Annotated in this window: 110 protein-coding genes, 1 pseudogene and 1 riboswitch (1 of these 112 cut by a window edge); of the genes and pseudogenes, 64 read left to right on the top strand and 47 right to left on the bottom strand. The window is 71.8% G+C overall.

Translation table 11 applies throughout. From position 1 onward, the window contains the following. From AB0H82_RS16875 to AB0H82_RS16830, 10 genes are all read left to right on the top strand, one after another. A protein-coding gene (locus tag AB0H82_RS16875) for a hypothetical protein (protein WP_362993319.1) crosses the window boundary here: on the top strand, positions 1–734 show its 3' end. The gene continues 961 nt to the left of window position 1, outside the view; 734 of the gene's 1,695 nt are visible here — the last part of the coding sequence; its start codon lies beyond the left edge, outside the window; its stop codon occupies positions 732–734. Then, positions 721–1,104, top strand: coding sequence for a hypothetical protein (locus tag AB0H82_RS16870; protein ID WP_362993317.1), 384 nt, complete (start codon positions 721–723; stop codon positions 1,102–1,104). Before AB0H82_RS16875 ends, AB0H82_RS16870 begins: the two co-directional genes overlap by 14 nt. A 2-nt stretch (positions 1,105–1,106) precedes the next feature. After that, complete coding sequence (locus tag AB0H82_RS16865) at positions 1,107–1,934, top strand: hypothetical protein (RefSeq protein ID WP_362993315.1); 828 nt, start codon at positions 1,107–1,109, stop codon at positions 1,932–1,934. Between the two features lie 39 nt (positions 1,935–1,973). After that, on the top strand, positions 1,974–2,219 hold the full coding sequence (locus AB0H82_RS16860; RefSeq protein WP_362993313.1) for a helix-turn-helix transcriptional regulator: 246 nt from the start codon (positions 1,974–1,976) through the stop codon (positions 2,217–2,219). 10 nt (positions 2,220–2,229) lie between these two features. Beyond that, positions 2,230–2,787, top strand: a complete 558-nt coding sequence (locus AB0H82_RS16855; protein WP_362993311.1) for a hypothetical protein — start codon at positions 2,230–2,232, stop codon at positions 2,785–2,787. Positions 2,788–2,854: 67 nt separating this feature from the next. Beyond that, positions 2,855–4,384, top strand: a complete 1,530-nt coding sequence (locus tag AB0H82_RS16850; RefSeq protein WP_362993309.1) for an aldehyde dehydrogenase family protein — start codon at positions 2,855–2,857, stop codon at positions 4,382–4,384. A 124-nt stretch (positions 4,385–4,508) separates the two neighbouring features. Beyond that, entirely contained in the window at positions 4,509–6,044 is a 1,536-nt protein-coding gene (locus AB0H82_RS16845) for a GMC oxidoreductase (RefSeq protein ID WP_362993307.1), read from the top strand. Next, positions 6,041–7,150 (top strand): glycine betaine/L-proline ABC transporter ATP-binding protein, encoded by a 1,110-nt coding sequence (locus AB0H82_RS16840; RefSeq protein ID WP_362993305.1) that lies wholly within the window; start codon positions 6,041–6,043, stop codon positions 7,148–7,150. Before AB0H82_RS16845 ends, AB0H82_RS16840 begins: the two co-directional genes overlap by 4 nt. After that, a complete protein-coding gene (locus tag AB0H82_RS16835; protein WP_362993303.1) occupies positions 7,150–9,126 on the top strand; it encodes an ABC transporter permease subunit in 1,977 nt (658 codons plus the stop codon). Before AB0H82_RS16840 ends, AB0H82_RS16835 begins: the two co-directional genes overlap by 1 nt. A 1-nt stretch (position 9,127) precedes the next feature. After that, positions 9,128–10,093 carry a glycine betaine ABC transporter substrate-binding protein gene (locus tag AB0H82_RS16830; RefSeq protein ID WP_362993301.1) on the top strand — a complete coding sequence of 322 codons (966 nt, stop codon included), beginning with the start codon at positions 9,128–9,130 and terminating at the stop codon, positions 10,091–10,093. A gap of 75 nt (positions 10,094–10,168) precedes the next feature. On the opposite strand, the gene AB0H82_RS16825 is transcribed toward AB0H82_RS16830, so the two are convergent. Genes AB0H82_RS16825 through AB0H82_RS16815 form a run of 3 tightly spaced genes read right to left on the bottom strand, consistent with a single transcriptional unit; the run spans position 10,169 to position 11,837 of the window. Continuing rightward, complete coding sequence (locus tag AB0H82_RS16825; protein ID WP_362993299.1) at positions 10,169–10,906, bottom strand: isocitrate lyase/phosphoenolpyruvate mutase family protein; 738 nt, start codon at positions 10,904–10,906, stop codon at positions 10,169–10,171. After that, positions 10,900–11,346: a carboxymuconolactone decarboxylase family protein gene (locus AB0H82_RS16820; protein ID WP_362993297.1), complete on the bottom strand. Its 447-nt coding sequence runs from the start codon at positions 11,344–11,346 to the stop codon at positions 10,900–10,902. Before AB0H82_RS16820 ends, AB0H82_RS16825 begins: the two co-directional genes overlap by 7 nt. Beyond that, complete coding sequence (locus AB0H82_RS16815) at positions 11,343–11,837, bottom strand: carboxymuconolactone decarboxylase family protein (protein WP_362993295.1); 495 nt, start codon at positions 11,835–11,837, stop codon at positions 11,343–11,345. The genes AB0H82_RS16820 and AB0H82_RS16815 overlap by 4 nt, the downstream gene beginning before the upstream one ends. 47 nt (positions 11,838–11,884) lie before the next feature. Here AB0H82_RS16815 and AB0H82_RS16810 point away from each other — a divergent pair, with 47 nt between their 5' ends. After that, a complete protein-coding gene (locus AB0H82_RS16810) occupies positions 11,885–13,291 on the top strand; it encodes a PLP-dependent aminotransferase family protein (protein WP_362993293.1) in 1,407 nt (468 codons plus the stop codon). A 62-nt stretch (positions 13,292–13,353) separates the two neighbouring features. On the opposite strand, the gene AB0H82_RS16805 is transcribed toward AB0H82_RS16810, so the two are convergent. Then, positions 13,354–14,220 carry a hypothetical protein gene (locus AB0H82_RS16805; RefSeq protein ID WP_362993444.1) on the bottom strand — a complete coding sequence of 289 codons (867 nt, stop codon included), beginning with the start codon at positions 14,218–14,220 and terminating at the stop codon, positions 13,354–13,356. A 158-nt stretch (positions 14,221–14,378) separates the two neighbouring features. On the opposite strand from AB0H82_RS16805, the gene AB0H82_RS16800 reads away from it, so the two are divergent. After that, complete coding sequence (locus tag AB0H82_RS16800; RefSeq protein WP_362993291.1) at positions 14,379–14,798, top strand: hypothetical protein; 420 nt, start codon at positions 14,379–14,381, stop codon at positions 14,796–14,798. An 18-nt stretch (positions 14,799–14,816) separates the two neighbouring features. Then, positions 14,817–16,010 carry a glutathionylspermidine synthase family protein gene (locus AB0H82_RS16795; RefSeq protein ID WP_362993289.1) on the top strand — a complete coding sequence of 398 codons (1,194 nt, stop codon included), beginning with the start codon at positions 14,817–14,819 and terminating at the stop codon, positions 16,008–16,010. Positions 16,011–16,068: 58 nt separating this feature from the next. Here AB0H82_RS16795 and AB0H82_RS16790 read toward each other — a convergent pair whose 3' ends face one another. The 3 genes from AB0H82_RS16790 to AB0H82_RS16780 form a co-directional block, all read right to left on the bottom strand. After that, positions 16,069–17,283, bottom strand: a complete 1,215-nt coding sequence (locus AB0H82_RS16790) for a serine hydrolase domain-containing protein (protein ID WP_362993287.1) — start codon at positions 17,281–17,283, stop codon at positions 16,069–16,071. A 131-nt stretch (positions 17,284–17,414) separates the two neighbouring features. After that, a complete protein-coding gene (gene rocD / locus AB0H82_RS16785; protein ID WP_362993442.1) occupies positions 17,415–18,596 on the bottom strand; it encodes an ornithine--oxo-acid transaminase in 1,182 nt (393 codons plus the stop codon). Positions 18,597–18,603: 7 nt separating this feature from the next. Further along, complete coding sequence (locus tag AB0H82_RS16780) at positions 18,604–18,756, bottom strand: hypothetical protein (protein ID WP_362993285.1); 153 nt, start codon at positions 18,754–18,756, stop codon at positions 18,604–18,606. A 47-nt stretch (positions 18,757–18,803) separates the two neighbouring features. Continuing rightward, positions 18,804–18,894: riboswitch (ZMP/ZTP riboswitch) on the top strand. Positions 18,895–18,934: 40 nt separating this feature from the next. On the opposite strand from AB0H82_RS16780, the gene glyA reads away from it, so the two are divergent. The 5 genes from glyA (at position 18,935) to AB0H82_RS16755 (ending at position 24,584) form a co-directional block, all read left to right on the top strand. Then, positions 18,935–20,293, top strand: a complete 1,359-nt coding sequence (gene glyA / locus AB0H82_RS16775; RefSeq protein WP_362993283.1) for a serine hydroxymethyltransferase — start codon at positions 18,935–18,937, stop codon at positions 20,291–20,293. 184 nt (positions 20,294–20,477) lie between these two features. Beyond that, positions 20,478–21,491, top strand: coding sequence for a tryptophan--tRNA ligase (gene trpS / locus AB0H82_RS16770; RefSeq protein WP_362993281.1), 1,014 nt, complete (start codon positions 20,478–20,480; stop codon positions 21,489–21,491). 88 nt (positions 21,492–21,579) lie between these two features. After that, positions 21,580–22,161: a 2'-5' RNA ligase family protein gene (locus AB0H82_RS16765; RefSeq protein ID WP_362993279.1), complete on the top strand. Its 582-nt coding sequence runs from the start codon at positions 21,580–21,582 to the stop codon at positions 22,159–22,161. Positions 22,162–22,194: 33 nt separating this feature from the next. After that, the gene (locus tag AB0H82_RS16760) at positions 22,195–23,400 is read left to right on the top strand and encodes a hypothetical protein (protein ID WP_362993277.1); all 1,206 of its coding nucleotides are present in this window, start codon (positions 22,195–22,197) and stop codon (positions 23,398–23,400) included. Continuing rightward, positions 23,397–24,584, top strand: coding sequence for a hypothetical protein (locus AB0H82_RS16755; protein WP_362993275.1), 1,188 nt, complete (start codon positions 23,397–23,399; stop codon positions 24,582–24,584). The genes AB0H82_RS16760 and AB0H82_RS16755 overlap by 4 nt, the downstream gene beginning before the upstream one ends. Here the strand turns inward: AB0H82_RS16755 and AB0H82_RS16750 are convergent. Together AB0H82_RS16750 and AB0H82_RS16745 are read right to left on the bottom strand one after the other, a co-directional pair. Then, positions 24,581–25,336 carry a decaprenylphospho-beta-D-erythro-pentofuranosid-2-ulose 2-reductase gene (locus AB0H82_RS16750; RefSeq protein WP_362993273.1) on the bottom strand — a complete coding sequence of 252 codons (756 nt, stop codon included), beginning with the start codon at positions 25,334–25,336 and terminating at the stop codon, positions 24,581–24,583. The genes AB0H82_RS16755 and AB0H82_RS16750 overlap by 4 nt on opposite strands. 13 nt (positions 25,337–25,349) lie before the next feature. Beyond that, positions 25,350–26,774 carry an FAD-binding oxidoreductase gene (locus AB0H82_RS16745; protein ID WP_362993271.1) on the bottom strand — a complete coding sequence of 475 codons (1,425 nt, stop codon included), beginning with the start codon at positions 26,772–26,774 and terminating at the stop codon, positions 25,350–25,352. 165 nt (positions 26,775–26,939) lie between these two features. Between AB0H82_RS16745 and AB0H82_RS16740 the strand changes: the two genes are divergently transcribed. From AB0H82_RS16740 to AB0H82_RS16725, 4 genes are read left to right on the top strand one after another with little or no spacing between them, the layout of a single operon-like run. Then, on the top strand, positions 26,940–27,458 hold the full coding sequence (locus tag AB0H82_RS16740) for a phosphatase PAP2 family protein (protein ID WP_362993269.1): 519 nt from the start codon (positions 26,940–26,942) through the stop codon (positions 27,456–27,458). Continuing rightward, complete coding sequence (locus AB0H82_RS16735; protein ID WP_362993267.1) at positions 27,451–28,401, top strand: decaprenyl-phosphate phosphoribosyltransferase; 951 nt, start codon at positions 27,451–27,453, stop codon at positions 28,399–28,401. The genes AB0H82_RS16740 and AB0H82_RS16735 overlap by 8 nt, the downstream gene beginning before the upstream one ends. Before the next feature lie 32 nt (positions 28,402–28,433). Next, on the top strand, positions 28,434–28,901 hold the full coding sequence (locus tag AB0H82_RS16730) for a GtrA family protein (protein ID WP_362993440.1): 468 nt from the start codon (positions 28,434–28,436) through the stop codon (positions 28,899–28,901). Beyond that, positions 28,889–29,815, top strand: a complete 927-nt coding sequence (locus AB0H82_RS16725) for a YihY/virulence factor BrkB family protein (protein WP_362993265.1) — start codon at positions 28,889–28,891, stop codon at positions 29,813–29,815. Before AB0H82_RS16730 ends, AB0H82_RS16725 begins: the two co-directional genes overlap by 13 nt. Here the strand turns inward: AB0H82_RS16725 and AB0H82_RS16720 are convergent. Then, entirely contained in the window at positions 29,806–31,068 is a 1,263-nt protein-coding gene (locus AB0H82_RS16720; RefSeq protein WP_362993263.1) for a D-alanyl-D-alanine carboxypeptidase, read from the bottom strand. The two genes, AB0H82_RS16725 and AB0H82_RS16720, sit on opposite strands and share 10 nt — an antisense overlap. Positions 31,069–31,177: 109 nt before the next feature. Between AB0H82_RS16720 and AB0H82_RS16715 the strand changes: the two genes are divergently transcribed. The 4 genes from AB0H82_RS16715 to AB0H82_RS16700 all read left to right on the top strand — a co-directional run bounded on the left by AB0H82_RS16715 (position 31,178) and on the right by AB0H82_RS16700 (position 33,393). Then, on the top strand, positions 31,178–31,420 hold the full coding sequence (locus AB0H82_RS16715) for a hypothetical protein (RefSeq protein WP_355803629.1): 243 nt from the start codon (positions 31,178–31,180) through the stop codon (positions 31,418–31,420). A gap of 2 nt (positions 31,421–31,422) precedes the next feature. Beyond that, positions 31,423–32,709 (top strand): metallophosphoesterase, encoded by a 1,287-nt coding sequence (locus AB0H82_RS16710; RefSeq protein ID WP_362993261.1) that lies wholly within the window; start codon positions 31,423–31,425, stop codon positions 32,707–32,709. A 142-nt stretch (positions 32,710–32,851) separates the two neighbouring features. Further along, the gene (locus tag AB0H82_RS16705) at positions 32,852–33,250 is read left to right on the top strand and encodes an ATP-binding protein (RefSeq protein ID WP_362993259.1); all 399 of its coding nucleotides are present in this window, start codon (positions 32,852–32,854) and stop codon (positions 33,248–33,250) included. Then, positions 33,229–33,393, top strand: a complete 165-nt coding sequence (locus tag AB0H82_RS16700) for a hypothetical protein (RefSeq protein WP_362993257.1) — start codon at positions 33,229–33,231, stop codon at positions 33,391–33,393. Before AB0H82_RS16705 ends, AB0H82_RS16700 begins: the two co-directional genes overlap by 22 nt. On the opposite strand, the gene AB0H82_RS16695 is transcribed toward AB0H82_RS16700, so the two are convergent. Beyond that, a complete protein-coding gene (locus AB0H82_RS16695) occupies positions 33,380–34,702 on the bottom strand; it encodes an MFS transporter (RefSeq protein WP_362993255.1) in 1,323 nt (440 codons plus the stop codon). The genes AB0H82_RS16700 and AB0H82_RS16695 overlap by 14 nt on opposite strands. Before the next feature lie 162 nt (positions 34,703–34,864). Between AB0H82_RS16695 and AB0H82_RS16690 the strand changes: the two genes are divergently transcribed. Next, complete coding sequence (locus tag AB0H82_RS16690) at positions 34,865–35,374, top strand: MarR family transcriptional regulator (RefSeq protein WP_362993438.1); 510 nt, start codon at positions 34,865–34,867, stop codon at positions 35,372–35,374. A gap of 75 nt (positions 35,375–35,449) precedes the next feature. Here AB0H82_RS16690 and AB0H82_RS16685 read toward each other — a convergent pair whose 3' ends face one another. From AB0H82_RS16685 to AB0H82_RS16655, 7 genes are all read right to left on the bottom strand, one after another. Further along, positions 35,450–35,908 (bottom strand): VOC family protein, encoded by a 459-nt coding sequence (locus AB0H82_RS16685; RefSeq protein ID WP_362993253.1) that lies wholly within the window; start codon positions 35,906–35,908, stop codon positions 35,450–35,452. A 158-nt stretch (positions 35,909–36,066) separates the two neighbouring features. Continuing rightward, positions 36,067–36,300, bottom strand: coding sequence for a hypothetical protein (locus AB0H82_RS16680; RefSeq protein ID WP_362993251.1), 234 nt, complete (start codon positions 36,298–36,300; stop codon positions 36,067–36,069). A gap of 133 nt (positions 36,301–36,433) precedes the next feature. Next, the gene (locus AB0H82_RS16675) at positions 36,434–37,204 is read right to left on the bottom strand and encodes a succinate dehydrogenase iron-sulfur subunit (RefSeq protein WP_362993249.1); all 771 of its coding nucleotides are present in this window, start codon (positions 37,202–37,204) and stop codon (positions 36,434–36,436) included. Then, a complete protein-coding gene (gene sdhA / locus AB0H82_RS16670; protein WP_362993247.1) occupies positions 37,204–38,958 on the bottom strand; it encodes a succinate dehydrogenase flavoprotein subunit in 1,755 nt (584 codons plus the stop codon). Before sdhA ends, AB0H82_RS16675 begins: the two co-directional genes overlap by 1 nt. Positions 38,959–38,974: 16 nt before the next feature. Then, positions 38,975–39,469 carry a succinate dehydrogenase hydrophobic membrane anchor subunit gene (locus AB0H82_RS16665; RefSeq protein WP_361177834.1) on the bottom strand — a complete coding sequence of 165 codons (495 nt, stop codon included), beginning with the start codon at positions 39,467–39,469 and terminating at the stop codon, positions 38,975–38,977. 8 nt (positions 39,470–39,477) lie between these two features. Next, a complete protein-coding gene (gene sdhC / locus AB0H82_RS16660; RefSeq protein WP_150185849.1) occupies positions 39,478–39,858 on the bottom strand; it encodes a succinate dehydrogenase, cytochrome b556 subunit in 381 nt (126 codons plus the stop codon). A gap of 147 nt (positions 39,859–40,005) precedes the next feature. Next, the gene (locus tag AB0H82_RS16655; protein ID WP_362993436.1) at positions 40,006–40,626 is read right to left on the bottom strand and encodes a 2-oxo-4-hydroxy-4-carboxy-5-ureidoimidazoline decarboxylase; all 621 of its coding nucleotides are present in this window, start codon (positions 40,624–40,626) and stop codon (positions 40,006–40,008) included. A gap of 248 nt (positions 40,627–40,874) precedes the next feature. Here AB0H82_RS16655 and AB0H82_RS16650 point away from each other — a divergent pair, with 248 nt between their 5' ends. From AB0H82_RS16650 to AB0H82_RS16640, 3 genes are all read left to right on the top strand, one after another. Then, on the top strand, positions 40,875–42,512 hold the full coding sequence (locus AB0H82_RS16650; protein WP_362993244.1) for a glycoside hydrolase family 20 protein: 1,638 nt from the start codon (positions 40,875–40,877) through the stop codon (positions 42,510–42,512). Positions 42,513–42,630: 118 nt separating this feature from the next. Beyond that, complete coding sequence (locus AB0H82_RS16645) at positions 42,631–43,146, top strand: hypothetical protein (protein WP_362993242.1); 516 nt, start codon at positions 42,631–42,633, stop codon at positions 43,144–43,146. A gap of 75 nt (positions 43,147–43,221) precedes the next feature. Beyond that, positions 43,222–43,809 (top strand): hypothetical protein, encoded by a 588-nt coding sequence (locus AB0H82_RS16640; RefSeq protein ID WP_362993240.1) that lies wholly within the window; start codon positions 43,222–43,224, stop codon positions 43,807–43,809. Between the two features lie 45 nt (positions 43,810–43,854). On the opposite strand, the gene AB0H82_RS16635 is transcribed toward AB0H82_RS16640, so the two are convergent. Next, on the bottom strand, positions 43,855–44,127 hold the full coding sequence (locus tag AB0H82_RS16635; protein ID WP_362993238.1) for a hypothetical protein: 273 nt from the start codon (positions 44,125–44,127) through the stop codon (positions 43,855–43,857). 117 nt (positions 44,128–44,244) lie between these two features. Then, positions 44,245–44,634 (bottom strand): hypothetical protein, encoded by a 390-nt coding sequence (locus AB0H82_RS16630; protein WP_362993236.1) that lies wholly within the window; start codon positions 44,632–44,634, stop codon positions 44,245–44,247. Between the two features lie 290 nt (positions 44,635–44,924). On the opposite strand from AB0H82_RS16630, the gene AB0H82_RS16625 reads away from it, so the two are divergent. Next, a complete protein-coding gene (locus AB0H82_RS16625) occupies positions 44,925–47,144 on the top strand; it encodes a hypothetical protein (RefSeq protein WP_362993234.1) in 2,220 nt (739 codons plus the stop codon). 57 nt (positions 47,145–47,201) lie between these two features. After that, positions 47,202–48,794 carry an amino acid ABC transporter substrate-binding protein gene (locus tag AB0H82_RS16620; protein ID WP_362993232.1) on the top strand — a complete coding sequence of 531 codons (1,593 nt, stop codon included), beginning with the start codon at positions 47,202–47,204 and terminating at the stop codon, positions 48,792–48,794. 69 nt (positions 48,795–48,863) lie between these two features. On the opposite strand, the gene AB0H82_RS16615 is transcribed toward AB0H82_RS16620, so the two are convergent. Further along, complete coding sequence (locus AB0H82_RS16615; RefSeq protein WP_362993230.1) at positions 48,864–51,491, bottom strand: FG-GAP-like repeat-containing protein; 2,628 nt, start codon at positions 51,489–51,491, stop codon at positions 48,864–48,866. Positions 51,492–51,690: 199 nt separating this feature from the next. Between AB0H82_RS16615 and AB0H82_RS16610 the strand changes: the two genes are divergently transcribed. The 5 genes from AB0H82_RS16610 (at position 51,691) to AB0H82_RS16590 (ending at position 56,313) form a co-directional block, all read left to right on the top strand. Continuing rightward, positions 51,691–52,539, top strand: a complete 849-nt coding sequence (locus AB0H82_RS16610; protein WP_362993228.1) for a hypothetical protein — start codon at positions 51,691–51,693, stop codon at positions 52,537–52,539. 117 nt (positions 52,540–52,656) lie between these two features. Next, on the top strand, positions 52,657–53,283 hold the full coding sequence (locus AB0H82_RS16605) for an RNA polymerase sigma factor (RefSeq protein ID WP_362993226.1): 627 nt from the start codon (positions 52,657–52,659) through the stop codon (positions 53,281–53,283). After that, positions 53,280–54,008, top strand: a complete 729-nt coding sequence (locus AB0H82_RS16600) for a hypothetical protein (RefSeq protein WP_362993224.1) — start codon at positions 53,280–53,282, stop codon at positions 54,006–54,008. The genes AB0H82_RS16605 and AB0H82_RS16600 overlap by 4 nt, the downstream gene beginning before the upstream one ends. A gap of 416 nt (positions 54,009–54,424) precedes the next feature. Then, positions 54,425–55,090, top strand: a complete 666-nt coding sequence (locus tag AB0H82_RS16595) for an RNA polymerase sigma factor (protein WP_362993222.1) — start codon at positions 54,425–54,427, stop codon at positions 55,088–55,090. Beyond that, positions 55,090–56,313 carry a hypothetical protein gene (locus AB0H82_RS16590; RefSeq protein ID WP_362993220.1) on the top strand — a complete coding sequence of 408 codons (1,224 nt, stop codon included), beginning with the start codon at positions 55,090–55,092 and terminating at the stop codon, positions 56,311–56,313. The genes AB0H82_RS16595 and AB0H82_RS16590 overlap by 1 nt, the downstream gene beginning before the upstream one ends. 273 nt (positions 56,314–56,586) lie before the next feature. On the opposite strand, the gene AB0H82_RS16585 is transcribed toward AB0H82_RS16590, so the two are convergent. Continuing rightward, on the bottom strand, positions 56,587–57,447 hold the full coding sequence (locus AB0H82_RS16585) for a L,D-transpeptidase family protein (RefSeq protein ID WP_362993434.1): 861 nt from the start codon (positions 57,445–57,447) through the stop codon (positions 56,587–56,589). Between the two features lie 100 nt (positions 57,448–57,547). On the opposite strand from AB0H82_RS16585, the gene AB0H82_RS16580 reads away from it, so the two are divergent. Continuing rightward, on the top strand, positions 57,548–59,131 hold the full coding sequence (locus tag AB0H82_RS16580) for a methylmalonyl-CoA mutase family protein (RefSeq protein WP_362993218.1): 1,584 nt from the start codon (positions 57,548–57,550) through the stop codon (positions 59,129–59,131). A gap of 106 nt (positions 59,132–59,237) precedes the next feature. After that, positions 59,238–59,900 (top strand): leucine efflux protein LeuE, encoded by a 663-nt coding sequence (gene leuE, locus AB0H82_RS16575; RefSeq protein ID WP_362993216.1) that lies wholly within the window; start codon positions 59,238–59,240, stop codon positions 59,898–59,900. Here leuE and AB0H82_RS16570 read toward each other — a convergent pair. Continuing rightward, positions 59,887–60,288 carry a MerR family transcriptional regulator gene (locus tag AB0H82_RS16570; RefSeq protein WP_362993432.1) on the bottom strand — a complete coding sequence of 134 codons (402 nt, stop codon included), beginning with the start codon at positions 60,286–60,288 and terminating at the stop codon, positions 59,887–59,889. The genes leuE and AB0H82_RS16570 overlap by 14 nt on opposite strands. Positions 60,289–60,336: 48 nt before the next feature. On the opposite strand from AB0H82_RS16570, the gene AB0H82_RS16565 reads away from it, so the two are divergent. Next, complete coding sequence (locus tag AB0H82_RS16565) at positions 60,337–61,266, top strand: NAD(P)-binding domain-containing protein (protein ID WP_362993214.1); 930 nt, start codon at positions 60,337–60,339, stop codon at positions 61,264–61,266. A gap of 3 nt (positions 61,267–61,269) precedes the next feature. Here the strand turns inward: AB0H82_RS16565 and AB0H82_RS16560 are convergent, their stop codons facing one another. The 6 genes from AB0H82_RS16560 to AB0H82_RS16535 all read right to left on the bottom strand — a co-directional run bounded on the left by AB0H82_RS16560 (position 61,270) and on the right by AB0H82_RS16535 (position 67,032). Then, on the bottom strand, positions 61,270–61,737 hold the full coding sequence (locus AB0H82_RS16560) for a MarR family winged helix-turn-helix transcriptional regulator (RefSeq protein WP_362993212.1): 468 nt from the start codon (positions 61,735–61,737) through the stop codon (positions 61,270–61,272). Between the two features lie 143 nt (positions 61,738–61,880). Beyond that, the gene (locus AB0H82_RS16555) at positions 61,881–62,849 is read right to left on the bottom strand and encodes a hypothetical protein (RefSeq protein WP_362993210.1); all 969 of its coding nucleotides are present in this window, start codon (positions 62,847–62,849) and stop codon (positions 61,881–61,883) included. Next, positions 62,846–63,358 (bottom strand): sigma-70 family RNA polymerase sigma factor, encoded by a 513-nt coding sequence (locus AB0H82_RS16550; protein WP_362993208.1) that lies wholly within the window; start codon positions 63,356–63,358, stop codon positions 62,846–62,848. Before AB0H82_RS16550 ends, AB0H82_RS16555 begins: the two co-directional genes overlap by 4 nt. A gap of 193 nt (positions 63,359–63,551) precedes the next feature. Beyond that, positions 63,552–64,709 (bottom strand): acyltransferase, encoded by a 1,158-nt coding sequence (locus AB0H82_RS16545; RefSeq protein WP_362993206.1) that lies wholly within the window; start codon positions 64,707–64,709, stop codon positions 63,552–63,554. Further along, complete coding sequence (locus AB0H82_RS16540) at positions 64,706–66,055, bottom strand: polysialyltransferase family glycosyltransferase (protein WP_362993204.1); 1,350 nt, start codon at positions 66,053–66,055, stop codon at positions 64,706–64,708. The genes AB0H82_RS16545 and AB0H82_RS16540 overlap by 4 nt, the downstream gene beginning before the upstream one ends. Next, a complete protein-coding gene (locus AB0H82_RS16535; protein WP_362993202.1) occupies positions 66,055–67,032 on the bottom strand; it encodes a glycosyltransferase family 2 protein in 978 nt (325 codons plus the stop codon). Before AB0H82_RS16535 ends, AB0H82_RS16540 begins: the two co-directional genes overlap by 1 nt. A gap of 198 nt (positions 67,033–67,230) precedes the next feature. Between AB0H82_RS16535 and AB0H82_RS16530 the strand changes: the two genes are divergently transcribed. From AB0H82_RS16530 to AB0H82_RS16515, 4 genes are all read left to right on the top strand, one after another. Beyond that, on the top strand, positions 67,231–68,616 hold the full coding sequence (locus AB0H82_RS16530) for a DUF6716 putative glycosyltransferase (RefSeq protein ID WP_362993200.1): 1,386 nt from the start codon (positions 67,231–67,233) through the stop codon (positions 68,614–68,616). Between the two features lie 80 nt (positions 68,617–68,696). Then, positions 68,697–70,028 carry an N-acylneuraminate cytidylyltransferase gene (locus AB0H82_RS16525; protein WP_362993198.1) on the top strand — a complete coding sequence of 444 codons (1,332 nt, stop codon included), beginning with the start codon at positions 68,697–68,699 and terminating at the stop codon, positions 70,026–70,028. 13 nt (positions 70,029–70,041) lie between these two features. Further along, positions 70,042–70,995 (top strand): N-acetylneuraminate synthase family protein, encoded by a 954-nt coding sequence (locus AB0H82_RS16520; RefSeq protein WP_362993196.1) that lies wholly within the window; start codon positions 70,042–70,044, stop codon positions 70,993–70,995. A 29-nt stretch (positions 70,996–71,024) separates the two neighbouring features. Further along, positions 71,025–72,140: a hypothetical protein gene (locus AB0H82_RS16515; protein WP_362993194.1), complete on the top strand. Its 1,116-nt coding sequence runs from the start codon at positions 71,025–71,027 to the stop codon at positions 72,138–72,140. Positions 72,141–72,143: 3 nt separating this feature from the next. On the opposite strand, the gene AB0H82_RS16510 is transcribed toward AB0H82_RS16515, so the two are convergent. Then, positions 72,144–72,605, bottom strand: a complete 462-nt coding sequence (locus AB0H82_RS16510; protein ID WP_362993192.1) for a protein-tyrosine phosphatase family protein — start codon at positions 72,603–72,605, stop codon at positions 72,144–72,146. Between the two features lie 85 nt (positions 72,606–72,690). On the opposite strand from AB0H82_RS16510, the gene AB0H82_RS16505 reads away from it, so the two are divergent. After that, positions 72,691–73,086 (top strand): GNAT family N-acetyltransferase, encoded by a 396-nt coding sequence (locus AB0H82_RS16505; protein WP_362993190.1) that lies wholly within the window; start codon positions 72,691–72,693, stop codon positions 73,084–73,086. 379 nt (positions 73,087–73,465) lie between these two features. Here AB0H82_RS16505 and AB0H82_RS16500 read toward each other — a convergent pair whose 3' ends face one another. Further along, positions 73,466–74,944 carry an MFS transporter gene (locus tag AB0H82_RS16500; RefSeq protein WP_362993188.1) on the bottom strand — a complete coding sequence of 493 codons (1,479 nt, stop codon included), beginning with the start codon at positions 74,942–74,944 and terminating at the stop codon, positions 73,466–73,468. 99 nt (positions 74,945–75,043) lie between these two features. Between AB0H82_RS16500 and AB0H82_RS16495 the strand changes: the two genes are divergently transcribed. The 12 genes and pseudogenes from AB0H82_RS16495 to AB0H82_RS16440 all read left to right on the top strand — a co-directional run bounded on the left by AB0H82_RS16495 (position 75,044) and on the right by AB0H82_RS16440 (position 87,550). Next, positions 75,044–75,943: a LysR family transcriptional regulator gene (locus tag AB0H82_RS16495; RefSeq protein ID WP_362993186.1), complete on the top strand. Its 900-nt coding sequence runs from the start codon at positions 75,044–75,046 to the stop codon at positions 75,941–75,943. 75 nt (positions 75,944–76,018) lie between these two features. Next, positions 76,019–76,525 carry a carboxymuconolactone decarboxylase family protein gene (locus tag AB0H82_RS16490; RefSeq protein WP_362993184.1) on the top strand — a complete coding sequence of 169 codons (507 nt, stop codon included), beginning with the start codon at positions 76,019–76,021 and terminating at the stop codon, positions 76,523–76,525. 358 nt (positions 76,526–76,883) lie between these two features. After that, entirely contained in the window at positions 76,884–78,161 is a 1,278-nt protein-coding gene (locus AB0H82_RS16485) for an amidohydrolase (RefSeq protein ID WP_362993430.1), read from the top strand. Positions 78,162–78,416: 255 nt separating this feature from the next. After that, the gene (locus AB0H82_RS16480) at positions 78,417–79,466 is read left to right on the top strand and encodes a BMP family ABC transporter substrate-binding protein (protein ID WP_362993428.1); all 1,050 of its coding nucleotides are present in this window, start codon (positions 78,417–78,419) and stop codon (positions 79,464–79,466) included. Between the two features lie 231 nt (positions 79,467–79,697). Continuing rightward, positions 79,698–80,750 carry a BMP family ABC transporter substrate-binding protein gene (locus AB0H82_RS16475; RefSeq protein ID WP_362993182.1) on the top strand — a complete coding sequence of 351 codons (1,053 nt, stop codon included), beginning with the start codon at positions 79,698–79,700 and terminating at the stop codon, positions 80,748–80,750. 202 nt (positions 80,751–80,952) lie between these two features. Further along, entirely contained in the window at positions 80,953–82,527 is a 1,575-nt protein-coding gene (locus tag AB0H82_RS16470) for an ABC transporter ATP-binding protein (RefSeq protein ID WP_362993426.1), read from the top strand. Beyond that, entirely contained in the window at positions 82,524–83,654 is a 1,131-nt protein-coding gene (locus AB0H82_RS16465) for an ABC transporter permease (protein ID WP_362993180.1), read from the top strand. Before AB0H82_RS16470 ends, AB0H82_RS16465 begins: the two co-directional genes overlap by 4 nt. Further along, a complete protein-coding gene (locus AB0H82_RS16460) occupies positions 83,651–84,913 on the top strand; it encodes an ABC transporter permease (protein WP_362993178.1) in 1,263 nt (420 codons plus the stop codon). Before AB0H82_RS16465 ends, AB0H82_RS16460 begins: the two co-directional genes overlap by 4 nt. Next, positions 84,910–85,311 (top strand): cytidine deaminase, encoded by a 402-nt coding sequence (locus AB0H82_RS16455; RefSeq protein WP_362993176.1) that lies wholly within the window; start codon positions 84,910–84,912, stop codon positions 85,309–85,311. The genes AB0H82_RS16460 and AB0H82_RS16455 overlap by 4 nt, the downstream gene beginning before the upstream one ends. Before the next feature lie 100 nt (positions 85,312–85,411). After that, positions 85,412–86,689 (top strand): thymidine phosphorylase, encoded by a 1,278-nt coding sequence (locus AB0H82_RS16450; RefSeq protein ID WP_362993174.1) that lies wholly within the window; start codon positions 85,412–85,414, stop codon positions 86,687–86,689. Between the two features lie 84 nt (positions 86,690–86,773). After that, positions 86,774–87,103: pseudogene (locus AB0H82_RS16445) on the top strand (Uma2 family endonuclease); the annotation flags it as partial. Positions 87,104–87,169: 66 nt separating this feature from the next. Beyond that, a complete protein-coding gene (locus AB0H82_RS16440) occupies positions 87,170–87,550 on the top strand; it encodes an STAS domain-containing protein (RefSeq protein ID WP_362993172.1) in 381 nt (126 codons plus the stop codon). On the opposite strand, the gene AB0H82_RS16435 is transcribed toward AB0H82_RS16440, so the two are convergent. Together AB0H82_RS16435 and AB0H82_RS16430 are read right to left on the bottom strand one after the other, a co-directional pair. Continuing rightward, entirely contained in the window at positions 87,461–88,444 is a 984-nt protein-coding gene (locus AB0H82_RS16435) for a sigma-70 family RNA polymerase sigma factor (RefSeq protein WP_362993170.1), read from the bottom strand. The genes AB0H82_RS16440 and AB0H82_RS16435 overlap by 90 nt on opposite strands. 110 nt (positions 88,445–88,554) lie before the next feature. Next, complete coding sequence (locus AB0H82_RS16430) at positions 88,555–89,841, bottom strand: MFS transporter (RefSeq protein WP_362993168.1); 1,287 nt, start codon at positions 89,839–89,841, stop codon at positions 88,555–88,557. A 62-nt stretch (positions 89,842–89,903) separates the two neighbouring features. Between AB0H82_RS16430 and AB0H82_RS16425 the strand changes: the two genes are divergently transcribed. Beyond that, positions 89,904–90,881 carry a LysR family transcriptional regulator gene (locus tag AB0H82_RS16425; RefSeq protein WP_362993166.1) on the top strand — a complete coding sequence of 326 codons (978 nt, stop codon included), beginning with the start codon at positions 89,904–89,906 and terminating at the stop codon, positions 90,879–90,881. Here AB0H82_RS16425 and AB0H82_RS16420 read toward each other — a convergent pair. Next, complete coding sequence (locus AB0H82_RS16420; RefSeq protein WP_362993164.1) at positions 90,867–91,631, bottom strand: alpha/beta hydrolase; 765 nt, start codon at positions 91,629–91,631, stop codon at positions 90,867–90,869. The two genes, AB0H82_RS16425 and AB0H82_RS16420, sit on opposite strands and share 15 nt — an antisense overlap. A 102-nt stretch (positions 91,632–91,733) precedes the next feature. Between AB0H82_RS16420 and AB0H82_RS16415 the strand changes: the two genes are divergently transcribed. After that, entirely contained in the window at positions 91,734–92,903 is a 1,170-nt protein-coding gene (locus AB0H82_RS16415) for an adenosine deaminase (RefSeq protein WP_362993162.1), read from the top strand. Positions 92,904–93,077: 174 nt separating this feature from the next. After that, positions 93,078–93,401: an ATP-binding protein gene (locus AB0H82_RS16410; RefSeq protein WP_362993161.1), complete on the top strand. Its 324-nt coding sequence runs from the start codon at positions 93,078–93,080 to the stop codon at positions 93,399–93,401. Between the two features lie 61 nt (positions 93,402–93,462). On the opposite strand, the gene AB0H82_RS16405 is transcribed toward AB0H82_RS16410, so the two are convergent. The 5 genes from AB0H82_RS16405 to afsQ1 all read right to left on the bottom strand — a co-directional run bounded on the left by AB0H82_RS16405 (position 93,463) and on the right by afsQ1 (position 97,254). Beyond that, positions 93,463–93,663, bottom strand: coding sequence for a PspC domain-containing protein (locus AB0H82_RS16405; RefSeq protein ID WP_362993159.1), 201 nt, complete (start codon positions 93,661–93,663; stop codon positions 93,463–93,465). Positions 93,664–93,753: 90 nt separating this feature from the next. Continuing rightward, positions 93,754–94,302 carry a VanZ family protein gene (locus AB0H82_RS16400; protein WP_362993157.1) on the bottom strand — a complete coding sequence of 183 codons (549 nt, stop codon included), beginning with the start codon at positions 94,300–94,302 and terminating at the stop codon, positions 93,754–93,756. An 83-nt stretch (positions 94,303–94,385) separates the two neighbouring features. After that, positions 94,386–94,985 carry a hypothetical protein gene (locus AB0H82_RS16395; protein WP_362993155.1) on the bottom strand — a complete coding sequence of 200 codons (600 nt, stop codon included), beginning with the start codon at positions 94,983–94,985 and terminating at the stop codon, positions 94,386–94,388. Further along, a complete protein-coding gene (locus AB0H82_RS16390) occupies positions 94,982–96,580 on the bottom strand; it encodes a HAMP domain-containing sensor histidine kinase (protein ID WP_362993153.1) in 1,599 nt (532 codons plus the stop codon). Before AB0H82_RS16390 ends, AB0H82_RS16395 begins: the two co-directional genes overlap by 4 nt. Then, positions 96,577–97,254: a two-component system response regulator AfsQ1 gene (afsQ1, locus tag AB0H82_RS16385; RefSeq protein WP_033264947.1), complete on the bottom strand. Its 678-nt coding sequence runs from the start codon at positions 97,252–97,254 to the stop codon at positions 96,577–96,579. The genes AB0H82_RS16390 and afsQ1 overlap by 4 nt, the downstream gene beginning before the upstream one ends. Positions 97,255–97,479: 225 nt before the next feature. On the opposite strand from afsQ1, the gene AB0H82_RS16380 reads away from it, so the two are divergent. Then, positions 97,480–98,223 (top strand): SigE family RNA polymerase sigma factor, encoded by a 744-nt coding sequence (locus AB0H82_RS16380; protein ID WP_362993150.1) that lies wholly within the window; start codon positions 97,480–97,482, stop codon positions 98,221–98,223. Positions 98,224–98,469: 246 nt separating this feature from the next. Here AB0H82_RS16380 and AB0H82_RS16375 read toward each other — a convergent pair whose 3' ends face one another. Beyond that, on the bottom strand, positions 98,470–99,108 hold the full coding sequence (locus AB0H82_RS16375) for an ATP-binding protein (RefSeq protein ID WP_362993148.1): 639 nt from the start codon (positions 99,106–99,108) through the stop codon (positions 98,470–98,472). Positions 99,109–99,299: 191 nt separating this feature from the next. Here AB0H82_RS16375 and AB0H82_RS16370 point away from each other — a divergent pair, with 191 nt between their 5' ends. Beyond that, positions 99,300–99,686: a hypothetical protein gene (locus AB0H82_RS16370; protein ID WP_362993146.1), complete on the top strand. Its 387-nt coding sequence runs from the start codon at positions 99,300–99,302 to the stop codon at positions 99,684–99,686. On the opposite strand, the gene AB0H82_RS16365 is transcribed toward AB0H82_RS16370, so the two are convergent. Together AB0H82_RS16365 and AB0H82_RS16360 are read right to left on the bottom strand one after the other, a co-directional pair. After that, complete coding sequence (locus AB0H82_RS16365) at positions 99,601–101,238, bottom strand: MDR family MFS transporter (RefSeq protein WP_362993144.1); 1,638 nt, start codon at positions 101,236–101,238, stop codon at positions 99,601–99,603. The two genes, AB0H82_RS16370 and AB0H82_RS16365, sit on opposite strands and share 86 nt — an antisense overlap. Positions 101,239–101,268: 30 nt before the next feature. Then, entirely contained in the window at positions 101,269–101,886 is a 618-nt protein-coding gene (locus AB0H82_RS16360; protein ID WP_362993143.1) for an NAD(P)H-dependent oxidoreductase, read from the bottom strand. Between the two features lie 107 nt (positions 101,887–101,993). Between AB0H82_RS16360 and AB0H82_RS16355 the strand changes: the two genes are divergently transcribed. Continuing rightward, complete coding sequence (locus AB0H82_RS16355; protein ID WP_362993141.1) at positions 101,994–102,728, top strand: TetR/AcrR family transcriptional regulator; 735 nt, start codon at positions 101,994–101,996, stop codon at positions 102,726–102,728. Between the two features lie 71 nt (positions 102,729–102,799). Here AB0H82_RS16355 and AB0H82_RS16350 read toward each other — a convergent pair whose 3' ends face one another. From AB0H82_RS16350 to deoC, 3 genes are read right to left on the bottom strand one after another with little or no spacing between them, the layout of a single operon-like run. Then, entirely contained in the window at positions 102,800–103,693 is an 894-nt protein-coding gene (locus tag AB0H82_RS16350; protein ID WP_362993139.1) for an aldehyde dehydrogenase family protein, read from the bottom strand. Further along, positions 103,686–105,125: an aldehyde dehydrogenase family protein gene (locus AB0H82_RS16345; protein ID WP_362993137.1), complete on the bottom strand. Its 1,440-nt coding sequence runs from the start codon at positions 105,123–105,125 to the stop codon at positions 103,686–103,688. The genes AB0H82_RS16350 and AB0H82_RS16345 overlap by 8 nt, the downstream gene beginning before the upstream one ends. Positions 105,126–105,128: 3 nt before the next feature. After that, positions 105,129–106,067 carry a deoxyribose-phosphate aldolase gene (deoC, locus tag AB0H82_RS16340; protein WP_362993135.1) on the bottom strand — a complete coding sequence of 313 codons (939 nt, stop codon included), beginning with the start codon at positions 106,065–106,067 and terminating at the stop codon, positions 105,129–105,131. A 116-nt stretch (positions 106,068–106,183) separates the two neighbouring features. Here deoC and AB0H82_RS16335 point away from each other — a divergent pair, with 116 nt between their 5' ends. Further along, on the top strand, positions 106,184–106,819 hold the full coding sequence (locus tag AB0H82_RS16335) for a PH domain-containing protein (protein ID WP_362993133.1): 636 nt from the start codon (positions 106,184–106,186) through the stop codon (positions 106,817–106,819). Between the two features lie 41 nt (positions 106,820–106,860). Here AB0H82_RS16335 and AB0H82_RS16330 read toward each other — a convergent pair whose 3' ends face one another. Both AB0H82_RS16330 and AB0H82_RS16325 read right to left on the bottom strand, forming a co-directional pair. Further along, entirely contained in the window at positions 106,861–107,973 is a 1,113-nt protein-coding gene (locus AB0H82_RS16330) for a hypothetical protein (protein WP_362993424.1), read from the bottom strand. 270 nt (positions 107,974–108,243) lie between these two features. Beyond that, a complete protein-coding gene (locus tag AB0H82_RS16325; protein ID WP_362993131.1) occupies positions 108,244–109,896 on the bottom strand; it encodes a phospho-sugar mutase in 1,653 nt (550 codons plus the stop codon). Positions 109,897–111,139: the final 1,243 nt, after the last annotated feature.

Raw genomic sequence — 111,139 nt, 5'->3', positions numbered from 1 at the left:
TGGAAGGGCTGCCGCGCAGGTCCCAGGCGCCGTACGGACCCGAGGCGTTCGAGGAGCACCGGTTCCGTTCGGTCGAGGAGGGCGGCGAGACCCGGCGGCACTTCCTGCGGGTCAGGGTCGGCGGCTGGGACGAGGAGATCGTCACGACGGTGTTCGTCCGGGCCCACACCCAGGGCGGGATGCTGATGCTGGAGATCGCCCCGCATGTGCTGCGCCCGGTGCGGCAGCTGTACCAGCACGCCGACCGGGTCGCCTACCGGTACCGGCACAACCACCGCTTCGGCAAGGCCGTCTGGGCGCTCGGCCATGTGCCGGCCTCCGCCGGGCGCGCCGCGGTGACGATGTGGCGGGCGACGGGGGTGCTGTGGCGGATCGCCTCCGGCGGCCACGCGAAGGCCCTCGCCGACGGTCCGTGGGCGTCCGTGCGGGAGCTCGGCTCGGACGACCGGGCCTCGCTCTTCCAGGAGATGGACGTCAGCCGCTACCTCAAGTCCGTCCAGGACCGGGTGACGGGCGGGGTGCGGCGGGCGCTGCACGAAGCGGGCTGGCAGACCGAGGAGTTCGAGCAGAAGGTCGTCAACGTCGCCGACGGCGCGACGTACATCGATGAGACGCGCTTCGGGACGGTGGGCGCCGTGGCCATCGGCAATCGGAACGTCGTCACCAACAACACCGGTGGAGCGACCGCCACGACGGCGGCGCACCGGAGCGGGGGAGACCGTGGGAACACCTGAGAAACGCGGCGCGGGCATCCATATCGGCAGTGTGGAGGGCCCCGTCGCGATCGGTGACGGCAACGAGGTGACGTACTACGCGGCCGGCGGGCCGGGACGTGACCGGGCCCAGGAGGAGCTGCTGTCCGCCGTACGGAGGTTGCGCGAGGACCTGGACCTGGACCTGGGGCGTGCGGCCGTCGACGGCCGGACCGCCGTGCTCGACGCCGAACTGGCCGCCGCCGAGGCCGAGATCGCGTCGACGGGCGGCGCGGGTCCCGGCAGGCTCGCCCGGCTGCGGACCGCGCTGGCGGACGCGGGCGCCGGGATCGGGGTCCTGGCGTCGGGTGCGGCGGTCGCCGAGTCGGTGCGCGCGCTGCTGGGCGGCTGACCATGAGCAGGCGCGGTGATCCCGTGCACTGGAACGCCGCGACCCAGCGCTGGGAGCCGGGCGTGGACCCCTCCGTGGAGCCGGTGCCGGTGCGGAGCCCCGACGGGCCGCGGCCCCCGGACCCCGAGGGGGAACGCTTTCCCGGGTACGGCCCGCCGAGCGGCCGGCCGCGCCGCAGACAGCTGGCCGTCGTCGTGGTGGGCGCCCTGGTGGCCGGTGGCCTGGGCGGCGGCTGGCTGGTGTGGGGCCGGGACGACGGCGGGAACGGCCGGGCGGACGGCCGCCCCGCGGTGAGCGCCCCCGTCGCGACGCCCGAGCCCGAGGACCGGACGAGCGCCTCCACCCCCACCCCCGAGCCCGGCGACCGGCCGAGTCCGGTGCCGGAGGGCTACGAGATGCGGAAGGACCCCAAGGGCTTCGCGACCGCCGTGCCGCGCGGCTGGGTGCGTCGCACGGAAGGCGTGCAGGTCTACTACGACTCGCCGGACGGGCGCTCGTGGCTGCAGGTCTCCACGCCCTCGGGCCTGGAGATCACTCCGTACGAGGCGCTGCGCCGCACGTCCGAGGCGCTCAGGGAGGGCGGCGACGCCCTTCTCGGCTACCGGCAGGACGAGCTGGTCGAATTCAACGACATCACGTCCATGCTGACCTTCACGTACGAGCGTCAGGACGACGGGGAGCGCAGGAGAGCCGCGGACTGGGCGTTCATGACCGAGAACGCCGGCCCGCAGTACGCCCTCCTCGTCGACGGCCCCGCCGACGAGTGGCCGCTCCAGCGCAGCAGGGCGAAGACCGCCCTGGACTTCTTCCAGCCCAGACCCGGCCGGTGACTCTTGCTGACGTACTCGTGAATGTAGTACTTCTTATACATGAGCGAGCAAGTGCACAACAGGTTGGCGATGGTGCGCGCCGAGCGGAAGGTGTCGCGTCAGAGCCTGGCCGAGGCAGTGGGAGCCCACTACCAGACCATCGGCTACATCGAGCGGGGGCAGTACAACCCGAGCCTCGACCTCGCGCTGAAGATCTCGAAGTTCTTCGGGCTGCCGGTCGAGGCGCTGTTCTCGCTCGAACCGTTTCGCCCGCTCACGGATGAGGTCTACGGGAGGAAGCGGTGAGGAAGCAGTGATGAAGACCGACGAGCGGCCCATGACCGGCTACGACCGGCGGATGTACGCGATCATGAACCGGCGCGAGGCCGCCCCCCTCTACGCCACCGCGGCCCGGCGCCGCACCGCCGTCGTCACGCACATGGTGCTGACCGGCGCGGGCATCGCCTGCTGGCTCTACTCCGTGCTCGGCGACGAGCGCTGGGCGACGTTCGGGATGCTCGGGATCCTGCTGCCGTGGTGCGTGGCGACCGGCGTCATCAACGGCGCCACCCGCGGCCTCCTGGAGCTGCGGCTGCGCGCCCTCGACGAGCGGCAGCGCGCCGAGAAGAACCGCGTGGTGGCCCGCGCGCACTACGTGACGACGTGGCTTCTGCTCGGCGCGACGGTCGGGGTGGGTGCCGCCGGGCTCGCGGGGGTGGAGATCGAGGGGCTGGTCTTCCCCGTGCTGTTCAGTGTGTTCGTCGTGCACTGGCTCATGCCCCTGTGGCTGGCGGGGCTCACGGTCGGTGACGACCCGGTGGATGACGACGAACTCGATGATGCGGTCGCCGCCCTAGTGACGCAGCGCACGTAAGAGACGCGCATGCATTGTTCCGGTCAGGGAAGGTGCACCCGGCTGCCGCGAGTGACAGGCGGTGCACATGACAGGAACGGAAGGCAAACGGGACGTGTCCGCACAACAGACCATCCATGTGGGCGGAGAGTGGCTTGCGGCCGCCTCCGGCGCCACCCGCGAAATCCTCGACCCGGCGGACGCCAAGCCGTTCGCCGTGATCGCCGAGGGCGGAGCGGACGACGCGGACGCCGCCATCGCCGCCGCCCGCAAGGCCTTCGACGAGGGCCCGTGGCCGAGCACCCCGGTCGCCGAGCGTGCCGCACTGCTGCGCCGCGTCGCCGATCTCCTCGTCCGTGACCGCGAGGAGATCGGTCTCCTGGAGAGCCGCGACGCGGGCAAGACCCTCGAAGAGGGCCGCGTCGACGTGGACTGCGTCGCCGACGCCTTCCGTTACTTCGCCGACCTGGTGATCGGCGAGGGCGCCGGGCGGGTCGTGGACGCCGGGTCCGACGACATCCACAGCGTCGTCGTGCACGAGCCCGTCGGCGTCTGCTCGATGATCACGCCCTGGAACTACCCGCTGCTCCAGGCCAGCTGGAAGATCGCGCCCGCCCTCGCGGCCGGCAACACCTTCGTCATCAAGCCCAGCGAGATCACCCCGCTGACGACCGTCGCGCTCATCGAGCTGCTCGTCGAGGCCGGGCTGCCCGCGGGCGTCGCCAACATCGTCACCGGACCCGGCCACACCGTGGGCGCCCGCCTCGCCGACCACCCCGACGTCGACCTGGTCTCCTTCACCGGCGGCCTCGTCTCCGGCACCAAGGTCGCCCAGGCCGCCGCGCTCGGCGTGAAGAAGGTCGCCCTGGAGCTCGGCGGCAAGAACCCGAACGTCGTCTTCGCCGACGCCTGTGCCACGGACGAGGACTTCGACACCGCCGTCGACCAGGCGCTGAACGCCGCGTTCATCCACAGCGGGCAGGTCTGCTCCGCCGGTGGCCGCCTCATCATCGAGGAGTCCGTGCGGGAACGTTTCGTCGCCGAACTCGCCCGCCGCGCCCAGCAGATCAAGCTCGGCCGCGGCACCGAGGACGGTGTTGAGTGCGGTCCGCTCGTCTCGCAGCAGCAGCGCGAGAAGACCGAGATGTACGTGGCCTCCGCCCTGGAGGAGGGCGCTGTCCTGCGCTCCGGCGGCAAGCGGCCCGAGCCGAGCGAAGTGCGGCCCGCCGAGGGCTACTTCTACGAGCCGACCGTGCTCGACCAGTGCCACCGCGGGATGAAGGCCGTGCGGGAAGAGGTCTTCGGGCCCGTCCTGACCGTCGAGACGTTCCGCACCGAGGACGAGGCCGTCGCGCTCGCCAACGACACCGAGTACGGCCTCGCGGGCGCCGTGTGGACCAGCGACCAGGGCCGCGCCGCCCGCATGGCCCGCCGGATGCGCCACGGCACCATCTGGATCAACGACTTCCACCCCTACCTTCCGCAGGCGGAGTGGGGCGGCTTCGGCAAGAGCGGCGTCGGGCGCGAGCTCGGGCCCGCGGGCCTCGCCGAGTACCGCGAGTCCAAGCACATCTACCAGAACCTGGCACCGAAGCCGGTCCGCTGGTTCGCCGGCTGATTCCCCGGCACGCAGAGGTACGCGCGGGGCGGGAGGTCCGCCCCGCGCGCAACACGTTCAAGCGCCCCCGCTCATGACGCGCTAGCACCTTGGCACGACCTCGCAGGAAGAGGAGCACGTACGCATGTCCGACCAGACCGAGTTCGACTACGTCATCGTCGGTGGTGGCACCGCGGGATCGGTGATCGCCTCCCGCCTCACCGAGAACCCGGACGTCACCGTCGCCGTCATCGAGGGCGGCCCCAGCGACATCGACCGCGAGGACGTCCTCACGCTGCGCAAGTGGCTCGGCCTGCTCGGCGGCGAGCTGGACTACGAGTACACGACCACCGAGCAGCCGCGCGGCAACTCGCACATCCTGCACAGCCGCGCCAAGGTGCTCGGCGGCTGCTCCTCGCACAACACCCTCATCTCCTTCAAGCCGCTGCCGTCCGACTGGGACGAGTGGGAGGAGGCGGGCGCGGCCGGCTGGAACGCCAAGGCCATGGACCCCTACTTCGGCAAGCTGCGCAACAACATCGTGCGCGTCGCCAAGAAGGACCAGAACCAGATCGCCACCGACTGGGTCGAGGCGACGAAGACCGCGCTCGGCGTCCCGGAGATCGTCGGCTTCAACGACAAGCCGTTCGACGAGGGCGTCGGCTTCTTCGACCTCTCGTACCACCCGGAGAACAACAAGCGCTCCTCCGCGTCGGTCGCCTACCTCCACCCCCACATGGAGGCCGGTGACCGCCCGAACCTCCACCTCTTCCTGGAGACCTGGGCCACCAGGCTGGAGCTGGCGGGCAAGACCGCCCGCGGCGTCCACGTGCGGATGAAGGACGGTGCGGAGAAGCTCTTCACCGCCCGCCGCGAGGTGCTCGTCTGCGCCGGCGCCATCGACACGCCGCGGCTGCTCATGCACTCCGGCATCGGCCCGAAGAAGGACCTCGAAGCCCTCGGCATCCCGGTCGTCCACGACCTGCCGGGCGTCGGCGAGAACCTCATCGACCACCCCGAGTCGGTCATCGTCTGGGAGACCGACGGGCCGATCCCCGGCAACTCCGCGATGGACTCGGACGCCGGTCTCTTCGTGAAGCGGGACCCGGACCACAAGGGCCCGGACCTGATGTTCCACTTCTACCAGATCCCGTTCACCGACAACCCGGAGCGTCTCGGCTACGAACGCCCCGAACACGGCGTGTCGATGACCCCGAACATCCCCAAGTCCCGCGCCCGCGGCCGTCTCTACCTGACGTCGGCGGACCCGGAGGTCAAGCCCGCCCTCGACTTCAAGTACTTCGAGGACGAGGGTGACTACGACGGGCAGACCCTCGTCGACGGCATCAAGCTGGCCCGCAAGGTCGCGCAGGCCGAGCCGTTCAAGAAGTGGCTCAAGCGCGAGGTCTTCCCCGGCCCCGACGTCACCGACGACGCCGAGATCAGCGAACTCGTCCGCAAGGCCGCACACACCGTCTACCACCCGGCGGGCACCTGCCGAATGGGTGCTTCCACTGATGAACTCGCCGTGGTCGACCCGGAGCTGAAGATCCGGGGCCTGGCAGGAATCCGTATCGCGGACGCATCCGTCTTCCCGACGATGCCCGCCGTGAACCCGATGATCGGAGTGCTCATGGTCGGGGAGAAATGTGCCGAGATGCTTGGTGGTGACGGCCGATGAGCGAGGCCACCGTGACGACCACGGACCAGAACGAGACGCCCGCGGACGGGCCCGTCTTCGCCGTCAAGAACCTCTGGAAAGTCTTCGGCCCCCGCGCCGAGCGCATACCCGGCGACACGGAGCTGCACGGCCTGAGCCCCGCCGAACTGCGTGAGCGGACCGGCTGCACGGCCGCCGTGCGCGACGTGTCCTTCGAGGTCAACAAGGGCGAGGTCTTCGTCGTCATGGGCCTGTCGGGCTCCGGCAAGTCCACCCTCGTACGCTGCCTGACCCGGCTCATCGAGCCCACCTCCGGCGCCCTCGCCATCGACGGCGAGGACGTCCTCGCCATGGACAAGGCCCGCCTGCGCGAACTGCGCCGCCACCGCGCCGCCATGGTCTTCCAGCACTTCGGCCTCCTGCCGCACCGCTCGGTCCTCGACAACGTCGCGTACGGCCTGGAGATCCAGGGCGTCGGCAAGGCCGAGCGCCGCGCCAAGGCCCTCGAAGTCGTCAAGAAGGTCGGCCTCGAAGGGCTCGAACAGCGCAAGCCAGGACAGCTCTCCGGCGGCCAGCAGCAGCGCGTGGGCCTGGCCCGCGCCCTCGCCGTGGACCCCGAAGTCCTCCTCTTCGACGAGCCGTTCAGCGCCCTCGACCCGCTGATCCGCCGCGACATGCAGGAAGAAGTAGTCCGCCTGCACCGCGAAGAGGGCCGCACGATGGTCTTCATCACCCACGACCTCAGCGAGGCCCTCAAGCTCGGCGACCGCATCGCCCTCATGCGCGACGGCCGCGTCGTGCAGCTCGGCACGCCCGAGGAGATCGTCGGCTCCCCGGCCGACGACTACGTACGCGACTTCGTGCGCGACGTGGTCCGCGCCGACGTGATGAGCGTGCGCAGCGCCATGCGCCCCGCCGAGGGCGACGAGGAGACCGGCGGCGCGGCCCTCGCCCCCGACGCCAAGGTCACCGAGGCCATCGAGGCCGTCGCCCGCACCGGCTCCCCGGTGCGCGTGATGGACGGCAAGCGCTGCCTCGGCGTGGTGGACCACGCCGGGCTGCTCGCCGTGGTCGCGGGCACCGCGACACCGTCCCCCGTCCCCGGCCGGGGCGAGGCGATCGCCTGATGGCCACCGCCACCGCCTCGGGCCCCGTCCGCGACACCGGGATCGGCGCGCTCCTGCGGCACCGTGCCGTCGGCAAGCTCCTGCTGCTCGCCGTCGCCGCGGCCGTCCTCGTGCCGATCGTCAACGCCAAGTGGGCCTCCGGCGCCTGGCCGGACGCGCTCACCGTCGACCTGACCGAGCCGCTCGGGAAGACGACCGACTGGATTATCGACAACCGCGACAGCCACCCGCTGTTCACCTACTTCCTCGGGCACGTCTCCAACGCCATCGTGCTCTCCGTGCGCGGCGTCTACCTCGTGTTGCTCGCCGCGGGATGGGCCGGCGTGACCATCGGCGCCGGGCTCGTCGCCTGGCGCGTGGCGGGCGTGAAGCTCGCCGTCCTGGCGTCGGCCGCGTTCGCCGTGTGCGGGCTGCTCGGCATGTGGGTGCCGACCATGCAGACCCTCGCCCTGATGATCGTCGCGGTCCTCGCCTCGGTCGTCATCGGCCTGCTGCTCGGCCTCGCGGGCGGCCTCAACGACCGCATCTTCCGCATTCTGCGGCCGGTCCTCGACACCATGCAGGTGCTGCCCGCCTACGCCTACCTGCTGCCCTTCGCCCTCGTCTTCGGCATGGGCGTCCCCGCGGCCATCATCGCGACCGTCGTGTACGCCGCCCCGCCCATGGCCCGCCTCACCGCGCTCGGCCTGCGCGGCGCCGACGGCGGCGTCATGGAGGCGGTGACCTCGCTCGGCGCGACCGGCCGGCAGCGGCTGTTCTCCGCGCGCCTGCCGCTCGCCCTCAAGGAACTCCTGCTCGGCCTCAACCAGACGATCATGATGGCGCTCTCCATGGCCGTCATCGCCTCGGTGATCGGCGCGGGCGGCCTCGGCGACCGCGTCTACCAGGCGCTCTCCACCGTCGACGTCGGCCAGGCGCTCGCCGCCGGCATCCCGATCGTGCTGCTCGCCGTGGTCCTCGACCGCGTGACGGGCGCGGCGGGGGAGCGCACCGGCGCGCACGCCGAGTCCACGTCGCCGCTGCGTGGCTGGCGCGGCTGGTCCGTCGCGGGCGCCCTGACGGTCGTCGCCGCGCTCGCCGCCCGCTTCGCGGACCGCGTGGACTGGCCGACCGACTGGGTCGTCAACATCGCGCCCTCGGTCAACACCGCCAAGGAGTGGATGGTCGACCACATCTACACCGGGGTGCCCGTCGTCGGCGGCACCGCCGACTGGGCGTCGCACTTCACCACCTGGATCCTCAACCCCGTCAGGGACGGCCTCCAGGGCCTGCCCTGGTGGTCGGTGCTGCTCGTCGTCGCCGCGCTCGCCTGGCTGATCGGCACCTGGCAGACGGCGCTCACCGCCGTCGCCGCGATGGCCGCGATCGGCGTGCTCGGCGTGTGGGACAAGTCCCTCGACACGCTCGCGCAGGTCCTCGCCGGTGTCGCCGTGACGCTGGTACTCGGCTTCGCGATCGGCATCGCGGCGTCCCGCAGCAAGCGGTTCGAACGCCTGCTCCGCCCGGTGCTCGACGTGTTCCAGACGATGCCTCAGTTCGTCTACCTCATCCCGGTCGTCGCCCTCTTCGGCATCGGCCGCGCCCCCGCGGTCGCCGCCGCCGTCGTCTACGCGCTGCCCGCCGTCGTCCGCATCACCACGCAGGGCCTCAGCCAGGTCGACGCCGCCGCGATGGAGTCCTCGCGCTCGCTCGGCGCCACCAGCTGGCAGCTGCTGCGCAAGGTCCAGCTGCCGCTGGCCCGCCCGGCCCTCATGCTCGCCCTCAACCAGGGCGTCGTCCTCGTCCTCGCCGTCGTCGTCATCGGCGGTCTGGTCGGCGGTGGCGCGCTCGGCTACGACGTGGTGTTCGGCATCGCGCAGGGCGACCTGGCGACGGGTCTGGTGGCCGGTGCGGCGATCGTCTGCCTCGGCCTGATGCTCGACCGCGTCACGCAGCCCACGGAACGCCGGCCCCGCCGCGCGAAGAAGGGAGCCTGACATGCGCGTACGTACGCGTGTCATGAGCGCCGTCACGGCCGCCGGGGCGCTCCTCGCGCTCTCCGGCTGCGGCGCCGCCGACATGAGCAAGCAGGCGTCGCCGTACGCGAACGCCGCCGGAGCCAAGACGGTGACCCTCTCGGTCCAGTCCTGGGTCGGCGCGCAGGCGGACGTCGCCGTCGCCGAGTACCTGCTCAAGAACGAGCTCGGCTACCGCGTCGACAAGGTCCAGATCGACGAGGTGCCCGCCTGGGACGCCCTCAGCCAGGGCCGCGTCGACGCGATCATGGAGGACTGGGGCCACCCGGACCAGGAGCAGCGGTACGTCAAGGACAAGAAGACGATCGTCCCCGGCGGCGACGTCGGCGTGACCGGGCACATCGGCTGGTACGTCCCGACGTACTTCGCGAAGAAGCACCCGGACGTCACCGACTGGAAGAACCTCAACAAGTACGCCGACCAGTTCCGCACGTCCGAGAGCGGCAGCAAGGGCCAGCTCATGGACGGCTCCCCGTCGTACGTGACGAACGACAAGGCGCTTGTGGAGAACCTGGACCTGGACTACCAGGTCGTCTTCGCGGGCTCCGAGGCGGCGCAGATCACCCAGATCGAGCAGTTCGCCAAGCAGAAGAAGCCGTTCCTCACCTACTGGTACAAGCCGCAGTGGCTGTTCGAGAAGGTGCCGATGACGGAGGTGAAGCTGCCCGAGTACAAGGAGGGCTGCGACGCCGACCCGGCGAAGATCAAGTGCGCCTACCCGCACACGCCCCTGCAGAAGTACTTCAACGCGGACTTCGCCAAGAACGGCGGCGACGCCGCGGAGTTCCTGAAGAACTTCAAGTGGTCGGAGGAGGACCAGAACGAGGTCTCCCTGATGATCGCCGACAAGAAGATGTCGCCGGACGACGCGGCGAAGGCGTGGATCGACAAGAACGAGTCGAAGTGGAAGGGCTGGCTGCCGAAGTAGCCCTCTTCGTGAAGTAGCCCTCTTCGCGGGGTGGTGCCGGGTGTCCGTCGAAGGAGGCACCCGGCACTTCCGTGTCTACCCGAGCTGTTCGGCGATCCCCCGCAGGGCCGCCATGGCCTTGCGCAGCAGACCGGGCCCGAACGTGACCCGGGTGGCGCCCAGCGCGCCGAGCTCCCGCGGGGAGGGGCCGTCGGGTGTCGCCAGTACGTTGACCGGCCCCTCGATTCCGGCCCGCAGCGCGGGGATCGCCTCGGCCGGCGCCAGGATCGGATACACGCAGTCGGCGCCGGCGGCCACATACAGGCGAGCCCGCTCGATCGCGGCCGCCGGGTCCCGGACGCCCCGGACGAACGTATCCACGCGGGCGTTGACGAAGAGCCGGTCGCCCGCCGCCTCGCGCACCGCCGCGAGGAAGGCGGCCTGCTCGTCGGGGTCCCGCAGCGTGCCCGTCCCGCCCTCGCCGCCGGAGGAGTCCTCCAGGTTGCAGCCGACGGCGCCCGTCTCCAGGAGCCGGTCCACCAGCTCCTTCGGGGCGAGGCCGTAGCCGCTCTCGACGTCGGCGGTCACGGGCACGGAGACGGACCGCACGATCCGCGCGATCGCCGCGAACATCTCCTGCGGCGGCACCTGCCCGTCCTCGTACCCGAGGGACAGCGCGATCCCGGCGCTCGGCGTGGCGAGCGCCTCGTAACCCGCCTCCTCGAACACCCGGGCGCTCGCGGCGTCCCACGGCCCGGGCAGGACCAGCGGGTCGTCGGGCGCCCGGCCGTGGTGGAGGGCGCGCAGCGTGGCGGCGGCAGCGGGGGTCACCATGCCGGGCCTCCGGGTGCGATGCGGCGGCTGACCATCAGCCGGTTCCAGCTGTTGATGACGGTGATCACGCCGAGGAGATGGGCGAGTTCCCCTTCGGTGAAGTGCTCGGCGGCCTTCGCGTACACCTCGTCGGGCACGAAGCCCTCCGTGAGGACGGTGACGGCCTCGGTGAGCGCGAGGGCCGCGCGTTCGCGCTCGCTGAAGAGGTCGCCCGCTTCCTCCCAGGCGTTCAGGAGCGCGACGCGCTTCGGCGTCTCGCCCTGCTCCAGGGCGATGTCCACGTGCATGTCGAGGCAGAAGGCGCAGGCGTTGATCTGCGAGGCCCGCACCATCACGAGCTCGGCGAGGACCGGGTCGCCGAGGCCCTTCTTCGCTGCGGCGCTCAGCGCGCTCATCGCGCTCGCGACGCCGCGGTCCAAGTGCGTGGTACGAGCGCTCACTTGGCTTCCCCGGCCTTGTAGTGCCCGGGCACCTGACGCGTGCTGACGCCGAAGCGGTTCCACGCGTTGATGACGGTGATCGCGGCGATGAGCTGGGTCAGCTCCGCCTCCTCGAAGTGCGCGGCCGCTTTCGCGTACACCTCGTCCGGCACAAAACCGTCGGTCAGCACGGTGACGGCCTCGGTCAGCTCGATCGCGGCGACCTCCTTCGCCGTGTAGAAGTGCCGCGACTCCTCCCACGCGCTGAGCTGGATGATCCGCTCGACGCTCTCGCCCGCCGCGAGGGCGTCCTTGGTGTGCATGTCGAGGCAGAGCGCGCAGCGGTTGAGCTGCGAGGCGCGGATCTTGACGAGCTCGTAGATCACCGGGTCGAGGCCCTTACGGGCGGCCGCGTCGAGTTTGATCATGGCCTTGAAGACCTCGGGGGCGTGCTGGGCCCAGGCGAGGCGGGGGGTGTGCTCGTGGACGTGGGGTTCGGAGGAGGTACTCATGGTGTCGAAGGTACGGTCGGAGTAGCCCACGAGTATGGTCCATTTCCATGGGAGAAACGTGGGCCACTCTGGGGGTCGACCTCCATCTGGAGACCGGCGGCGACGCGTCCCGCCACGGCGTCCGCAAGGGCCTCACGGACGCGCTGCGGGAGGCCGTGCGGAGCGGCCGCCTGGCCCCCGGCACCCGCCTGCCGTCGTCCCGCTCGCTCGCCGTCGACCTGGGCATCGCACGGAACACGGTGGCCGACGCGTACGCCGACCTGGTCGCCGAGGGCTGGCTCACGGCCCGCCAGGGCTCGGGCACACGCGTCGCCGAGCGGGTCGTCGCGCCGCCGGTGCGGGCCGCGCCGCCCCGCAGGAAGGGCGGGGCGCCCACGTACAACCTGACCCCCGGCTCGCCGGACCTCGCGTCCTTCCCGCGCGCGGAGTGGCTCAAGGCGGCCCGGCGCGCGATGGCCGCGGCGCCCAACGACGCCCTCGGGTACGCGGACCCGCGCGGCCGCGTCGAACTGCGCACCGCGCTCGCCGGCTACCTCGCGCGGGCCCGCGGCGTCCACGCGGACCCCGACCGCATCGTCGTCACCGCCGGGTTCGTGCACGCCCTCGCGGTCCTCGGCCGGGTGCTGCGGGCGCGCGGGCTGCGGGAGGTGACCGTGGAGTCGTACGGCCTCGACATCCACTGGAACCTGCTGCACCGCGCGGGCCTGCGCACGGCGCCGCTCGCCTTCGACGAACTCGGCACGGACGTCTCGGCGCTGGGCCCCGGCTCGCCGAAGGCGGTGCTGCTCACCCCCGCGCACCAGTTCCCGATGGGCGTGCCGCTGCATCCCGACCGGCGGGCCGCGGCCGTCGACTGGGCGCGGCGCGCGGGCGGCGTGATCCTGGAGGACGACTACGACGGGGAGTTCCGCTACGACCGCCAGCCCGTCGGCGCGCTCCAGGGCCTCGACCCCGAACGCGTCGTGTACCTCGGCACGGCCAGCAAGTCCCTCGCACCCGGCCTGCGCCTCGGCTGGATGGTGCTGCCGTCCGGCCTGTACGGGGAGGTCCTCGGCGAGAAGGAGGCGGTGGGCGCGTCCTGCGGTGCCCTGGAACAGCTGACGCTCGCGGAGTTCATCACGTCGGGAGCGTACGACCGGCATGTGCGCGCCGCCCGGCTGCGCTACCGGCGCCGCCGCGACCAGCTCGTCGCGGCGCTCGCCGCCCACGCGCCCGACGTCCGCGCCACGGGCATCGCGGCGGGCCTCCACGCGGTACTCGAACTCCCGCCGGGCACCGAGCGGTCCGTCGTCCAGGCCGCCAACTGGGAACGCCTCGCGGTCCACGGCCTCGCCGGCTTCCGCCACCCGCTGGCGGGCACGGGCCGCCGGGACGCCCTGGTGGTGGGGTACGGAACTCCTGCGGAGCACGCGTGGGCGGGGGCGCTGGAGGCGTTGTGCAGGGTGCTGCCGTGAGTACGGGCCCGCTGGTCCCGCCGGGCCGGGCGTTCCGTTCCGGCGGCCCGTGACCCGTGCGATCAGTCGTGGTGGTCTTCGAGGAGCGGGGTTCCGGCCGGTGCCACGGCCTCGGCGGGGGCCTCGCCGAACCGCGCGAGCGCCAGCGCGCCCGCGACCGCCACCGCGAAGCCCAGGACGGCGAGCCAGCCGAGGCCGTCCCGGGTGCGGTCGCCCAGCCAGACCACGCCCACCAGGGCGGGACCGATCGTCTCGCCGATCACCATGCCCGCCGTGGCCGTCGTCACCGAGCCGCGCTGGAGCGCCGAGGTGAGCAGCAGGAAGGCCGCCCCTCCGCCCACCAGCAGGGCGTACGTCGCCGGGTTGGCCAGGAGCGCCCCGGGCGACACGTCGTCGATGAGACGTACGGTCACCTCGACCACCCCGAAACCACAGCCCGCCCCCAGACCGAGCGCCAGCGCCCGCGCCCGGCCGGGCAGCCGGCCGGCGACCGCGCCGAGGACCAGCACGGCGACGGCGACGGCGAGCATCACGTACCGCAGGGCCGTCGAGCCGGTGCGGTCGCCCTCGTCGCCCGACGCGAGGCCCAGCATCGCGAGGCCCGCGCAGACGACGCCCACCGCACCCCATTCGACGCCGCTGAGCCGCACCCGCAGCAGCCGGGACGCGACCACCGCCGTGACGGCGAGACTGGCGGCGAGCGCCGCTCCCACGGCGTAGATCGGGACGGAGCGCAACGCCACGACCTGCAGCAGGAAGCCGAGCCCGTCGAGGGCGAGCCCGGCGACGTAGCGCCACTGGCGCAGGGCGCGCAGCAGGAGCGCCGGGTCGACGCCGGAGCCGGTACCGGGCGCGGTGGCGCGGGTGGCGGCCGCCTGGAGAACCGAGGCCGTGCCGAAGCAGACCGCTGAGCCGAGTGCGCAAAACATCCCAAGAGACACGAAGTGACTGTAGAGGAAGGTGAGTCAAAGGAGACCCAAGGGACATTGGGTGGAGCCGGTTGGCACGGAGTGCCGGGGCCTCCCTACGCTGATCGCTGATACGTACGAAGCAGGGTGAGAAGCAGGGGCACGGGGGACAACACCGCATGGCACAGAAGCAACCGCGAAGGCTGCGCTCCAGCACGGTCGCGCTCGGCGGCATGGGCGTCCTCGCCGCCGCCCTCACCTCCTGCGGCTCCGACCCGGACCGCCGCTGCGTGGACCGCGACAGCTACGACTACCTCAACGGCTACCGCGTCGTGAGCGACAGCAACTGCAAGACCGGCGCGGCCGGTTCCGCCGGCTCCACCGGCAAGTCCCGCAAGGGTTCCTACGGCACGGGTACCGGCACCGGCACCGGCACCGGCAAGTCCTCGGGCCGCACCGACCCCGCCTGGTACTACGACGCCGACGTCGACGGACGCTACGCCGACAACGGCACCTTCAGCCGCAGCGAGGCCGTCGACCGGGACGGCTTCGGCTGCTCGGGCGACGGCAGTGGCGGCAGCGGCAGCAGCGGCGGCTGAGCGAGCGGTACGTACGCCATGGAACGCCGCACCACAGAACCCCGCCCCGACTGGCAGCGGACCGTCGAGGACCAGGGCCTCATCTACCCCCTGACGCGCTACCCCGACGACACCCTGCGCCCCTACTGGGACGAGAGTGCGTACTACGTCTTCTCGCTCCCCGAGGTCGAGGCGCTGGAGGAGGTCGTCGAGGAGCTCCACGCGATGTGCCTGGCCGCCGCCGCGCACATCGTCGAGCACGACCGGCTCGCCGACCTCGGCATCACGGACCCGCGGGTGGCGGCCGCCGTCACCGAGGCCTGGCACCGCCGCGCCGAACTCCCCTCCCTCTACGGCCGGTTCGACCTGCGCTACGACGGCACAGGCCCGGCCAAGATGCTGGAGTACAACGCCGACACCCCCACCTCCCTCGTCGAGGCCGCGAGCCCCCAGTGGTTCTGGATGGAGGAGCGCTTCCCGGGCGCCGACCAGTGGAACTCCCTCCACGAACGGCTCGTGGACGCCTGGCGGAAGCAGGCCCCGCTCCTCCCGCCCGGCGGCCCGCTGTACTTCGCCCACTCCGCCGGCGACGAGCTCGGCGAGGACCTGATGACGGTCGCGTACCTGCGCGAGACCGCCGAACAGGCCGGTCTCGCCGCCGAGTCCATCTCCATGGAGGACATCGGCTGGGACCGTCTCTCGCGCCGCTTCGTCGACAAGAAGCTCCGTTTCATGCGCAGCTGCTTCAAGCTCTACCCGTGGGAGTGGCTGACCACGGACCGCTTCGCGCCGCACGTCCTGGAGACCCTCGACAACGGCGGCGGCACGGGCTCGACCCTGTGGATCGAACCCGCCTGGAAGATGCTCCTCTCCAACAAGGCGCTCCTGGCGGTGTTGTGGGAGCTGTACCCGGGCCACCCGAACCTGCTGCCCGCCTATCTGGACGGCCCGCGCGAACTGGCCGTGTCCGGCGGATACGTCGCCAAGCCGCTGCTCGGCCGGGAGGGCGCGGGAGTGACGGTGCATGAACCGGCCCCCGCACCCGTCCCGCCCGCCCCGCGCGAAGAGGCGTGCTGCTACCAGCAGCTGTCACCGCTGCCGGACTTCGACGGCAACCGGGTGGTGCTCGGCGCGTGGGTCGTGGCCGACGAGGCGGCGGGACTCGGCATCAGAGAGTCCTCGGGACTGATCACGGACGAGTACGCGAGGTTCGTCCCGCACGTCATCCTGTGAGCCCCGGGGCCCCCGACGAGAGGGCAGGGGGCCGGGGGAGGGCCCGCACCGGCACGCCTCAGCGGCACAGAGCCTTGTCCACGACACCGTCCACCCGGGTCATGACCGTCTTGTCGTTCGGCTGCATGGTCACCGCGACGTTCGCGGCGCGGCCCTTGTCGGTGACCCCGCCCCGGGTCTCGTATCCCGGATAGCTGCCGCCGTGACCCCAGTAGACACCGCCGCACGACAGCGGCTTGCTCACCAGACCGAGGCCGTAGCGGGCGCCACGGCCGAAGTAGTCGGCGCGGACGGTGGTGCGCATCTGGTCGAGCTGCTCCTTGTGGAGGAGACGGCCGCGCAGGAGCTCGCCGTAGAACCGGTTGAGGTCGGAGTTGGTGGAGATCAGCTGACCCGCCGCCCAGGTCCAGGACGGGTCGAGCTCCGTGATGTCGCGCAGGGGCGCGCCCACGGCTTCCTGCAGATAGCCCTTGGGGTGGGGTTCGCGGATGGTCGCGTCGTGGGGCGCGGGGAAATAGGTGTAGCGCAACCCGATCCTCTTGATGACGCGCTGGTCGATCTCCTCCGCCACGGTGCGCTTGGTGACCTCTTCGACGATCAGCCCGGCCAGTACGTAGTTCGTGTTGCTGTACGCCCATCCCTTCCCCGGCTCGAACTCGCCCTTGTACTGAAGCGCGATGTCGAGCAGTTCACGAGGCTCGTAGTAACGCGGCTGGAGGTCGTGCTTCGTGTAATTGGGCAGCCCGCTCGTCTGCTGCAGGAGGTGACGGATGGTGATCCGGTTGCCGTCGATCCCCTCCCCGCGCACGACGCCCGGCAGATAGGTGTCGACCGAGTCGTCGAGGCCGACCTTCCCCTCGCCGACCAGCTGCAGCATGACCACCGCGGTGAACGCCTTGGTGTTGCTGCCGATCCGCACCTGACCGTCCCGGGGCACCTTCGCCCCGGTGGCCAGATCACCGACCCCTGCCGTGTAGGCACGGCTGCGGCCGTCGCGCCCCTTGACACTCGCCAGCGCTCCGGGCAGGCCGTCGTCGCGCACCAGCGCGTCCAGGCCCTGCTGGACCGCGTCCGGCCCGGACGTGACGGACGCGGACGCGGCGGGTGCCGCGGACGCCGCAGACGGCACCGGAGCCCCCACCGTCAGGGCGCCCACACCCACGCTGATGGCCACCGCGGTCGCGGTCGACACGGCTCTGCGCCGACCGCCCTGCCACCGACCGTCCTGCTGACGACCGGGAAAACGGAACTTCTGCCATGCCTGCTCACGCACGAGCCAACTCCTGTGGAAGCGTCGGGAATCCGGCGGCACCCGCCGGACTCCACACTTCCGGATGAGGACACCCGCGACGATCCTGCCAACCGCCCACTCCAGGTAGGGGTAACCCCCGCCCCGGCCGGCCGCTAGCTCAACACGGCCCGCAGCTGATCGAGCCCCCAGTCCAGATCCTCCTTGCTGATCACGAGCGGGGGAGCGATGCGGATCGTCGACCCGTGCGTGTCCTTGACCAGCACCCCCCTCTCCATCAGCTTCTCGGAGATCGCCCGTCCCGTGCCGTACGACGGGGCGATGTCGACGCCCGCCCACAAGCCGCGTCCCCGCACCTCCGTCACCTTGCCCGCACCGGTCAGCAGCCCCAGCTCGGCGTGCAGGTGATCACCCAGCTCCGTGGCGCGCTGCTGGTACTCACCCGTCGACAGCATGTCGACCACCTCAAGCCCCACCGCGCAGGCCAGCGGGTTGCCGCCGAACGTCGAACCGTGCTCACCCGGCTTGAACACCCCGAGCACATCGGCGTCCGCCACCACGGCCGACACGGGCACCACGCCGCCCCCGAGCGCCTTGCCCAGCAGATACACGTCCGGCACCACACCCTCGTGCTCGCACGCGAACGTACGTCCCGTCCTGCCGAGCCCCGACTGGATCTCGTCCGCGATGAGGAGGACCCCGCGCTCCCGGGTCAACTCCCGCACCCCCGGCAGATAGCCGGCCGGCGGCACAAGCACCCCGGCCTCGCCCTGGATCGGCTCGATCAGCACGGCCACCGTGTCGTCGGTGACCGCGGCCCGCAGCGCCTCCAGGTCGCCGTACGGCACGATCTCGAAGCCCGGTGTGTACGGCCCGAAGTCCGCCCGCGCCTCCTCGTCCGTGGAGAAGCTGATGACGGTCGTGGTCCGGCCGTGGAAGTTGCCGGCCGCGACGACGATCTTCGCCCGCCCGTCCGGCACCCCCTTGACCTGGTACCCCCACTTCCGCGCGGTCTTCACGGCCGTCTCCACGGCCTCCGCGCCCGTGTTCATGGGCAGCACCATCTCCTTGCCGCAGAGCTCGGCCAGGCGCGTACAGAACTCGGCGAACCGGTCGTGGTGAAACGCCCGCGACGTCAGCGTCACCCGGTCGAGCTGCGCCTTCGCGGCGTCGATCAGCCGGCGGTTGCCGTGCCCGAAGTTGAGCGCGGAGTACCCGGCGAGCATGTCGAGATAGCGGCGCCCCTCGACATCGGTCATCCACGCGCCCTCGGCGGAGGCGACCACGATGGGCAGCGGATGGTAGTTGTGCGCGCTGTGCGCCTCGGCCGAGGCGATGAGCCGCTCACTGGAAGACGGCGACGGCGATGACGGCGATGACGGCGACGAGGGCGATGACGACGATGACGTGCGGGGAGATGGCGTACTCGACACGGGGTCTCCGTTCGTCTTGCGGCGTGGGGCGGATGTGGCGCCCAATTCCTATCGTCGCTCGCATCGCGGACGAAGAAACCTGCCGGATCGGCGTGCCCGCTAGGCTGGCCCCGACAGCACGGTGACTGGCGCACGGGGAACCGACCCCGATGGAGCCGTGCCAGGCAGAACCTTCGAGGTGCCGCCCGCCTGGGCACCCCGGGACCACGACCGGACACTGACCGCTCGCCCCGGAGGACGCCATGACTTCCATTTCCCCTTCCTCATCCCCTGCCCCTGCCTCTCCCTCTCCCTCTCCCTCCCCTTCTCGCTCTACCTCTGCCGCTCAGCACCACCCCGCCCTCGCTGCCGAGGACCCCGAACTCGCCGCCCTCATCGGTGCCGAGGAGCAGCTCCAGGCCGACACCCTGCGGCTCATCCCCAGCGAGAACTACGTGTCCACCGCGGTCCTCGAAGCCTCCGGCACCGTCCTGCAGAACAAGTACAGCGAGGGCTACCCCGGCCGCCGCTACTACGAGGGCCAGCAGAACATCGACCCCGTCGAGCGCCTGGCCATCGCCCGCGCCAAGGCCGTCTTCGGCGTCGAGCACGCCAACGTCCAGCCCTACTCCGGCTCCCCGGCCAACCTCGCCGTCTACCTCGCCTTCGCCGAGCCCGGCGACACCGTGATGGGCATGGCCCTGCCGATGGGCGGCCACCTCACCCACGGCTGGGGCGTCTCCGCCACCGGCAAGTGGTTCCGCGGCGTGCAGTACGGCGTGCGCCGGACCACCGACCCCGGGACGAACGGCCGCGTCGACCTCGACGAGGTCCGCGACCTCGCGCTCAAGGAGCGCCCCAAGCTGATCTTCTGCGGTGGCACCGCCCTCCCCCGCACCATCGACTTCGCCGCCTTCGCCGAGATCGCCCGCGAGTCCGGCGCCGTCCTGGTGGCCGACATCGCGCACATCGCCGGCCTGATCGCGGGCGGCGCCCACCCCTCACCGGTGCCGCACGCCGACGTGATCTCCACGACCACCCACAAGACCCTGCGCGGCCCGCGCGGCGCGATGCTGATGTCCCGCGAGGAGCACGCCAAGGCCATCGACAAGGCGGTCTTCCCCGGTCTGCAGGGCGGCCCGCACAACCAGACCACCGCGGCCATCGCGGTCGCCCTCCACGAGGCGTCCCGGCCCTCCTTCCGCGACTACGCCCACGCGATCGTCGACAACGCCAAGGCCCTCGCCGACGCCCTCCTCGCCCGCGGCTTCGACCTGGTCTCCGGCGGCACGGACAACCACCTGATCCTGATGGACCTCACCCCCAAGGACGTCCCGGGCAAGATCGCCGCGAAGGCCCTCGACCGGGCCGGGATCGTCGTGAACCACAACACCGTGCCCTACGACCCCAGGAAGCCGTTCGACCCGTCGGGCATCCGCATCGGCACCCCCTCCCTCACCTCCCGCGGACTCGGCACGGAGCACATGACAGCCGTCGCCGAATGGATCGACCGTGGTGTCGCCGCGGCGCGCACCGGTGACGAGGACGCCCTGACGAAGATCAGGTCCGAGGTCGCCGACCTGATGTCCGCCCACCCGGCACCGGGCCTGCCCGCTGCCTGAGCGGCCCCCGCACGGGTGGGGCCGGACGCACTGTGTTCCTCGTCTCATCGGCCGCGACCGCGGGCAGCCACAGCTCGGACGCCGCACCGGCCGGTAACCGTGCCGCACCGGCCGTGGCCGGTCGGTTCCCACCCGTCACACACCTGTTTCCGAGCTATGAGAGTCACCTGAGAGAATGGGCACCATGGCCTCTGAACGACCTCGTGTGCTCTCCGGAATCCAGCCCACCGCCGGCTCGTTCCACCTCGGCAATTACCTCGGCGCGGTCCGCCAGTGGGTGGCGCTGCAGGAGTCCCACGACGCCTTCTACATGGTGGTGGACCTGCATGCGATCACGGTCCCGCAGGACCCCGCCGAGCTGCGCGCCAACACCCGGCTCGCCGCCGCCCAGCTGCTCGCCGCGGGCCTCGACCCGGAGCGCTGCACGCTCTTCGTCCAGAGCCACGTCCCCGAGCACGCCCAGCTCGCCTGGGTGATGAACTGCCTCACCGGCTTCGGCGAGGCCTCCCGCATGACGCAGTTCAAGGACAAGTCCGCCAAGCAGGGTGCCGAGCGCGCGTCCGTCGGCCTCTTCACGTACCCGGTCCTCCAGGTCGCGGACATCCTGCTGTACCAGGCCAACGAGGTGCCGGTCGGCGAGGACCAGCGTCAGCACATCGAGCTCACCCGTGACCTGGCCGAGCGTTTCAACGGCCGCTTCGGGGAGACGTTCACCGTGCCGTCGGCGTACATCCTCAAGGAGACGGCGAAGATCTACGACCTCCAGGACCCGTCGATCAAGATGAGCAAGTCGGCGTCCACGCCGAAGGGCCTGATCAACCTCCTGGACGAGCCCAAGGCCACCGCCAAGAAGGTCAAGAGCGCCGTCACCGACACCGACACGGTGATCCGCTACGACGTGGCGGAGAAGCCGGGCGTCAGCAACCTCCTGAGCATCTACTCCACGCTCACCGGCACCGGTATCGCCGAACTGGAGCAGAAGTACGCCGGCAAGGGCTACGGTGCGCTGAAGACCGACCTCGCCGAGGTCATGGTCGAGTTCGTGACCCCCTTCCGGGACCGCACCCAGCAGTATCTGGACGACCCGGAGACGCTCGACTCGATCCTGGCCAAGGGCGCGGAGAAGGCTCGTGCCGTCGCCGCCGAGACCCTCGCGCAGGCGTACGACAGGGTGGGCTTCCTGCCCGCCAAGCACTGAGTCACCGGACGACCGAGCACCACAGCTTGCACCGCGCTGCCCACCGGGCGGCGTCCCCCGCCCATGGACACGACGACAGGAGTACGACGTGGGGACCGTAACGATCGGCGTCTCGATCGCGGTCCCGGAGCCACACGGCAGCCTGCTCCAGGAGCGGCGTGCGGGCTTCGGGGACCCCGCGGCGCACGGCATCCCCACCCATGTGACCCTGCTGCCGCCCACCGAGGTGGACGCGTCGGCGCTGCCCGCGGTCGAGGCGCATCTGCTGTCGGTCGCGGCGGCGGGCCGCCCGTTCCCGATGCGCCTTTCGGGGACGGGCACCTTCCGTCCGCTGTCGCCCGTCGTCTTCGTGCAGGTGGTGTCGGGCGCCTCGGCCTGCTCCTGGCTGCAGGAGCGGGTCCGGGACGCGTCGGGGCCGATGGCACGCGAACTGCAGTTCCCGTACCACCCGCATGTCACGGTGGCGCACGGCATCTCCGAAGAGGCCATGGACCGCGCGTACGAGGAGCTCTCGGAGTACGAGGCCGAGTGGTCGTGCACCGGCTTCGCCCTGTACGAGCAGGGTTCCGACGGTGTCTGGCGCAGGCTGCGCGACTTCGCCTTCGGTGGCCCTGTAGTGCCCCCTCAGGCCTCGGCCCCGTCGGCGCGGGGTACGCTGCCCGCTCGCTGACCGGGGTGCCCCGGCCGACCGTGCTGGGGGATCATGCGCAACGCAGCGGCAGCTGTCGCCGCCCTCGCCTTCGTGGCGGTCGGCTGCGGGGCACAGAAGTCCGACGGCGCGGCTGCCGCGCGGCCGTCCGAGCCCCGTGCGGTCGGGCTCTCCTGGACGTACGAGCGCATCGACGACGAGCCCGGCGAGCTGATCGACGGGGCCGCCCTGGCTCCGGACGACATATGGGCTCTCGGGAGCGACGGCGCCCGCACCGGCGGGCGGTCCGCGAAGGGCCATCTGCTGCACTTCGACGGCGAGAAGTGGACGCGGGAGCCGCTGCCGGTCGACGGCGATCCCCACCTCTCCCGGCTGGAGTACCTCGGGTCGGCGGGCATCCGGCTGCACACCGTGGAAGGCACCGCGTCGAACACGAAGAGGCCGCGTTATGCCCTCTGGGACGGCACTCGCTGGGGCCCCGTGAAGGACGCGCCCGCCGGGCCGCTCACGGACATCGAGGTCATCGCTCCGGACGACGTGTGGGTGCTCCGGGGCGACGGCGAGGTCACGCACTGGGACGGCAGCAGGTGGACGGTGACGCCGATGCCAGCGGAGAGGGTCGCCGCCCTCGCCGGTTCGGCGCGGGACGACGTGTGGGCGGTCGGTTCGCGTACGACGGGGCGGGGTGTCGGCGGGCCGGGCGGCGAGGTCAGGCAGCTCGCCGCGATGCACTTCGACGGCGAGAAGTGGACGCTCACCAGGACGCCGACGTACCGCTTCCCCGATCCGGTGCCGCCCGAGCCGTTCGCCGAGTTCACCGGGATCGACGTCGCCTCCAGGACGTACGTCCGCGCCTACGGAGGACACTCCTACCGGGGGTACGACGGCGAAGAGGTCCGCGATCCGGAGTCGGAGAGCGTCGAGTTGAGCTGGGACGGCTCCCGCTGGAAGGACGCGAAGCCCTTTCCCGGAGCGTGCGCGTACCGGAAACCCGTGGCCCGGGACGGCGACCGCGGCTTCTTCATGAACGGCAACCGGCACCTGACCACCGACGGCAAATGCACGAAGATCAAGAAGCCGGGGCTGCCCGAGGGCGGCGGGGTACGCCCCGAGGCGCAGCAGCAGCTCTGGCTGAAGAGGATCGTCACGGTGCCGGGCTCGGGCGAGGTGCTGGGCTTCGGCACGGTCGAGGTCCTGCAGAGCGGCTTCGCCCCGTCCAAAGCCGTCGTCGTCACCCTGAAGCGGCAGGAGAAGCGATGAAGAGGACCGCCGCGATCCTGGCCGTGCTGGCCCTTGCCGCAGCGGGCTGCGGCAGCGACGACAGGGAACCCGTCCGAACCGGCGGCTCCAGGAGCGACGCCTGGAAGCTCGCCTACGTCGACAAGGCGACCAGGGGTGAACTGACCACTGTCGCAGCGGCCTCCGAGGACGACATCTGGGCCGCGGGCTGGGAGTCGCTCAACGGCGACATGAGCGACCCCGAGGGCCAGTACCTGCTGCACTACGAAGGCAGCGAATGGCGGCGGCAGAAGCCACCGGCCGAGCTCGACGGGAACATCTTCCACCCGCGGCTCGACTCCTCGGGCCCGGACAACGTGTGGCTCTTCGGCTCGGGTGACGACTCCGCGGTGGGCGTGGCCCGTTGGGACGGCACCCGCTGGCGGCGCATGCCACGGCCGACGGGGAGCGGAATGCTCGGCGAGACCAAGGTGTTCGGCCCCGACGACGTGTGGGTGCTGCTCGGCGAGAAACAGGCGCAGCACTGGGACGGCAGCCGCTGGACCAGTCACGTGCTGCCCGCCGTCGCGAACGCGCTCGACGGCACGTCGGGCGACGACCTGTGGGCGGTCGGCTTCCGCACGAGCGGTCCCGGAGTGGGCGGCGAGGGCGGCGAACTCAGCCAGCCCGCGGCGATGCACTGGAACGGCGCATCCTGGACGAGCACGCGGACGCCGGAGTACCGCTTCCCCGAGCCCGTTCCGCCCGAGCCGGGCGCCTCCCTCGACGGCGTGGAGGCGGTCTCTCCAAAAGAAGCGTGGGCCTACGGCTCGCACGACTTCAACCACGGCGAGGTCGAGAGGGAACCTTCCATCGAACACGTCATGCTGCGCTGGGACGGCTCCCGCTGGCACGAGCAGAAGGGTGCCGACCAGGACCCGTGCCTCTCCAGGAGTGTCGTCGCGCACGGGGAGGACGGAGGGCTCCTCTTCGGAGTACGCCGGTACCGCACTCCGGAGGGGCGCTGCACCAAGCTGTCCTGGCCGCACCTGCCCGCCAAGGGCGAGATCAAGTCCGGTGCCGGGCAGCAGCTCTGGCTCGACCCGATCGTGCCGGTGCCGGGCACGAGGAAGTTCGTCGGCGTGGGCAAGGTCTACGTGACGCAGTGGGGCAACCCGCAGACCTTGCCCACCGTCGCCACGTACGAACCGCCGAAGAGCTCCTAGAGGGGCAGTCGCCGGAACACCGGCCGCGGCACGTGCCGCAGGGCCGACATGACCAACCGCAGCGCTCCCGGCACCCACACCGTCTCGGAGCGCCGCCGCAGGCCGTTCTCGATGGCTTCCGCCACCGCCTCCGGGGTGGTCGCCATGGGCGCCTCCTCCAGGCCCGCGGTCATCTTCGAGCGGACGAAGCCGGGGCGGACGACCATCACGTGCACCCCGGTGCCGTGCAGCGCGTCGCCCAGGCCCTGGGCGAACGCGTCGAGTCCGGCCTTGCTGGAGCCGTAGATGAAGTTCGACCGGCGGGCGCGCTCGCCCGCCACCGAGGAGAGCACCACCAAGGAGCCGTGGCCCTGCGCCTGCAGCGCCCGCGCGCAGACCAGCCCCGCGGAGACCGCGCCCGTGTAGTTCGTCTGGGCGACGCGGACCGCCGCGACGGGCTCGTCCTCGTCGCGTGCCTGGTCGCCGAGGATGCCGAAGGCGAGCAGCACCATGTCGATGTCGCCCTCGGTGAAGACCTTGCCGAGGGTCGCCTCGTGGGACTCGGGGTCGAGCGCGTCGAAGGCGACGGTCCGCACGTCCGCGCCCATGTCGCGCAGGCCGGCCGCGGCCTTCTCCAGGTCGGGGGACGGGCGCCCGGCCAGCCACACCGTGCGGGTGCGGCGGGCGACGAGGCGCCGCGCGGTGGCGAGGCCGATCTCGGAGGTGCCGCCGAGGACGAGCAGGGACTGGGGGGTGCCGAAGGCGTCTTTCATGAGTACCGGTCTCCTAGAGGGCGAGGCGGCGGGAGAGGTCCGAGCGGAACACTCCACGCGGGTCGAGATCGGCCCGCAGGGCACGGAAGTCGTCGAGCCTGGGGTACATCGCGGCGAGCATCTCGGGCCGCAGGCGTGAGTCCTTGGCGAGGTAGATGCGCCCGTCGGCGGCGGCCACCTCCTCGTCGAGCTCGTCGAGGAAGGCGCCGAGCCCGGGGAGGTTCGCCGGGATGTCCAGGGCGAGGGTCCAGCCGGGCATCGGGAAGGAGAGCCAGCCCGGATCGCCCTCTCCGAAGCGCTTCAGTACGGCGAGGAAGGACGGGCAGCCACGCTCGGAGATGCGCTGCACGATGCGGCGCAGGGCCTCCTCCTTGCCGTATCCGACGACGAACTGGTACTGCACGAAGCCGCCGCGGCCGTAGACGCGGTTCCAGTGCGGGACGCCGTCCAGGGGGTGGAAGAAGGTGGAGATCTTCTGGAGCTCGCCGGTGCGGGAGCGGGGCGCCTTGCGGTACCAGAGTTCGTTGAAGAGCCCCACAGAGGTCCTGCCGAGCAGCCCCTCCGGCAGGAAGGAGGGGGCGGCGGGCAGCCGGGCGGGGCGGAAGGCGAGAGGGGCTCTACGCGCGCGTGCCCGCTCCGGGAGGGCGTCCAGGGGGGCGTGGTCGCCGCGGGTCAGGACCGAGCGGCCCATGGAGGCGCCGCGCGCGAGGAGGTCGATCCAGGCGACCGAGTAGCGGTAGCGGTGGTCGGTGGCGGTCAGGCGGGCCATCAAGTCGTCGAGGTCCGTGGCGCGTTCCGTGTCGACCGTCATCAAGGACGTCTCGACCGGCAGGAGTTGGACGGTCGCCGAGAGGATCACGCCGGTGAGGCCCATGCCGCCGGCCGTCGCGTCGAACAGCGCGCTGCCGGGTTCGACCGTGCGGACCGTGCCGTCGGCGGTCAGCAGGTCCATCGACAGGACGTGCCGGGAGAAGGAACCGGAGACGTGGTGGTTCTTGCCGTGGATGTCGGCGCCGATCGCCCCGCCCACCGTCACGTAGCGGGTCCCCGGGGTCACCGGCACGAACCAGCCGAGGGGGAGCAGGACTTCCATCAGGTGGTGCAGTGAGACGCCCGCGTCGCAGACGACCGTGGCTGCCGGAGCGCCCGTGCTCGTCGTCCCTGTGGTGTCGATGACGCGCACCCGGTCGAGGCCCGTCATGTCGAAGACGGCGCCGCCCGCGTTCTGTGCGGCGTCTCCGTAGGCCCGGCCCAGGCCGCGGGCGATGCCGCCGCGCTCCCCGCAGTCACGCACCGCGGCCGCCGCCTCCTCCTGTGTGCGGGGTCTCACCAGCCGGGCGGTGGTCGGAGCGGTGCGGCCCCAGCCGGAGACGGAGACGGCGGACGCCGTGGGGGCCGAGGCGCGGGCAGGGGAATCGGCGGGTGAGTCGGCAGGCATGAAGGTGACCGTATCGCCCGCATGTGGGCGGTTCGTTCCAACAGTCCCGTCCCTCACCGAAATGGGTGATTGATGGAGTGTCATCCTACATTGACGGAATTATGAGCATGTTGTTGAGAAGAGTTGAGATGCCCGGCTCTCGAACGTCTTCGAAATAGAGGCGACATGCACGACATGGACCACCGGTTGCTGTCGGCCCTCCGCGACTGCGGCACCGACCCGCGCGTGGCGGCCGCCGCACGCGCCCTGTCGCGCGCCGGCGAGCACGGCGCGCTCTGGATCGCGGCCGGCCTCGCGGGCGCCGCCGTCGACCGGGAGCGCCGCGGCGCATGGTTGCGCGGCACGGCGCTCACCGCCACCGCACACCTGGCCAGCATGGGCGTCAAGCGGATCGTCCGCCGCCCGCGCCCGGGCGACCACAACGGCGTCGCGCCCCTCGTACGCACCGCGGGCAGGCACTCCTTCCCCAGCTCCCACGCCACGTCGGCCGCCGCGGCCACCGTCGCGTACAGCGCCCTGCGCCCCGTCGGCGCCCGCCTCGTACCGCCGCTGGCCGCCGCGGTGTGCGTCTCCCGGATGGTCGTCGGCGTCCACTACCCCTCGGACGTCGCCGCGGGAGCGGCGCTCGGCGCGCTCACCGCGCGCGTGGGCGCCGCCTGGATGAACGGAGGCAGCGATGCCTGAACGTATCTCCACCGTCCTGGAGCGGCCCCGCCCGGCCCAGCGCCCGAGCACCGTCGGCCTGCCGCTCGGCCTCCTGAAGACCGCGCGCCCCCGCCAGTGGGTGAAGAACGTCCTGGTCGTCGCGGCCCCCGCGGCCGCCGGTGAACTCTTCTCGCGGCACGCCCTCACCCAGGTCGCCATCGTCTTCGCGCTGTTCACGGCGGCCGCCTCCGCCGTCTACCTGATCAACGACGCCCGCGACGCGGACGCCGACCGCGCGCACCCCACCAAGTGCCGCAGGCCGGTCGCCGCCGGGCAGGTCCCGGTGCCCGTCGCATACGCCGTGGGAGGGCTCCTGGCCGTCCTCGCGCCCGCGGCGGCCGCCGTCCTGTGCACACCGCTCACAGCGGCGCTCCTGGCCGCGTACGTCGGCATGCAACTCGCCTACTGCGTCAGCCTCAAGCACGTCCTCGTCGTCGACCTCACGATCGTCACGACCGGCTTCCTGATGCGCGCCATGATCGGCGGCCTCGCACTGGAGATCCCGCTCTCGCGCTGGTTCCTGATCACCACCGGCTTCGGCGCGCTCTTCATGGTCTCCGCCAAGCGCTACTCCGAAGCCGTCCAGATGTCCGCGAGCTCGGCGGAACTGGGCGCCACGCGCGCGTTGCTCACCGAATACACCACCGGCTACCTGCGCTTCGTGTGGCAACTGGCCGCAGGTGTCGCCGTTCTCGCCTACTGCCTGTGGGCCATGGAGGAGGGCGGCACCGCCAACGGCAGCCTGCTGCCCTGGCGCCAGCTGTCCATGGCGGCCTTCATCCTCGCGATCCTGCGCTACGCCGTCTTCGCCGACCGGGGCACGGCGGGCGAACCCGAGGACGTCGTCCTGCGGGACAGGGCGCTCGCCGTGATCGGCCTGGTGTGGCTCGCGATGTACGGACTCGCGGTCGCGGACTGGTGAGTTTGCATTCCCTGCGCGCGAAAGCGCACTCCCTGCGCGGACGGCTGCGGACGCTCGGACCCGAACTGCTCGGCTTCGCCGCCGTCGGGATCTGCGCGTACGCCGCCGACCTCGGCCTCTTCATCTGGCTGCGCGGACCCGTGGGCCTGGACCCGCTGACCGCCAAGGCGCTCTCCTTCGTGGCGGGCTGCTCGGTCGCGTACGCGGGCAACGCGCTCGGCACCTACCGGAGCAGGGCCGCGGAGGTCTCGCGGCTGCGCCAGTACGTGGTGTTCTTCGCCGTCAACATCGCGGGCGCCCTCGTCCAACTGCTGTGCATCGCCGTGTCCCACTACGGTCTCGGCCTCACCTCACAGCGGGCGGACACCGTCTCGGGCGCCGGCATCGGTATGGCACTCGCCACTGTCCTGCGTTTCTGGGGTACCCGGACCTTGGTCTTCCGCTCACCGGGCAGGACAACAGGCAGAACCACAGGCACGGAGGCGTCATGGACTGGCTGAAGAAACTCCCCGGCATCGGGCCCCTCGTCGAGAAGGGCATGCGCACGCACGCGTGGCAGGCGTACGACCGGCTCGACCACGTGCACTGGACGCGCCTCGCCGCCGCCATGACGTTCATCAGCTTCCTGGCGCTCTTCCCCCTGCTCACCGTCGCCGCCGCGATCGCCGCGGCCACACTGTCGAAGAAGCAGCAGAGCACCCTGGAAGACAAGATCTCCGAACAGGTCCCCGGCATCTCCGACCAGCTCAACCTGGACGCGCTCGTCGCCAACGCCGGCACCGTCGGGCTCGTCGCGGGCGCCCTGCTGCTCTTCACCGGCATCGGCTGGGTCGGCTCCATCAGGGAGTGCCTGCGGGCCGTCTGGGAGCTGCCGGACGAGGAGGAGAACCCCGTCCTGCGCAAGGCCAAGGACGCCGGGGTGCTCATCGGGCTCGGCGGCGTGGGGCTCGCGTCGTTCGCCGCGTCCGGGCTCGCATCGACCGCCGTCGGCTGGGCCGCCGACCTCGTCGGCATCGACGAGAAGGGCTGGGGCACCGTGCTGCTCCAGGTCGTCGCGTTCGCCATCGCCGTCCTCGCGGACTTCCTGCTGCTGCTCTACGTCCTGACGCTGCTGCCCGGCGTGCAGCCGCACCGGCGCGAGCTCGTCACCGCCGGCCTGATCGGCGCGGCCGGATTCGAACTGCTCAAGCTGCTGCTCGGCGGCTACATGAAGGGCGTCGCCGCGAAGAACATGTACGGCGCCTTCGGAGTACCCGTCGCCCTGCTCCTGTGGATCAACTTCACCGCCAAGCTGCTGCTGTTCTGCGCCGCATGGACGGCGACGCGGAAAGCGTCACGTACGGAGGGAGAAAAAGGCGAAGAGGCAGCCTCCGAAGAAGCTGCCTCCACGACCGCGCCCCGCCGTCAGTCCTGACGCGACCGCCGGCCCGCCTGTCCCGGCAGCGGCATCCGGCGCCTGAGCACGAAGGCCCCCGCGGCGAGCACCGCGAGCACGCCACCGGCGATCCCGAGCGCGATGCCCATCCCGCTCGACCCGCCGTCGGAGGAGTGCGCCGCCTTCTCGACGGCACCCTCGCCGCCGCTGCCCGGGGCGCCCTTGCCCGCGCCACCCGTGGCGGCGCCCTTCGGAGCGACCAGCTCACCCACCGGGTCGACCTTGCCCACGGCCTGGAAGCCCCAGTCGAAGAGCCGCGCCGTCTCGTTGTAGACCGCGTGGGCCTCTCCGGAGGAGGGGTTCATGACGGTGACGAGGAGCACCTTGCCGTCGCGCTCGGCGACTCCGGTGAAGGTGTTGCCCGCGTTCGACGTGTAGCCGTTCTTGACGCCCGCGATGCCCTTGTAGGGCTCGACTCCGTCGGCGCCGGTGAGCAGCTTGTTGGTGTTCTGGATCTCGAAGGACTCACGCTTCGTCCTGCCCTTGTCCTTGCCCTTCTTGATCTTCTTCGTCTCGCCGGGGAACTGGGCCGTGGCCGTCGCGCAGTACTCGCGGAAGTCCTTCTTCTGCAGTCCGGAGCGGGCGAACAGCGACAGGTCGTACGCGGAGGAGACCTGCCCCTTGGCGTCGTAGCCGTCCGGGGAGACCACGTGCGTGTCGAGGGCCTGCAGCTCCTCGGCGTGCTTCTGCATGTCCTTGACGGTCTGCGGGATGCCGTCGTTCATCGCGGACAGGACGTGCACCGCGTCGTTGCCCGACTTCAGGAAGACACCCAGCCACAGGTCGTGGACGGAGTACGTCTCGTTCTCCTTGATGCCGACCATGCTGCTGCCCGCGCCGATGCCCTCCAGATCGGAGAGCGCGACCTTGTGCTTCTGCGACTTGGGGAACTTCGGCAGGACCGTGTCCGCGAACAGCATCTTCAGGGTGCTCGCCGGAGGCAGCCGCCAGTGTGCGTTGTGCGAGGCCAGGACCTCACCGGACTCGGCGTCCGAGACGATCCAGGAACGCCCCGTCAGGTCCTTGGGCAGCACCGGGGCGCCCGCCTTGAGCTTCACCTGGGTGCCCGGCTCACCGAGCCGCGCACCACCCACGGTGGACATCTTGGAGGGCGGCTTCGGCTGGTCCTTGTCGTCTCCCGGCTTCCCGTCCGCCAGCGCGGGCGCCGCGGTCGACATGGTCAGCAATGCGGCGGAAGCGACCAACAGGGCGGTCTTTTTTACGGCAGGCACGGACGAGAACGTACAGGGCGGGGCTGTGCGGGTCGCTCCCGAGGTGCGCTGTGTCCCGTCGTCCCCACCCCGGCGGCGGTGCGGAAGGGGACCTCGCGATACTGAACGCATGAAGCTCAGCCGCCCTGTCTCCTGGTTCCTGCTCGCCTTCGGGGTGTGGAGCTGGTTCATCTGGATCACTTTCGTCAAGAACCTGTGGAAGGACGGCAGCGGGCTCGCCTTCGACGACGCGGACAACCCGACCGGGTACTTCTGGGTGCACCTGACGCTTGCCGTTGTCTCCTTTGCCTTGGGGACGGTGGTAGGGGTCATCGGGTTCCGTGGAGTCCGTGCTCTGCGCAGAACGTCATAGCCGTGGTCGTCCTCACGGTCCTCGTGGGCCTCGCCGTCCTCGCGGCCTTCGCCGCCCTCCACTGGTACGCGTGGCGCCGCCTGGTGCGGGACACCACGGCCGGCCCCGGACCCGCCCGGCGCGCCGGCACGGTCGTCTTCGTCGCGGGCCCCCTGCTGATGTTCGGCGCGCTCGTGGCCGAGCGCTCCGGAGCGCCGTTCCTGCTCCAGCGGGTGCTCGCCTGGCCCGGGTTCATGTGGCTGGCCGTCTCGCTCTACCTGCTGCTCGCGCTGCTCGTGGGGGAGCTGGTACGTCCCTTGCTGCGGCGGTGGGCCCAAGGCGACACGCGACGTGAGAGCGTCCCGGAACCTGTGCCCGTGCCCGCGGCGGACGTCACACCTGACGCGCCGTCCGTACCCGAACCGGAGCCCGAACCCGCGCCGGAGCCCGAACCCGCGCCGGAGCCCGTGCGCGCCGCTCCCGCCCCCTCCCGCCGCCTCTTCGTCTCCCGCGTCGTCGGCGGTACCGCCGCGGCCGTGGCGGCCGGGACCGTCGGCTACGGAACGTACGGCGTGCTCCGCGGCCCCAAGGTGAAGCGGGTCACCGTGCCGCTGGCGAAACTCCCGCGAGGGGCACACGGGTTCCGGATCGCCGTGGTCAGCGACATCCACCTCGGCCCGATACTCGGCCGCGGCTTCTCGCAGCGCGTCGTGGACACCGTCAACGCCACGCAGCCCGACCTGATCGCCGTGGTCGGCGACCTGGTGGACGGCAGCGTCGAGGACCTGGGCCCCGCCGCCGCGCCGCTCGCCGGACTGCGGGCGAAGCACGGCGCGTACTTCGTCACGGGCAACCACGAGTACTTCTCCGGGGCCGAGCAGTGGGTCGACCACGTGCGCGAACTGGGCCTGCGCCCGCTGCGGAACGCCCGTACCGAACTCCCCGGGTTCGACCTCGCGGGCGTCGACGACGTGGCGGGCGAGGACGAGGGCAAGGGCCCCGACTTCGCCAAGGCGCTCGGCGACCGGGACCGCTCGCGGGCCTCGGTGCTCCTCGCCCACCAGCCGGTCGTCATCCACGACGCCGTCGAGCACGGAGTGGACCTGCAGCTCTCCGGCCATACCCACGGCGGCCAGCTGTGGCCGGGCAACCTCGTCGCGGACCTGGCCAATCCGACACTCGCGGGCCTGGAGCGGTACGGCGACACGCAGCTCTACGTGACGCGCGGCGCGGGCGCCTGGGGGCCGCCCGTACGGGTCGGGGCGCCGTCGGACATCACGGTCGTGGAACTGGCGTCGAGACAGGCCTGACCCGCACGCGGTGTCACCGACACGGCTTGTTCCTGGGGTATTTGGTTCAGAACTGGCCAGATATGGGTGAGTCCAGAGGTGCCGCAGTGACACCGCGCGGCACCTCTGCGCAGCATTGAGGCGTCGGAGGGGGAATGGGGACTTGTTGAGACGTGATGCCTTCAGACTGCCGCCGCACCCCGCGTCGGTGCCGCTCGCCCGTACACGCGTGCGCGACCATCTCTCGGCCTGGGGGCAGACGGCGGACCACGGGGCGCTCGACGACACCGTGCTCCTCGTGTCGGAGCTGGCGACCAACGCGATTCTCCACGGGCTCGTGGTCGAGCGGGAGTTCGAGGTGGCGGTGACGGTGCTCGCCGACGGCTCGTGCTTCGTCGAGGTGTCCGACGAGAGCCCGTCGGAGCCCGAGCTGCGCACGGCGGACGCCTGGGAGGACGAGAGCGGCCGCGGCATGCGGCTCCTCGACGCGGTCGCTGAGGCGTGGGGCGTCTGGCGGCGCGGCAGGTACGGCAAGACGGTGTGGGCGCTGGTGAGGGGCTGAGCGCACCGGCGCGGGCGGCCGTGAGCGGCGCCGGGTGTCTGCCCTTCGAGGGCGGCCGGACGCTGGCGGTCATCCTCAGCAAGGCGATGATGCTGGCCAGGGACGACGAGATCACGGACCCGACGATCCTCAGCCGGCTCTGACGGCGTCGTCCCCGCCTCTGACGGCGTCGTCCTCGCGCGCGGGAGCGGCGTCCGGCCCGACGGCACCCTGTGCGGGGAGGTCCGGCGGCAGGGTGAAGCGGCGGACGCCCGGCACCGCCGCCGTCCCCGCGCACGCCACGCCGACGCCGACAGCCGCGATCCACAGGGGTGTCGCCGTACCCCAGGCGCTCGCCGCGAGGGGGGCGAGGACGTAGCCGAGCGGCATCGCGGCCATCGAGAGGAGCCAGTCGTACGAGGTGACGCGGGCCAGCACCGCGGACGGTATCGCCGCCTGTACCGAGGTCTCCCAGACGGGGCTGAGGAAGCCGAGTCCCGCCTGCGCGAGGCCGTAGGCGACGATGACGGCGGGCGCGGGGGCACCGGCGGCGAGCAGGCCGAGCGGGAGGGCGTACGTCGCGAGGCCCAGGTTGGCCGTCAGGACGGGGCGGCGCGGCCTGGCGCGGCCGGCGAGCAGCGAGCCGAGCAGCAGCCCGATCGCGCCCACCTGGAGGATCCAGATCCACGTGCCCTCACCGCCCAGCTCCGCGACGGCGAGGGCGGGGCCGAGGGTCATGAGCACGGCGGCGGCGCCGTTCCAGGCGGCGTGGGCGACCAGACTCGTCCAGTACCAGTCGCGGCTGCGCACCTCGTGCCAGCCCTCGACGAGGTCCTTGCGCAAGGAGGGGCGCTGCTCGGCGGGAGCCGGAGCGGGCGCGTGGGGGAGGCGCAGCGCGGAGAGGAGGCAGGCGCTGACCGCGAAGGAGGCGGCGTCGAGGATGAAGGCCCAGCCGGGTCCCGCGTAGGCGATCAGGAGCCCGGCGAGCGCGGGGCCGCCCAGCACGGTGCTGCTCCTGACGACGCCGAACAGGGAGTTCGCGCCGTGCCGGTCCTTCGCCGTCACCGTGCCGGTGATCAGTCGTGGCAGCGTCGGCATGGCGAAGGCGGACGCGGCGCCGCCGACGGCCTCCGCGGCGGCGATGTGCCACAACCTCGGCTCCCCGCCGAGCAGTTCGACGCCCACGAAGAGCTGGGCACCGCAGCGCACCAGATCGGTGGTGAGGGCGATGGTGCGGGGGTTGAAGCGGTCCGCGACGACCCCGCCGAGCGGCAGCAGGAGCAGCCGTGGCCCCATCGCGCAGCCGAGGACGACGGCCAGGGCCGAACTCGATCCGGTGGCGCGCAGGACGGCGAGGGCGAGGGCCGCGGGGATGACGGCGTCACCGACGAGGGACAGGGTGCGGCCGAGGAGGAGGAGCCGGAAGGGGCGGTTGCGCAGCAAGGGGTACGACGACGGTCGTGGCAGCGGCATGAGGAGGACCATATTTCGGTGCCGAACTATTCGTCAACGAAGTATCCGGAGCCGAAGTACAGTCCTGGGATGGTGGACGAGACGACGAACGACCCGGCCGATCACGGGGCGCTGGACGACATGGCGGATACCGCGGGCGGTTTCGCGACTGAGCGGGAGGGCCTGCCGGTGCGGGACTGGACGGATGGGCACGTCGAGCGCTGGCTGCCCGTCCTGCCCACCCTCGACCCGGACATCGAGGGCGCGGTCACCCGCATGAGCAAGCTCACCGTTCATCTGCGCCGCGTCCGCGAGCAGTCCCTCGCCGACTTCGACCTGGAGCGCCACGAGTTCGACACCCTGCACAAGCTGGCGGGCCGGGGCGGCGCGGCGAGCCCCTCCGAGCTCGCCGCGGACCTGGACCTCGCACCGGCCTCCGTCACCGGACGCCTGGACGGCCTGGAGCGCCGGGGCCTGATCCGCCGTACGCCGTCCAGGAAGGACCGCCGCCGGGTCGACGTGGAGCTGACGGAGCCGGGCAGATCGGCGTGGCGGGGCGCGATGGCCGTCCTCGGCCGCGAGGAGGAGCGGCTCCTCGGCGTGCTCCCGGCGGCGGAGCGGGCGCTGCTCTCCGACATGCTGCGCCGGATCATGGTGGTGGCGGAGGCGGACGGCGGAGCGGGCTGGCGATAGCCCTCACTCGGCCCTCTGGCCCCGCCCGGCCCACCTCCCTGCCTCAGCCTCGCCCCCGCCCCCCCCGTGTCCGCCTCAGGAGTTACGCGCCAGCTCCGGCCGTTTGAGGTAGTCGGCGAACCCGACGACGTTGCCCCACGGGTCGGCGATCTCCACGGTCCACCCGGTGGCCACGGAGAACGGCTCGGCGAGCAGGGGCACCCCCGCGGCCGCCAGCGCCCGTCCCTTCGCGCGGGCGTCCCCGACCTCCAGCCAGAGGCGGGGCGAGGGCCACGACGGCGTACGCGGGACGATGCCGTCCTCCACGCGCAGCAGCACGCCCGGCGTCTCCTTGCCCACCTTCAGGATGGCGAGCCCGATCTCGTCGAGCCGGAAGGCGACGGGGAACCCGGCCCGCTCGTAGAAGCTGACGGCCTCGCCCAGGTCGCCGACGGGAAACAGGACATTGTCGAAACCGAGAAGCTCTGCGGACTGGTCTGCGGACTGCACTGCGGGCTGGTCAGCGGACAGGCCGACCGACTGGTTGTCTGACATTCCGTCAGGCTAGGCCGGGGCCCGCCGCATCGGCGCAGGCGCGCATGAGCCGCGCCTCAGGGTGCGCGATCCTTCGGCCGTACGGCGGTACGACGCACGGACCCCGCCCTGCGGCCGTCGGTACCAGCGGTTGCTGGTGTCGCAGTGTCACAGCGCCGTCAGGTGGACGCGGTGAGGAATCTCTTGACGGCATTGATGTCCGTATGCCATTCGGAAATCTGGTTGCCGTCCTCGTCGACCGTGCGGCGCGGGCCCACGGACCGCCACGGCTCGTCCGGCAGGAATCGCTCGGTCAGCTCGTCGAGGAAGACGACGGAATTCTGGATATGGATGTCCGGCCCGCTCCGGTAGACCGGCCAGCAGAAGGGGAAGTGCTCCGAGAAGTCCCCCACGGTGATCCTGCCGACGGCACCGCGGGGGAGGGGGGCGAGTCGGAGCGTCGAGCCGGCACGCCGTGCGGACGCAGCCGGGCCCCGCTCCCGGAAAGGAGCGGGGCCCGGCTGGACCACGAAGAGCCGCGCGAGATCAGAAGCGACGCGTGATCAGCGCGCGCTTGACCTCCTGGATCGCCTTCGTGACCTCGATGCCACGCGGGCACGCGTCCGTGCAGTTGAACGTCGTGCGGCAGCGCCACACGCCGTCCTTGTCGTTCAGGATCTCCAGGCGCTGCTCGCCCGCCTCGTCACGCGAGTCGAAGATGAAGCGGTGGGCGTTGACGATCGCCGCGGGGCCGAAGTACTGGCCGTCGTTCCAGAAGACCGGGCACGACGACGTGCAGGCCGCGCAGAGGATGCACTTCGTCGTGTCGTCGAAGCGCTCGCGGTCCTCGGCGGACTGCAGACGCTCGCGCGTCGGCTCGTTGCCCGTGGTGACCAGGAACGGCATGACGTCGCGGTACGCCTGGAAGAACGGGTCCATGTCGACGACCAGGTCCTTCAGGACCGTCAGACCCTTGATGGGCTCGACCGTGATCGGCTTGCCCGGGTTGATGTCCTTGATCAGGGTCTTGCAGGCGAGACGGTTCTTGCCGTTGATCCGCATGGCGTCCGAGCCGCAGATGCCGTGCGCGCAGGAGCGGCGGAACGTGAGCGTGCCGTCCAGGTCCCACTTGACCTTGTGGAGGGCGTCGAGGACACGCTCCTTGGGGTCGATCTCCAGCTGGAAGTCTTCCCACGTGGCGTCCGCGGAGACCTCGGGGTTGAAGCGGCGGACGCGGAGGGTGATCGTGATGTACGGGGAGTCGGCGAAGCCCGCCTCGGGCTTGGCGTCTTCCTTGTCGAGGGTCGGGGTAGCCATCAGTACTTACGCTCCATCGGCTGGTAGCGGGTCTGGACGACCGGCTTGTAGTCGAGACGGATCGTCTCCGTGCCGTCGTCGCCGACCTCGCGGTACGCCATGGTGTGGCGCATGAAGTTGACGTCGTCGCGGTTCGGGAAGTCCTCGCGGTAGTGACCGCCGCGGGACTCCTTGCGGGCCAGCGCGGACTGCGCCATGACCTCGGCGAGGTCGAGCAGGTTGCCCAGCTCGATGGCCTCAAGGAGGTCGGTGTTGAACCGCTTGCCCTTGTCCTGGATCGAGACGTTGAGGTAGCGCTCGCGGAGCTCCGCGATCTTCTCCACCGCCGTCTTGATCGTCTGCTCGGTGCGGAACACCATGACGTTGGCGTCCATGGTCTCCTGCAGCTCCTTGCGGAGCTCGGCGACCCGCTCGGTGCCCGTGGCGTCGCGCAGCCGCTCGACCTGGGAGACGACCAGCTCCTCCGGGTTCTCCGGGAGCTCGACGAAGTCGTTCTTCGCCGCGTACTCGGCGGCGGCGATGCCCGCGCGCTTGCCGAAGACGTTGATGTCCAGGAGCGAGTTGGTGCCGAGGCGGTTGGCGCCGTGCACGGAGACGCAGGCGACCTCACCCGCGGCGTACAGACCCGGGACGACCGTCGTGTTGTCCGCCAGGACCTCGCCCTCGACGTTCGTCGGGATGCCGCCCATGGCGTAGTGCGCGGTCGGCTGGATCGGGATCGGGTCCGTGTAGGGCTCGATGCCGAGGTAGGTGCGGGCGAACTCCGTGATGTCCGGGAGCTTCGCGTCCAGCTGCTCCGGCGGGAGGTGCGTGAGGTCGAGGTAGACGTGGTCGCCCTCGGGACCGCAGCCGCGGCCCTCACGGATCTCCGTGTAGATGGAGCGGGACACGACGTCACGGGACGCGAGGTCCTTCATGACCGGCGCGTACTTCTCCATGAAGCGCTCGCCGTCCTTGTTGCGGAGGATGCCGCCCTCACCGCGGGCGCCCTCCGTGAGGAGGATGCCCATGCGCCAGATGCCGGTCGGGTGGAACTGGAAGAACTCCATGTCCTCCAGCGGCAGCCCGCGCCGGTAGCAGGCCGCCTGGCCGTCACCGGTGAGCGTGTGCGCGTTCGACGTCACCTTGAAGAACTTGCCGGTGCCGCCGGACGCGTAGATCACGGACTTGGCCTGGAAGACGTGGATCTCGCCGGTGGCCAGCTCGTACGCGACGACGCCCGCGCTCTTCTTGACGCCGTCGACCTCGACGATGAGCTGGTCGAGGACGTAGAACTCGTTGAAGAACTCCACGCCCTCCTTGACGCAGTTCTGGTACAGCGTCTGGAGGATCATGTGGCCGGTGCGGTCCGCGGCGTAGCAGGAGCGGCGCACGGCGGCCTCGCCGTGGTTACGGGTGTGACCGCCGAAGCGGCGCTGGTCGATGGTGCCGTCCGGGGTGCGGTTGAACGGCAGGCCCATCTTCTCCAGGTCGAGGACCGCGTCGATGGCCTCCTTCGCCAGGATCTCGGCGGCGTCCTGGTCGACCAGGTAGTCGCCGCCCTTGATCGTGTCGAAGGTGTGCCACTCCCAGTTGTCCTCCTCCACGTTGGCGAGCGCGGCGGCCATGCCGCCCTGCGCGGCGCCCGTGTGGGAACGCGTGGGGTAGAGCTTGGTGAGCACGGCGGTGCGGCTGCGCTTCGTCGCCTCGATGGCGGCGCGCATGCCGGCGCCGCCCGCGCCGACGATGACGGTGTCGTACTTGTGAATCTTCACGGAAGTCGCCTCGGCTTTAGCGGATGTTCGGGTCGAAGGTGAAGATCACCAGCGTGCCCAGAAGGATGGTGAACACCGTGGCGGTGTACAGCAGGCCCTTGAGCCACAGACGCGTGTTCGGGCGCTCCGCGTAGTCGTTGATGACCGTGCGCAGGCCGTTGGCGCCGTGCAGCATCGCGAGCCACAGCATCAGCAGGTCCCAGACCTGCCAGAACGGCGAGGCCCAGCGGCCGGCGACGAACGCGAAGCCGATCTTCGAGACACCGCCGTCGAGCACCAGCTGGATCAGCAGGTGGCCGAGGACGAGGACGACCAGGACGACGCCGGACAGCCGCATGAAGAGCCATGCGGCCATCTCGAAGTTGCCGCGGGTCGAGCGCGGGGTCTTGGAGGTGCGCTTGCGGGGCGCCTCGATGACCGGGGCCGGGTTGTCGACGTCGTAGAGGGAGGCGCCCTCGACGGGGCCCACTCCGGACGTCGCGGACTTGTCGAGCGTGGTGTCAGCAGACATGTCTGGCGTCAGCTCCCGAAGACTTCGCGGACGGCGTGGCCGAGGACGGGGTAGAGCGCCCCGACCATCAGGACGACCCAGATGCCGACGACGGTCCAGAGCATCTGCTTCTGGTAGCGGGGTCCCTTCGACCAGAAGTCGACGGCGATGACGCGCAGGCCGTTGAGGGCGTGGAAGAGGATGGCGGCGACCAGGCCGTACTCAAGGAGTGCGACGATCGGCGTCTTGTAGGTGCTGACGACATCGTCGTACGCCTCCGGGGAGACGCGGACGAGAGCGGTGTCGAGCACATGCACGAACAGGAAGAAGAAGATGAGGACGCCGGTGACTCGATGAGCCACCCAGGACCACATTCCTTCCCGGCCGCGGTACAGCGTTCCAGCCGGCACGGAAGTTCCTCCGGGAGCGGGGGTTGGGGCCGGCCGGCTTCGGCGTCGGACGAGCCCGGCCGGGTACGGTCCACCGGCCGCCCGTCATCGTATCGACGAGTTGTCGGTAGCCCTGCCCCGGGTCCGCAGGTGTGATCAAACAGGCAATCAAACAGGCACGTACGGGCTATCGGGGCGCGTTTGCGGGCGACTCTCCCGGGCGGCGTGTCCGACGGCCTGTCCGACGGCGTGTCCTGCGGGGATCTCCGGGACCGCGCCGAGGGCAAGGCGGGCCAACCGGGCCAGCCGGCCGCGCGCGAGACGCCGCATCTCCTCGGCGGCGAGGGCGCGCTCGTCCTCCGGATCGTTGCCGAGGCGTGACCGGATGCCGGCGAGCAGGTGGTCGAGCGCCTCGTCCGGGGCGATGTCGTCGAGGCAGATGACGAAGGTGTGGCCGAAGCGGCTCTCGTACGCGGCGTGGGCGGCGCGCAGGGCGGTGTGGGCGGCGGCGGAGGTGGCGGGCGGCACGCTCCGGCGCGGGACGCTCCGGCGTGGGACGGCGGGGCCGAGGGGCTCGCAGGCCAGGGCCTCGACGAGGTCGGCATGCGACAGGTCGTACGCCGCCTCGTCGGACGCCGCGAGCAGCGCGTCCACGTCGGGGTACGGACGGTGGGCGGCGACCCGGCGGGCCCAGCGCCGGCTGCCGCAGCAGCTGAGGAGCGTGGCCTCGGCGGCGGTCGGCGTGGCGGAGTTGAGCACGTCGAGCTGGGTCGGCTGGTGCGGGGGCAGCGTGCGCTCCTGGGCAGGGGGCGGCAGGGGAGGGTGTGGGGGTGCGGTAACGCTATCGAGAGATGCGGAGAGGTGTCCGAAGGATGAGCGAATTTCACCCGAATGGAAGAGTTTCGCTTCACAGTGTGGACGACTGTGGACGACTGCGGACGAGCCGGGCATGAGAACGCGTCGTAGCGTGGATCCATGGCTCTGGTTCTGACTCCGCATTCAGGTACGGCGCCGATGACCGCACCGCGAGGTGACCGGTGAGGCGCGGGCCGATAGCCGCGGCGGGCGGCGCTGCCGTCGCCGGAGCCGTCGTGCTGACCGTGGCGGTCTGGCCCGGCGGCGACGGCGGGGGCGCGGCGGACCGCCCGCCGCCGGGCGGCAAGTCCGCCCCGTCCGTCGCCCCGAGCCCCACCGAGAGCTATGCGCTCTCCAAGGCCCCGGCCACCATCCCCGCCGTGCGCGAGCACACCGCGGCCCGCGGCCCCGGCTGGCGCCCCGCCGAGAACAAGGGCCGCGTCGTCATACGGGACGACGGCCTGGCCGACGAGGCGCGGCTGCTCGCCGGTGAGCTGAAGCTGCGGTACGGGGGAGACGCGCGGCCCGAAAAGGGCGACGTGGAGCTTGCGCTCACGGACGAGGACAAGAACAAGGGCAAGAACAGCGACAAGAAGGGCAAGAAGGACGCGGGCGAGGGTGGGCCGGAGTCGTACACCCTGTCCGTCAAAGGGCAGCAGGTCCGGATAGCCGCGCCCGCCGAGGCCGGTGTCTTCTACGGGACCCGCACCCTCAAGCAGGAGGTGAGCGGCGGCAGGACCGCTCCCGAGGGCGTCGTGCGGGACCGCCCGGCCAAGCCGCAGCGCGGCTTCATGCTCGACATCGCCCGCAAGCACTTCGACGTGGAGTGGATCGAGGACCGCATACGCGAGCTCGGTGACCTCAAGTACAACCAGCTCGGCCTGCACTTCTCCGACGACCAGGCGTTCCGCATCGAGTCGGACTCGCACCCGGAGATCGTCTCCTCCGACCACCTCACCAAGGACCAGGTCCGCCGCATCCTGAAGCTGGCGGCGAGCCGGCACATCACCGTCGTGCCCGAGATCGACTCGCCGGGACACCTCGGCGCGGTCATCCGCGAGCACCCCTCCCTGCAGCTGCGGAACGCCCGCGGTGCCGCCACGAGCGGCGCCGTCGACATCTCGAAGCCGGCGGCGGCGAAGATCGTCGACGAACTGCTCAAGGAGTACGCCGAGCTGTTCCCCGGCGCGTACTGGCACCTCGGCGCCGATGAGTACCAGGCCCTCACGGTCAAGGACCCCGAGGCCTCCTACCCGCAGCTCGCCGCCGCCGCCCGCGAGCGCTACGGCCCCGGCGGACGCGTGCGGGACCTGGCGACGGGCTGGCTGAACGACCGGGCCGACACCGTGCGCGAGCACGAGAAGAAGCCGAAGGCCTGGAACGACGGGTTCTTCCGGGGCGGGACCGCCGAGGCGGCCGCCGACCTGGAGGTCGCCTACTGGACGGGCAAGGAGATCGGCGCGCGCGAGCCCGACGAGTATCTGAAGGCAGGACGCAAGCTCGTCAACTACAACGACGAGTACCTCTACTACGTCCTCGGGCAGCCGAACGACTTCCGCTACCCGACCGGGCAGCGGATCTACGAGGACTGGACCCCGCTGGTCGTCCGCGGCACACGGCCGGTGAGCGAGAAGTACGACGACCAGATCCTCGGCGGTTCGTTCGCGGTGTGGGGCGACCTCGCGGGGGCGCAGAGCCAGGAGCAGGTCGCGCAGGGCATCCGCATGCCGCTGCGGGCCACCGTGCAGAAGCTCTGGAACCCCGGGAAACCCGCCATGGCCTGGCCCGACTTCGTGAAGCTCGCCGATACGGTCGGCTAGCGACCGGGCAGCCGCTTTTCCAGTTTCCGGTGGCGAACGTGCCGACAGCTGTGGTCTATTCGGCCACGAACGACAAAATTGCGGTACGGAGCGGGCGAAACGCGGTGGGGGGACGGGCATGGGCTACTGGGGGTACTACGTCGTCGGCAGGAGTGAGCGGCCGCTCGCGGAGCTCTCGGTGTTCTCGACGGAGACGGGCCTGCGGGACGAACTGACCCTCCTCGACCGGCGGCCCGACGGCTGGCAGGTGTGGGAGGTGCCGGGCGGCGACGGCACGCGCGACGTCGGGAACATGAACACGCTGGCCCGGGAGACGGGCGCGCCCGCCCTCTTCGGTTACGTGCTGGACAGCGCCTGCGTGATCGTCGAGGCGGCGGCGCCCGAGAGCGGCGCGTGGACCACGTGCCTGGCGCGGCGCGCGATGGCCGGGTACCTCGGCGACACCGACCTGACCGTCGAGGACTACTTCCTGGAGCCGCGCGACGCCGCACACCGAGCCGTCGCCTGGGCCGCGGAATCCGGCAGGACGGTGCCCGCCGGCCCCCTCCTCGACGTACTCAACGCGAAGGCCGAACCCTCCGCGGAACAGCTCTTCTTCCGCTTCCTCGACAGGCTGGGCGTGATCCCCCAGTGACTGCCCAGTGACGTTCCCGGGGTGGTGCACGCAGTAAGGGGCAGTGCAGGGTCCGTGACGGGGGAGACGTACAGCATGAGCCTGGTGGAGCTGATCGCGCAGGCCGACGAGAGAGGTCTGGCGGCGAGCGGGCTCGCCTGCCTGGACCGGTGTGTTCCGGTGCTCGGCGGGGACGACGACCTGCTGCGCCCGCTGTGGGCGAGGCTCGCCGACGGCGGCGACTGGGGCGGGCCGCTGGCCGACGCGCGCTCGGCGCTCGACGCCGCGGGCGGCCCGGCCGGGCCGCCGCCCGGGATGTCCGGCGAGGCGGCCGCGCTCGCCCGGCGCATGCTCGACGCGGTGCCGGAGGCGCACTCGGGGGCCGATGTCCGCGAGTGGGCCGACGGCTGCTCCGTCGCCGCGCTCCAGGTCCACCGCCTGCTGGACACAGAGCCCACCGGCACCCGCTCGGTGGCGGCGCGCCGCGAGGGCCGCACGGACGGCATGTCCCCGCTGGTCGCGGCCGAACTCCGCCGCCAGATACGCATCCTGGAACTCCTCGCCAACAAGGGCGCGGGCCCCGCGGGCGGCCTGCGCCAGGCACTGGACGTCTCCACGGAGGGCCGCAGGGTGCTGCGGGCGGTGGTGTCGCGCCGGGCGCGGGGGCCGCGCGGAGGACTGTGAGAAGTCCCGCTCGGATCAGTTGCGCCGGGACCGGCTCCGCTCGGATCAGTCCCGTTCGGCCGGCAGCTCGGCGGTGCCCGTGCCGGTGAGGCGGTAGGTCACCGGGGCGGTGGGGACGGAGCGCCGCTCTCCGTCGTCCCCGCCGAGGAAGCCGTAGACGACGAACCCGGCACAGATGCCGAGAAGCGCCACGCCCACGGCCACCACGCGCCGGTCCGGGATTTCACCGACCACCGTCGGATCGTCCGGGTCTTCCGGAATGACGACTTCCCCCAAGCCGTCGGTTTCTCTCGGTCCGGTCGTGTTTTCGGTCTGCATCTTCTTCCCCACCCCTGACTGAATCAGGGGTGGTTATACAACATTGCGCAGCCGGTTACCTGGACGACGGGCAGCGGAAATTATTCGGGCAGAGTGTCGGCGTCCGGATGCCGGCGTCTACTCGTTGAACCACTCCGAGGTGACGGTCTCGCCGCCGCCGTTCCACTTCAGCGTCATCTGGTACCAGCCGTCGTTGCCGACGTTGTAGGGGTGCTTGTCGCAGCCGGAGTCGCCGCCGTCCCCGTCGGTCCACAGCGTGGAGATGTTTCCGGCCACGTACTGCTTCTTCAGTGTGGCGGTGACGCCGTTGCCGTCCGCCTTGGTGTCACACACCTCGAAGACGTCGCCGTCGTCGTGGAACTTCATGTAGCCGCGGCCGTTGGGAAGGGTGATGGTCTTGTCGCTGACGAGGACACCGGCGGCCAGGGCCGGGCCCGACGAGACGGCGAACAGCGTGGCTGCCGCCGCTCCGACCACGGCGATGCGGGTGAACGTCGATCTGGCCATGGGGTTCCCCACTTTCTCTGACGGGTCGCGAAAACGGCCCGAATGTGGCGGAGAATTCCCGCCATGGCGGAAGGTTTTCGCCATGGCCCGAGTGTCGTGGTGGGAAGTGGAACGCCGGTCCATACGACCTGGATTACCGGTGGAGACCATCGGCGGGATCCAAGGTCGGGGTCCAAGGGCGGAGCCCCGAAGCGGTGACCGAAGGCGAACTCTCCCCAAAACCCGTGCTGCGCAGCTAACCTGACGAGCCATCATTCGCAGACTTGGCCGTGCAGGCCGCGGAGAGGCCCGTGCCTGACGAACTCGGATTCGACGAGCTCCTGGACGACGACGGCTTGATCGCCCGGCTGCTCGGGAAAACCGCGGCCGGACGGAAGCGGGACCTGCTCTACGGCCCCGACCTCCCCGTCGTCCTTCTCGTCGGCGGCCCCGGCATGGGCAAAGGGCGCCTGTTGCGGTGCATAAGGCGGCAGTTCGGGCCGCGGGTCCCCGTCGCACAGCTGGACTGCGCCCTCACCGACTGCCGGGAGCAGGCCGAGGAGCGGCCCGGCAGCCGTTCGGAAGTGACCGAGGTGCTGCGCAAGATCGCCCTGCAGTACGGCGACTGGAGCGGCGACGGCGGCGGGATCACCGTGCCGCGGCTGTACGCGGGCCTCGCGGCCGTGGCGGCCAGCGACCGGCTCGCCCGGGCGGCACCGCTGGTGGACGAGGTGAGCCGCCTCGACGGGATCCTGCCGCCCGGCTCCTTCTGGCGCGGTGTGCTGAAGGGCACGGCCAGGAACTACCTCGGATATCTGGCGGGGCTCGTCACCAACCCGCTGGCCGGGCCCTTCCTCAACGCCCTGCTCGACGGGCTGTTCGCCCGCGTCTCGACGGAGGGCAGGGCCGCCCTCGCCGCCTGCTACGGCGAATACCCGGGCGCCGGCGGGGGCGCGCAGGCCGGGCTGCGCGCGCTGGGCGAGGACTTCCAGCAGGGCGGTGAGGCGCGGCGGATCGCCGAGGGCTTCCTGTTCCGGGCGCTGCGGCAGGACATCGACGCCGCCTACCACGGAGTGCGCGGCCGCATGTCGCGGGTGGGGCGGCCCGCCCTGCTCCTCGACCACGCGGACGGCGCCCTCGGCAGACGGCTGCTGAAACCGGCCCTGGAGGACCGGGAGCGGGGGCACCACGACCGGCTGGTGATCTTCGCGACGGCCCGGCGCGAGGACGGCGGCCGCTTCCTCCACCGGGCGGGCAGCAGCCACGACGGCATGGTGAGCTGGCAGCCCTTCACGGGCCTGCTGCCCGAGTGGAGCCGCCCGCCGGGCGGCGTCCCCGACCACGCGCCCCTGTGGCGCGGCGTCCTCCTCGTACGCATGCCCGTGCTCACCCGCGACCGGCAGAAGGACGAACTCAGCCGGTTGCGGGGCGGCCACGAACAGCCGGACAACGCGGTGCGGCTCCGTATCCACAGCGGTGTGCACCGGCTGAGCGGCGGCCGCCCGCGGTTCGTGACCCGGCTCGGCGAGGCGACGGCGGCGGCGGTGTCGACGGCCTTCCCGACGCCGGAGGAGTGCACCGACTGGGCGCTCCTCGACGCCCGGGTGCCCGCGGCCGAGGACGAGCAGGGCCGCCCCGTCGCCGACCGCCCGGTGGCCGACGTGCTCATCGACGAACTCGTCGTACGCCAGCGCCCCGAGGAACTGCCGCCGGAGCACCGCGGCCACTGGCTCGACCTGCTCACCCATCTGTCGGTCGCGCACGACGTGGAGTGCGCCCAGACCCTGATGCGCGCGGTGCAGGAGGGGCGGACCGAGCAGCTCAACGCCTACCGCATCGTCGAACTCCTGGAGGACACCGGCTGGCCCCGCTGCCCGAGGCACTTCATCGGAGACCTCGGCCTGCGCCGCCTCCTGACCCGCCGCCTCCACCGGCTGCGCCCGGACGGGGCCGCCTGGCACGCCGACCACGCGCTGCTGCAGGGCCACTACCGGGACCTCGGCGACCGCCACCCCGACCCGCTGTTCGTCACCGCGGGCGCGCACCGGATGCACCACCTCCTCGCCTCCGACGGCGCGGCCCTCGTCACCCGCTATCTCGCCGACGCCTTCCGCACCCGGCCCGCCGCCGAGTGGTGCGAGGAACTGCTCGCCATCGCGGACGCCGCACTGATCGGCGCCGACGACGACCGGTACGCCCGGGCCCTCGGCGAGACCCACGTGCCCGGCGACACCCTGCGGCGCCGCATCGACCGGCTGCTGCACGCGGTGTGGCTGACCGAGGACCGGACGCGGCCCCTGGAGGAGATCGTGCCCGGCGTCCTGCGCGGACCCCTGCGGGAGCTCAGCGAGGAGCTGGCGAAGATCGCCGACGAGGCGGTGCGCGACCAGGGGCCCGAGGGCGCCGACGTGGCCAGGGCGGCGGAGGGGGCCGCGCTCCTCATCCGCATGGCCCGCGACTGGGGGGACCGGGCCGAGGACAAGCAGCCGCTGAAGCGGTGCGTGTGCACGGAGCACATCGGGTTCGGCTGAGACGGGCCCTGGCCGGCAAAGGCTCTGGCTGACACAGGCTCTAGAGGGAGGGCAGCGGTGAGACGGTTCGGAAACTGGCTGTACAACACGTTCCTGGCCAACTGGATGCGCAGGATCCTCACGCTGGCCGGCCTCGGGGCGGCGGTCGCGCTCCTGTACTGGCTGTTGCCGCCGATCGGCGAGCCCGAGAGCTGCGCCAAGGGCGTCGAGAGCCACGGCGGCGAGTGCATCGGCGTCAACGGCACGGGGTACGCCTTCGGCACGCCGGAGATCGACGCGGTGGCCCGGGCCATCGCCAAGGAGAACGAGGAGTTCGTCGGCGACAAGCCGCACGTCACCGTCGCGCTGATGCTGCCGCTCCAGCCCGACCTCGCCGCCGAGCGCGTACAGCTCCGCAGCGAGGTGCAGGGCGCCTACCTCGCCCAGTACCGGGCGAACCGCGACGAGACCACCCCGCTGCTGCGTCTCGTCCTCGCCAACCCCGGCGACGGATACGCCCAGCAGGAGAGGGTCGTCGACCAGCTGGCGGCCATGGCGGCCGACAAGCGCGACAACCTCCGGGCCGTCACGGGCTTCAACCTCAGCCTGGACGCCACGAAGAAGGCCATCACCCGCCTCACCAACGAGCTGCACATCCCCGTCCTCGCCGCCCGCGTCAGCGCGGACGAACTCGCCAACCCCGAGAACAGCACCGGCAAGGACCCCTTTCCCGGTCTCGCCCGCATCATCCCGACCAACCGCCAGCAGGCCGACGCCCTGGCCAACTTCCACGGCGAGCTGCAGGACGAGGAGACGGTCCTGGTCAGGGACAAGCGCCCGCACGACATCTACAACGACTCGCTCGCCAGGGCCTTCAGCCGCGACGAGAAGGGGCCGCCGGGACCCAAGGAGCAGCCCTTCGAGTCCCCCTCGATCACCGATCCCGGGGACACCGGCAACGACTTCACCCTCATCGCCCAGAACATCTGCCAGTCCACCGCACGGTACGTCTACTTCGCGGGCCGCCCCGTCCACCTGCGGCTCTTCGCCCTCAAGCTGGCGGACGTGCAGTGCGAGGGGAAGAAGTACACGATTGTCAGCGGCTCGGGCGCGGCCACGCTCAACCGGTACATGAAGGACGACGACTGGGAGCGGCTGCGCGGCGGCGGGAAGGAACCCGTCATCAAGGTGCAGTACGCGGCGCCCGGCCACCCCGACGCCTGGGACCGGGAGCTGAGGAAACCGGGCGGGGCCAAGGAGCGAAGGGCCTATCTCACCGAACCCCGCGCGGAGATGGAAGCGCTGCGCGCGCTGGTCCGGAGCGGGCGCGCCGGTGACATCGGCGAGGTCCGCCTGGAGGACTCCCGCACCATGCTGGTGCACGACGGCGTACGCACCATCGCCAAGGCCGTGGTGCTGGCCAACGCGCAGACCGAGGGCACGGTGTCGCCGCTGAGAAGGGTCTCCGACATGTGGCAGCGCCTCGAAGCAGTCAACCGCGTCCGCGGGACCAGCGGCTGGATCTGTCTGACCAACGCGGGAAACGCCTACGACAAGCCGGTGGCCGTGGTGGAGCTGAACCCCCGCACCGAGAAGCTGCAGTACGTCGGCATCGGCTGGCCCGAGGACAAGGCGCAGCCCGAGGGGTGCAGGGTGCCCAGCGAGACGTGAGGCGCCGCCCCCCGGGTCGTCCCCCGGAGGGAAGGGGGGGAGCGGCGCCGCACGCCGTGCACGGGACCGCTACGGCGTCAGCGCCTGGCCGAGCCTGGCGCCCGCCGGGGTTCCCAGCAACGCACGCCCGTAATAGACGCCGCTCCCGCCCGGGACACCCGAAGAGGTGCTGTCCAGCTGGAGGATCGTGCCGTCGCCGGCGTCCTCGCCCTCCGCGCCGATGGCCAGGTCGGCCCGGCCGGAGCCGGACAGGTCGGCCAGCGTCACCGAGGTGCCGAGCCGGTCGCCCGACTCCGTGGAACCCGGCACGTCGGGCTCGTCCTGGGAGAAGGCCTTCGCGTCCGTGCCGGTGAGGCCGGACGAGGAGCCCTTCAGGAGGAGCGAGGTGCCCGCGTCCTTGCGGTTGGTGCCGGAGCGGGTGATGTCCTCGCCGGGGGCGCCGGTGAGGACGTCCGCGTAACCGTCGGCGTTGTAGTCGCCCGCCGCGACCGACCAGCCCATCGCGTCGCCCGCCTCGGCCGCGCCGACGACGCCGGACGTCGCCTGGTGGACCGTCCTCATGCCGGTCGTCGTGAAGCCCGTCGACGTGCCGGGGACCACCGTGACCTGGCCGCCCGCGTGGGCGCCGGACTCGGAGGTGTACGGCTGGCCGATGACGAGGTCGTCGTAGCCGTTGCCGTTGACGTCGCCCACGGCGACCGAGCGGCCGCCGGGGACGGAGAGCACGCCGACCCGGCTCAGCCCCGACCTGCCGCCCCTGAACCAGGCGACCTTGCCCTTGCCCGCCTGGTCGCGGTAGGTCAGCGCCACGTCCGCGTAACCGTCGCGATTGAAGTCGCCGGACGCGGCGTCGGGGTAGGCGATCGCGGTGTCGCCCGGGGTGAGGCTGCCGCCCGACGCGTGGTCGGCGTCGAGCCGCGCGGCCCACGAGCCGCCGGTGCCGGTCGCCGCCGCGAACACGTCCGCCCTGCCGTCGGCGTTGAAGTCGCCGGACGCGACCGCCGCGCCGAACCGGGCGCCGGGGTAGTGGAAGTCGGCGGAGAGCTGCATGTCCGTGCCCGACGTGAACTCCGGGCCGTACAGCATCGTGACCGCGCCGCGGTCCTTGTGGCCCGACGTGTCGTCCTCGCCGGGCGCTCCGATGACGAGGTCCGCGTGACCGTCGCCGTTCAGGTCGCCCCACGCCGTGGCCGCGCCCCAGTCGTCGCCCGTCTCGGAGTTGCCGGGGACACCCGGACTGGTCTGCGTCAGCGAGATCTTCGAGGCGCCCACCGGGCCGTCCAGGCCGCCGGGCACCACCGTCACGCGGCCGCGGCCCGACGACGCCTTCGGGGTGCCGGCGATCAGGTCCGTGATGCCGTCGCGGTTGTAGTCGCCCGTCGGGACGGCGGAGCTGCGGCCCGCGCTGCCCGCGTACCGGCGTATCTCGCCGAGCTTGGCGTACAGGTTCTTGCCGGGGCAGACGGCCGTGGCGCCGTCGCGGTGGCCGGAGACCGTGTCGAGCGAGGCCCGCTCGCCCTTCTTCCACACGCCGGTGTCGTCGGACGCGGTCAGCGTGACCTTGCCGGCCGGGTCGCCCCCGTACTGGCCGAGCTTCCAGGCCGCCACGCGCGCCACCGACTCCAGGGCGGCACGGGTCGGCCTGCTCGCGGCCCTGCCCGTCGCCGGATCGCCCTCGAAGTCGCCGAGCACGGCGATGCCCGTGGAGTCGCCGTCGAAGCCGGCGGTGTGCGCGCCGCGGACGGGCACGTCGACGCCGCCGCCGCGGCCCTCGAAGATCTGACCGCACTTGTCCACGAGGAAGTTGTAGCCGAGGTCGCTGCGGCCCTCGGTCTCCACCTGGTACGTCATGAGGCCGCGGACCAGCGACGCGGACTGGGCGCAGCTGTAGTCGTTCGTGCCGGCCGTGTGGTGGACGAAGACGGCCTTGACCTTCTCGTCGTACTCCGGCGGGTCCGTGACGACGGACTCGTCGGCGCCCCAGGCAGCCCGGCCGATCACGGGCGGCCTGGCGACCGTGGACGGCGGGGGTGCGGGCCTGGTGGTGGGGGCGGGGGTGTCACCGTCGGCCGCGAAGGCGGCGGGGGTCATCGCGGTGGCGGTGCCCTTCGCCGCGGTGCCGCCGTCGAGTGACGGGTTCCGCGCCTCCTTGGGCGTCACGCCCGGATCCACGAGGCTGACCTCAAGTCCCTTGGGAAGTACGCCACTAGACGAACCGTCGGCCGCGACGACCCGGACCTCCACGCCGTCCGACGGGCCGACCCAGAGCGGATCGGACGCGGCCCGTGCCGGGGCGGCCCTCTCCGGAGGATGCGGCTCCAGGTCGAGGGACCGCCAGCCGCTCCACGCGCCGGAGCCGATGGCGCGCGTGCGCACCTGCGCCGTGCCCTCCAGCTCCGCGGCGACACCGCTCCAGGAGACGCCGAGGAGCGAGAACTGCTCGGTCGACGTGCGCGGCAGCGCGCGCCTCGTCGCGCCCTCGGTCTTCAGCGGCAGGTCGTGCACGCTCGCCGGGCGCTCGGCACGCGGGTCGGCCCCGGGGCCCTCCCCGTTGCTCGGGCCGGCCGTCGCGTACGTCACCGCACCCGCGCCGCCGAGCACGACGGCCCCGATCGTCAGCCACGCTCTGCGCTGGTGACTCAGCGGCCTGTACGCATGCGTGGAACGCGCCTTTTCACGCGGTTTGCGCGGGATCAATTGCCCCACTCCTCAACGAATTTCAGGTGAACCAAGTCCGTAGGACTGGTCGCGAGGGCAAAGGGTTGTAGTGGCGCGGGTGATTTGTCGCGTGATGTATCCCGCATGCGGAGGGTGTGACACCGGGGCGGGCGGGGGCGCTGGGGGATGTGACAGTTGTGACATGGGTATACGGGCGGGGGATCGGGTGGGGAAGCGCGTGACGGGCCGTGCCGGGGCCGGCGGCGGACGGTGGGTGCGGGGTGCCGCGCTCTGCCTCGCGGTGGGCGCGGCCGCGGGCGGGCTCACGTCCTGCGGCACGGAGCGCGAAGTGGCGTACTCCGGTGGCACGTTGGAGGACGTCGTGCCCGCCGACGAGACGCGCGGCAGGGAGCTCTCCACCGAGGCCATGAAGCTGCTCCACGACGCGGAATCGGTGCGCATCGCCGTGGAGATGCCCACCCCGAAGGGCCGTCAGAAGGTGTCGCTGCACATGGACCGCGACAACAACTGCACGGGCACCTTCGACGCGGGCCCGATGCAGCGCGGCGACCTCATCATGATCGGGGGCGGCTCGACCTACGTACGCTTCAGCGACGAGTCGCTGCGGGCGATCCGCGAGATGGCGGCGGGCCGGGGCCCCGAGACCGCCGCGCGGGTCCAGGAGCGGACGGCGCTGGCGCGCGGAAAGTACCTGAAGATCCCGACGGGCGCCGCCGCAGGACCCTCGATGCCGGTGAACAGCTGCGACCTCGACAAGATCACCAGCGCGATGCCCGGCAGCCCCGGCCCGGACGACGTCGTCAAGGCCCTGCCGAGGACGCGGCGTTACGGCGAGGACGTCACCCCGCTCGTCGAGCACAAGGACGACAGCGAGACGTCCGTGTACGTGGCCGCGGAAGGCAGGCCGTACCTCCTCGGCCTGGAGTCGGAGCAGGACGGCGGGACCATGCGGATGCGGCTGTCCGAGTACGGCGAGCCGGTCTCCGCGGTGGCCCCCGCGCCGGCGCGGACGATCGACATCTCGGAGATCGGCCCCGGGGGCGGCGGAGGCCTCTTCGAGGTGTGAGATCCCCGGCAGCCGGCCGTTCGCCGACGCGCTGTGACATTTCCGCGCCCGGCGACGCTGGTGACCGTGGGGGCACGGGCGCGGTGCACCGTGCCGAGACGGCCGGATGGGAGCGGGTTGGGCCAGGGTGGGGGACCCCGTCGAGCACAGGCGCACGACGAGGAGCTGGGCAGGGCCGTAGCAGCGGCCCAGGAGGGCGACGAGGCCGCGTTCGCGGTCGCGTACCGCCTCGTCCAGCCAGGGCTCGTGGGCTATCTGCGCGGCCTCGTCGGCACGGACGGCGAGACCGCCGAGGACGTCGCCGCCGAGGCGTGGCTGGAGATCGCCAGGGACCTCGGGCGGTTCCGCGGGGACGGGGCGGGCTTCCGCGGCTGGACCGCGACGATCGCCCGGCACCGGGCCTTCGACCACCTGCGCCGCCAGAGGGCACGGCCGCGCCCCACCGCGCTCGAACAGGACGTCCTCGAACTGCCGGGCCCGCACAGCACACCGGCGTCGGCCCTGGAGGCGATCTCGACGGAACGGGTGCTCGCCCTGGTCGCCACGCTGCCGCGCGACCAGGCCGAAGCGGTGCTGCTGCGGGTGGTCGTCGGCCTGGACGGCCCGACGGCGGCGCGCGTCCTCGGCAAGCGTCCGGGGGCGGTGCGGACGGCCGCGTACCGGGGGCTGAGGAAGCTGGGGGAGCGGCTCGGGCTCGACGGTGTGACGGATGGCGGCTCCGGCACGCTGGGGGAGTCGAGATGAACGCTGAGGACGCCGCCGGATCCGGCGGCAAGCATGACCCGCCCCCGCCGCCGTCCCTGACCGCCACGCACGAACTGCTCGCGGCGGCCGTGCGGGCCGGCGCGTACGCCGAGGTGGACACGGACGCGCAGCGGGAGGCCGTCGCGGCGTTCCGGGCGGCCCGCGACGAGGGCGCGCACCACCGGGCGAGGACGCGGCGCCGCGACGACTGGCGCCCCCGCGAGACCCGCCGGGTCCGGGTGTCGCTGCGGGCGGCCGGGGGTGTGGTGCTGGCGGGCGGCCTGCTCGGCGGCGTCGCCCTGGCGGGCGCGGGCACGATCACCGACCCCCCGCCCCCGCACGACCACCCGGCCCCGTCCAGGTCGTCCGCGCCGCCGGCTCCCCGCTCCCCGTCCTCGGAGGGCGGCGTGCGCCCGGGCGGTACGGAGCCCGCTCCCGGGGCGGAACCGGAGAGTCCAGAGAGCCCGGAGAGCAAGGGCGACAACAAGAACCCCGGCACCGCCAAGAACAAGGGCAAGCACCTCGGCAAGGGGCACGCCGAGAAGAAGGACAAGAAGAAGGACAAGAAGAAGCCCGCCGAGCCGGGCGCCGGGGGCAAGAAGGAGAACCGGCCGAAAGGCGGTCCGCAGGCCGGGGAGAAGGCCGGGGGCAGGACGAAGGGTGAGGCCGGGGGCAAGGCGGAAGCCAAGGCCGGGCAGAAGGGCGCGACCGAGGCCAAGAGGTAGACCAGGGCGGGCGGGAGCGACCGACGGAGCAGGTGCTGGTCGTCGCCGCGGTGGCCGACGGCTCGCCGGGCGCGCTCCCTGGCACGCGTACCCGATGGGGACGACGCCCCGGGCCCGCACCACGGGCACGCGCCTGCGGTGTCGGACCACGCACGTGGTCGCTCACGGCGCCCTGCGAGAGGAACGTGCCCGGCCGGGGCCGCCACCCCCCACAGGAGAGGCCCCGGCCGGCACACGGTACGAACCGCGTGCGGTCCGTACTTCCTTCAGCGCCGCGCGTGCGTTTTCTGTCACACCGCGTTCTGTCACCCGGTAGTTGCACGTTGTACAAACATGGACGTAGGCCTGTCCGAGCCCGTAGCGTGCTGCTTCGCGCCGGGGCCGGGCGCAGATCTCCGAGTGGCAGGATTGAGAGAGTGCTGGGGGACGACGCGGAGCTGACCGCCGCGGTGCTTGCGGCGCAGGACGGGGACGAGACCGCGTTCCGGACTGTGTACCGCGCCGTGCACCCACGGCTGTTGGGATACGTACGCACGCTGGTCGCCGACCCGGACGCCGAGGACGTCGCCTCCGAGGCCTGGCTGCAGATAGCGCGCGACCTCGACCGGTTCAGCGGTGACGCGGACCGGTTCCGGGGCTGGGCGGCGCGCATCGCGCGCAACCGCGCCCTCGATCACATACGCATGCGGGGCCGCCGCCCCGCCGTGGGCGGCGACGAGTCGGAGCTGACCGGGAAGCCGGGCGACGCGGACACCGCGGGCGAGGCGATGGAGTCCCTCGCCACCGGCGACGCGCTCGCCCTGATAGCCCGGCTCCCGCAGGACCAGGCGGAGGCCGTCGTGCTCCGCGTCGTCGTCGGTCTCGACGCGAAGAGCGCCGCGCAGACCCTCGGCAAGCGCCCCGGAGCCGTCCGTACGGCGGCGCACCGCGGCCTCAAGCGCCTCGCCGAACTGCTCGGTTCGGACGGCGCGGACCCCAAGGACGCGCTCGACGCCGTACCGCCGCAGAGAGAGCCGCGCGGCTGCGCGGTGACGTCCGCCGGTGTGACGCAATGGCGTACGCGGACGCAGAAGGACATGTGATGGCCGACGAGCAGCACCAGTGGCTGGACCGCGACGCGGCGGAGCGTTTGCTGCGCGGGGAGCCCCTCGAAGGCATCGGCCCTCACAACCGCGCGGAGGCCGAACGACTGGCCCGGGCACTCGCCGCGCTGGCCGCTCGGGGCCACCTCGACGAGGCGGGACGGACGGCGGAAGCGGCGGAAGCGGCGGAAGCCGTCGCGGGGCCCGGCACGGAGGCCGATTCCGGAGCCGTTGCCGGTGCCCGCGTGGACCCCGACATCGTTGCCGGGGAACTCCCGGGCGAGGCCGCCGCGTTGGCCGCCTTCCGGGTCGCCCGGGATGCCCGCGTGGAGCGTGCGGGGGCCGTGCGGGGCGGCGGTTCCAGGACCGCGCCGTACGCGACGGCCGCCCACGAGGCGGCCGCGGGCGAGACCGTGCGGCTGGGAAGTGCGGGGAACCGTCCGAGCCCCAGCCGCTGGGGCCGCCCCGTCCGGTTCGGGATCGCCGCGGCCCTCGCGGCCTGCATGGCCGGCGGTGTCGCCGTGGCCGCGGGGACGGGTGTGCTGCCCTCGCCGTTCGGTACGCACGGCGACCCGGGCCCCGCCGCCTCCGCGTCCCCGGCCGCCACACCGGAGGAGCCGGCGGTCTCGCCCTCTCCGTCGGACGACGCGGGCGAGCCGTCCGAGGACATGGTCCCGGACGCGAGTACGGCGCCCGAGGACGCGCCGCCGTCGCGGGAGCCGGCGGCGAGTTCGCCGCCGGAGGCCGAGGCGGGCGGCGAACACACCGACGTCCCGCGGCAGCCGAGCGGCGACAGGACGCCTCGCGGCGACGAGGCGAGGACGTGGTACCGCACGGTGATGGCCGCCTGCCGCGCCTACCGCAGCGGTGAGCTCCAGGGCGACAAGCGCCGGCGTCTGGAGGAGGCCGCCAGGGGTCCCGCGCGCGTGGAGGCGTTCTGCGGCCGGATCCTCGGCGGCCCGGGCGGTTCGGGAGGTCCGGGCGGCCCGAGTGGCCCGGGCGGCGGCCATCAGGGCGGCGGGAACGGCGGCGGTGGCCAGGGTGGCGGCCAGGGCGGCGGCGACGGCGAGAACGGCGACGGCGAGAACGGCTCGGGCGGCGACGAGGACGGCGGCTCGGGCGGCGACACCGGGGGCGCCCCGGTCCCGCCTCCCGTGTCCACCCCGTCAACCCCTCACCAGACCCCCGAGCCGTCCCGCAGCGCCCACCCCCACCTGCCGTAACCGGGGCTTCCCGAAGCCCGGGCTTCCGTAGTCCGCCCCCCCGGGCCCGGAGTGCCGTGACGGGGGGTGTGACGTTTTTTGAGCAGGGGACGCAGTAAGTAATGAGCCGACTGGTCATCGGCCCACGCACGAGCCGGGGGTTCCCCCCGTACCTTCGGCTCCGTGCCCTCGGCGTGGGCGGGATACGTTCCCCCGATCCCGCCCACGCCACTTTTCCGGGTCACAGGCGTTCGTCGGGCTCGCGTCACTTGTGGACAGTCACTTTGTGGACCGTCACTTGTAGATGACGACTCGGTCCCCGTTCCGTACCTGGGCGAACAGGCTCGCGATCTTCCTCTCGTCCCGGACGTTCACGCAGCCGTGCGACGCGCCCGCGTACCCCGTGGCCGCGAAGTCCGACGAGTAGTGGACGGCCTGGCCGCCGCTGAAGAACATGGCGTACGGCATGGCCCTGTCGTAGATCGTCGAGACGTGGTGCCGGGACTTCCAGTAGACGGTGAAGGTGCCCTCGCGGGTCGGCGTGTACTGCGAGCCGAACCGCACGTCCATCGTCGACACCGCCCTGCCGTCGATCATCCACGTCAGCGTGCGGCTGCTCTTGGCGATGCACAGGACCCGCCCGGTCAGGCACCGCCTGTCCGGCGCGGCCGCCGGGATGCCGCCGCCCGCGTACCGCTCGTACCGTGTCGGCTCGCGCGTCATGGCGAGCAGCCGCCGCCAGGTGACCGTGTCTGTGTCACCCGTGCGGGGCAGCCCCCGCTTGGCCTGGAAGCCCTTGACCGCGTCGGCCGTGGAGGTCCCGTACGTCCCCGTCGGGTTCTCGTGGAACCAGGCGATCTGCCGCAGTCTGGCCTGCAGTTCCCGCACCTGACCCGAACTGTCGCCCGCCCGCATGAGCGTCATGGGAGGGACAGCGGGAGCGGCAGGAGAGGTGGGAGAGGTGGGATCGGCGGGCGTGGCGGGAAGCGCAGGGATGCGGGACGTCGAGGGGTGCGGCGGCTGTCCCGCCGTCGACCTGCCCGCCCCGGCGTCCGGGCCGCCCGGCTTCCCGTCCGTGTCCACCGCGACCGCCTTGCACCCCGCCGTCAGCACCAGCACCGCCACGGCCCCCACCGACATCGCGCCCCTGCCCATCACGCCCCCCGCGTTCGCAGACAACTCACGACCCGACTCTGGAAGTGTTTCCCGGTTTGCCGCGAGTGACGCGTCCCGTGCGCGGGCGCAAGCTGGAGGCATGACACACGAGTCGGAGTCAGGACTGCCCATCGAACCCGTGTACGGTCCCGAGACCCTGTCGGACTGGGACCCGGCGGAGAAGCTCGGCGCCCCCGGCGCGTACCCCTACACACGCGGCGTCTACCCCACGATGTACACCGGCCGCCCCTGGACGATGCGCCAGTACGCGGGCTTCGGCACCGCCGCCGAGTCCAACGCCCGCTACCGGCAGCTGATCGAGCACGGCACGACCGGCCTCTCCGTCGCCTTCGACCTGCCGACCCAGATGGGCCACGACTCCGACGCCCCGATCGCGAGCGGCGAGGTCGGCAAGGTCGGCGTGGCCGTCGACTCCATCGACGACATGCGCGTCCTGTTCGGCGGGATCCCGCTGGACAAGGTCTCCACGTCGATGACGATCAACGCGCCCGCCGCGCCGCTCCTCCTCCTGTACCAACTCGTCGCCGAGGAACAGGGCGTCCCGGCCGGCCGGCTGACCGGCACGATCCAGAACGACGTGCTGAAGGAGTACATCGCACGCGGCACGTACATCTTCCCGCCGCGGCCCTCCCTGCGCCTCGTCGCGGACACCTTCCGGTACTGCGGGGCCGAGATCCCTAAGTGGAACACCATCTCCATCTCCGGCTACCACATGGCCGAGGCCGGTGCCTCGCCCGCGCAGGAGATCGCCTTCACCCTCGCCGACGGCGTCGAGTACGTCCGTACGGCGGTCGCGGCCGGCATGGACGTGGACGACTTCGCGCCGCGCCTCTCCTTCTTCTTCGTGGCGCGTACGACGTTCCTTGAGGAGGTCGCCAAGTTCCGCGCGGCCAGGCGCATGTGGGCCCGCCTGATGCGGGAGGAGTTCGGCGCGGAGAACCCCAAGTCGCTGATGCTCCGCTTCCACACGCAGACGGCCGGCGTCCAGCTCACCGCCCAGCAGCCGGAGCTGAACCTCGTCCGCGTCGCCGTCCAGGGCCTCGGCGCGGTCCTCGGCGGCACCCAGTCGCTCCACACCAACTCCTTCGACGAGGCCATCGCCCTCCCCACCGACAAGTCGGCCCGCCTCGCGCTGCGCACCCAGCAGGTCCTCGCGTACGAGACGGACGTGACGGCGACCGTCGACCCGTTCGCCGGGTCGTACGTCATGGAGAAAATGACCGACGACGTGGAGGAGGCGGCCCTCGCCCTCATGCGGCGCGTCGAGGATCTCGGCGGCGCGGTGCACGCCATCGAGCAGGGCTTCCAGAAGGGCGAGATCGAGCGCAACGCCTACCGCATCGCGCAGGAGACGGACAGCGGCGACCGCGTCGTGGTCGGCGTCAACCGCTTCCGGCTCGACGAGGAGGAGCCGTACGAACCGCTGCGCGTCGACCCCGCCATCGAGGCCCAGCAGGCCGCCCGCCTGGCCCGGCTCCGCGCGGAGCGGGACGGCGCCGCGGTGAGCGCGGCCCTCACGGCGCTCCGGTCGGCGGCGAAGGAGGAGGGCGCCAACGTGCTGTACCCGATGAAGGAGGCGCTCCGGGCGCGGGCCACCGTGGGCGAGGTGTGCGACGCGCTGCGGGAGGTGTGGGGGGTGTATGTCCCGACGGACGCGTTCTGACGTACGGACGCGTTGAAAAGCCTCGCGTCAGGAGGCCGGAAGTTGCTGCCGTCCGTCACACGGAAACCCCTGTCCCCGTGCCGCACACCCGTGCGAGACTCCCGCCATGCTGGGTGTCACCGATCTTCCGACCTATCTCGCGGGCCTCGTCCTGATCATCCTCCTGCCGGGGCCGAACTCGCTGTACGTGCTCTCCGTCGCCGCACGCCGCGGCGTCCGCACCGGCTACACCGCGGCCGCCGGCGTCTGGTGCGGCGACGCCGTCCTGATGACGCTGTCGGCGGCCGGCGTGGCCTCGCTCCTCCAGGCCAACCCCGTGCTGTTCGGGATCGTGAAGTACGCCGGCGCCGGATACCTGACCTGGCTGGCGGTCGGCATGCTGCGGGCGGCGTGGGGCATGTGGCGGGCGCGGCGGGAGCAGGGGGCAGAGGGGGGCCGGGTGGCGGACGGGGGGGAGGCGGTTCCGGGGGAGCGGCCGTTCCGCAGGGCCTTGGTGATCAGCCTGCTCAACCCCAAGGCGATCCTCTTCTTCATCGCCTTCTTCGTGCAGTTCGTCGATCCGGGATACGCCTATCCCGCCCTGTCGTTCGTCGTGCTCGGCGTCCTGGCCCAGCTGGCGAGCTTCCTCTACCTGACGGCCCTGATCTTCAGCGGCACCAAGCTGGCGGCCGCCTTCCGCCGCCGCAAGCGGCTCTCGGCCGGGGCCACGTCGGCGGCGGGCGCGCTGTTCCTCGGGTTCGCGGTGAAGCTGTCGGTCAGCAGCGTGTGACGGCGGCGCCGGTCAGGGGCGCGTAGCTGTCGCCGCCCATCCGGTCGGCCGCGTCGATGTACGTGGCGAGGGCTTCGCGGGACCGGGCGATCTTCTCCATCTGGTCGTCGAGGCGGCGCAGCCGCGTCCGCATCGCGGCCAGGAGCTCGGGACACCCGGGCAGCTCCGGGACCTCTCCGACCGCGCAGGGCAGCACGTACGCGATGTCCTCGGAGGACAGCCCGGCGCCAAGGAGGTGCCGGATCTGCGTCACCCGCAGCACGGCGCTCTCGTCGTACTCGCGGTACCCGTTCGCGCCGCGCTCCGCCTCCAGGAGGCCCTGGGCCTCGTAGTAGCGCAACTGGTGGGCGTTGACGCCCGTCCGGCGACCCAGTTCCCCGATCCGCATCGCACCTCGCTTGACCTTCATACCGGTATCAACGTCGACGATGCTGTCATGAACAACGCACCCGAGATCAACAATTCCGCAGCGCCCTCATCCGCCGCCGCACCCACCCCTGCACCCGTGACCGTCATCGGACTCGGCCTCATGGGCCAGGCACTCGCCGGCGCGTTCCTGCGAGCCGGGCACCCCACCACCGTGTGGAACCGCACCGCCGCCAAGGCCGACCGACTCGTCGCGGACGGCGCGCACTTGGCGCCGACCGCCGCCGACGCCCTCACGGCAGGGCCCCTCACGATCATCTGCCTCACCGACTACGACGCCGTACGCGAACTGCTCGGCGCGAGCGAGGACGCTCTCGACGGCAGGACGCTGGTGAACCTGACCTCCGGCGACTCGGCCCAGGCCAGGGAGACCGCGCGGTGGGCCGGGAAACGCGGCGCCCGCTACCTCGACGGCGCCATCATGGCCGTCCCGCCGGCCATCGGCACCGCCGACGCGGTGATTCTGCACAGCGGCCCCGCGGCGGACTTCGCGGCGCACGAGCCGGCCCTCGCCGCGCTCGGCACCGTCACCCACCTCGGCGAGGACCACGGCCTCGCGGCCCTGTACGACGTGGCCGGGCTCGCCATGATGTGGAGCGTCCTGAACGCCTGGCTCCAGGGCACCGCCCTGCTCAGGACGGTCGGCGTCGACGCCGCGACGTACGCGCCGTTCGCGCGGCAGATCGCCGCCGGGGTCGCCGAATGGCTGCCCGGTTACGCCGAGCAGATCGACAGCGGCTCCTTCCCCGCCGAGGTGTCGGCCCTGGAGACCGACGCGCGGGCCATGGCGCACATGGTCGAGGAGAGCGAGGCCGCGGGCGTCAACGCCGAACTGCCGAAGCTGATCCAGGCGATGGCGGCCCGCGCGATCGCCGCCGGGCACGGCGCGGAGCAGTACCCCGTGCTGATCGAGGAGTTCAGCAGGCCCCGCGCGGACTGACCGTCAGTGGTGCCAGGCCGAGCCGCCCACGTTGTGGATCATCCGCTGGAGGACCTTCAGCGTGCGCACGTAGTCCTCGTCGGTGATGCCCTCGTGGATCTCCGCGCGGACGGCCTTCTGCCGCTCGGCCACGCGGGCCCGGAGCGCGCGGCCCTCCTCGGTGAGGGCGATGCGGCCCGCGGGGTCCTCGGTGATCAGGCCGCGGTCGTGCAGGGCGTCGATGTTGTGGTGCAGGGCGCCCTCGCCGGTCTCCAGGTAGCCCTTCAGGACCGCCACCACCTCGTCCCGCGGGCGGCCGTCCGGCGCCGCCATGAGCTGGTTGAGGATCCACCACTGGGGCTGGGTGAGGCCCATCTCGGCGAGCATGGTGCGGATGTGGTGGACGACGGCCGCACCTGCCGCCGAACTCCAGTAGCCCACGGGCTGGTCGACGAGGTCCTGGTCGCTGTGTGAGTACGTGAAGGTTGACATGTGCCTCAACGTAGAAGCTCAAGTGCGCTTGAGGTCAAGCGGTGAAAGGGCCACCGCGGGAGGTGGGTCGTGGCGGCTGTCCGCCGGTCCCGACCCGCCTCCCGCGCAGAGCCGTACGGCCGTACGAGGGCTCTCGTCGCCGGTCAGCCGATGTGGTCGGTCGGCCCCGCCTTCAGGTAGGTGGTGCGGACGCCGGGCTTGGCGCTGAGGTCACTGGCGCTCTCCAGGACGCGGCTGGTCTTCGGGTCGATGAAGTAGTAAGGGGCGTCGACCACGATGACACGCGTGCCCGCGGTGGGGCTGCCCGCGCGCTTGTCCCCCTTCGGGACCTCCTCCTTGCGGCGAATATTGATCACGGTGCCCGGGCGTCCCTGGCTGTCCTCGGCGTTCGGGGTCAGCCTCGCCCCGGGGGTCTCCGCGGCGACCTGGAACAGCGCGGCACGCAGCCGAGGGCTCGCGGGAGACTGCGACAGCAACGACATGATCTGGAAGAACCGGTCCGCCGGCCGCTTGGCGAAGTGGGCCTTCAGCTTCTCCGGTTCCGTGGGCAGCCGGTCGATCCCGGCCCAGGACAGCCGCCGGTCGCCCACGGCCCAGTCGGTCTGGCCCGACCTGCCCACCTTGCCCTTCGCCCTGCGCACCCAGGTGGCCCCCGACCGGTCGTTGTACACGGTCATCCTGACCGTCGTCCCCCTCGGGCCGTCCTTCGCCAGGTAATGGGACATCCAGTACTTTCCGTGGGGCGTCGGTGCCTCGGCCGAGACCTCCGCCATCTCGTTCAGGAACACCGTGGCCGCCGATGCCGTGGACGCGGGCTCGCTCCCCATGTCCAGGACCGGATACGCGACCGTGCCCGCCGCCAGCACCGCCACCGCCGCGCCGGCGACCAGGAACCGGCGGCGGGAGGGGCGCCCGGCCCGCGACGGAGCCCGGCGCCCGATGACGATCCGCGGCTCCTCCGGCGAAACGGGAGCCGGACCGGCCAGGAGTGCCAGCTTCTCGCGTACGGCGGCGACCGTGCCCGCCGACGGCGGCGCCACGGCACCGGCCGCGACCAGTTCGTCGGCGCCGGGAAAGTCGAGGATCTCGTCGCGTTCGGTGGATCCGGTCATGTCGGGTCTCCAGTCATGTCACGTGCGGCGCCGAGGCGCATGCGGTTGCGGGCGCGGTGCAGCCGGGTGCGGGCCGTCGCTGCGGGGATGCCGACCACGGCGGCGGCCTCGGTGGGCGTGAGCTGCTCCCAGGCGACGAGCAGCAGTAACTCGCGCTCGACGGAGGGGAGTTCCGCGAGCAGAGCGCGCAGTCGGGGCGCCAGCGCAGCTGCCACGATGCGGTCGTCCACCGCCTCCCACGGGTCGTCGCGTCCAGCGGTCCGGGGCATGCCGGAGCCGGCCGCGGCGTATTGGCGCCAGTGCGCCGACAGCACGTTCCTGGCCACGCCGAACAGCCAGGCGCGTATGGAACCGCGCGCCGGATCGTAACCATGGCGCGCCGCATAGGCCCGCAACCACAGCTCGGCGTGCAGGTCGTCGGCGGCCTGGGGCGCACGGCGTGCGAAATAGCCGTGCAGATCCGCCGAGTGCCGTTCCACTAGTGATGTGAAGGCGACTGGGTCCCGCACTGCACGGTTCCGCCGCTCCTGGTGCTCCGGGTCCTTGGCCACGAGGCTTCTCCTTCAGGACCGCCGGTCGGCGGTCTCGCCCCGTACTTGTCGACCGGGCGCCGGAGCGTTCGCGACGCCGCACGCCGCACGCCGCACGCAGACCGTCCCGGCGAGCCGACCGCGTCGTCCGCCGGGACGGTCCGGGACCTCGTCACCGCACCGGCTGGTGACTCCGGTTGAGGCCCTTGCGGATCAACGGGGTCAGCCGCTCCTCCACGTACCGGTTCAGGAGCCACGCGAGGAGCAGCATCGCGGTGATCGTCAGGGCGAACGTCGCGTACGACGGCAGCCCGAGGTGCCGGTGCAGTACCTCCACCGTCACCCAGCCCAGGTGCTCGTGCACCAGGTAGAAGGGGTACGTCAGCGCGCCGGCCACGGTCAGCCAGCGCCAGTCGATCCGGTCGAGGTGACCGAGCGCGATCAGGAGCACCGCCGCGAAGCCCGCCGTCACCACCGCCATGATCACGGCCGAGGAGCGGTACGAGAAGAAGTCCGGGTTCGGCGCGTGCCACAGACCCTGGACCGCGTAGTGCTGGCCGATCAGCCAGCTGACGCCCGTGATGCCCCACGCCGTGAGGTCGCGGCGGTCGCGGTGGATCAGGTAGATGCCGATGCCGCCGACAAAGAACGGCGCGTACTCCGGCATCAGGACGAGGTCGAGCAGCGGCTGGTCCGCTCCCTCCGCGACGGCCGCGGACAGCGTCCACACCGCGCAGAACAGCACGACGCGCGCGCGGGTCGCGCCCGGCATGACCACGCACAGCGCGAACAGCGCGTAGAAGCGCAGCTCGGCCCAGAGCGTCCAGCACACGCCGAGCACCCGGTCCGCGCCGAGCGGCTGCTGCAGCATGGTGAGGTTCACCAGCGCGTCGCTGGGCGAGACGGCCTCGTACGCGACGGCGGGGAGCGCGAAGACGGCCGTCACCAGGACGATCGCCGCCCAGTACGAGGGCAGCAGGCGGGACGCCCGGGAGGCGAAGAACGAGCGCAGGGGCCTGCCCCAGCCGCTCATGCAGATGACGAAGCCACTGATCACGAAGAAGATCTGCACGCCGAGGCAGCCGTACGCGAACCACTCGCTCGCGGTGGGGAACTGCTGCTTCGGCGAGCTGCCCCAGGCCTCGGTTATCTCGCCGTCGCGGCCGCCGTAGTGGTACGCGGCGACCATGAGCGCGGCGACGAGCCGCAGCCCGTCGAGCGCGCGCAGCCGGGGCTTCCCGCGCGCCGGCCGCGGGGCCGGAAGGGTGCGCGGCGCGGCGGATTCCGCCCCCGGTGAGAGCTTCGGGAGCGTTATGTCGGGGGAGGTCATCCGAGCGCGGTCCGCTTGAGCGAGCGCTGTACGGACCGTGCGCGGCGGGCGACCCTGCGGACGGCCGCGTTGCGGGGGATGAAGGCCAGCTGCGCGGGGACGGCGCCGGGCAGCGCGAGCGCGGTGAGGCGGCGCCGCTTGAAGTAGCGCCAGGTGGCGGCCGAGAGGTGCCGCGCGAGGTAGCGCTCGGCGTCGGGGCGCAGCCGGGGGTAGATCTGCGGCTGCATCGCGAAGCCGACGGCCTTGAGGAGGTTCGTCAGCTCGCCGGTGCCGAGGCCCGGCTCCTGCGCGGTGACGGCGGCCCGGTCGGTGAGCTCGGGCAGCAGGGCGTCGACGATCGTGACGGGGACGCGGTTGCTGTTCTGGTAGGGCGCGAGGCGCTCCAGGAGGAGCTCCGTGCCGGTGCGGGCGGCGGGCAGGCCGTAGAGCGCGGACGCCGTGAGCAGGGCCGTGGAGAAGCAGCCGACGACGAGCGCGGGCCGCATCCGCTGGTACAGGACCTCGGCGAGTACGGGGGTGTCGAGCACCGTCAGCTCGACGCCGATCGCCTGCGCCTCCTTCTCCAGGGCGCGCGACCAGCGGGCCGGCGCGGTGGGGTGGGGCTTGAACACCACGCGTGTGTGGCCCAGTTGGGCGGCGCCGCGCACCATGCGGATGTGCAGCTCCTCCTCTTCCTCGGGGGTGAGGATGGAGAGGGCGGAGAGGTACTGGCCGAGGACGAGGGCGGGGGAGTCGATCTCGGGCAGCTCCGTCCCCCCGGCGCCCAGTTCACCGAGCACCTTCAGGAACGCCTCGGTCGGCACGACCTCGGGGGCGACCCCGAACTCCGTGAGGAGCAGCGGGGTGAGGCCCGGCACCAGGTCCAGGTGGAGCAGGCGCCGCACGCGGGTGCCGACCAGCGGGTCGATCTTGCTGCGGGTCGGGCCGTAGCTCATCAGGCCGTCGGCGTAGACGTCCACGGGGACGCCGGTGAAGATCTGCGAGAGGGCGAGCGCGGGGTTGACCTGGATCGACTCGACGGCCAGCTCGACGGCGTCGTCACCGAGGCCCCAGAGCAGCCGGATGTAGCGCTCCCACAGCACGACGTCGTCGCCGCGCGGGGCCCAGCCGCCCGGGTGGAAAGGGGCGATGGTCTCGTTCCAGGAGCGCACCTCGTCGAACCGGCCGCGCAGCCGCTCGAACCCGGGCATCTCGTCGAGGGGCGTCGTCGTCTCGGGCGTCGCCGCGTTGTTGCTGACCAGGAGGATGCGGCGGTCGGCGGGGCCGAAGCGGTCGGCGTCCAGGGCCGCGGCGAGCGTCGCGGCCCCGTACAGGGTGGACGCCAGGAAGATCTGCGTCGTGGCCATTACGCGGCCACCTCCGCCGACGCCGGACGCCGGCGCAGCCTGCGCAGCCGGGTCGCCCGCTGGACGTCCATGGAGTCGAGCGCGTCGTCGAGAACGCCCTGCGGCATCCGCTTCAGCGCGGCCGCACTCATTGACTTCAATTTCCGCGCCACGGATGGCTCGAACCTTTCGATGGATCCCAAATGGTGGGAGATGATCGCGCAGTAAGTGCGCACGGCCTTCGGCAGGAGTTCGTCCGCGTCCCGGTCCGCCGCTGTTTCCCGTACGACCTGGTCGAATGCCTTGATGAAATCGAGCTGGCGTACGTCGCCGATCTGGGTCAGCGACGAGGCGACCCCGCGCCGGTAGAACACCCCGAGAAGGCCGACCGCGGCGAAGGATTCCGCCTCCCGGTGCAGCCGCCAGATCCAGGGCCGGTCCTCCGCGGTGCGCAGACCGTCCGTGAAGTGCAGAAGGCCCCGGTCGGCGAGCCTGCGGTGGTAGATGCCCGCCCACGCGTACGCGTAGTCGACGGACGTCGACCGGTCGGCGGGCAGTATCACGTCGCGCGGATTCAGCACGACGCCGCGCCTGCCGTGCGGGACGCGGTGCACGGAGCGGGCCCGCGCGGTGCACTGCACATGGTCGGTGCGTACGAAGTCACAGCCCAACCGCTCGATGGAGTCGACGAGTTGGGTGAAGTAGCCGGGCGCGAGCCAGTCGTCACCGTCCAGGAAGGTGAGGTACTCGCCGCGCGCCGCGTCGAGGCCCGTGTTGCGGGCGGTCGCGAGCCCGCCGTTCGTCTCATGTCTGAGGTGGACGGCGCCGGGAAGCTCGCGCGCCGCGCGCTCCAGGATGTCCGGAGTCTCGTCGCGCGAGCAGTCGTCGACGAGAATGAATTCGAAGTCGTCACGCGCGTTCGCGCGCAGACTCCTCAAGGTGTCGGGCGCGTATTGCTGCACGTTGTAGAACGGCACGATGACGGAGAGCTTAACCACGTGGGTGACGTTAGGTGTCGGCCCGTGATTCGTGTCGACCCGCAGCGGTATGCCAGGTGAACGACGCGTGGCGGAATGGTTAACCGGGCTGCCCGGCGGGCTTTTCCCGGGCCGATTCGCCATTCGTCGGCGTGCTGTTAACCGTTTGTTGCACCTGAGTTGGGCCGCGAATCGAAATGCCTTCCTAGCGTCTGGGACGTGCAAGGAAGTCATCGAAACCCGCTGCGGGTCGCCGTGCTCGCCGACTCCGACACGCGATGGAAATGGGGCGCTCTCACAGCGAACCGCATCGTATCGGACAGTCGGCTCAGCGGCTTCCTGCTCCGCGGCCGGGCCACTCCCACCCCCCGGCAGCTCGACGAAGTGGGCGTGCGCGCGGATTCGCTGCGCGAGGTCACCGCCGTCGAGTTCCTGCGCGAGATGGAGCGGGACGCGCCCGACGTGATCGTGCTCGCCCTGGTGGGCGGGGCGGTCCAGGCGGTGCTGCACGGACTCGCCCGCATCACGCAGGACGCCCTCCTCACGCAGGACACTCTTCTGACCGGCGCCACCAGGAAGCGGCCCGTCGTCGTCACCGGCTATGTCGGCGTCGTCTACGAGAAGCTCGCCGACGGCCTCCTCCTGCGGCACGGCGCGGACGTCGTCCTCGCCAACTCCCGCCAGGACGCGGAGCGCTTCCGCGCGGTGTACGAAGGAGTGGGCGCCGACGCGTCGGCGGTGACGGAGGCCGCGCTGCCGTTCCTCGGCGGAGCCCCGTACGAGAAGAACGCCACGGACACGAAGCACGCCACAGACACGAAGAACGACCCGTACACCGTCGTCTTCGCCGCCCAGCCCTCCGTGCCCGAGACCGCCGCACACCGCACCTACCTGCTGCGCCGCCTCGCCGAGCACGCCCGCCTGCACCCCGACCGCGAGGTCCTGCTCAAGCTGCGCAGCAAGCCCGGCGAGCACACCACGCACATCGAGGAACTGCCCTACCAGAAGCTGGCGCAGCGCGTCGAGGGCGGCCTGCCCGCCAACTGCCGCCTTGTCTACGGCCACATGGGCGAGGTCCTCGACCGCACCGACCTCCTGGTCACCGTCAGCTCCACGGCCGCGCTCGAATCCCTGCACCGCCGCATCCCCACCGCCGTCCTCACCGACCTCGGGGTGCGCGAGGCGCTCGGCAACCACCACTTCACCGGCTCCGGATGCCTCGCCTCCTGGGACCAGCTGGACGCGGGCCACCTGCCCGAGCCCGACGAGCGGTGGCTGGCCCGGCAGGGCGTCGCCGCGGACGGGGCGTACGAGAACGCCTTCGACGCGGCGCGCGAGCGCGTCGCCGAGCTGCTCGCCGACGCGGCCGCCGGCGGGCTCCCGCCCATCCGGCCCTACTACAGCCTCACCACCGCCCGCGGCTATCTGCCCGGCATCCTCGCCCGCCACCACCTCGGCCCCGACGGCGCCCCGCTGCCGGGCGCCCCCGCGCCCGGCAAGGACCCCGGCCCCGTACGGCAGATCGTGCGCCGCGCGGCCCGGGGCGCCTACCGCCACGGAGTGCAGCGCGTGGCCCCCGTCATCCGGCGGATGGGCGAGCTGTGAGCCCCGGGCGAGCCGTGACTCCCGGGCGAGCCGTGACCCCCGGGCGAGCCGTGAGCACCCACCCCCTCCAAGGAGCCCCCATGCCCCTCCCCGACCCCGCGAGCGCACCGGCCCGCCGCGTGCTCGCCGTCATCCCCGCCCGCGGCGGCTCCAAGGGCGTGCCCGCCAAGAACCTCGCCCCGGTCGGCGGCGTGCCGCTGGTGGCCCGCGCCATCCGCGAGTGCCTCGCCGCCCGGCTCGTCACCGACGTCGTCGTCTCCACCGACGACCACGTGATCGCCGAGGCCGCCCGCGCCGCCGGCGCCGAAGTGGTCCTGCGCCCCGCCGCGATCGCCGGGGACACCGCGACCAGCGAGGCCGCCGTGCTGCACGCGATGGACGCCCACGAGGCGCTGCACGGCACGACCGTCGACGTCGTCCTGCTCGTGCAGTGCACCAGCCCCTTCCTCACCCACGAGGACATCGACGGGGTGGCGTCGGCCGTCGCCGAGCACGGCGCCGACACGGCCGTCACGGTGGCGCCCTTCCACGGCTTCATCTGGCGCGACGCGGCCGACGACGTCGGTGACTCCGCCGGTTCCGCCGGGCCCGCCGACGTGCCCGCGCAGCGCACCGACTCGCTCGGCGGCACGGCGACGCTCGCCAACTCCACCCGGACGGGCGGCGGTTACGGCGTCAACCACGACAAGTCGTTCCGCCCGCGCCGCCAGGACCGCCCCCAGGACCTCCTGGAGACCGGCGCCGCCTACGCGATGGACGCGGCGGGCTTCCGCACCGAGAAGCACCGCTTCTTCGGCCGCACCGAGCCCGTGCGCACCGACCCCGCGCGCGTCCTGGAGGTCGACGACCCGCACGACCTCGCCCGCGCCCGCGCGCTGGCCCCCCTCTTCGACGCGGCCCGTCCCGGGGACGAGGCCGCCCTCCCGACCGCCGCCGACATCGACGCGGTCGTCCTCGACTTCGACGGCACCCAGACCGACGACAGGGTGCTGATCGACTCCGAAGGACGGGAGTTCGTCTCCGTGCACCGCGGGGACGGCCTCGGCATCGCGGCCCTCCGCAGGAGCGGCCTGCACATGCTGATCCTGTCCACGGAACAGAACCCGGTCGTCGCCGCGCGCGCCCGGAAGCTGAAGCTTCCCGTCCTGCACGGCATCGACCGCAAGGACCTCGCACTGAAGCAGTGGTGCGAGGAACAGGGCATCGCTCCCGAGCGCGTGCTCTACGTCGGCAACGACGTCAATGACCTCCCGTGCTTCGCCCTCGTGGGCTGGCCCGTGGCGGTCGCGAGCGCCCACGACGTCGTGCGCGGCGCCGCACGCGCTGTCACCACCCTCCCCGGCGGTGAAGGCGCGATCCGAGAGATCGCCACCTGGATCCTCGGCCCCTCTCTCGACTCCCTCCACAACTAAGGACTGTTCCCACATGAGCAACATCACCTCCATCGGCGCCAACTCCCGTCTCCGCCGCTTCGGTTCGAAGACGGCCGGTCCCGGTCAGCCCGTGTACATCACCGGCGAGATCGGCATCAACCACAACGGCGACCTGGAGAACGCGTTCAAGCTGATCGACGTGGCCGCCGAGGCCGGCTGCGACGCGGTGAAGTTCCAGAAGCGCACCCCGGAGATCTGCACCCCGCGCGACCAGTGGGACATCGAGCGCGACACCCCCTGGGGCCGCATGACGTACATCGACTACCGCCACCGCGTGGAGTTCGGCGAGGCCGAGTACCAGGCCATCAGCGAGCACTGCGCCAAGCGCGGCATCGACTGGTTCGCCTCCCCGTGGGACACCGAGGCCGTCGCCTTCCTGGAGAAGTTCGACCTGCCCGCCCACAAGGTCGCCTCCGCCTCCCTCACGGACGACGAGCTGCTCCGCGCCCTGCGCGCCACGGGCCGCACGGTCATCCTCTCCACGGGCATGTCGACCCCGAAGCAGATCCGCCACGCCGTCGAGGTCCTCGGCTCGGACAACATCCTGATGTGCCACGCCACGTCGACGTACCCGGCGCAGGCCGAGGAGCTCAACCTCCGCGTCATCAACACCCTCCAGGCCGAGTACCCGAACGTCCCGATCGGCTACTCCGGCCACGAGACGGGCCTCCAGACGACGCTGGCCGCCGTCGCCCTCGGCGCCACCTTCGTCGAGCGCCACATCACCCTCGACCGCGCCATGTGGGGCTCCGACCAGGCCGCCTCCGTCGAGCCGCAGGGCCTCACCCGCCTCGTCCGCGACATCCGCACCATCGAGGCGTCCCTCGGCGACGGCGTCAAGAAGGTCTACGAGTCGGAGCTCGGCCCCATGAAGAAGCTCCGCCGCGTCGCCGGCGTCGTCGCCGAGGCCGAGTCCTCCGCGGACGCCGAGCCGGTCGCGGTCTGAGCCTCTTATCGGGAGACGGACATACGACGATGAGCCCCCGAGTCGGCCGAGCCGACGACACCACGGCCCCGGCCGGGGACGCCACGACGCTCGCGTTCGTGGAGAGCCCGGTCCAGCTGCTGAACGTCCTGGAGTGGGCGCACTCCGCGGCCGCGACCGGCCCGACCGGGGGCCTCACCGTCGTCGTCCTGTCCCCGAACGACCCCATGACACGCGGCCAGTTGCGCCGCATGGCGCAGCTCGCCCGCGAGGAGGGCGTCGAGGTCCGCTGGGAGGAGGCGCGCGGCGGCGCGTCTGCGCCCTTCCAGACCATCGGAGGCCTCGCGGGCCCCCTGCGCAGGGCCGACCGGATCGTCATCGGCGACCCGTTCTCCCGCTACGTACAGCTCCTCCTCACCATCACCAGGGCCCGCTCCCTGGTCGTGGTCGACGACGGCACGGCCACGATGGAGTTCATCTCCCAGCTGGCCCGCGGCGAGCGGCTGCAGCGCTGGCACCGCAAGGGCGGCCGCCCCGGCCCCCGGGACCTGGTCTTCGCCCCGGTCTCGGCCTCGGCACGCCGCCGCCTCACCCCCGGCTCCACGCGCAGGGTGGAGGTCTTCTCCGCCATGCCGATCGACAGCGCACCCGACGGCGTGACCGTCTCCGTCAACGCCTTCGCGTGGACGAGGGAACGCTTCGGCCCGCCCCGCATCACACGCGGCGCCGACCTGGTCGGCACGTCACTGGTGGAGACGGGCGTGGTCGACCCGGACCGTTACGTAGAAGCGGTCCGCGCCCTCTCCCTCACCCACGGCGCCAACCGCTACTTCGCCCACCGCCGCGAGAGCTCGGAGAAACTCCACCGCCTCGCGGTCGAGACGGGCCTCCAGGTGGTCCGCCCCGACCTCCCCCTGGAACTCATCGCCCGCCGCGGTCCCGTAGGCCGCACCATCCTCAGCTTCCCCTCGACGGTCGTCCACACCCTCCCCCTGGCCCTCGCGGGCACGGAGGTGAAGGTGGCGGTCTGCGACATCGACCCGGCCTGGCTCACGGAGACGGCGTCCCCGCGCGCCCAGGGCTTCCTGTCCGGCGTAACGGGCACGGCCCGCGACGTACACCGCCTGACATCAGTCCTGCACACATCACCGACGGCGCCCGCTTAACGCCTACGGGGTGAACCGGCGGACGTACCGCCGCTGCCACGGCGTCTCGACCGCACGCCGGTCATAGTGCGCGCGTACGTACTGGACGGCCTCCGCCGCCGGCACCCCATCGAGGACGGCGATGCACGCCAACGCCGTCCCGGTCCGCCCGCGCCCACCCCCGCACGCGACCTCGACCCGCTCCCCGGCGGCCCGCTCCCACACCTCGCGCAACACCTTGCGCGCGAGCTCGCGGTCCGAGGGAAGCCGAAAGTCGGGCCACCGCAACCACCGCGCCTCCCAGGGGATGCTTGGCGGCTCCTTCCCCAGCAGATACACGCCGAAGCCGGGCACGTCCCCGTCGGGCAACCCCCGCCGAAGCCCCCGCCCTCGAACGAGCCGCCCGGACGGCAGCCGTAAAACCCCGGCGGCACCGCTCGTCCATGTGCTTGTCTCACCACTCTCGGACTTCTCTGGAAACGTCATGCCTCGGAGGCTAGATGACGGAAAGGACGGCGATGCGGCAGCGGGAGATCACCACGGCCGAGGCCCGGGCGGAGTCGGTCGCCCGGTGATCACGTACGTATGGCGGGACACCTTCGAGGATCACGAGGTCAACGCCCTCCACGCCGAGGGCTTCGGGCACCCGGTGCTGGACATCGGGTGGCGTGAGCAGTTGCACCGGCACAGCCTCGGATGGGTCTGCGCGCGGGACGAGGGCGGGGTGCTCGTCGGGTTCGTCAACGTCGCCTGGGACGGTGGCGTGCACGCCTTCGTCCTCGACACCGTCGTGGCGGGGCCGCACCGGAGACGGGGGATCGGGGCCGGTCTCGTCGCCCGTGCTGTGCGGGGCGCGCGGGACGCCCGCTGCGAGTGGCTGCACGTCGACTTCGACGACGAGCACCGCGGCTTCTACCTCGATGCCTGCGGCTTCCGCGAGACGGCGGCGGGGCTCATCGCACTGTGAGGCCGGGCAAGTCACCGCCGGATACGGGTCGTACGCCCTTCACCTGCCCCACGACCCCCGGGCGCCCCGCATCGCCCGCATGACGTCCCGCGCCGTCTTTCCGGCGTACGGGATAAGCGAACTCCTGGACGCTACCGAGCTGTTGACGTCCGAGCTCGTCACCAACGCCTGCCGGTACTCCGCAGGGCCCGCCGCCCTCCGGCTGCACGGTACCGACGACCCGTACGGGCTCCGGGTCAGCGTGTGGGACAGCAACCCGCACATCCCGGCTCCCTTCGACAAACCTCCTTGCCGGAGCGGGCCACTGCCCGCCGTACCGCACGAGCACCACAAGGTCGAGCCCGTGCCCGCTGTCCGCCAAACAGGGGTGAGGAGGGGATCAGCCCACCGCGGAAGCGTCGGCAGGGGCGCGGTCCCCGGCGGGGCCACCCGAGGCCACCACCGGCGCCCCCCGCTTCGCCCGCAGCCCGAACGCGCTGATCAGCGCGGCGAGCAGGGCGGCCACCAGCGGGACCCAGAGCGCGGCCCGGTACCCGTCGAGGAGAGCGGCGGGTGAACTCGACGCCGTCGACGCCACGTTGACCGCCGTCACCGTCGACAGGCCGACCGCCGCCCCGAACTGGAAGGACGTGTACAGCAGCGCGCCCGCCAGGCCCTGCTCCTCCTCCGCCACGCCCTCCGTGGCGACGATCGTCAGCGGGCCGTATGCGAGGGAGAACGCGACGCCGATGATGATCAGGCTCGGGAACATCATCGTGTACGTCCAGTCGGCGTCCACCGGCAGGAACAGGGCGTATGCCAGCGCGGCGAGCAGCAGGCCACCGACGATCACCCGGGTGTTGCCGAAGCGCGCCACGAGCCGGGGCGTGAGGAGGGGGGAGAGGATCGCGTCGATACCCATGACGAGCATCGCGAAGCTGGTCTGCAGCGTCGACCAGTCCCGCAGTTCCTGGAGGTAGAGGACGACGAGGAACTGGAAGCCGAAGAAGCCCGCGGCGAAGAGCAGCCCCGCGAGGTTGGCGCGGACCAGTGGGCCGCTCCGCAGGATGCCGAGGCGGACCAGCGGGGCCGCCGCGCGGCGTTCGACCGCGACGAACACCGCCAGCAGGGCGAGCCCGGCGCCGACCGTCAGCGCCGTCCACAAGAACGTGGTGTGCGTGGCGCGCTCCACGCCGAGGACCAGCAGCACGATGGCGGCGGTGATCGTGAGCCCGCCCGCCAGGTCGACGCTCTGCCCGGTGCGGTCCGGGCGCGGCGAGCGGGGCACGAGGGCGAGGGCGGCGAGCAGGATGACGGCGGACAGTACGACGGGGGCGAAGAACACCCACTGCCAGCCGAACTGGGTGAGCAGTCCGCCGACGACCAGGCCGATGGAGAAGCCTCCGGCGGCCGTGCCGGAGTAGAAGAGCAGCGCCTTGTTGCGCCGCGGGCCCTCCGCGAAGCCGGTGGTGATGATGGAGAGGCCCGCCGGGGTCATGAACGCCGCGGCGATCCCTGTGACGAAGCGGGCGACGATCAGCATCCAGCCCTCGGTGGCGAGACCGCCGAGCCCGGAGAAGAGCAGGAAGACGGTGAGCCACAGGACGAACATCCTGCGGCGCCCGAAGAGGTCGGCGGCCCGCCCGCCGAGCAGCATGAACCCGCCGTACCCGAGGACGTACGCGCTCATGACCCACTGCAGCGACCCGGTGGACAGGCCGAGGTCGGCGCGGATGGCGGGGAGGGCGACGTTGAGCATCGCGACGTCGATGCCCTCAAGGAAGATCGCGCCGCAGAGGACGAGGAGGACGCCCCACTCGCGGCCGGTGAGGGGTCTGTCGGGGGACTGGTGCGCGTGCGGCGCGAGGTTCTGACTCATGGCGCCAGCCTCGGCCGGGCGCTGTCGCGGAACAACGGCGAACATCGCAACGTTCGTTCAGCCAGGCTGACCGATGCGGAACGACCTGGGGGTACGGCGATGGAACGCGACGAACTGGAGTGCTTCCTGCTCCTCGCCGGGGAACTGCACTTCGGCCGCACCGCCGAGCGCATGCGGCTGTCCAGGGCCCGCGTGAGCCAGCTCGTGCAGCGCCTCGAACGCCGCGTCGGCGCACCGCTGTTCATCCGCACCAGCCGCCGCGTGGCCCTCACCTCGCTCGGCCGCCAACTGCGCGCCGACCTCGAACCGCACCACCGCGCCATCGAGGACGCCCTGGCCCGCGCCGCGGCGACGGCCCGCGGCATCGACTCCGTCCTGCACGTGGGCTTCGACAACCCCCTCACCGGCGAAATCGTGATGAGGACGACGGAGGCCCTGCGCGTCAGCCACCCCGGCCTCGCCGTGGAGGTGTGCGAGGTCCCGCTCGGCGATCCGTACGGGCAGCTGCGCAAGGGCGAGTTCGACGTGCAGCTGACGGAGCTCCCGGTACGGGAGGAGGACCTGGGCGGAGGGGCGGTGCTGCTCGCGGAGGACCGGGTCCTGGCCCTGCCCGCGAGCCACGCCCTGGCCGCCCGGCCCTCCGTGACCCTGGAGGACCTGGCCGAGGTCTCCCTCCTCACCATCGCCGGCGAGGTCCCCGCGTACTGGCTCGACCACCACGTCCCGGCCAGCACCCCCGGCGGCCGCCCCATCGGCCGCGGCCCCGGCGTGACGAACATGCAGGAGGCCCTGACGCTGGTCGCGGCGGGCAAGGGCGCCCTCCTGGCCCCCGCCCACACCGCCACGTACTTCGCCCGCCCCCGCATCACCTACGTCCCCCTCACCGACGCGGCGCCGAGCGGCTACGGCCTGGTCTGGCGCCGCGGCCACGACACGGGCGCGGTGGCGGCCTTCGCACGGACGGTGCGAGAGATTTCCGCTGCTGATCAATACATCTAGCGCGCGTCCGGTCACATCTCCCCGGCGGGCTCCGTCAGTGATCCGAGAGCAGGCAGACGACACCAGGAGATGACCATGGAAACGCGTTCGATCACGGCAGAGGTCCCGATGGCGCCGCGGATGACCGAGGACCCCGCGAAGCTCGTCCCGGAGCTGGCGGACGTGTCGGCGGCACTGTTCAGGGTCACCGGCAACGGCTCGGTGCCGCGCTCCACGATCGGCCTGGTGCAGCTGCGCGCCGGGCAGATCGTCGGCAGCACCTACCTCACCGTGCTGCACACGGGCTTCCTGCGCAAGGGCGGGGAATCGGAGGAGCGGATGACGTCGGTCGCCTCCTGGCAGGACTCGCCGTACTTCACCGGCGCCGAGCGTGCCGCGCTGGCGCTCGTGGAGGCCGTGCTCCGGCCGGCCGCCCACGGTGAGAGGGTCTCCGACGAGCTGTACGCCGAGGCGGCCGAGCACTACGACGCCAAGGCGCTCGCCACCCTGATGTTCGCGATCGGCCAGGTCAACTTCTTCATCGCCGTGGCGCTGGTCGCCAAGCCCGTGCCCGGACGGTCGTTCTCCGCCCCCTGGGGGTGAGACGGGCCCCTGGGGGTGAGACGGGCCACGGGGGGCACGCGCCACTGGGAGGGGACACGGGCGAAACGGATGTGACGGGCGGAACAGCGCAAACCACGCTACTCGTGTTCTGCTGTATAGCGCTGATTCTGCTGTACAGGCTGATCGCGAGACCGCCCGTGCCGACAGCGGTCGCCCGCGCCCCCTACAGGCGCCGGACGGCTTGCGCATCATCCGAGGCGGCCTGAAAGCCTACCCATGCCGATCGGCGGCCATGCGCCACGAGGCCAGTAATTCTTCCCCTAACGGGCTGAACTTTTGTTGATCGTGGGTTAGTTGGCCGTTGCATCGCCTTACCCTTCAGAGGGTGAACCAACTGATGTCCCGTGCGTCCGAAGAGGTGTCCGACGGCGTGTCCGGAACGGAGTCCGCACCTGCGGAAACACTCCCCGGCACGCTGCCCGAAGCGCTGCGTGTCGAACTCGTCGCGTTCCGTCGCGACCTGCACATGCACCCCGAGCTCGGCAACCAGGAGTTCCGTACCACCGCGGCCATCAAGGCCCGCCTTGAGGAGGCGGGCCTTGAGCCCCGTGTGCTTCCCACCGGCACGGGGCTCGTCTGCGACATCGGCGCGCACCCCGGGGCGCCGGGCGGACCGGCCGAGGGCGGCGGGCGGGGCGTACGGCCCATGCTCGCCCTGCGCGCCGACATCGACGCGCTGCCCATCCCGGACTCCAAGGCCGGCGTGCCGTACCGCTCCACCGTGCCCGACCGCGCCCACGCCTGCGGGCACGACGTGCACACCACCGTCGTCCTCGGCGCCGGGCTCGTCCTCGCCGAGCTGGCGAAGCAGGGGCAGCTGCCCTTTCCGGTGCGGTTGATCTTCCAGCCCGCCGAGGAGGTCCTGCCGGGCGGCGCCACCGAGGTCATCGCGGCGGGTGCCCTCGACGGCGTCGGCAAGATCATCGCCGTGCACTGCGACCCCCGGGTCGACGCGGGCCGCATCGGGCTGCGGCACGGCCCCATCACCTCCGCCTGCGACCGCCTTGAGGTCTCGCTCGACGGCCCCGGCGGGCACACCGCGCGGCCGCACCTCACCACGGACCTCGTCACCGCCGCCGCCAAGGTCGCCACCGAGGTGCCCGCCCTGGTCGCCCGCCGCGTCGACGCCCGCTCCGGCCTCTCGGTGACCTGGGGCCGCATCGAGGCGGGCCACGCGCCGAACGTCATTCCGCAGCACGCCGAGCTCTCCGGCACCGTGCGCTGCCTCGACCTCAGGGCCTGGCGGGACGCGCCGGACCTGCTGCACGGCGCCGTGCAGGAGGTCGCCGACATGTACCGCGCCAAGTCCGGGATCAACTACATCCGCGGCGTGCCGCCCGTCGTCAACGACGGCGCGGTCGCCGATCTGCTGCGCGACGCGATGTCCGAGCGGCGCGGCCCGCACTCCGTCGAGGACACCGAACAGAGCCTGGGCGGCGAGGACTTCTCCTGGTACCTGGAGCACGTGCCGGGCGCCATGGCCCGGCTCGGCGTGCGCGCCCCGGGGGAGCGCACCGTCCGCGACCTCCACCAGGGCGACTTCGACGTTGACGAGTCGGCGATCACGGCAGGCGTCGAACTCTTCACCGCCGCCGCGCTGTTGGACACGCCCTAGGGACGCGGCGGGGCCGGTCGTGCGGAGTGCGAGCCCTTCGACGGGGCGACGTGACGACGCGACCGGCCCCGGGGCGCGAATAGCACGAAGGGGTAACGGCATCGCGAAAACCCGTTCCCCTCCCTTTCTACGCGCGTTAATGTGCGCCGAAATCAGCGCCATACGCGGCGCGTTGGCGATCAAGGGGTGCTTCCTGTGCGTCGTCTCTCTTCGAAAACCCGGCAGTCCCGGTCCCGGAAATCTCGCGCCACTCACATCACCGCCGCCTTCGCGGTCCTCGCCCTCGCCGCGGCCGGCTGCGGCGAGACGAGCAACGAGGCCTCACGGGACGACAGCAGCAAGGGCCCCGCAGGCTCCTCGTACAAGGGCAAGGGGATCGGACTCGCGTACGACATCGGCGGGCAGGGCGACCAGTCCTTCAACGACGCCGCCTACGCGGGCTATTCGAAGGCCCGCAAGGAGTTCAAGATCGGTGGCGTGGACATGGAGCCGGGCGACGGCGAGTCCAGCGCCGACAAGGTCCAGCGCCTCGAACAGCTCGCCAGGCAGGGCTACGACCCGGTCATCGGCGTCGGCTTCGTCTACGCGCCCGCGGTGGAGGCGGCGGCCAAGAAGTTCCCCGACACCACTTTCGGGATCATCGACGACAACACCGTGAAGGCGGACAACGTCGCCGACCTGGTCTTCCACGAGGAACAGGGCTCCTATCTGGCGGGCGTCGCCGCCGCGAAGGCGACCAAGGTCAAACACGTCGGATTCGTGGGAGGCGTGGACATTCCGCTCATCCACAAATTCGAGGCCGGATTCGTGCAGGGCGTGAAATCCGTCGACCCCAAGATCAAAATCGAGAAGCGCTATCTGACCGAGAAGCCCGAGGAGGGCGGATTCTCCAGCCCGGACAAGGGTCAGAACGCGGCGAGCGGCCAGATCGAGGCCGGCGCGGACGTGATCTACCACGCGGCGGGACTCTCGGGCCAGGGCGTCATCCAGGAGGCGGGCTCGCAGAAGAAGTGGGCCATCGGCGTCGACTCCGACCAGTACAAGCAGAAGGCCCTCGCCAAGTACAAGGACCACATCCTCGGCTCGGCGTTCAAGGACGTCGGCGGCGCGGTCTACGACCTGACGAAGTCGGTCGTCGAGGGCAAGCCGATGAAGGGCGAACAGCGGTACGACCTCAAGTCGGGCCGCGTCGGCTTCTCCGACTCGAATCCGAAGTACCGGGAGATGAAGGACGTCGTCGCCGCCGTGGAGAAAGCGGAGAAGGACATCATCGGCGGCAAGGTCGAGGTGAAGATCGTTCCGTAGCGGGCGGTCCGCGACGTTTTACGTAGTACTGCGTGTGGCGACTGGGCGCCCCCCATCAGGGGGGCGCCCACCAGTCGTTCGGCCCCCCGACACCCGGTGGCCACAGGTCGATAACGGACCGGACAGAAGGGTTCTTATGTCAGGTCTACGCGCGTTACGCTGCGGCGAAATCAGCGCCGGGTGAGGCGCTCGAACGTGCTTGTGCTTGCTTGTACTAAGGAGTTCGTCTCTATGCGCCGGGTGTCTCGAATAGCTGTCGCGGGCGCCGCGACCGCCGCTCTTGCCGTAACCGTCTCCGCCTGTGGTGGCACGTCCAGCGACGCCGCCGCGAGCAAGGACGACAAGAACAAGGGCGTCGCCATCGCCTACGACGTCGGCGGCGCCGGCGACCAGTCCTTCAACGACGCCGCGACCGTCGGCATGAAGAAGGCCGCCAAGGAGTTCAAGACCGGCGAGAAGGCCGTCGAGCCGGTCGACGGCGAGTCCGACGCCGACAAGACGCAGCGTCTGACGCAGCTCGCCAAGCAGGGCTACAACCCGGTCATCGGCGTCGGCTACGCGTACGCGCCCGCCATCAAGGAGGTCTCGGAGAAGTTCCCGAAGACCACCTTCGGCATCGTCGACGACGAGACGGTCAAGGCCGACAACGTCTCCGACCTGGTCTTCAGCGAGCAGGAGGCGTCCTACCTCGCGGGCGTCGTGGCCGCCAAGGCCACCAAGTCCAAGACCGTCGGCTTCGTCGGCGGCGTGGACGTCCCCCTCATCCACAAGTTCGAGGCGGGCTTCGCGCAGGGCGTCAAGGACACGAACCCCAAGGTCAAGGTCGTCAAGCAGTACCTGACCGAGAAGGCCGAGGACGGCGGCTTCTCCAGCCCCGACAAGGGCAAGACCGCCGCGCAGGGCCAGATCGAGAAGGGCGCCGACGTGGTCTACCACGCCGCGGGCCTCTCCGGTCAGGGCGTCATCGAGGCCGCGGCCGCCAAGAAGGTCTGGGCGATCGGTGTGGACTCCGACCAGTACAAGCAGGACGCCCTCGCCAAGTACAAGAAGTACATCCTGACCTCGGCGACCAAGGACGTCGCGGGCTCCGTGTACAACCTGGCGAAGGCCGTCGAGGACGGCACCGCCAAGGGCGGCGTCGTCCGCGCCGACCTCAAGTCGGGCGGTGTCGCGCTCGCCGACTCGAACCCCGAGTTCATGAAGATGAAGGACGTCCAGGCGGCCCTGAAGAAGGCCGAAGAGGGCATCAAGGGCGGCAAGATCAAGGTCAAGACCACGCCGTGACGGCGCGGTTGCCGCATCGACTGCCCGTAACGGCAGCGTGATTCTCGTGCGACGGGGTGTGGGGGACGATGTTTCCCCCGCGCCCCGTTCGCGCGGACCACATCCACAGCTGAGCATCAGTCAGTAGCAGGGGCACTGCGCGCGTAGGCGGCCCCTTTCCTTCAGGCCCTTCAGGCCTTCTGGCCCCCGAGGAGAGTGCGCCATCGACGCGTCCACCAACCCTCCGCCCATCGCCGTCGAACTCGTCGGCATCACCAAGCGCTTCCCTGGAGTCGTCGCCAACCACGACATCCACCTGACCGTCCGCAAGGGCACCGTGCACGCCCTCGTCGGCGAGAACGGCGCGGGCAAGTCGACCCTGATGAAGATCCTCTACGGCATGCAGAAGCCGGACGAGGGCACCATCACCGTCGACGGCGAGCAGGTCGCCTTCGGCAGCCCCGCCGACGCCATCGCCCGCGGCATCGGCATGGTGCACCAGCACTTCATGCTCGCCGACCAGCTGACCGTCCTGGAGAACATCGTTCTCGGCAGCGAGAAGCTGCACGGCATCGGCGGCGCAGCCCGCCGAGCGATCCTCGACCTCTCCGACCGCTACGGCCTCGGCGTGCGCCCCGACGCGTACGTGGAGGACCTCGGCGTCGCCGACCGGCAGCGCGTGGAGATCCTCAAGGTCCTCTACCGCGGCGCCACCACGCTGATCCTCGACGAGCCGACGGCCGTGCTCGTGCCGCAGGAGGTCGACGCGCTCTTCGCCAACCTCCGCGAGCTCAAGGCCGAGGGCCTGTCCGTCATCTTCATCTCGCACAAGCTCGGTGAAGTCCTGTCCGTCGCCGACGACATCACCGTCATCCGGCGGGGCACGACGGTCGGCACGGCGGTGCCGTCCGAGACGACGCCGCGCCAGCTCGCCGAGCTGATGGTCGGCAGCGAACTGCCCACCCCCGAGACCGCGGAGTCGACGGTCACCGACCGTCCGATGATCCAGGTCGAGGGCCTCAAGCTGCTCGCCGACGGCGAGTCGGGCCGCGCCCTGCTCGACGACATCTCCTTCACGATCCACGAGGGCGAGGTCCTCGGCATCGCGGGCGTCGAGGGCAACGGCCAGACCGAGCTGATCGACGCGCTGATCGGCCTCAAGCACGCCGACTCCGGCGTGATCCGGATGGCGGGCGAGGACATCACCGCCGTACCCACCCGCAAGCGGCGCGAGGACGGCATCGGGTACATCCCCGAGGACCGCCACCGCCACGGCCTCCTCCTGGAGTCCCCGCTGTGGGAGAACCGCATCCTCGGCCACGTCACCGAGAAGCCCAACGCGCGCGGCTTCTGGCTCGACCCCAAGGGCGCGCAGGCCGACACCCGCCGCATCGTCGAGGAGTACGACGTCCGTACGCCCGGCATCGACGTGACGGCGGCCTCCCTCTCCGGCGGCAACCAGCAGAAGCTGATCGTCGGCCGCGAGATGAGCCACAGCCCGCGCTTCCTGATCGCCGCCCACCCCACCCGCGGTGTGGACGTCGGCGCGCAGGCGCAGATCTGGGACCAGATCCGCGAGGCCCGCCGCGAAGGCCTGGCCGTGCTGCTGATCTCCGCCGACCTGGACGAGCTGATCGGCCTCTCCGACACGCTCCGCGTCATCTACCGCGGACGGCTCGTGGCGGACGCCGACCCGGCCACCATCACGCCGGAGGAGCTCGGCTCGGCGATGACCGGTGCCGCCTCGGGTCACCTGGAGCACGTGGAAGAAGACGCCCCGGAGGACGAGGCCCGATGAAGAAGTTCGACAGGGAGCGCGTGCTCCTCGCGGTGGCCGGACCGGTCATCGCGCTGATCGCGGCCGTGGCACTGACCTCGGTCGTCCTGCTCGCGTCGGGCAAGAGCCCGATCGAGCCGTACAGCCTGATGCTGGAGCAGGCCACCTTCTCCGACGTCCAGGTGCTGATCCTCAACCAGGCGGGCATGTACTACCTGGCGGCGCTCGCGGTGGCCATCGGCTTCCGCATGAACCTGTTCAACATCGGTGTGGACGGCCAGTACCGCCTCGCCGCGATGATCACCGCGGTCGTCGGCACGCACCTCGCGCTGCCGTCGTTCCTGCAGATCCCCGTGCTCATGCTGGTCGCCATGCTCACCGGCGCCTTCTGGGCCGGCATCGCGGGCGTCCTCAAGACCACCCGCGGCGTCAGCGAGGTGGTCGCCACGATCATGCTCAACGCCATCGCGACGAGCGTCATCGCCTACCTCACCCTCACCGAGAACTTCGGCGTCCCGGTCGGCAACAACCAGACCACCGGCGTCATGGAGAAGTCCGGCTGGTTCCCCGGCATCAAGGTGGCGGGCGGCGAGATCTACGGCTTCGTCGTCATCGCGGTCCTCGCCGGCGTCCTGTACTGGCTCGTCCTCAACCGCACCCGGTTCGGCTTCGACCTGCGCGCCACCGGCGCCTCCGAGTCGGCCGCCGCGGCCTCCGGCGTCAACGCCAAGCGCATGGTGCTCAGCGCGATGCTGATCTCCGGCGCGGTGTCGGGCCTCGCGGGCCTGCCGATCCTGCTCGGCGACACCCACACGTACAGCCTCTCCTTCCCCGCGGGCCTCGGCTTCACCGCCATCGGCATCGCGCTCCTCGGCCGCAACAACCCCGTCGGCATCGCCTTCGCGGCGCTGCTCTGGGCCTTCCTCGACAAGGCCTCGCCCGCCCTCGACTACGCCCAGCCCGAGGCGTACGACAAGGAGATCGCGGTGATCATGCAGGGCCTCATCGTGATCGCGGTCGTCGTCTCCTACGAGGAGGTGCGCCGCTGGGGCCTGCGCCGGCAGCAGCGCCGCGTCGGTGAGGAACTGGCCGCCGCCGCCCGGGCGAACGGCAACAACGACTCCGTGAAGGAGGTGGCTGCCCGATGAGCTCGGCAACCGTCGCCAAGCCCTCGGCCGAGCAGCCCGCGCCGGGCCGCCGCCGCATCTCGCTCCCCGTCCTCCTGCTGGTCATCGCGGGCGTCCTGGTGCTGACCTCCGTGGTCCGCATGATCACCGGTGCCGACGGCATCACGTCCACCGGCCAGATGTCCACGGCGCTCAAGCTCGCCGTGCCGATCGGTCTCGCGGGCCTCGGCGGCCTGTGGGCCGAGCGCGCGGGTGTCGTCAACATCGGCCTCGAAGGCATGCTGATCCTCGGCACCTGGTTCGGTGCCTGGGCCGGCTTCCAGTGGGGCCCGTGGGTGGGCGTCCTCTTCGGCATCCTCGGCGGCGCGCTCGGCGGCCTGCTGCACGCGATCGTCACGATCACCTTCAACGTCAACCACATCGTCTCCGGTGTGGCCCTCAACATCCTGGCCCTCGGCGCCACCCGCTACCTCGCGACCTTCGCCTTCGAGGGCGAGGAGGGCGGTACGTCGAAGCAGTCGCCGCCCGTCGAATCGCTCGGGAACTTCTCCGTGCCGGGCCTCTCCGACTGGCTCGCCGACCTCAACGGCAAGCACTGGTTCCTGGTCTCCGACCTCGCCGGCCTCTTCGGCGGCCTGTTCACCGACCTGTCGCCGCTGACCGTCGTCGCGGTCGCCATGGTCCCGCTGAGCTGGTGGATCCTGTGGCGCACGTCGTTCGGTCTGCGCCTGCGCTCCTGCGGCGAGAACCCGATCGCCGCCGAGTCGCTCGGCGTCAACGTCTACAAGTACAAGTACCTGGCCGTGGTCATCTCCGGCGGCCTCGCCGGGCTCGGCGGTGCCTTCCTCTCCCTCGTCGCCTCCAACATCTATCTGGAGGGCCAGACCGGCGGCCGCGGCTACATCGGCCTCGCCGCGATGATCTTCGGCAACTGGATGCCCGGCGGGCTCGCCCTCGGCGCCGGACTCTTCGGTTACACCGACAGCCTGAAGCTCCGGGGCGGCGGCACCAACGTCCACGCGCTGCTCCTGCTCATCGCGATCCTGCTGGTCATCGGCGCGGTCTACCTCGCCTGGCGCAAGCGGTACGTCCCCGCGGTGATCACTGCGGCCGTCTCCGCGCTGATGTTCCTGTGGTACGGCTTGACCGACGAGGTGCCCAACCAGGTCGTCACCGCCACTCCGTACGTGGTGACCCTGCTGGTCCTCTCGCTCTCCGCCCAGCGGCTGCGGATGCCGAAGGCGGACGGAATGCCGTACCGGAAGGGCCAAGGAAAGTGACGACCACCGCCACGGACACCGACTGGGACGCCCTGCGGGAGGCCGCGCGCGAGGCCATGTCCCGCGCGTACGCCCCCTACTCGGGCTTCCCGGTCGGCGCCGCGGCCCTGGTCGACGACGGCAGGACCGTCTCCGGCTGCAACGTGGAGAACGCCTCCTACGGCCTCGGCCTCTGCGCCGAGTGCGGCCTGGTCTCCCAGCTCCAGCTGACCGGCGGCGGCCGCCTCACGCACTTCACCTGCGTGGACGGCAAGGGCGAGATCCTGATGCCGTGCGGGCGCTGCCGTCAGCTGCTGTACGAGTTCGGGGGGCCCGAGCTGCTCCTGGAGACGGCCTCGGGCGTGCGCACGCTCGCGGACATGCTGCCGGACGCGTTCGGCCCGCAGCACCTCAACTGAGCCCCGGCCCCCGCCTGTTGGCGGGGGCCTTCTCCGTGGCCTTGCTCTATGCGCGTAGAGTCTGGCCGGTACGACGCCGTAACTGCTGGAAGGACATGCCATGGACGTCATCTCCGTCATCCGCACCAAGCGCGACCGGGGCGAGCTCAGCGACGAGCAGATCGACTGGGTCATCGACGCCTACACCCGCGGCGCGGTCGCCGACGAGCAGATGTCGTCCCTCGCGATGGCGATCCTGCTCAACGGCATGAACCGCAAGGAGATCGCCCGCTGGACCGCCGCGATGATCGCGTCCGGCGAGCGCATGGACTTCTCCTCGCTCTCCCGCCCCACCGCCGACAAGCACTCCACCGGCGGCGTCGGCGACAAGATCACTCTGCCGCTCGCCCCGCTGGTCGCCGCGTGCGGCGCGGCCGTCCCGCAGCTGTCCGGCCGCGGCCTCGGCCACACCGGCGGCACCCTCGACAAGCTGGAGGCCATCCCCGGCTGGCGCGCGCTGCTCTCCAACGAGGAGATGCTGAGCGTCCTCGACGGCGTCGGCTCGGTCATCTGCGCGGCGGGCGACGGCCTGGCCCCCGCCGACAAGAAGCTGTACGCGCTGCGCGACGTCACCGGCACGGTCGAGGCGATCCCGCTGATCGCCTCCTCCATCATGTCGAAGAAGATCGCCGAGGGCACGGGCTCGCTCGTCCTCGACGTGAAGGTCGGCACCGGCGCCTTCATGAAGAACCTCGACGACGCCAGGGAACTGGCCTCGACGATGGTCGAGCTGGGCACGGACAGCGGTGTCCGCACGGTGGCCCTGCTCACCGACATGTCGACGCCGCTCGGCCTGACGGCGGGCAACTCCCTTGAGGTCCGCGAGTCCGTGGAGGTCCTCGCGGGCGGCGGCCCCGCGGACGTCGTCGAGCTCACCCTCGCCCTCGCCCGCGAGATGCTCGACGCGGCGGGCCTCAAGGACGCCGACCCCGCGAAGGCCCTCGCGGACGGCTCCGCGATGGACGTGTGGCGCCGCATGATCGCGGCGCAGGGCGGCGACCCGGACGCGGAGCTGCCGGTGGCACGCGAGCAGCATGTGATCACCGCCCCGTCGTCCGGTGTCCTCACCCGCCTCGACGCGTACGACATCGGGGTCGCCGCCTGGCGTCTCGGCGCGGGCCGTGCGCGCAAGGAGGACGTGGTCCAGGCGGGCGCGGGCGTCGAGCTCCACGCGAAGCCGGGCGACTCCGTCGAGGCGGGCGCCCCCTTGATGACCCTGCACACCGACACGCCGGAGCGGTTCGCGTACGCACTGGAGTCGGTCGAGGGTTCGTACGACATCGCGCCGGCGGGGACGTCCTTCTCGCCGACCCCGATCGTTCTGGACCGGATCGGCTGACTCGTCGGCTGCGGTGACTCGTACGGGTGAACGGGATCGGTGGACCGCCGCCGGTCCCGTTCGGCATGCTGGGATCGGTGGCCCATCCCCGACCTCGTCGTGATCCCCCTCGCAGACGTCGAAGCTCCGGGGGCGTACGCCCCGGCGGGCGCCGCCGAGCTCGTCGTCGAGGTGACCTCTCCCTCCAACGCCCGTCACGACCGCATCAGCAAACCCGCCGCCTACGCCACCGCAGGCATTCCCCTCTACCTCCTCATCGACCGCTGGGCCCCCGGTGGCCCCACCATCACCCTCTACGGCGAACCCCGAGGTGACGTCTACCGAGTCCTGCGCGCCGGCAAGTTCGGGGAGCCCATCGCGCTCCCCGAGCCCTTCGGGCTGGAGCTCGACACCAGCGCGTTCCCCACGGACTGACGCGGGCAGGCCTCATCGCGGGCGCGCTCACCGATGAGTTCCGCCCGCCGCACCGGTCCACCCTGCGTGGCCGATTCCCGAGAGCACCTCATCCGCATCGCCGGGCCCCTGCGCGCCGGCGACATCCCGTCCCTCTGCGAGCAGGTGGCAGCCGCCCGGCACGGACCCGGCGACGGCACGCCGAGCGACGTGATCTGCGATGTCTCCGCCGTGACCACCGCCGACCTCACCACCGTCGACGCGATCGCCCGCCTGCACCTCGCCGCGCGAAGGGCCGGGGGCCGGATCCGGCTCAGGAATCCCGCCCCCGGACTGCTGGCGCTGATCGGGCTCGTCGGGCTCGTCGAACTCTGCGGCCTAGTCGTCGAGATGGAGGGGCACTCCGAACAGCGGGAACCACCGCTGGGTGTCCAGGAAGCAGTGGAAACCGGCGATACGGCCCTCTGAGATCTCCACGACCTGGATCGACCAGGGCATGAAGCCGCCGTTGTCGGGGTCGGGCTTGTACTGCGCGAAGCCCGGCGTGCCGTTCACCTTCACCGGCAGGAGGCGGCCGTTGGCGCACGGGGCGCCCATCGTGGACATGAAGCCCGTGATGTCCGCCGTGCCGCGCAGCCACAGGTCGAACGGCGGCATCGTCATGACGGCGTCCTCGGCGAGCAGCGCGGTGAGCGCCGCCATGTCATACCCCTCGAAGGCCGCCACATAGCGGTCGAGGAGCTTCTGCTGCTCCTCGTCGAGCGGATCGGAGACGGCCGTGTCGTCCGCCGGCCGCTCGGCGAGGGTGGCGCGGGCCCGCTGCAGCGCGCTGTTCACCGAGGCGACGGAGGTGTCGATCAGCTCGGCGACCTCGCTGGCCTTCCACGCGAGCACCTCGCGCAGGATCAGCACCGCACGCTGCTTGGGCGGCAGGCTCTGCAGCGCGGCGACGAACGCGAGGCGCACGGACTCCTTGGCGACCGCGGCCTCGGCGGGGTCGTGCAGGGACGGCAGGACGCGGGCGTCCGGCATCGGCTCAAGCCAGGTGTTGTCGGGGCGGGGGTTGAGCGCGGCCTGGGCCAGCGGGGCGGCGGCCGTCAGGTCCATGGGGCGGGCGCGGCGATTGCCTGCGTTCAGCATGTCCAGGCAGACGTTCGTCGCGATGCGGTACAGCCAGGAGCGGATGCTGGAGCGGCCCTCGAACTTCTCGAAGCTGCGCCAGGCGCGCACCATCGTGTCCTGCACGGCGTCCTCGGCCTCGAAGGCCGAGCCCAGCATCCGATAGCAGTACCCGGTCAGCTCGACCCGGTGCTTCTCCAGTGTGACGTCCAGCTCGGTCGTCGTCCCTGCGCTGTCGCTCATCCCCACCCACCCCTGGCTTCCGAGCGGAGCCCGATGTGAGGCCCCACACATCGGAAGCTACCGCAGCCCACTGACAACGGCCCATGGAGTGGGAAAACCCGCAGGTCGAATCAGCAGGAGCGCGCGACAAGGCCGCGCCGCCGCTCCGTACGCGCGACGTGCGAGCCCCACACCGTCACCGACACGACGCCGAGCACGGCCAGCACGCCGAGCCCCACGGTCCCGGCCCAGCCGCCCGCGTGGAAGGCGACCGCTCCGAGCGTGCCGCCCGCGCTGGAACCCAGGTAGTACGCGGACTGGTAGAGCGCCGACGCCTGCGCCCGCCCGGTCGTCGCCGTACGGCTGACGGAGGAGGACGCGACCGCGTGGCCCGCGAAGAAGCCCGCGGTGATCAGGACGAGCCCCAGCAGGACGAGGACCAGCGAGGAGGAGAGGGAGAGCAGCAGCCCGCCGGCCGTCGTGCTCACCGCCAGATACAGCGCCCCGCGCCGCCCGAGCCGGGCCACCAGCTTCCCGGCGGCCGCCGACGACACCGTGCCGACGAGGTAGACCAGGAAGATGGAGCCGATGACGCCCTGCGGGAGCGAGAACGGCGCCTCGGTGAGCCGGTATCCGATCACCGTGTAGACCGCGCCGAAGACGGTCATGAACAGCGCCCCGATCGCGTACAGCCTGCACAGGAGCGGGTTCGACAGGTGTGTACGCACCGTGCGCGCCAGGGACTTGGGGCTGAGGGTCCCCGGTGTGAAGTGCCGCGGCGCGGGCAGCAGCGCTCGGAAGGCGACCGCGCACAGCAGCGCGAGGACACCGACCACGCCGACCGCCGCGCGCCAGCCCCAGGCCTGCGCGACCCAGCCTGTGACGATCCGGCCGCTCATGCCGCCGATGGAGTTGCCCGCCACGAACATGCCGATCGCGCCGACCAGCGCCTTGGGCCGCACCTCCTCGGCGAGGAACGCCATCGCGGACGCGGGGAGCCCGGCGAGCGCGGCGCCCTGCACGGCGCGCAGCGCGATCAGCACCTCGACCGAGGGGGCGAAGGGGACGAGGAGTCCGACGGCGACGGCGACGGTCAGCGAGACCGTCATCACCGCGCGCCGCCCGTAGCGCTCGCTGAGCGCGCTCAGCGGAAGGACGAAGAGGGCCAGTGCGCCCGTGGCCGCCGACACCGTCCAGCTCGCCGTGCTCGCGCTCGCGCCGAAGTCCGTGGAGACGAGCGGCAGGAGGGCCTGCGTGGAGTAGAGGAGGGCGAAGGTGGCGACGCCCGCGAGGAAGAGCGCGAAGCTCATCCGGCGGTAGCCGGGTCCGCCCGGGGTCAGACGGGAGTCGGCGGCGGGGGACGACGGGGTGAGGGCGGCCGCATGGGTGGCGGCCGCCCCGCTACTGGCAGGAGGCATGCCACGAACGTACGGCCGGTTTTTTGATGCGTCCAATGCATGGAATCGCCATAATCGTTCCCATGCAGCATCAGCAGAGGTCACAGCCGCGCGTGTCACAGAACAGTGACGTGGAGGACATCGTGACGCTGCTCGCGCCTCGCCTCGCGTACTTCGCGGGGGTCGCGAGGACCGAGCACGTCACGCGCGCCGCCCAGCAGATGCGGATTCCCCAGTCGACGCTCTCCCGCGCACTCGTCCGGCTCGAACGGGACCTGGGCGTCGACCTGTTCGCGCGCCGCGGCCGCACCGTCTCGCTCACCCCGGCGGGCCGCACCTTCCTCGCCTCGGTCGAGCGGGCGCTCGGCGAGGTGGAGCGGGCCGCCGAGTCGGTGCGCGCCGACGCCGACCCGGAGACCGGCAAGGTCGCCTTCGGCTTCCTGCACACCATGGGCTCGGAGACGGTGCCCGGACTGATCCGCGCCTTCCGCGCCGACCACCCGCGCGTGCGCTTCAGCCTGGTCCAGAACTACGGCGAGGCGATGATCGAGCGGCTGCGCGCCGGCGAGCTCGACCTCTGCCTCACCTCACCCGTGCCCGACGCCCCCGACCTGGTCGCCCGCCGCCTCGACGAGCAGCGCCTGCGCCTGGTCGTGCCCGACGACCACCGGCTCGCCTCCCGCAAGCGGGTCCGCCTCGCCGAGGCCGCCGAGGAGGCCTTCGTCACCCTGGAGCCGGGGTACGGCCTGCGCCGCATCACGGACGACCTCTGCCGGGACGCGGGCTTCAAGCCCCGCGTCGCCTTCGAGGGCGAGGAGGCGGAGACGCTGCGCGGCCTGGTCGCGGCGGGCCTCGGCGTGGCCCTGCTGCCGCCGCCCGCCGTGCCCCGCCCCGGAGTCGTGGAGCTGACGGTGACCGGGCAGCGGGCGGTGCGCGAGATCGGCGTGGCCTGGCTGGGCGGCCACCCGGACACCCCACCGGTGGCGGCGTTCAAGGAGTTCCTGCTGAGCAGGAAGGGAAAGCTGCTGCACCAGCAGCAGAGCCTCTCAGCGCCTGAGTGACTGCCCGAAGCCGGCGGCCAGCGGCATGCGCAGGCCCAGCGGCGGCGGAGCCGCCAGCGCGTCCTCCAGCGGACGGGCGAAGCCCCCACCGAACAGCGCGCCCAGCACGAAGTCCGAGGCCAGCGCGAGGACTTCGGACTGGTGCTGCTGCAGCCGGTGGCCGTCGGAGTGCACCTCGAACCGGCACACGTCGCGGTTGGCCTTCTTCGCCCGCTCGGCGAACCGGAACGACAGCTCCGGGTCGGTCCGCTCGTCGTTCGTGCCGTGCACGATGAGCACCCGCCGCCCCGCCAGGTGCTTCACCGGTTCGGGTGGCGCGGCCACATCGTCCTCGGGCAGCCAGGGCGCCATCGCCAGGACGGAGTTGACGGCCTCGTGCCCGCCCGCGCGCAGCGCCGCACGGCCGCCCATGTCCACTCCGGCGAGACAGACGGGGACGTCGCCGTAGAGACGTACGATCTCGTCCGCCGCCCAGGCCGTGTCGCGGGCCAGCTCCGCCTGCGCGCCGTTCCAGCCCCGGCAGCGGTAGCGCACCACATGTGCGACGAGGCCCGCCTCGCGCCCGTCGTGGGCCAGTCTGCGGCCCAGCGCGCGCACGCCGGCACCCGCGAGCGGCGACGGCCTGCGGGTGGAGGTCTCGGTGCCGCCGGGCAGCAGGAGCACCGCTCCGCCCACCGCCGAGGGCGCCGTTCCGATCGCGCGCCCGAGCCTGGCCGCGCCCGCCGGCCCCGCGGTCCCTTGCTGTGCCATGACAGAACAGTGTCAGAAGCCATGGTGTACGCCACCCGTCCGCAGGGTCACTGTTACGTATCGACCAGTGAGTTCTACGCGCGTAGGCGCTAGAGTGCCGAAATGACGAGCCAGACACACACGACCGGTCACACGGACCGTGAAACGCCCAGCGTCGAGCAGATCCGCCGTGCACCCAAGGTGCTTCTGCACGACCACCTCGACGGCGGCCTGCGCCCCGGCACGGTCGTCGACCTCGCCCGCGACTGCGGGTACGAGAACCTGCCCGAGACCGACCCCGACAAGCTCGGGATCTGGTTCCGCGAGGCGGCCGACTCCGGATCCCTGGAGCGGTACCTGGAGACCTTCGCCCACACCTGCGCGGTGATGCAGACGAAGGACGCGCTCAAGCGCGTCGCCGCCGAGTGCGCCGAGGACCTCGCCGAGGACGGCGTGGTCTACGCCGAGATCAGGTACGCCCCCGAGCAGCACCTGGAGCAGGGCCTCACCCTCGAAGAGGTCGTCGAGGCGGTCAACGAAGGCTTCCGCGAGGGCGAGCGCCGCGCGAAGGCCAACGGCCACCGCATCCGCGTCGGCGCGCTGCTCACCGCGATGCGGCACGCGGCCCGCGCCCTGGAGATCGCCGAACTCGCCAACCGCTACCGCGATTTCGGCGTGGTCGGCTTCGACATCGCGGGCGCCGAGGCGGGCTTCCCTCCCACCCGCCACCTCGACGCCTTCGAGTTCCTCAAGCGCGAGAACAACCACTTCACGATCCACGCGGGCGAGGCCTTCGGCCTGCCGTCGATCTGGCAGGCCCTGCAGTGGTGCGGCGCCGACCGCCTCGGCCACGGCGTGCGCATCATCGACGACATCGAGATCGCCGACGACGGCACCGTGAAGCTCGGCCGCCTCGCGTCGTACGTGCGCGACAAGCGGATCCCGCTGGAGCTCTGCCCGACGTCCAACCTCCAGACGGCCGCCGCCTCCTCGTACGCCGAGCACCCCATCGGGCTCCTGCGCAAGCTGCACTTCCGCGCGACGGTGAACACCGACAACCGCCTGATGTCGGGCACCAGCATGAGCCGCGAATTCGAGCACCTGGTCGGCACGTTCGGCTACACGCTCGACGACATGCAGTGGTTCACAGTCAATGCGATGAAATCAGCATTCATTCCTTTCGATGAACGCCTTGCCATGATCAACGACGTGATCAAGCCCGGCTACGCCGAGCTGAAGTCCGAATGGCTGTTCCGTCAGACCGTCTCGACCAGCGCTTCTGTCGGGAGCTGACGCGATTCGTCCGCGTCCGCGCGGCGGGCGGGCGGCCGGGAGATCTCCTTCCCGGCCGCTTTTCCTTTGCCCCCGGGCCGTGATCGGGGCTGCTTACGGTCGTTGAACCGCGCAACCCCCCTCCCCGATCCGCCGCTCACATCCATGAGCTGAAGACGCAAGGACGCATTGAAGATGAAGCAGCAGTCAGCCGCCAAGACCCTCGGTGTCGCCGCTCTGGGCGCCGCCTTCGCCGCCGCGGGCGCCGGTGCCGCGAACGCCGCTCCCGCCGACCCCGCGGCCGCCCTCGGCCCCGTCTCCTCCGTGGTCCCCGCCGCCGGCGCCTCCGAGTCCCTGACCGCCGGGCAGAACGCCCTCGGCAGCGGCCTGAACGCCACCAAGCCCGCGCTCGACAAGACCGCCGGCCCCAAGCCGGGCGGCCCGACCTCCCCGGTCTCCGGCCTCCTCGGCGGCCTGCCGCTCGGCGGCACCGGCATCAACGGCCTGCCGCTCGGCTGACCCGCCACCGCGTACGCCGATGGGGCGCCCCTCTCCGGAGGGGCGCCCCATCGCGCTGTCGTCACCAGGCCTGGCGGACCTTGTCCTCCGAGGGCAGCAGGACCCACATCGCGATGTAGAGCACGAACTGCGGGCCCGGCAGCAGGCACGAGGCCACGAAGATCACGCGCATCGTCGTGGCAGAGGTGCCGAAGCGCCTGGCCAGGGCTGCGCACACTCCGCCGATCATCCGGCCGTGGGTGGGGCGGGCAAGGGCGGTCATGTCGGGCTCCTTCGCGAACCGTCGGGTCGGGGCTTCTCTTGTGCCCCATTACGTCGACAGTACGTGCGCGAAGCGGGTCAAAGCGTCGCTCTACGGTGCGATACCGACCCTGGGAATCGTCGGGGTCGACCCCTGAGACACGTCCTCCCGGGGAAGGGCCGCGCGGCTCCCGCCGTCCTCACCGCGACGGAGCCTGGCCCGGACCGCGGGCACGACCGCGAGGTGCACGACAGCCACCCCTAGGGTGTTCAGGAGCAGCGAGTCGACGTCGACGACCTGACCGGGAACCCCGGTCTGCAACAGCTCGATGCCCAGCGAGAGCAGCGCCCCCGCGGCGACCGTGCGGACCAGCGAACCCCACGGCGAGACCACGACACGGCCGCCGGCCAGCGGCAGCAGCACACCGAGCGGGGCGAGCAGCAGCACGCTCTCACCGATCCGGCGGGCGGCCTGGAGACCGCCCAGCGCCAGATCCGCCTTGATCCCGGCGAGTGGCCGCAGATTCGCGGCGCTCACCCAGGGCACGTCCAGTGGACGCAGCGTGATCCACCCGACGAGCAGAAGATGTGCGACGAGGAGGAATCCCCCCGCCGCACGGAAGCGGATGGCGGCACCGTGGCCGCCCGAGCCTTGACGCACACCCCCCAGGACGTCAGAGGCGGCAGGATCGGTTCCGCGTACCCGCCGACGGGTACGCGACGGCTACGCGTGGCTACGCGTGGCTACTCGATGGGCTTCACGGGCGGCGCCACCGTGCCGGGCCGGGACCGGACCTCCGCGGTGCACTCGTAGCTCCGCAGGGGACTGTTTCCGGGGCCGCCCATGACCACCGCGTGATCGCCCGACGCCGCGTTGCCCGCCAGCGTGCACACGATCTGGGCCAGCGCGAACGCGGACAGGTCCTCCGGACGGGAGCTCAGGCGCAGCGCCTCCTCCGGGTCGCCCGCGCGCGGCCCGGAAACGGTGGTGCCGCCGCGTACGTCGGTGGCGAAGCCCGCCTGCTTCTCCGGCTCCGAGGGCGGCGTCGCCAGCTCGTCGAGGAGCGCCTGGGCGATACGGACCCGGTCGGTGGTCGCCTTGTCCGTGCGGAGCTGCAGCGTGCGGTCGACGTTCACCAGCTGGGCCGCGCACACCAGGAAGACCTCCACCGGCACGCCGCTGCCCGACCGCGAGGCGATGCCGGAGCCCGACATCACGCACGGCACCCGCGACGGCGCGGCGCCGTAGTCGGTCGGCACCTCGGTCGACCTGATCCCGCACCCGGCGAGCACGGCGGTCAGCCCCGCCGCCGCGGCGAAGGACCGCATCCGGCGCCCGTTCATGCCTGGCCCCCTTCGGCGCGCTCGGCGTCCCCGGTGTCCTCGGTGCCGGCGGTGTCGTCGGCGTCGTCCTCGCCGTCCTCGTCGGGATCGTCGTGCTGCGGCAGCCACAGCGTGAAGACCGCGCCGCCCTCCGGGCAGTTGGCCGCCGTGATCTCACCGCCGTGGATGTGCGCGTTCTCCAGGGCGATGGAGAGGCCGAGGCCGCTGCCCTCGGACCGCGGCCGGGACGCGCTCGCCTTGTAGAACCGGTCGAAGACGTGCGGCAGGACGTCCTCGGGGATGCCGGGGCCGTGGTCGCGTACGGAGATGACGAGCTTCGCGTCCGCCAGGCGCACCGACACCTCCACCGGGGAGCCGCCGTGCTTGAGGGCGTTGCCGATGAGGTTCGCCAGGATCACGTCGAGGCGGCGCGGGTCGAGGCGGACGGTGATGCCGCGCTCGGCATCGAGCTCGACCGCGTCCAGCCAGGCGCGCGCGTCGATGCACGCGGTGATCTGGTCGGCGATGTCGACGTCGTCCAGGACGAGGCGCGCGGTGCCCGCGTCGAAGCGGGTGACCTCCATGAGGTTCTCCACGAGGTCGTTCAGGCGGCGGGTCTCGCTCACCACGAGCCGGACGGCCGGCTCGATCATCGGGTCGACGGAACCGGTCTCCGCGTCGAGCTCCTCCTCCAGGACCTCCGTGACGGCCGTGATCGCGGTCAGCGGGGTGCGCAGCTCGTGCGACATGTCGGCGACGAAGCGCCGGGACGCCTCCTCGCGGGCGCTCATGTCGGCGACCTTCTTCTCCAGGTTCTCCGCGGTCTTGTTGAACGTACGGGAAAGGTCGGCGAGTTCGTCGGTGCCGGACACCCGCAGTCGCGTGTCCAGCTTGCCCTCGCCGAGCCGCCGCGCTGCGACGCCGAGGCGGTGCACGGGCTTCAGCACGGTCGTCGCCGCGGCCTGCGCGAGCAGCGCGGAGCCGATCAGCGCGAGTCCCGTGGCGATGGCGAGGGACCAGCCCAGCGAACTGAGGTCCTTCGCCTCCGGCTCCAGCGACTTGAGCATGTAACCGGTCGGACCGCCGCCGATCACCGTGGCGCCGCCCACCAGGTACGGGGTGCCGTGGTTGACGGTCCGCTGCCAGTACAGGTGGTAGGGGCTCTTGTTGCCGGAGGTGAGCGGCTGCTTCTCGGTCACGGCCTTCTGCAGCGACTCCGGCACCCTGGCGAGCGTGAACGCGTCCAGGTCGGAGTAGCCGACGATCTGGCCGCCGCCCTTCTTCTCGCCGACCAGGAGCACGCTGTAACGCTGGCTGCTGTTCGCCATCTGCTCGGCGGCCGCCTGCAGTTCGTCCGGCGAGGCGTCGGCGGGCAGCGCGCCCGCGCGGTTCTGCATCTGCTGCCGGAAGTCCTTGAGCGCCGCGTCCTGCGCGCGCGTGAGCACGGCCTCGCGGTTGAGCCAGTACGCGATGCCGGACGCGGTGACGGCGGCGGTGAGCGCCACCAGACCGAACACCACGACGAGCCTGAGCCGCAGACTGGTGAAGCGCAGCCCCGCCAGTACCGCCCTGCGCGCCGCGGGCAGGCCGCGGAGCTTGTCCTGCGCTTTGGTCACTGAGGGGTGTCCAGCCGGTAACCGACGCCGCGCACCGTACGGATCAGGGTCGGCGACGACGGTACGTCCTCGACCTTGGCGCGCAGCCGCTGCACGCACGCGTCGACGAGCCGCGAGTCGCCGAGGTAGTCGTGCTCCCACACCAGACGCAGCAGCTGCTGCCGCGACAGGGCCTGGCCGGGCCTGCGGCTCAGCTCCAGGAGCAGCCGCAGCTCGGTCGGCGTGAGCTGCAGATCCTCGCCGTTCTTCGTCACGGTCATCGCGGCCCGGTCGATGACGAGCGAACCGAACGTCGCCGCGTCGTTGGCCTCCCGCTCGCCGCGCCGCAGCACCGCGCGGATCCGCGCGTCCAGGACCCGCCCCTGCACGGGCTTGACCACATAGTCGTCGGCGCCGGACTCCAGGCCCACGACCACGTCGATGTCGTCGTTGCGCGCGGTCAGCAGGATGATCGGCAGCTGGTCGGTGCGCCGGATGCGACGGCACACCTCGAACCCGTCGATGCCCGGCAGCATCACATCCAGCACGATCAGGTCGGGCCGCTGCTCACCGAGCAGTTTCAGGCCGTCCTCGCCGGTGGCAGCAGTGGCCACCCGGTGCCCCTGGCGCGTCAGCGAAAGCTCCAGGGCCGTCCGGATGGCGTCGTCGTCCTCGATCAGCAACAGGGAAGGCACGGACGTCATTCTGTCCCATGTCACGGCCCCAGTACGACTGCTGGAGCCTCCCCGGGCCCCCAATGAGCGGCCGGAACGCCGCACCCACACGTGACCTTCACAGGTGGAAGACGTCCCCGGGCCCTGTGACAGGCCTGTGACAGTCGGCGGACACCGTCATGAAGTGGGTCCGGCAGAGTTCTGGTCACACGCAAGAAGCCGGACTCCACCGACGGGGGGCGCGAGATGAATACGCTGCACAGCACCAGCTCAAGCGCAGTTGTCACGCGTCTTCACGACGTCGGGCGGGGATCTGAGAAGTCCGGTGCCGTGAGCGGGCGGGGGTGCGCTCGCGGCGCCGGACGTCAGCACGCCGCGTACATGACGGTGGTTGACGGCTGCCAGGGGGGACACGGGGCTCACGGGGGAGCCGCGTACGGGGAGGGCACGGGGGAGCGGAAGTCCCTGTCGGAGGCGGAGTTCACCGCCTACGTCCAGGAGCGCCGCGCCTCCCTGTACGCGACCGCCTACCACCTGACCGGCGACCGCTTCGAGGCCGAGGACCTGCTGCAGAGCGCCCTCTTCTCGACGTACCGGGCGTGGGACAGGATCAGCGACAAGGCCGCGGTCGGGGGCTACCTCCGCCGCACCATGACCAATCTGCACATCAGCGCGTGGCGCCGCCGCAAGCTGAACGAGTACCCGACCGAGGAGCTGCCGGAGACGGTGGGCGACACGGACGCGATGCGCGGCACGGAGCTGCGCGCGGTTCTCTGGCAGGCTCTGGCCCGCCTCCCCGAACTGCAGCGGACGATGCTCGTGCTCCGCTACTACGAGGGCCGTACGGACCCCGAGATCGCGGACATCCTCGACATCAGCGTGGGCACGGTGAAGTCCAGCATCTGGCGGTCGCTCCGCCGGCTGCGCGAGGACGAGGTCCTCAGCTTCGGCCGTGACCAGGAGGAGTCCTTCGGCGAGTTGGTCGCCTGAGGATCGGAGCCCGCGGCGTCAGCCGCACACGGGCTCCACGGGGGGAAGTACGGGGGCCGCCGCTCCGGGGGGACGCGGCGGGAGCACGGGGGAAAGCACGGGGAAACACGGGGGGATCAAGTAGGGGACCGGAAGGCCGGGGGGTCTTTCCGGTCCTTCTGCTTTTCCGGTCCTTCTGCTTTTACGGTCGCTCGCCCGACTGCTTCCCGGCCCCTTGCCTGCCGCAGCTCCCGGCGCCCCGGCCGGTTACGAGGCCTCGGCCCGCGCCTGCACGCAGCGGCCCGCCGCGGCGGCCGCGACCCGGCCCAGCGCCTCGTCCTTCCCGCAGGGGTGCGCCCCCAGCGCGGCCTGCCGGGTCACGATGGCGCGCTCGGCGCGCATCAGCCGCCACCCCCGCCGCAGCAGGAACGGCACCGACTTGCGGCCCTCCCGCAGGTCCCGCAGCAGCCGCCGCCGGAAGGTGGTCGAGGGCCGGCCCCGCAGACAGATCGCGTCGGCGAGCACGTCGAGCTCCCGGCACCGCGCCACGATGTCCGCCGCGAAGATGCCCTCCGCGATGAAGAGCGGCGTGCGCGCGATGTCCAGCACTTCCTGGCCGACGCGCGAGCTGGTGGCGATGTCGTACACCGGAACCTTCGTGTGCCCCGTGCGGCACAGCTCCTCGATGGCGGCGACCGCCACGTCCGCGTCCCAGGAGGCCGGGGAGTCCCAGTCGATGTCCGCGCTCCCCGGCACCTGCGGGAGCGTCGGGTCGCCGGCTTCCTTGTAGAAGTCGTCGAGGCACAGGACGGGCAGCCCGGAGCGGGCGGCGAACGACGACTTCCCCGAGCCGGAGGGGCCCGTCAGCAGCACGACGCGGGTCGGTATCGGGGGATGGGAGCCCAATTCTGTGAACCTTTGCACCTGGTGTGGACCGCATCTCCCGACACGGCTCGTCAGCGTGGTCGGGAGTCATTATCAACCGGACGGGAGGTTGCGGAGCCCGTCCGGCGAGTCGGCCTTTGGTACGCACGCCGCCACTCAACTACGCTACGTGCTCGCCTGATTACTCAACCCTACGGATGTGGGCGCTACCCATGGCACGACACTCAGTGAACAAGTCCTCCCGGGCCCGCTCACGCGCACTGCTGCGCGTCGGCCTCACCGTCACCGCCGCGGGAGCCGCCCTCGGTGTCGGCGGCACGGGGGCCGCAGGTGCCGCGCCGCTCGGTGACATCGACGCGACCAGCCCGGTGAAGGGCCTCGCGACCGCGCTGGAGCACTCGGCGAAGGGCGGGCTCACCCCGGTCAGGGACCTCCAGCTCGACCCGCTGGCCAACACGAGCGTCGACCCGCTCAGCAATACGCTCGGCACGCAGGTCGCCGACTTCAAGCCGGTCAGTACCGCGATCGCCACGGGCCCGCTGGCCAGCGGCGCCTCCCTGGGCGAACTCCCGGTGGTGGGCCCACTGCTGCCCCGCTAGCGGGCTGATCGGCGGGCCGGGAGCGCAGCGGCACCTCGCGGATCAGCCAGGCGGCCGCGAAGGCGGCCGCACAGAGCGCGGCCGTGCCGATCATGACGCCGTGCAGCCCGTCGGTGACGCCGGCCCGGAAGGCGTCCCGCGCCGGCTCGGGGAGGCCGTTCAGGACCGCGGGGGTCAGTTCGTGGCCGCCCGCGAGGCGTTCGCCGTCCGGGCCGAGCCGGTCCGTGAGGGTGTCGGTCAGGCGGCCGGTGAAGACCGAGCCGAGCACCGCGACGCCCAGGGAGCCGCCGATGGTGCGCAGCAGCGCGTTCGTGCCGCTCGCCGCCCCCATGTCGCGGAGCTCCGCGCTGTTCATGGTGATCAGCAGCGACGGCTGCAGCAGGCAGCCGAGGCCCGCGCCGAGGACGAACGTCAGCGCGGACGACACCGCCGTGGCCGTGTCCACGCCGACCGCCAGGAGGGTCAGCGCGCCCACCGCGGCGACGGCGCCGCCCACGATCGGATACGCCCGGTACCCGCCGCCGTCCCCCACCGCCCGGCCGATGTACAGCTGCGCGCCCATCATCCCCAGCATCAGCGGCAGCAGCAGGAGGCCGCTCTCCGTCGACGACATGCCGCGCACGAACTGCATGTACTGCGGCAGGTAACTGGCCGCGCCCAGCATCGCCGCGCCCGCGAGGAAGGTGAGCAGCTGGGCGAGGGTGAAGTTGCGGTCGCGGAACAGGCGGGGCGGGACGATGGGTTCGGGGGCGCGCCGCTCCACCCGTACGAAGGCGGCGAGCGCGGCCGCCGCGAGCAGCGCGAGACCGGCGGTCTGCGGGGAGAGCCAGTCGTACGTCGATCCGCCCCACGTCCCGAGCAGCGTCAGCGCCAGGATGCCGGCCGTCAGGAGAGCGGTGCCCGCGTAGTCGATCCGGGCCGCGCCGCGCTCGCCGCGCAGCTTGACGAGGACACCGACGAGCAGCAGCGCGGCGACGCCGACGGGCACGTTGACGTAGAAGACCCAGCGCCAGTCCAGCTGGTCGGTGAGGAAGCCGCCGAGCAGCGGGCCGCCGATCATCGCGACCGGCAGCATCACGCCGATCATCGACTGCGAGCGTCCGGCCTGCGCGGGCGGGAGCAGCGTGCCGAGGAGAGAGAGCGCGCCCACGAAGAGGCCGCCCGCGCCGAGCCCCTGGAGGGCGCGGAAAGCGATCAACTGCTCCATGTTCTGCGCGAGTCCGCAGAGCACGGAGCCGACGAGGAAGACCGCGATCGAGGTCAGATAGCTGCCCTTGCGGCCGTACAGGTCGCCGACCTTGCCCCAGATCGGGGTGGAGACGGCGGTGGTGAGCAGATAGGCCGTCACCACCCAGGAGAAGTGGCCGAGGCCGCCGAGGTCGCCGACGATCGTCGGGAGCGCGGTGCCGACGATGGTGCCGTCGAGCGTCGCCAGGATGATGCCGAGCAGGAGCCCGAGGATCGCGAGGCGGGACGGGAGTTCAGGGGCGCCCGGCTGTTCCGTGGCGGGCGCCGGGGCGGGTTCCGCGCCCTGGGTCGTGCGCTGGTTCATGGCTTCCCCCCGAGGGTTCTCGACGTGGCGTCAGGCGGCGTACGGGCGGGCGGTCCTGGCGTCGCGGAGGGCCAGCGCCCACCAGGCGAGCTGGTCGAGCATGACCTTGACGGCGGCGTCGCTCGCGGGCTCCGTCATGCGCTGCTCGTCGTCGAACAGACCCCACGCGTTGTGCAGGCTGACCGTGTTGCGGATGGTCGTCGCGTTCAGCTCGGCCATCACGACGCGCAGGTGCTCGACCGCGCGCAGGCCGCCGGAGATGGCCCCGTAGGAGACGAAGCCGATCGGCTTGGCGTGCCACTCCTTGTTGTGCCAGTCGATGGCGTTCTTCAGGGACGCGGGATAGCTGTGGTTGTACTCCGGCGTGATGAAGACGAAGGCGTCGGCCGCCGCGAGGGTCGGGGAGACCGGCGCGAGGGCCTCCGTGGTGCCGGGTGCGGGCGGCTGCCCGAAGGCCGGGAGGACCGTGGGGAGCGGGGTCTCGGCCAGGTCGACGACGTCGACGGTCATGTCGGCGCGCTGGTCGAGATGGCCCTTGATCCATCGGGTGACGACGGGGGCGAAGCGGCCCTCGCGGGTGCTGCCGACGAGGACGGCGACGCGGAGCGGGGCCGGGGCCGAGGTGTTCGCGGTCGTGTTCGCGGTCATGGGGTGTCCCTGGGAGAGGTGGCGGACGGCGGAATGTGTACGGCGTATCCTGTGCGTACAACGTACACATCGATGTGTACAGCGTCTACTGGGGATACGGTGTACGCATGGCCACACAGAAGAAAAGCGAACCCGAGGTCTCCCTCTGGGAGCGCATGGAACGGCCGGCGGCCACGCAGCGTGCCGCGTTGACGCCCCGGAAGATCGCGGAAGTCGCCGTGGAAGTCGCCGATGCCGAGGGCTTCGCCGCCGTCACCATGCGCCGCCTCGCCACCGAGCTGGGCGTCGCGCCCATGGCCGCGTACCGCCATGTCTCCGGCAAGGACGACCTGTGGGCGCTGATGGTCGACCGGGTGACGGCCGAGATCGTCGTGCCCGCGGAGGTGACCGGCTGGCGCGAGGTGCTTCGCGCGTACGCCGTCGCGAGCCGGCTGCTGATGCTGAACCACCCCTGGCTCGCCCAGCTGCCCACGCCCCACTTCGCCCTGACGCCCCACCGCATGGCGATGGCGGAGCGGCAGCTCGCCGCGCTGGAGCGGCACAGTGTCGACGCCGACACGGCCATGGCGGCCTTCCGGACCGTCGGCGCCTATGTGCACGGCGTCAGCCAGTCGGAGGTGGCGCTGCGCCAGTACATGGAGGAGAACGGCTGGGCCGGCGGCGACGACGCGCGCCGGGGGCTCGCGCCGCAGATGACGTACCTGATGGGGACCGGCCGCTACCCGGCCTACCGGCGCTACGCGCTGGCGGCGGGACGCAAGGACGACGCGGCCTGGCAGTTCGAGACGGGCCTCGACTGCGTCCTGGACGGCATCGCGGTCAGGCTCGGCCTCGCACCCTGAACGCGACGAAGCCCCGGCCTCCTGGACGGCGGAGGCCGGGGCTTCGGTCGTGCGGAAGTGGCCGGAGGTGGCTAGTAGGCCGAGCCGGACGCGCCGAGCGAACCCGTCGGGTGCCAGACCGTCTTGGTCTCCAGGAACGCCGTCAGGCGGTGCGTGCCGGGGTCGGCGGTCCAGTCCGTGTCCACAGGCTGTGGACGCAGGACGCGCTTGAGGTTGTCCGCGGCCGCGACCTCCAGCTCGCGGGCGAGCTCCGCGCCGGCGCCCGTCAGGTCGATCGCGTTGACGTCCTGGTGGGCGGCGAGCGGGGCCGCGATCTCGGCGGTCTTCCCGGTGAGGATGTTGACCACACCGCCCGGGACGTCCGAGGTCGCGAGGACCTCGCCCAGGGAGAGGGCGGGGAGCGGGGACTTCTCGGCGGCGACGACGACGGCCGTGTTGCCCGTCGCGATCACCGGGGCGATCACCGAGACCAGGCCGAGGAGCGACGACTCCTGGGGCGCGAGGACCGCGACCACGCCGGTCGGCTCCGGCGTCGACAGGTTGAAGAACGGGCCCGCGACCGGGTTGGCGCCGCCCACGACCTGGGCGATCTTGTCGGTCCAGCCCGCGTACCAGACCCAGCGGTCGATCGCCGCGTCGACCTGGGCGGCGGCCTTCGCCTTGGAGATCCCCTCGGCGTCGGCGACCTCGCGCGCGAACTGGTCGCGGCGGCCCTCCAGCATCTCGGCGACGCGGTAGAGGACCTGGCCGCGGTTGTACGCGGTCGCGCCGGCCCAGCCGCCCTGCGCCTTGCGGGCGGCCACCACGGCGTCACGGGCGTCCTTGCGGGACGACAGCGGCGCGTTGGCCAGCCACGTGTTCTTCGAGTCGGTCACCTCGTACACCCGGCCGCTCTCACTGCGGGGGAACTTGCCCCCCACGTACAGCTTGTAGGTCTTGAAGACGCCAAGTCGTGCGTCAGACATCGAGGTACGCCTCCAGCCCGTGCCGGCCGCCCTCGCGGCCGTGGCCCGACTCCTTGTAGCCGCCGAACGGCGAGGTCGGGTCGAACTTGTTGAAAGTGTTGGCCCAGACGACGCCCGCCCGGAGCTTGTTCGCGACCGCGAGGATGCGGGAGCCCTTCTCCGTCCAGATGCCGGCGGAGAGCCCGTACTGCGTGTTGTTGGCCTTGGCGACGGCCTCGTCCGGCGTGCGGAAGCTGAGCACGGACAGGACCGGGCCGAAGATCTCGTCGCGGGCGATGGTGTGCGCCTGCGTCACGTTCGTGAAGAGGGTCGGCGCGAACCAGTAGCCGGACGTGGGCAGCTCGCACGCCGGAGACCAGCGCTCGGCGCCCTCCGCCTCGCCGGTCTCGGCGAGCGCGGTGATGCGGGCCAGCTGCTCGGCGGAGTTGATCGCGCCGATGTCGGTGTTCTTGTCGAGCGGGTCGCCGAGGCGCAGCGTCGACAGGCGGCGCTTGAGCGAGTCGAGCAGTTCCTCCTGGATCGACTCCTGCACGAGGAGGCGCGAACCGGCGCAGCAGACCTGGCCCTGGTTGAAGAAGATGCCGGTGACGATGCCCTCGACGGCCTGGTCGATGGGGGCGTCGTCGAAGACGATGTTCGCGCCCTTGCCGCCCAGCTCCAGGGTGACCTTCTTGTCGGTGCCCGCGACCTGGCGGGCGATCGCCTTGCCGACGGCGGTGGAGCCGGTGAAGGCCACCTTGTTCACATCGGGGTGGGCGGTCAGGGCCGCGCCCGCGTCGCCGTACCCGGGGAGGATGTTGACGACGCCCTTGGGGAGGCCCGCCTGGCGGCAGATGTCCGCGAAGAACAGCGCGGACAGCGGGGTCGTCTCGGCGGGCTTCAGGACGACCGTGTTGCCGGTCGCGAGCGCCGGGGCGATCTTCCAGGCCAGCATCAGGAGCGGGAAGTTCCACGGGATGACCTGGCCCGCGACGCCGAGCGGCCGCGGGTTCGCGCCGAACCCGGCGTGGTCGAGCTTGTCGGCCCAGCCCGCGTAGTAGAAGAAGTGCGCGGCGACCAGCGGGAGGTCCGCGTCGCGGGTCTCCTTGATCGGCTTTCCGTTGTCCAGGGTCTCCAGGACGGCCAGCTCGCGGCTGCGCTCCTGGATGATCCGGGCGATGCGGAACAGGTACTTGGCGCGCTCGGCGCCCGGCAGCGCCGACCACTTCTCGAAGGCCCTGCGGGCGGCCTGCACCGCGCGGTCGACGTCTTCGGAGGAGGCCTGCGCGACTTCGGAGAGGACCTCTTCGGTGGACGGCGAGACGGTCTTGAAGACCTTGCCGTCGGCGGCCTCGGTGAACTCGCCGTCGATGAACAGGCCGTACGACGGGGCGATGTCGACGACGGAGCGGGACTCCGGCGCGGGTGCGTACTCGAAAGGAGTGGAGGTCATGGGTCAGTCCACCGTCACGTAGTCAGGGCCGGAGTAGCGGCCGGTGGCCAGCTTCTGGCGCTGCATCAGCAGGTCGTTGAGGAGCGACGAGGCGCCGAAGCGGAACCAGTGGTTGTCCAGCCAGTCCGGGCCCGCCGTCTCGTTCACCAGGACGAGGAACTTCACCGCGTCCTTGGTCGAGCGGATGCCGCCCGCGGGCTTCACGCCGATCTGCACCCCGGTCTGCGCGCGGAAGTCGCGGACGGCCTCCAGCATCAGGAGGGTGTTCGAGGGGGTGGCGTTGACACCGACCTTGCCGGTCGACGTCTTGATGAAGTCGGCGCCCGCGATCATGCCGATCCAGCTGGCGCGCTTGATGTTGTCGTACGTCGAGAGCTCACCGGTCTCGAAGATGACCTTCAGGCGGGCGGTGCCGCAGGCCTCCTTCACGGCGCGGATCTGCTCGAACACCGTCATGTAGTCCCCGGCGAGGAAGGCTCCCCGGTCGATGACCATGTCGATCTCGTCGGCGCCGGCCGCGACCGCCTCGCGCACGTCGCCGAGCTTCACCTCGATGGCGGCGCGGCCCGCGGGGAAGGCGGTCGCGACGGACGCGACCTTCACGCCGCTGCCCGCGACGGCCTCCTTGGCGGTGGCGACCATGTCCGGATAGACGCAGACGGCCGCGGTGCGCGGCGTGCCACGGTCCGTGGGGTCGGGGTTGACGGCCTTCGCGCCGAGCGCCCGGACCTTGCCCGGGGTGTCGGCGCCCTCCAGCGTCGTCAGGTCGATCATCGAGATGGCCAGGTCGATGGCGTACGCCTTCGCCGTGGTCTTGATCGAACGGGTACCGAGCGAGGCGGCACGCGCCTCCAGGCCGACCGCGTCGACGCCGGGCAGTCCGTGCAGGAAGCGGCGGAGCGTGCTCTCGGACGCGGTCACGTCAGCGAATGCAGTGGGCATGGTCACGAGGGGAGCATATCTACGCGCGTAGCTGCTGTACAGGGGGTGGTGCCCCGGGGCTCCGCCCGGGCTTCAGGCAGAATCAGGGTATGAGCGACCCTCAGAAGCATCAGGGTATGAGCGAGTCCCCGGAGCCCGTGGCGGAGCCCGCGTACAAGGACCGCACCTTCCGGTCCCCCGCCGGGATCGCCGGTGGTGTCCTGCTGCTCGCCCTGGGGGCCTGGCTCGGCATCGACGCGGTGGTGCGCGGCGAGGGCCGCACCCCGTGGCTCGCGCTCGCCGGACTGCTCTTCGCGGTGCCGCTCGTCGTCGCGTTCACCGTGCGGCCCGCCGTGTACGCCAACGACGACCGGCTCCGCGTCCGCAACCCCTTCAGGACCGTCACGCTGCCCTGGGCGACCGTCGCGACGCTCCGCTCCGGCTACTCGAACGAGGTCCTCACCAACGACGGAGCCAAGTTCCAGCTCTGGGCGATCCCCGTCTCGCTGCGCGGCCGCAAGAAGGCGGCACGCAGGCAGTCGCAGGCCGCCGCGTCGGGCGACCCCACGGGCGGCCGCCCCTTCCTCGACCCCCACGCACCGCCCTCCCGCGCCTCGGGCGACCAGTCCATGGACGAGCTCCGCGAACTCGCCGAGCAGCGCGCCGACGCGGAGACCGCGCAGGGCGAGCCCGGGGTGCGCTGGGCGTACGAGATCGTCGCGCCGTGCGCGGCGGGGGCCGTGCTGCTGGCGGTGCTGCTCGCGGTGACGTGAGGGCCGCCTCTACGGAGGGGCACGTCCGTGGAGGGCCGCGTCTACGGAGGGCCGTGCCAGCCCAGGAGCATGTGGCCGCCGAACACGGCTGACGTGAGCGCCGCCGCGGTCAGCAGCGTCACGAGTACGTGCGTCCTCGCGCGCGCCAGCGCCACGGCGACCGGCAGCAGCAGCGGGAAGCCGGGCAGCAGGAAGCGGGCCCGCGGGAAGTAGACGCCGCTGCTGCCGAGCACGATCAGGAGCAGCAGGCCGCTGAAGACCAGCAGGGGCAGCGGCTGCCGGTCGCCCGCCGACAGGACGAAGAGCACCACCGAGCCCAGCAGGACCGCCGTCACCATCGCCACGAACAGCGCGGGACGCTCGGCCAGGAACAGGTCCCGCATCCGCCGCAGCGTCGCGACGCCGCCGTCCCACTCGTTGCGCCACAGCCTCTGTACGGCGAAGTAGCCGTCCCAGCGGCCCAGGCGCAGCCCCACCCAGCCGACGTACGAGAGCCAGCCGAGCGGGGCGATGACGACGGCCAGGAGGGGGCGGACGGTGCAGGACCGACGCAGGGTGAGCAGTGCTGTCACCGATACCGCCGCAGCGAGCGCCACCCCTGTGGGGCGGGTGAGCCCCGCGAGGGCCGCCAGGGAGCCCGCCCACAGCCAGCGGCCGCTGAGCACCGCGTACAGCGACCACGCGCAGAGCGCCGTGAACAGGGACTCCGTGTAACCCATCCACTGCACGAGGGCGACCGGCAGGCTGCCCCACAGGACCGCCAGGACGACACCGGCCCTGCGGCCGTACAGCCGGTCGCCCACCGCGAAGATCCCCCACGCCGCGAGCAGCGAGGCTGCCACCGAGACCGACAGGCCCACCCCGCCGCGCGGCAGCCAGGGGAGCAGCGTGTCGCCCGCCCTGATGAGCGACGGATACAGCGGGAAGAAGGCGAGGTTGTTCCCGTCGACGCGGGTGCCGAGCTCGTGGGCGTACCCGTCGCTCGCGATCCGCAGATACCAGTCGCAGTCCCAGGACGCCATGAGCAGATGCCGCACCCCGCGGCCGTCGCGGTGCGCCCACAGGGTGAACACGAGCAGCCCGAACCCGCGTACGGCCGCGTAGGCGGCGAGCGCGGGCGCGGCGTGGCGCAGGGCGTGGACGGTGTGCGCCATGGGCCCCCGGGGCGCGGGCGGCGCGCCCTGCGGGCTCCTGGACGCGGGAACGCGGGACGGGACGGCGGTCGAGGGCTCGGAGAATCCGTACGGCACTGCGGCGGCTCCCGGAACGTGAAAGTGCGCTACCGGTCCTCCCTTCCTGGGGGACCGGCAGCGCACCGGGTCACTGCGGCAGTTGCGTCGGCGGAACCACTCGGACGGGTGGTCCGGCCGGCTCCTGGCGGTGCCGGCCCGCGTCCGCGCCCGCGTCCGAGCCCGCGGAGTGCGTCAGATGCCCGCTGCCGCCGCGAGGTCCCGCTTGATCGCGGCGAGGGTGTCCGTCGCCCGGGTGCGGGCCGCGGGGAGGTCCGTCCTGGACGACACCGGGACCACCACCTCCAGGTAGCACTTCAGCTTCGGCTCCGTGCCGCTCGGACGGACGATGACGCGGGCGCCGTCGAGGGTGTAGCGCAGGCCGTCCGTGGGCGGCAGCGTGTCCGTGCCCCGCGTCAGGTCCTCCGCCTTCGTCACGGGCAGGCCCGCGAGCTCCGTCGGCGGCTGCTCGCGCAGACGGTGCATCGCGTCCGCGATCAGGGACAGGTCCTCCACGCGGACCGACAGCTGGTCGGTGGCGTGCAGGCCGTGCTCCAGCGCCAGGTCGTCGAGGAGGTCCAGGAACGTGCGGTTCTGCTCCTTGAGCTCGGAGGCCAGCTCGGTGAGGAGCAGCGCCGCCGTGATGCCGTCCTTGTCGCGTACGCCCTCGGGGTCGACGCAGTAGCCGAGCGCCTCCTCGTAGCCGTAGCGCAGGCCGTCGACGCGGGCGATCCACTTGAAACCGGTCAGGGTCTCCTCGTACGCGAGGCCCGCCTTCTCGGCGATCCGGCCGAGCAGGGACGAGGAGACGATCGACTCGGCGAACGTGCCCCGTGCTCCGCGCTCGACCAGGTGCGCGGCGAGGAGCGCGCCCACCTCGTCACCGCGCAGCATCCGCCAGCCCGTGCTGCCGGAACCGTCCTTGACCGCCGCCGCGCAGCGGTCCGCGTCCGGGTCGTTGGCGATGATCAGATCGGGGGCCGGGGTGGTGCGGGCCGCCGTCGCGAAGGCCAGGTCCATCGCGCCCGGCTCCTCCGGATTCGGGAACGCGACCGTGGGGAAGTCCGGGTCCGGCTCGGCCTGCTCGGCGACGAGCGTGGGAGCGGGGAAGCCGGCGCGGGCGAAGGCGGCGAGGAGGGTGTCCTTGCCGACGCCGTGCATCGCCGTGTAGACGACGCGGGCGGTGCGGGGGGAGTCGGGGGAGAGGACGGCGTCCGTGCGGGCCAGGTAGGCGTCCAGGACGGCGTCGTCGAGGGTCTCCCAGCCGGTCTCCGGGCGGGGCACGTCGTGGAGCGACGCGATCGCGTCGATCTCCGCGGCGATCTCCGCGTCGGCGGGCGGCACGATCTGGGAGCCGTCGCCGAGGTACACCTTGTAGCCGTTGTCGCGCGGGGGGTTGTGGCTGGCCGTCACCTCTACGCCCGCCACCGCGCCGAGGTGCCTTATGGCGAAGGCGAGGACGGGGGTGGGGAGGGGGCGGGGGAGGACGGCGGCGCGGAGGCCGGCGCCGGTCATCACGGCGGCGGTGTCGCGGGCGAAGTCGGCGGACTTGTGGCGGGCGTCGTAGCCGATGACGACGAGGCCGTCGGTCTCTCCCTTGGCCTTCAGATACGCGGCGAGGCCGGCGGCGGCGCGGATCACCACGGAGCGGTTCATCCGCATGGGGCCCGCGCCGAGTTCGCCGCGGAGGCCGGCGGTGCCGAACTGGAGGGTGCCGGCGAAGCGTGCGGTCAGCTCGTCGACGTCCTGGGCGTCGATGAGCTTGCCGAGCTCCTCGCGGGTCTCGGGGTCCGGGTCCTCGGCCAGCCAGGCCTGGGCCCGCGCGATGAGTTCAGAGGTGTCCTGCACGATTTCTTCAGCCTCTCGTGTCGCTCTTGTGGCTCGTGTGGCTTGTATGGCTTGTATGGCTCATGTGGCTTGTGTACGCGTTGTCTGGCGGGGGCGCCTTGGGCGGGGGTTCTCGGGCGGGGCGCTGTGGGCTGGGGGCTGCGCCTGCGGGGCGTCGCGGGGTGGGGTCTGGCCTGCCGGTTGTCGTGGGCTGTGGTTTGCGCGTGCGGCTCGTCGTGGGTCGGGGTCTGCGCCTTTGCTTCGTCTGTGGCGCGGGGCCGCGGGGGTATGTGCGTACTCGCCATCCCTGCGCCACGCTGCACGGACAAAGACGCCATGGTGTGCTCGGTGCTCCGTTCGCACATACCCCCACGTCCCCTCGGGAGCGCTTGCGGCTGCGGCCCGGTGGGGGCCCGTGCCGCTCCTCCGGGCCCGCGCTCGCGGCTGCGGCGAGGTGGGGGCTGCTTGGCTCCCGGTCGGCGCCTCGCCGAACGGCACAGCAGCGCACCCAAGGCGAAGCCAAGGACGTCACCCCGTGAGTCGAACGCCACGCTGCCGCCTCCTCTGGTCCCACCGAAGGTCCGGAGTCAAACACACCGTCCAACTGTCCACTGCAGCTCTCGCTGGACGGGTCGCCCCGCTCACCCCGCCCACCGCACCTCTCACTGGACATCGCAGGCCAAGCCCGCCCCCGTCCACTGCAGCTCTCACCGGACGGCACGAGCCAAGCCCACTCCCCGGCCCACCGCGCCTCTCCCCGAGCGTCGCAGGCCAAGCCCGTTCCCGGTCCGCCGCAGCTCTCACCGGACGGCACAGGCGAAGCCCCCCCCGGGCTGCGGCAGCTCCCGCAGGACGCCGCAGGTCAAACCCCCCCCGTCCCCGGCAGCTCCCGCAGGACGCCGCAGGTCAAGTCGCCCCCTCCCCGGCAGCTCCCGTGGGCATCGCAGGCCAAGCCCCCGATCCCCGTCCGCTACAGCACCCGCAGGACGCCGCAGGCCAAGCCCCCCCCGTCCCCGGTAGCTCCCGCAGGACTCGCAGGCCAAGCCCCCGATCCCCGCCCACCGGCCTCCCGCAGGACGTAGCGGGCCACCCCCGCCCACCGCCCCTACTCCCGTGGGACGTAGCGGGCCACCCTGCCCACCCACCCCCTACCCGCGCGGGACGGCGCAGGTCGCCCCCGCCCACCCGCCCCTACCCCCGCAGGACGTCGCGGGGTGAACGGGTGGGTGGGTGGGAGGTATCCGCCGCGGAGCGGCGGGGTAGT

The sequence above is a fragment of the Streptomyces sp. NPDC050732 genome (assembly GCF_040654255.1).
Classification (GTDB): Bacteria; Actinomycetota; Actinomycetes; order Streptomycetales; family Streptomycetaceae; genus Streptomyces.
The sequence above is the reverse complement of the archived record's forward strand: the minus strand, read 5'-3'. Positions and strand labels throughout refer to the sequence as shown.

What these genes read in the sequence shown, in the direction of transcription:
- AB0H82_RS16845 (WP_362993307.1), top strand. Translation starts at nt 4,509, where the DNA reads ATGTCCGACCAGACCGAGTTCGACTACGTCATCGTCGGTGGTGGCACC.
- AB0H82_RS16600 (WP_362993224.1), top strand. Translation starts at nt 53,280, where the DNA reads ATGAACGCTGAGGACGCCGCCGGATCCGGCGGCAAGCATGACCCGCCC.
- AB0H82_RS16485 (WP_362993430.1), top strand. Translation starts at nt 76,884, where the DNA reads ATGTCCCGTGCGTCCGAAGAGGTGTCCGACGGCGTGTCCGGAACGGAG.
- AB0H82_RS16590 (WP_362993220.1), top strand. Translation starts at nt 55,090, where the DNA reads ATGGCCGACGAGCAGCACCAGTGGCTGGACCGCGACGCGGCGGAGCGT.
- AB0H82_RS16345 (WP_362993137.1), bottom strand. Translation starts at nt 105,125, where the DNA reads ATGACCTCCACTCCTTTCGAGTACGCACCCGCGCCGGAGTCCCGCTCC.
- AB0H82_RS16355 (WP_362993141.1), top strand. Translation starts at nt 101,994, where the DNA reads ATGGCCACACAGAAGAAAAGCGAACCCGAGGTCTCCCTCTGGGAGCGC.
- AB0H82_RS16560 (WP_362993212.1), bottom strand. Translation starts at nt 61,737, where the DNA reads ATGTCAACCTTCACGTACTCACACAGCGACCAGGACCTCGTCGACCAG.
- AB0H82_RS16365 (WP_362993144.1), bottom strand. Translation starts at nt 101,238, where the DNA reads ATGAACCAGCGCACGACCCAGGGCGCGGAACCCGCCCCGGCGCCCGCC.
- AB0H82_RS16380 (WP_362993150.1), top strand. Translation starts at nt 97,480, where the DNA reads ATGAATACGCTGCACAGCACCAGCTCAAGCGCAGTTGTCACGCGTCTT.
- leuE (WP_362993216.1), top strand. Translation starts at nt 59,238, where the DNA reads ATGCTGGGTGTCACCGATCTTCCGACCTATCTCGCGGGCCTCGTCCTG.
- AB0H82_RS16780 (WP_362993285.1), bottom strand. Translation starts at nt 18,756, where the DNA reads ATGCGAGCGACGATAGGAATTGGGCGCCACATCCGCCCCACGCCGCAA.
- AB0H82_RS16735 (WP_362993267.1), top strand. Translation starts at nt 27,451, where the DNA reads ATGCCTGAACGTATCTCCACCGTCCTGGAGCGGCCCCGCCCGGCCCAG.
- AB0H82_RS16360 (WP_362993143.1), bottom strand. Translation starts at nt 101,886, where the DNA reads ATGACCGCGAACACGACCGCGAACACCTCGGCCCCGGCCCCGCTCCGC.
- AB0H82_RS16635 (WP_362993238.1), bottom strand. Translation starts at nt 44,127, where the DNA reads ATGCAGACCGAAAACACGACCGGACCGAGAGAAACCGACGGCTTGGGG.
- AB0H82_RS16665 (WP_361177834.1), bottom strand. Translation starts at nt 39,469, where the DNA reads ATGTCTGCTGACACCACGCTCGACAAGTCCGCGACGTCCGGAGTGGGC.
- AB0H82_RS16795 (WP_362993289.1), top strand. Translation starts at nt 14,817, where the DNA reads ATGGAACGCCGCACCACAGAACCCCGCCCCGACTGGCAGCGGACCGTC.
- AB0H82_RS16745 (WP_362993271.1), bottom strand. Translation starts at nt 26,774, where the DNA reads ATGCCTGCCGACTCACCCGCCGATTCCCCTGCCCGCGCCTCGGCCCCC.
- trpS (WP_362993281.1), top strand. Translation starts at nt 20,478, where the DNA reads ATGGCCTCTGAACGACCTCGTGTGCTCTCCGGAATCCAGCCCACCGCC.
- AB0H82_RS16740 (WP_362993269.1), top strand. Translation starts at nt 26,940, where the DNA reads ATGCACGACATGGACCACCGGTTGCTGTCGGCCCTCCGCGACTGCGGC.
- AB0H82_RS16460 (WP_362993178.1), top strand. Translation starts at nt 83,651, where the DNA reads ATGAGCTCGGCAACCGTCGCCAAGCCCTCGGCCGAGCAGCCCGCGCCG.
- AB0H82_RS16335 (WP_362993133.1), top strand. Translation starts at nt 106,184, where the DNA reads ATGAGCGAGTCCCCGGAGCCCGTGGCGGAGCCCGCGTACAAGGACCGC.
- AB0H82_RS16330 (WP_362993424.1), bottom strand. Translation starts at nt 107,973, where the DNA reads ATGGCGCACACCGTCCACGCCCTGCGCCACGCCGCGCCCGCGCTCGCC.
- AB0H82_RS16465 (WP_362993180.1), top strand. Translation starts at nt 82,524, where the DNA reads ATGAAGAAGTTCGACAGGGAGCGCGTGCTCCTCGCGGTGGCCGGACCG.
- AB0H82_RS16540 (WP_362993204.1), bottom strand. Translation starts at nt 66,055, where the DNA reads ATGGCCACGACGCAGATCTTCCTGGCGTCCACCCTGTACGGGGCCGCG.
- AB0H82_RS16830 (WP_362993301.1), top strand. Translation starts at nt 9,128, where the DNA reads ATGCGCGTACGTACGCGTGTCATGAGCGCCGTCACGGCCGCCGGGGCG.
- AB0H82_RS16800 (WP_362993291.1), top strand. Translation starts at nt 14,379, where the DNA reads ATGGCACAGAAGCAACCGCGAAGGCTGCGCTCCAGCACGGTCGCGCTC.
- AB0H82_RS16640 (WP_362993240.1), top strand. Translation starts at nt 43,222, where the DNA reads ATGAGCCTGGTGGAGCTGATCGCGCAGGCCGACGAGAGAGGTCTGGCG.
- glyA (WP_362993283.1), top strand. Translation starts at nt 18,935, where the DNA reads ATGACTTCCATTTCCCCTTCCTCATCCCCTGCCCCTGCCTCTCCCTCT.
- AB0H82_RS16545 (WP_362993206.1), bottom strand. Translation starts at nt 64,709, where the DNA reads ATGACCTCCCCCGACATAACGCTCCCGAAGCTCTCACCGGGGGCGGAA.
- AB0H82_RS16520 (WP_362993196.1), top strand. Translation starts at nt 70,042, where the DNA reads ATGAGCAACATCACCTCCATCGGCGCCAACTCCCGTCTCCGCCGCTTC.
- AB0H82_RS16450 (WP_362993174.1), top strand. Translation starts at nt 85,412, where the DNA reads ATGGACGTCATCTCCGTCATCCGCACCAAGCGCGACCGGGGCGAGCTC.
- AB0H82_RS16630 (WP_362993236.1), bottom strand. Translation starts at nt 44,634, where the DNA reads ATGGCCAGATCGACGTTCACCCGCATCGCCGTGGTCGGAGCGGCGGCA.
- AB0H82_RS16645 (WP_362993242.1), top strand. Translation starts at nt 42,631, where the DNA reads ATGGGCTACTGGGGGTACTACGTCGTCGGCAGGAGTGAGCGGCCGCTC.
- AB0H82_RS16395 (WP_362993155.1), bottom strand. Translation starts at nt 94,985, where the DNA reads ATGAACGGGCGCCGGATGCGGTCCTTCGCCGCGGCGGCGGGGCTGACC.
- AB0H82_RS16865 (WP_362993315.1), top strand. Translation starts at nt 1,107, where the DNA reads ATGAGCAGGCGCGGTGATCCCGTGCACTGGAACGCCGCGACCCAGCGC.
- AB0H82_RS16405 (WP_362993159.1), bottom strand. Translation starts at nt 93,663, where the DNA reads ATGACCGCCCTTGCCCGCCCCACCCACGGCCGGATGATCGGCGGAGTG.
- AB0H82_RS16410 (WP_362993161.1), top strand. Translation starts at nt 93,078, where the DNA reads ATGAAGCAGCAGTCAGCCGCCAAGACCCTCGGTGTCGCCGCTCTGGGC.
- AB0H82_RS16695 (WP_362993255.1), bottom strand. Translation starts at nt 34,702, where the DNA reads ATGCCGCTGCCACGACCGTCGTCGTACCCCTTGCTGCGCAACCGCCCC.
- AB0H82_RS16415 (WP_362993162.1), top strand. Translation starts at nt 91,734, where the DNA reads ATGACGAGCCAGACACACACGACCGGTCACACGGACCGTGAAACGCCC.
- AB0H82_RS16580 (WP_362993218.1), top strand. Translation starts at nt 57,548, where the DNA reads ATGACACACGAGTCGGAGTCAGGACTGCCCATCGAACCCGTGTACGGT.
- AB0H82_RS16715 (WP_355803629.1), top strand. Translation starts at nt 31,178, where the DNA reads ATGAAGCTCAGCCGCCCTGTCTCCTGGTTCCTGCTCGCCTTCGGGGTG.
- AB0H82_RS16350 (WP_362993139.1), bottom strand. Translation starts at nt 103,693, where the DNA reads ATGTCTGACGCACGACTTGGCGTCTTCAAGACCTACAAGCTGTACGTG.
- AB0H82_RS16835 (WP_362993303.1), top strand. Translation starts at nt 7,150, where the DNA reads ATGGCCACCGCCACCGCCTCGGGCCCCGTCCGCGACACCGGGATCGGC.
- AB0H82_RS16585 (WP_362993434.1), bottom strand. Translation starts at nt 57,447, where the DNA reads ATGGGCAGGGGCGCGATGTCGGTGGGGGCCGTGGCGGTGCTGGTGCTG.
- AB0H82_RS16760 (WP_362993277.1), top strand. Translation starts at nt 22,195, where the DNA reads ATGCGCAACGCAGCGGCAGCTGTCGCCGCCCTCGCCTTCGTGGCGGTC.
- AB0H82_RS16860 (WP_362993313.1), top strand. Translation starts at nt 1,974, where the DNA reads ATGAGCGAGCAAGTGCACAACAGGTTGGCGATGGTGCGCGCCGAGCGG.
- deoC (WP_362993135.1), bottom strand. Translation starts at nt 106,067, where the DNA reads ATGCCCACTGCATTCGCTGACGTGACCGCGTCCGAGAGCACGCTCCGC.
- AB0H82_RS16725 (WP_362993265.1), top strand. Translation starts at nt 28,889, where the DNA reads ATGGACTGGCTGAAGAAACTCCCCGGCATCGGGCCCCTCGTCGAGAAG.
- AB0H82_RS16425 (WP_362993166.1), top strand. Translation starts at nt 89,904, where the DNA reads ATGCAGCATCAGCAGAGGTCACAGCCGCGCGTGTCACAGAACAGTGAC.
- AB0H82_RS16805 (WP_362993444.1), bottom strand. Translation starts at nt 14,220, where the DNA reads ATGTTTTGCGCACTCGGCTCAGCGGTCTGCTTCGGCACGGCCTCGGTT.
- AB0H82_RS16675 (WP_362993249.1), bottom strand. Translation starts at nt 37,204, where the DNA reads ATGGCTACCCCGACCCTCGACAAGGAAGACGCCAAGCCCGAGGCGGGC.
- AB0H82_RS16685 (WP_362993253.1), bottom strand. Translation starts at nt 35,908, where the DNA reads ATGTCAGACAACCAGTCGGTCGGCCTGTCCGCTGACCAGCCCGCAGTG.
- AB0H82_RS16570 (WP_362993432.1), bottom strand. Translation starts at nt 60,288, where the DNA reads ATGCGGATCGGGGAACTGGGTCGCCGGACGGGCGTCAACGCCCACCAG.
- AB0H82_RS16565 (WP_362993214.1), top strand. Translation starts at nt 60,337, where the DNA reads ATGAACAACGCACCCGAGATCAACAATTCCGCAGCGCCCTCATCCGCC.
- AB0H82_RS16510 (WP_362993192.1), bottom strand. Translation starts at nt 72,605, where the DNA reads ATGACGTTTCCAGAGAAGTCCGAGAGTGGTGAGACAAGCACATGGACG.
- AB0H82_RS16825 (WP_362993299.1), bottom strand. Translation starts at nt 10,906, where the DNA reads ATGGTGACCCCCGCTGCCGCCGCCACGCTGCGCGCCCTCCACCACGGC.
- AB0H82_RS16435 (WP_362993170.1), bottom strand. Translation starts at nt 88,444, where the DNA reads ATGAGCGACAGCGCAGGGACGACGACCGAGCTGGACGTCACACTGGAG.
- AB0H82_RS16500 (WP_362993188.1), bottom strand. Translation starts at nt 74,944, where the DNA reads ATGAGTCAGAACCTCGCGCCGCACGCGCACCAGTCCCCCGACAGACCC.
- AB0H82_RS16810 (WP_362993293.1), top strand. Translation starts at nt 11,885, where the DNA reads ATGGGAGAAACGTGGGCCACTCTGGGGGTCGACCTCCATCTGGAGACC.
- AB0H82_RS16525 (WP_362993198.1), top strand. Translation starts at nt 68,697, where the DNA reads ATGCCCCTCCCCGACCCCGCGAGCGCACCGGCCCGCCGCGTGCTCGCC.
- AB0H82_RS16370 (WP_362993146.1), top strand. Translation starts at nt 99,300, where the DNA reads ATGGCACGACACTCAGTGAACAAGTCCTCCCGGGCCCGCTCACGCGCA.
- AB0H82_RS16475 (WP_362993182.1), top strand. Translation starts at nt 79,698, where the DNA reads ATGCGCCGGGTGTCTCGAATAGCTGTCGCGGGCGCCGCGACCGCCGCT.
- AB0H82_RS16490 (WP_362993184.1), top strand. Translation starts at nt 76,019, where the DNA reads ATGGAAACGCGTTCGATCACGGCAGAGGTCCCGATGGCGCCGCGGATG.
- AB0H82_RS16815 (WP_362993295.1), bottom strand. Translation starts at nt 11,837, where the DNA reads ATGAGTACCTCCTCCGAACCCCACGTCCACGAGCACACCCCCCGCCTC.
- AB0H82_RS16495 (WP_362993186.1), top strand. Translation starts at nt 75,044, where the DNA reads ATGGAACGCGACGAACTGGAGTGCTTCCTGCTCCTCGCCGGGGAACTG.
- AB0H82_RS16555 (WP_362993210.1), bottom strand. Translation starts at nt 62,849, where the DNA reads ATGACCGGATCCACCGAACGCGACGAGATCCTCGACTTTCCCGGCGCC.
- AB0H82_RS16855 (WP_362993311.1), top strand. Translation starts at nt 2,230, where the DNA reads ATGAAGACCGACGAGCGGCCCATGACCGGCTACGACCGGCGGATGTAC.
- AB0H82_RS16750 (WP_362993273.1), bottom strand. Translation starts at nt 25,336, where the DNA reads ATGAAAGACGCCTTCGGCACCCCCCAGTCCCTGCTCGTCCTCGGCGGC.
- AB0H82_RS16755 (WP_362993275.1), top strand. Translation starts at nt 23,397, where the DNA reads ATGAAGAGGACCGCCGCGATCCTGGCCGTGCTGGCCCTTGCCGCAGCG.
- AB0H82_RS16515 (WP_362993194.1), top strand. Translation starts at nt 71,025, where the DNA reads ATGAGCCCCCGAGTCGGCCGAGCCGACGACACCACGGCCCCGGCCGGG.
- AB0H82_RS16840 (WP_362993305.1), top strand. Translation starts at nt 6,041, where the DNA reads ATGAGCGAGGCCACCGTGACGACCACGGACCAGAACGAGACGCCCGCG.
- AB0H82_RS16430 (WP_362993168.1), bottom strand. Translation starts at nt 89,841, where the DNA reads ATGCCTCCTGCCAGTAGCGGGGCGGCCGCCACCCATGCGGCCGCCCTC.
- AB0H82_RS16420 (WP_362993164.1), bottom strand. Translation starts at nt 91,631, where the DNA reads ATGGCACAGCAAGGGACCGCGGGGCCGGCGGGCGCGGCCAGGCTCGGG.
- AB0H82_RS16850 (WP_362993309.1), top strand. Translation starts at nt 2,855, where the DNA reads ATGACAGGAACGGAAGGCAAACGGGACGTGTCCGCACAACAGACCATC.